119 protein-coding genes and 1 tRNA gene (1 of these 120 running past the window's edge) are annotated in these 115,343 nt (G+C 40.6%); 86 read left to right on the forward strand and 34 right to left on the reverse strand.

From position 1 onward, the window contains the following. The 3 genes from L641_RS0111985 to L641_RS0111995 all read right to left on the reverse strand — a co-directional run. Positions 1-826 (reverse strand): exopolyphosphatase (locus L641_RS0111985; protein WP_024602005.1); only part of this gene is annotated, 826 nt, incomplete at its 3' end. A gap of 133 nt (positions 827-959) precedes the next feature. Then, entirely contained in the window at positions 960-2,408 is a 1,449-nt protein-coding gene (locus L641_RS0111990) for a dihydrolipoyl dehydrogenase (protein WP_024602006.1), read from the reverse strand. A 54-nt stretch (positions 2,409-2,462) separates the two neighbouring features. Next, entirely contained in the window at positions 2,463-3,191 is a 729-nt protein-coding gene (locus L641_RS0111995; protein WP_008466566.1) for a glutathione peroxidase, read from the reverse strand. Between the two features lie 114 nt (positions 3,192-3,305). On the opposite strand from L641_RS0111995, the gene L641_RS0112000 reads away from it, so the two are divergent. After that, entirely contained in the window at positions 3,306-4,205 is a 900-nt protein-coding gene (locus L641_RS0112000) for a LysR substrate-binding domain-containing protein (protein ID WP_024602007.1), read from the forward strand. Between the two features lie 14 nt (positions 4,206-4,219). Here the strand turns inward: L641_RS0112000 and L641_RS0112005 are convergent, their stop codons facing one another. Then, positions 4,220-5,407, reverse strand: coding sequence for a flagellar assembly protein T N-terminal domain-containing protein (locus L641_RS0112005; protein ID WP_013465600.1), 1,188 nt, complete (start codon positions 5,405-5,407; stop codon positions 4,220-4,222). A gap of 139 nt (positions 5,408-5,546) precedes the next feature. On the opposite strand from L641_RS0112005, the gene L641_RS0112010 reads away from it, so the two are divergent. Then, positions 5,547-6,005 (forward strand): LPP20 family lipoprotein, encoded by a 459-nt coding sequence (locus L641_RS0112010; protein ID WP_036953730.1) that lies wholly within the window; start codon positions 5,547-5,549, stop codon positions 6,003-6,005. Positions 6,006-6,093: 88 nt separating this feature from the next. Here the strand turns inward: L641_RS0112010 and flgN are convergent, their stop codons facing one another. From flgN to flgA, 3 genes are all read right to left on the reverse strand, one after another. Beyond that, complete coding sequence (flgN, locus tag L641_RS0112015) at positions 6,094-6,525, reverse strand: flagellar export chaperone FlgN (RefSeq protein ID WP_013465599.1); 432 nt, start codon at positions 6,523-6,525, stop codon at positions 6,094-6,096. Further along, the gene (gene flgM, locus L641_RS0112020) at positions 6,518-6,838 is read right to left on the reverse strand and encodes a flagellar biosynthesis anti-sigma factor FlgM (RefSeq protein ID WP_013465598.1); all 321 of its coding nucleotides are present in this window, start codon (positions 6,836-6,838) and stop codon (positions 6,518-6,520) included. Before flgM ends, flgN begins: the two co-directional genes overlap by 8 nt. Before the next feature lie 75 nt (positions 6,839-6,913). Continuing rightward, positions 6,914-7,621, reverse strand: coding sequence for a flagellar basal body P-ring formation chaperone FlgA (flgA, locus tag L641_RS0112025; protein WP_016899218.1), 708 nt, complete (start codon positions 7,619-7,621; stop codon positions 6,914-6,916). A gap of 138 nt (positions 7,622-7,759) precedes the next feature. On the opposite strand from flgA, the gene L641_RS0112030 reads away from it, so the two are divergent. From L641_RS0112030 to fliD, 17 genes are all read left to right on the forward strand, one after another. Beyond that, a complete protein-coding gene (locus L641_RS0112030; protein WP_013465596.1) occupies positions 7,760-8,692 on the forward strand; it encodes a chemotaxis protein in 933 nt (310 codons plus the stop codon). A gap of 20 nt (positions 8,693-8,712) precedes the next feature. Further along, positions 8,713-9,543: a protein-glutamate O-methyltransferase CheR gene (locus L641_RS0112035; RefSeq protein WP_013465595.1), complete on the forward strand. Its 831-nt coding sequence runs from the start codon at positions 8,713-8,715 to the stop codon at positions 9,541-9,543. Between the two features lie 129 nt (positions 9,544-9,672). After that, positions 9,673-10,083 carry a flagellar basal body rod protein FlgB gene (flgB, locus tag L641_RS0112040; protein WP_013465594.1) on the forward strand — a complete coding sequence of 137 codons (411 nt, stop codon included), beginning with the start codon at positions 9,673-9,675 and terminating at the stop codon, positions 10,081-10,083. Between the two features lie 2 nt (positions 10,084-10,085). Further along, positions 10,086-10,517, forward strand: a complete 432-nt coding sequence (gene flgC / locus L641_RS0112045) for a flagellar basal body rod protein FlgC (RefSeq protein ID WP_013465593.1) — start codon at positions 10,086-10,088, stop codon at positions 10,515-10,517. A gap of 13 nt (positions 10,518-10,530) precedes the next feature. Next, complete coding sequence (locus tag L641_RS0112050) at positions 10,531-11,208, forward strand: flagellar hook assembly protein FlgD (RefSeq protein ID WP_024602009.1); 678 nt, start codon at positions 10,531-10,533, stop codon at positions 11,206-11,208. A 58-nt stretch (positions 11,209-11,266) separates the two neighbouring features. Further along, a complete protein-coding gene (gene flgE / locus L641_RS0112055; RefSeq protein ID WP_024602010.1) occupies positions 11,267-12,589 on the forward strand; it encodes a flagellar hook protein FlgE in 1,323 nt (440 codons plus the stop codon). 133 nt (positions 12,590-12,722) lie between these two features. Continuing rightward, a complete protein-coding gene (locus L641_RS0112060) occupies positions 12,723-13,466 on the forward strand; it encodes a flagellar basal body rod protein FlgF (RefSeq protein ID WP_024602011.1) in 744 nt (247 codons plus the stop codon). A 21-nt stretch (positions 13,467-13,487) separates the two neighbouring features. After that, the gene (flgG, locus tag L641_RS0112065) at positions 13,488-14,276 is read left to right on the forward strand and encodes a flagellar basal-body rod protein FlgG (protein WP_008113073.1); all 789 of its coding nucleotides are present in this window, start codon (positions 13,488-13,490) and stop codon (positions 14,274-14,276) included. 14 nt (positions 14,277-14,290) lie between these two features. Next, complete coding sequence (gene flgH, locus L641_RS0112070; protein ID WP_024602012.1) at positions 14,291-14,974, forward strand: flagellar basal body L-ring protein FlgH; 684 nt, start codon at positions 14,291-14,293, stop codon at positions 14,972-14,974. Between the two features lie 12 nt (positions 14,975-14,986). Beyond that, entirely contained in the window at positions 14,987-16,081 is a 1,095-nt protein-coding gene (locus L641_RS0112075; protein WP_008113075.1) for a flagellar basal body P-ring protein FlgI, read from the forward strand. A 136-nt stretch (positions 16,082-16,217) separates the two neighbouring features. Continuing rightward, a complete protein-coding gene (gene flgJ / locus L641_RS0112080) occupies positions 16,218-17,213 on the forward strand; it encodes a flagellar assembly peptidoglycan hydrolase FlgJ (RefSeq protein ID WP_024602013.1) in 996 nt (331 codons plus the stop codon). Between the two features lies 1 nt (position 17,214). After that, positions 17,215-19,221, forward strand: a complete 2,007-nt coding sequence (gene flgK, locus L641_RS0112085; protein WP_024602014.1) for a flagellar hook-associated protein FlgK — start codon at positions 17,215-17,217, stop codon at positions 19,219-19,221. A gap of 2 nt (positions 19,222-19,223) precedes the next feature. Beyond that, positions 19,224-20,483 (forward strand): flagellar hook-associated protein FlgL, encoded by a 1,260-nt coding sequence (gene flgL, locus L641_RS0112090; RefSeq protein WP_024602015.1) that lies wholly within the window; start codon positions 19,224-19,226, stop codon positions 20,481-20,483. 275 nt (positions 20,484-20,758) lie between these two features. Next, entirely contained in the window at positions 20,759-22,159 is a 1,401-nt protein-coding gene (locus L641_RS0112095) for a flagellin (RefSeq protein ID WP_024602016.1), read from the forward strand. A 217-nt stretch (positions 22,160-22,376) separates the two neighbouring features. Beyond that, on the forward strand, positions 22,377-23,777 hold the full coding sequence (locus tag L641_RS0112105) for a flagellin (protein WP_024602017.1): 1,401 nt from the start codon (positions 22,377-22,379) through the stop codon (positions 23,775-23,777). Between the two features lie 99 nt (positions 23,778-23,876). Then, entirely contained in the window at positions 23,877-24,263 is a 387-nt protein-coding gene (locus tag L641_RS0112110) for a flagellar protein FlaG (protein WP_008112160.1), read from the forward strand. A gap of 28 nt (positions 24,264-24,291) precedes the next feature. Beyond that, the gene (gene fliD, locus L641_RS0112115) at positions 24,292-25,716 is read left to right on the forward strand and encodes a flagellar filament capping protein FliD (RefSeq protein ID WP_024602018.1); all 1,425 of its coding nucleotides are present in this window, start codon (positions 24,292-24,294) and stop codon (positions 25,714-25,716) included. Between the two features lie 190 nt (positions 25,717-25,906). Here fliD and L641_RS22335 read toward each other — a convergent pair whose 3' ends face one another. Together L641_RS22335 and fliS are read right to left on the reverse strand one after the other, a co-directional pair. Beyond that, complete coding sequence (locus tag L641_RS22335; RefSeq protein ID WP_024602019.1) at positions 25,907-26,230, reverse strand: hypothetical protein; 324 nt, start codon at positions 26,228-26,230, stop codon at positions 25,907-25,909. Continuing rightward, positions 26,230-26,625, reverse strand: a complete 396-nt coding sequence (gene fliS, locus L641_RS0112125; protein WP_008112168.1) for a flagellar export chaperone FliS — start codon at positions 26,623-26,625, stop codon at positions 26,230-26,232. The genes L641_RS22335 and fliS overlap by 1 nt, the downstream gene beginning before the upstream one ends. A 367-nt stretch (positions 26,626-26,992) precedes the next feature. Here fliS and L641_RS0112130 point away from each other — a divergent pair, with 367 nt between their 5' ends. Then, positions 26,993-28,429 carry a sigma-54-dependent Fis family transcriptional regulator gene (locus L641_RS0112130; protein WP_008112169.1) on the forward strand — a complete coding sequence of 479 codons (1,437 nt, stop codon included), beginning with the start codon at positions 26,993-26,995 and terminating at the stop codon, positions 28,427-28,429. A 334-nt stretch (positions 28,430-28,763) separates the two neighbouring features. Here the strand turns inward: L641_RS0112130 and L641_RS0112135 are convergent, their stop codons facing one another. Next, positions 28,764-29,366 carry a DNA-3-methyladenine glycosylase I gene (locus L641_RS0112135; RefSeq protein ID WP_024602020.1) on the reverse strand — a complete coding sequence of 201 codons (603 nt, stop codon included), beginning with the start codon at positions 29,364-29,366 and terminating at the stop codon, positions 28,764-28,766. A 129-nt stretch (positions 29,367-29,495) separates the two neighbouring features. Here L641_RS0112135 and L641_RS0112140 point away from each other — a divergent pair, with 129 nt between their 5' ends. The 31 genes from L641_RS0112140 to L641_RS0112290 all read left to right on the forward strand — a co-directional run bounded on the left by L641_RS0112140 (position 29,496) and on the right by L641_RS0112290 (position 59,355). Next, positions 29,496-30,608: an ATP-binding protein gene (locus L641_RS0112140; RefSeq protein ID WP_024602021.1), complete on the forward strand. Its 1,113-nt coding sequence runs from the start codon at positions 29,496-29,498 to the stop codon at positions 30,606-30,608. Further along, positions 30,605-32,029 carry a sigma-54 dependent transcriptional regulator gene (locus tag L641_RS0112145; RefSeq protein ID WP_024602022.1) on the forward strand — a complete coding sequence of 475 codons (1,425 nt, stop codon included), beginning with the start codon at positions 30,605-30,607 and terminating at the stop codon, positions 32,027-32,029. The genes L641_RS0112140 and L641_RS0112145 overlap by 4 nt, the downstream gene beginning before the upstream one ends. 157 nt (positions 32,030-32,186) lie before the next feature. After that, positions 32,187-32,519, forward strand: a complete 333-nt coding sequence (gene fliE, locus L641_RS0112150; RefSeq protein WP_008112177.1) for a flagellar hook-basal body complex protein FliE — start codon at positions 32,187-32,189, stop codon at positions 32,517-32,519. Between the two features lie 20 nt (positions 32,520-32,539). Beyond that, the gene (gene fliF, locus L641_RS0112155; RefSeq protein ID WP_024602023.1) at positions 32,540-34,255 is read left to right on the forward strand and encodes a flagellar basal-body MS-ring/collar protein FliF; all 1,716 of its coding nucleotides are present in this window, start codon (positions 32,540-32,542) and stop codon (positions 34,253-34,255) included. Then, positions 34,248-35,288 carry a flagellar motor switch protein FliG gene (fliG, locus tag L641_RS0112160; RefSeq protein ID WP_013465559.1) on the forward strand — a complete coding sequence of 347 codons (1,041 nt, stop codon included), beginning with the start codon at positions 34,248-34,250 and terminating at the stop codon, positions 35,286-35,288. The genes fliF and fliG overlap by 8 nt, the downstream gene beginning before the upstream one ends. 3 nt (positions 35,289-35,291) lie before the next feature. Beyond that, a complete protein-coding gene (gene fliH / locus L641_RS0112165; RefSeq protein WP_024602024.1) occupies positions 35,292-36,095 on the forward strand; it encodes a flagellar assembly protein FliH in 804 nt (267 codons plus the stop codon). Positions 36,096-36,113: 18 nt separating this feature from the next. Beyond that, positions 36,114-37,448 carry a flagellar protein export ATPase FliI gene (fliI, locus tag L641_RS0112170; protein WP_008112184.1) on the forward strand — a complete coding sequence of 445 codons (1,335 nt, stop codon included), beginning with the start codon at positions 36,114-36,116 and terminating at the stop codon, positions 37,446-37,448. Then, entirely contained in the window at positions 37,448-37,894 is a 447-nt protein-coding gene (gene fliJ / locus L641_RS0112175) for a flagellar export protein FliJ (RefSeq protein WP_024602025.1), read from the forward strand. The genes fliI and fliJ overlap by 1 nt, the downstream gene beginning before the upstream one ends. Before the next feature lie 87 nt (positions 37,895-37,981). Next, positions 37,982-39,793 carry a flagellar hook-length control protein FliK gene (locus L641_RS0112180; RefSeq protein ID WP_024602026.1) on the forward strand — a complete coding sequence of 604 codons (1,812 nt, stop codon included), beginning with the start codon at positions 37,982-37,984 and terminating at the stop codon, positions 39,791-39,793. A gap of 57 nt (positions 39,794-39,850) precedes the next feature. Continuing rightward, the gene (gene fliL / locus L641_RS0112185; RefSeq protein ID WP_013465555.1) at positions 39,851-40,378 is read left to right on the forward strand and encodes a flagellar basal body-associated protein FliL; all 528 of its coding nucleotides are present in this window, start codon (positions 39,851-39,853) and stop codon (positions 40,376-40,378) included. A 9-nt stretch (positions 40,379-40,387) separates the two neighbouring features. Next, positions 40,388-41,479, forward strand: a complete 1,092-nt coding sequence (gene fliM / locus L641_RS0112190) for a flagellar motor switch protein FliM (RefSeq protein ID WP_010387912.1) — start codon at positions 40,388-40,390, stop codon at positions 41,477-41,479. Between the two features lie 20 nt (positions 41,480-41,499). After that, a complete protein-coding gene (gene fliN / locus L641_RS0112195; protein ID WP_013465554.1) occupies positions 41,500-41,898 on the forward strand; it encodes a flagellar motor switch protein FliN in 399 nt (132 codons plus the stop codon). Further along, positions 41,895-42,278, forward strand: a complete 384-nt coding sequence (fliO, locus tag L641_RS0112200; protein ID WP_024602027.1) for a flagellar biosynthetic protein FliO — start codon at positions 41,895-41,897, stop codon at positions 42,276-42,278. Before fliN ends, fliO begins: the two co-directional genes overlap by 4 nt. 4 nt (positions 42,279-42,282) lie before the next feature. Further along, entirely contained in the window at positions 42,283-43,023 is a 741-nt protein-coding gene (gene fliP, locus L641_RS0112205) for a flagellar type III secretion system pore protein FliP (RefSeq protein ID WP_024602028.1), read from the forward strand. Positions 43,024-43,064: 41 nt separating this feature from the next. Continuing rightward, positions 43,065-43,334, forward strand: a complete 270-nt coding sequence (locus L641_RS0112210; RefSeq protein ID WP_024602029.1) for a flagellar biosynthetic protein FliQ — start codon at positions 43,065-43,067, stop codon at positions 43,332-43,334. 2 nt (positions 43,335-43,336) lie between these two features. Further along, positions 43,337-44,116, forward strand: coding sequence for a flagellar biosynthetic protein FliR (fliR, locus tag L641_RS0112215; protein ID WP_024602030.1), 780 nt, complete (start codon positions 43,337-43,339; stop codon positions 44,114-44,116). Between the two features lie 9 nt (positions 44,117-44,125). After that, on the forward strand, positions 44,126-45,256 hold the full coding sequence (gene flhB, locus L641_RS0112220; RefSeq protein ID WP_008112201.1) for a flagellar biosynthesis protein FlhB: 1,131 nt from the start codon (positions 44,126-44,128) through the stop codon (positions 45,254-45,256). 71 nt (positions 45,257-45,327) lie between these two features. Next, positions 45,328-47,436, forward strand: coding sequence for a flagellar biosynthesis protein FlhA (flhA, locus tag L641_RS0112225; RefSeq protein ID WP_008112204.1), 2,109 nt, complete (start codon positions 45,328-45,330; stop codon positions 47,434-47,436). 21 nt (positions 47,437-47,457) lie between these two features. Then, positions 47,458-48,948 (forward strand): flagellar biosynthesis protein FlhF, encoded by a 1,491-nt coding sequence (gene flhF, locus L641_RS0112230; protein ID WP_024602031.1) that lies wholly within the window; start codon positions 47,458-47,460, stop codon positions 48,946-48,948. After that, on the forward strand, positions 48,941-49,801 hold the full coding sequence (locus L641_RS0112235; RefSeq protein WP_010387928.1) for a MinD/ParA family protein: 861 nt from the start codon (positions 48,941-48,943) through the stop codon (positions 49,799-49,801). The genes flhF and L641_RS0112235 overlap by 8 nt, the downstream gene beginning before the upstream one ends. Positions 49,802-49,827: 26 nt before the next feature. Then, positions 49,828-50,538, forward strand: coding sequence for an RNA polymerase sigma factor FliA (locus L641_RS0112240; protein ID WP_008112209.1), 711 nt, complete (start codon positions 49,828-49,830; stop codon positions 50,536-50,538). Positions 50,539-50,578: 40 nt separating this feature from the next. Then, positions 50,579-50,962: a chemotaxis response regulator CheY gene (gene cheY / locus L641_RS0112245; RefSeq protein WP_008112210.1), complete on the forward strand. Its 384-nt coding sequence runs from the start codon at positions 50,579-50,581 to the stop codon at positions 50,960-50,962. A gap of 16 nt (positions 50,963-50,978) precedes the next feature. Then, positions 50,979-51,746 (forward strand): protein phosphatase CheZ, encoded by a 768-nt coding sequence (locus L641_RS0112250; protein ID WP_010387932.1) that lies wholly within the window; start codon positions 50,979-50,981, stop codon positions 51,744-51,746. Between the two features lie 14 nt (positions 51,747-51,760). Beyond that, entirely contained in the window at positions 51,761-53,977 is a 2,217-nt protein-coding gene (locus tag L641_RS0112255; RefSeq protein WP_024602032.1) for a chemotaxis protein CheA, read from the forward strand. 53 nt (positions 53,978-54,030) lie between these two features. After that, the gene (locus tag L641_RS0112260) at positions 54,031-55,182 is read left to right on the forward strand and encodes a chemotaxis response regulator protein-glutamate methylesterase (protein WP_010387935.1); all 1,152 of its coding nucleotides are present in this window, start codon (positions 54,031-54,033) and stop codon (positions 55,180-55,182) included. Continuing rightward, positions 55,175-55,939, forward strand: coding sequence for a flagellar motor protein (locus tag L641_RS0112265; RefSeq protein ID WP_024602033.1), 765 nt, complete (start codon positions 55,175-55,177; stop codon positions 55,937-55,939). The genes L641_RS0112260 and L641_RS0112265 overlap by 8 nt, the downstream gene beginning before the upstream one ends. A 5-nt stretch (positions 55,940-55,944) precedes the next feature. Next, on the forward strand, positions 55,945-56,907 hold the full coding sequence (locus L641_RS0112270) for a flagellar motor protein MotB (protein ID WP_024602034.1): 963 nt from the start codon (positions 55,945-55,947) through the stop codon (positions 56,905-56,907). Between the two features lie 12 nt (positions 56,908-56,919). Further along, entirely contained in the window at positions 56,920-57,690 is a 771-nt protein-coding gene (locus L641_RS0112275) for a ParA family protein (protein WP_008112222.1), read from the forward strand. A 3-nt stretch (positions 57,691-57,693) separates the two neighbouring features. Continuing rightward, complete coding sequence (locus L641_RS0112280) at positions 57,694-58,416, forward strand: chemotaxis protein CheW (protein WP_008112224.1); 723 nt, start codon at positions 57,694-57,696, stop codon at positions 58,414-58,416. 21 nt (positions 58,417-58,437) lie between these two features. Then, positions 58,438-58,935 (forward strand): chemotaxis protein CheW, encoded by a 498-nt coding sequence (locus L641_RS0112285; RefSeq protein ID WP_008112225.1) that lies wholly within the window; start codon positions 58,438-58,440, stop codon positions 58,933-58,935. Between the two features lie 18 nt (positions 58,936-58,953). Next, positions 58,954-59,355: a DUF2802 domain-containing protein gene (locus L641_RS0112290; RefSeq protein WP_008112228.1), complete on the forward strand. Its 402-nt coding sequence runs from the start codon at positions 58,954-58,956 to the stop codon at positions 59,353-59,355. Between the two features lie 27 nt (positions 59,356-59,382). Here L641_RS0112290 and L641_RS0112295 read toward each other — a convergent pair whose 3' ends face one another. Continuing rightward, positions 59,383-59,691, reverse strand: a complete 309-nt coding sequence (locus tag L641_RS0112295) for an EscU/YscU/HrcU family type III secretion system export apparatus switch protein (RefSeq protein ID WP_010387940.1) — start codon at positions 59,689-59,691, stop codon at positions 59,383-59,385. 2 nt (positions 59,692-59,693) lie between these two features. Continuing rightward, positions 59,694-61,859 (reverse strand): flagellar hook-length control protein FliK, encoded by a 2,166-nt coding sequence (locus tag L641_RS0112300; protein WP_024602035.1) that lies wholly within the window; start codon positions 61,857-61,859, stop codon positions 59,694-59,696. Between the two features lie 114 nt (positions 61,860-61,973). Between L641_RS0112300 and ccmA the strand changes: the two genes are divergently transcribed. The 10 genes from ccmA to L641_RS0112350 are packed head-to-tail and all read left to right on the forward strand — an operon-like array spanning position 61,974 to position 69,689. Continuing rightward, entirely contained in the window at positions 61,974-62,594 is a 621-nt protein-coding gene (ccmA, locus tag L641_RS0112305; RefSeq protein WP_076916065.1) for a cytochrome c biogenesis heme-transporting ATPase CcmA, read from the forward strand. Beyond that, positions 62,594-63,280: a heme exporter protein CcmB gene (ccmB, locus tag L641_RS0112310; protein ID WP_024602037.1), complete on the forward strand. Its 687-nt coding sequence runs from the start codon at positions 62,594-62,596 to the stop codon at positions 63,278-63,280. The genes ccmA and ccmB overlap by 1 nt, the downstream gene beginning before the upstream one ends. Position 63,281: 1 nt before the next feature. Beyond that, positions 63,282-64,019: a heme ABC transporter permease gene (locus tag L641_RS0112315; RefSeq protein WP_024602038.1), complete on the forward strand. Its 738-nt coding sequence runs from the start codon at positions 63,282-63,284 to the stop codon at positions 64,017-64,019. 2 nt (positions 64,020-64,021) lie between these two features. Then, positions 64,022-64,225, forward strand: coding sequence for a heme exporter protein CcmD (gene ccmD / locus L641_RS0112320; protein ID WP_008112240.1), 204 nt, complete (start codon positions 64,022-64,024; stop codon positions 64,223-64,225). Beyond that, entirely contained in the window at positions 64,222-64,701 is a 480-nt protein-coding gene (gene ccmE, locus L641_RS0112325) for a cytochrome c maturation protein CcmE (protein ID WP_008112242.1), read from the forward strand. The genes ccmD and ccmE overlap by 4 nt, the downstream gene beginning before the upstream one ends. 1 nt (position 64,702) lies before the next feature. Then, a complete protein-coding gene (locus L641_RS0112330) occupies positions 64,703-66,664 on the forward strand; it encodes a heme lyase CcmF/NrfE family subunit (protein ID WP_024602039.1) in 1,962 nt (653 codons plus the stop codon). Beyond that, positions 66,661-67,233 (forward strand): DsbE family thiol:disulfide interchange protein, encoded by a 573-nt coding sequence (locus L641_RS0112335; protein ID WP_013465537.1) that lies wholly within the window; start codon positions 66,661-66,663, stop codon positions 67,231-67,233. The genes L641_RS0112330 and L641_RS0112335 overlap by 4 nt, the downstream gene beginning before the upstream one ends. Then, complete coding sequence (locus L641_RS0112340; protein WP_013465536.1) at positions 67,230-67,691, forward strand: cytochrome c-type biogenesis protein; 462 nt, start codon at positions 67,230-67,232, stop codon at positions 67,689-67,691. Before L641_RS0112335 ends, L641_RS0112340 begins: the two co-directional genes overlap by 4 nt. Beyond that, entirely contained in the window at positions 67,692-68,948 is a 1,257-nt protein-coding gene (ccmI, locus tag L641_RS0112345; protein WP_024602040.1) for a c-type cytochrome biogenesis protein CcmI, read from the forward strand. Between the two features lie 9 nt (positions 68,949-68,957). Continuing rightward, entirely contained in the window at positions 68,958-69,689 is a 732-nt protein-coding gene (locus L641_RS0112350) for a VacJ family lipoprotein (RefSeq protein WP_008112252.1), read from the forward strand. Positions 69,690-69,752: 63 nt separating this feature from the next. On the opposite strand, the gene L641_RS0112355 is transcribed toward L641_RS0112350, so the two are convergent. Then, on the reverse strand, positions 69,753-70,976 hold the full coding sequence (locus L641_RS0112355; protein ID WP_013465534.1) for an HDOD domain-containing protein: 1,224 nt from the start codon (positions 70,974-70,976) through the stop codon (positions 69,753-69,755). Positions 70,977-71,320: 344 nt separating this feature from the next. Here L641_RS0112355 and putP point away from each other — a divergent pair, with 344 nt between their 5' ends. Further along, complete coding sequence (gene putP, locus L641_RS0112360; RefSeq protein ID WP_008113313.1) at positions 71,321-72,832, forward strand: sodium/proline symporter PutP; 1,512 nt, start codon at positions 71,321-71,323, stop codon at positions 72,830-72,832. Between the two features lie 211 nt (positions 72,833-73,043). On the opposite strand, the gene L641_RS0112370 is transcribed toward putP, so the two are convergent. Continuing rightward, on the reverse strand, positions 73,044-73,343 hold the full coding sequence (locus tag L641_RS0112370) for a YebG family protein (protein WP_013465532.1): 300 nt from the start codon (positions 73,341-73,343) through the stop codon (positions 73,044-73,046). Between the two features lie 297 nt (positions 73,344-73,640). Here L641_RS0112370 and L641_RS0112375 point away from each other — a divergent pair, with 297 nt between their 5' ends. Further along, entirely contained in the window at positions 73,641-73,934 is a 294-nt protein-coding gene (locus tag L641_RS0112375) for a ComEA family DNA-binding protein (protein WP_024602041.1), read from the forward strand. 12 nt (positions 73,935-73,946) lie between these two features. Here the strand turns inward: L641_RS0112375 and L641_RS0112380 are convergent, their stop codons facing one another. From L641_RS0112380 to nhaB, 3 genes are all read right to left on the reverse strand, one after another. Further along, positions 73,947-74,249: a DUF6170 family protein gene (locus L641_RS0112380; RefSeq protein ID WP_024602042.1), complete on the reverse strand. Its 303-nt coding sequence runs from the start codon at positions 74,247-74,249 to the stop codon at positions 73,947-73,949. Between the two features lies 1 nt (position 74,250). Then, positions 74,251-74,769, reverse strand: coding sequence for a disulfide bond formation protein DsbB (gene dsbB, locus L641_RS0112385; RefSeq protein WP_024602043.1), 519 nt, complete (start codon positions 74,767-74,769; stop codon positions 74,251-74,253). Positions 74,770-74,886: 117 nt separating this feature from the next. Further along, entirely contained in the window at positions 74,887-76,458 is a 1,572-nt protein-coding gene (gene nhaB, locus L641_RS0112390) for a sodium/proton antiporter NhaB (protein ID WP_008113298.1), read from the reverse strand. Positions 76,459-76,759: 301 nt separating this feature from the next. On the opposite strand from nhaB, the gene fadR reads away from it, so the two are divergent. After that, a complete protein-coding gene (fadR, locus tag L641_RS0112395) occupies positions 76,760-77,473 on the forward strand; it encodes a fatty acid metabolism transcriptional regulator FadR (protein WP_008109093.1) in 714 nt (237 codons plus the stop codon). Positions 77,474-77,709: 236 nt separating this feature from the next. After that, complete coding sequence (locus tag L641_RS0112400; RefSeq protein WP_008109095.1) at positions 77,710-78,315, forward strand: peroxiredoxin C; 606 nt, start codon at positions 77,710-77,712, stop codon at positions 78,313-78,315. Positions 78,316-78,375: 60 nt separating this feature from the next. Here L641_RS0112400 and L641_RS0112405 read toward each other — a convergent pair whose 3' ends face one another. Both L641_RS0112405 and smpB read right to left on the reverse strand, forming a co-directional pair. After that, positions 78,376-80,979, reverse strand: a complete 2,604-nt coding sequence (locus L641_RS0112405; protein ID WP_024602044.1) for a TonB-dependent receptor — start codon at positions 80,977-80,979, stop codon at positions 78,376-78,378. Positions 80,980-81,524: 545 nt separating this feature from the next. Then, positions 81,525-82,004, reverse strand: coding sequence for an SsrA-binding protein SmpB (gene smpB, locus L641_RS0112410; RefSeq protein WP_008109102.1), 480 nt, complete (start codon positions 82,002-82,004; stop codon positions 81,525-81,527). Positions 82,005-82,152: 148 nt separating this feature from the next. Between smpB and L641_RS0112415 the strand changes: the two genes are divergently transcribed. Then, positions 82,153-82,593, forward strand: a complete 441-nt coding sequence (locus L641_RS0112415) for a type II toxin-antitoxin system RatA family toxin (RefSeq protein WP_013465525.1) — start codon at positions 82,153-82,155, stop codon at positions 82,591-82,593. Then, positions 82,590-82,913 (forward strand): RnfH family protein, encoded by a 324-nt coding sequence (locus tag L641_RS0112420; RefSeq protein ID WP_013465524.1) that lies wholly within the window; start codon positions 82,590-82,592, stop codon positions 82,911-82,913. The genes L641_RS0112415 and L641_RS0112420 overlap by 4 nt, the downstream gene beginning before the upstream one ends. Positions 82,914-82,963: 50 nt before the next feature. Here the strand turns inward: L641_RS0112420 and bamE are convergent, their stop codons facing one another. Further along, positions 82,964-83,323 (reverse strand): outer membrane protein assembly factor BamE, encoded by a 360-nt coding sequence (gene bamE / locus L641_RS0112425; RefSeq protein WP_013465523.1) that lies wholly within the window; start codon positions 83,321-83,323, stop codon positions 82,964-82,966. 106 nt (positions 83,324-83,429) lie between these two features. Between bamE and L641_RS0112430 the strand changes: the two genes are divergently transcribed. Continuing rightward, on the forward strand, positions 83,430-83,771 hold the full coding sequence (locus tag L641_RS0112430) for a GIY-YIG nuclease family protein (RefSeq protein ID WP_024602045.1): 342 nt from the start codon (positions 83,430-83,432) through the stop codon (positions 83,769-83,771). Here L641_RS0112430 and L641_RS0112435 read toward each other — a convergent pair. The 4 genes from L641_RS0112435 to ilvC all read right to left on the reverse strand — a co-directional run bounded on the left by L641_RS0112435 (position 83,717) and on the right by ilvC (position 89,446). Beyond that, a complete protein-coding gene (locus L641_RS0112435) occupies positions 83,717-84,445 on the reverse strand; it encodes a M28 family peptidase (protein WP_275450852.1) in 729 nt (242 codons plus the stop codon). The two genes, L641_RS0112430 and L641_RS0112435, sit on opposite strands and share 55 nt — an antisense overlap. A gap of 184 nt (positions 84,446-84,629) precedes the next feature. Continuing rightward, entirely contained in the window at positions 84,630-85,820 is a 1,191-nt protein-coding gene (locus L641_RS0112440; RefSeq protein WP_024602047.1) for a tetratricopeptide repeat protein, read from the reverse strand. Positions 85,821-85,898: 78 nt separating this feature from the next. After that, positions 85,899-87,818 (reverse strand): methyl-accepting chemotaxis protein, encoded by a 1,920-nt coding sequence (locus L641_RS0112445; protein WP_024602048.1) that lies wholly within the window; start codon positions 87,816-87,818, stop codon positions 85,899-85,901. Between the two features lie 155 nt (positions 87,819-87,973). Then, positions 87,974-89,446, reverse strand: a complete 1,473-nt coding sequence (gene ilvC, locus L641_RS0112450) for a ketol-acid reductoisomerase (RefSeq protein WP_024602049.1) — start codon at positions 89,444-89,446, stop codon at positions 87,974-87,976. Positions 89,447-89,583: 137 nt separating this feature from the next. Here ilvC and ilvY point away from each other — a divergent pair, with 137 nt between their 5' ends. The 6 genes from ilvY to L641_RS0112480 all read left to right on the forward strand — a co-directional run bounded on the left by ilvY (position 89,584) and on the right by L641_RS0112480 (position 94,922). Beyond that, the gene (ilvY, locus tag L641_RS0112455) at positions 89,584-90,489 is read left to right on the forward strand and encodes an HTH-type transcriptional activator IlvY (protein ID WP_024602050.1); all 906 of its coding nucleotides are present in this window, start codon (positions 89,584-89,586) and stop codon (positions 90,487-90,489) included. Positions 90,490-90,579: 90 nt separating this feature from the next. Further along, the gene (locus L641_RS0112460) at positions 90,580-91,626 is read left to right on the forward strand and encodes a GGDEF domain-containing protein (RefSeq protein WP_024602051.1); all 1,047 of its coding nucleotides are present in this window, start codon (positions 90,580-90,582) and stop codon (positions 91,624-91,626) included. Between the two features lie 111 nt (positions 91,627-91,737). After that, positions 91,738-92,577, forward strand: coding sequence for a MipA/OmpV family protein (locus L641_RS0112465; RefSeq protein WP_024602052.1), 840 nt, complete (start codon positions 91,738-91,740; stop codon positions 92,575-92,577). 13 nt (positions 92,578-92,590) lie between these two features. Beyond that, positions 92,591-92,956: a DUF3019 domain-containing protein gene (locus L641_RS0112470; RefSeq protein ID WP_024602053.1), complete on the forward strand. Its 366-nt coding sequence runs from the start codon at positions 92,591-92,593 to the stop codon at positions 92,954-92,956. A gap of 14 nt (positions 92,957-92,970) precedes the next feature. Beyond that, positions 92,971-93,663, forward strand: a complete 693-nt coding sequence (locus L641_RS0112475) for a response regulator (RefSeq protein ID WP_024602054.1) — start codon at positions 92,971-92,973, stop codon at positions 93,661-93,663. Positions 93,664-93,689: 26 nt separating this feature from the next. After that, positions 93,690-94,922, forward strand: coding sequence for an ATP-binding protein (locus L641_RS0112480; protein ID WP_024602055.1), 1,233 nt, complete (start codon positions 93,690-93,692; stop codon positions 94,920-94,922). Between the two features lie 110 nt (positions 94,923-95,032). On the opposite strand, the gene L641_RS0112485 is transcribed toward L641_RS0112480, so the two are convergent. Both L641_RS0112485 and L641_RS0112490 read right to left on the reverse strand, forming a co-directional pair. Beyond that, the gene (locus L641_RS0112485) at positions 95,033-95,254 is read right to left on the reverse strand and encodes a DUF3820 family protein (RefSeq protein ID WP_010387988.1); all 222 of its coding nucleotides are present in this window, start codon (positions 95,252-95,254) and stop codon (positions 95,033-95,035) included. Positions 95,255-95,542: 288 nt separating this feature from the next. Continuing rightward, a complete protein-coding gene (locus tag L641_RS0112490; protein WP_024602056.1) occupies positions 95,543-97,114 on the reverse strand; it encodes a cation:proton antiporter family protein in 1,572 nt (523 codons plus the stop codon). 309 nt (positions 97,115-97,423) lie between these two features. Between L641_RS0112490 and L641_RS0112495 the strand changes: the two genes are divergently transcribed. Together L641_RS0112495 and L641_RS0112500 are read left to right on the forward strand one after the other, a co-directional pair. Beyond that, entirely contained in the window at positions 97,424-98,167 is a 744-nt protein-coding gene (locus L641_RS0112495) for a sporulation protein (RefSeq protein ID WP_013465509.1), read from the forward strand. 52 nt (positions 98,168-98,219) lie between these two features. Continuing rightward, positions 98,220-98,663, forward strand: coding sequence for a GNAT family N-acetyltransferase (locus tag L641_RS0112500; RefSeq protein WP_024602057.1), 444 nt, complete (start codon positions 98,220-98,222; stop codon positions 98,661-98,663). A 54-nt stretch (positions 98,664-98,717) separates the two neighbouring features. On the opposite strand, the gene L641_RS0112505 is transcribed toward L641_RS0112500, so the two are convergent. The 6 genes from L641_RS0112505 to L641_RS0112530 form a co-directional block, all read right to left on the reverse strand. Further along, complete coding sequence (locus L641_RS0112505) at positions 98,718-100,073, reverse strand: sodium-dependent transporter (RefSeq protein ID WP_024602058.1); 1,356 nt, start codon at positions 100,071-100,073, stop codon at positions 98,718-98,720. 204 nt (positions 100,074-100,277) lie between these two features. Further along, positions 100,278-101,567 carry an ATP-binding protein gene (locus tag L641_RS0112510; RefSeq protein WP_024602059.1) on the reverse strand — a complete coding sequence of 430 codons (1,290 nt, stop codon included), beginning with the start codon at positions 101,565-101,567 and terminating at the stop codon, positions 100,278-100,280. Positions 101,568-101,653: 86 nt separating this feature from the next. Continuing rightward, positions 101,654-102,358, reverse strand: coding sequence for a response regulator transcription factor (locus L641_RS0112515; protein WP_024602060.1), 705 nt, complete (start codon positions 102,356-102,358; stop codon positions 101,654-101,656). Positions 102,359-102,415: 57 nt separating this feature from the next. After that, positions 102,416-102,802: a DUF3019 domain-containing protein gene (locus L641_RS0112520; RefSeq protein ID WP_016899250.1), complete on the reverse strand. Its 387-nt coding sequence runs from the start codon at positions 102,800-102,802 to the stop codon at positions 102,416-102,418. After that, positions 102,792-103,649 (reverse strand): MipA/OmpV family protein, encoded by an 858-nt coding sequence (locus L641_RS0112525; RefSeq protein WP_024602061.1) that lies wholly within the window; start codon positions 103,647-103,649, stop codon positions 102,792-102,794. The genes L641_RS0112520 and L641_RS0112525 overlap by 11 nt, the downstream gene beginning before the upstream one ends. A 358-nt stretch (positions 103,650-104,007) precedes the next feature. Continuing rightward, positions 104,008-104,817: a hypothetical protein gene (locus L641_RS0112530; protein ID WP_024602062.1), complete on the reverse strand. Its 810-nt coding sequence runs from the start codon at positions 104,815-104,817 to the stop codon at positions 104,008-104,010. A gap of 115 nt (positions 104,818-104,932) precedes the next feature. Here L641_RS0112530 and L641_RS0112535 point away from each other — a divergent pair, with 115 nt between their 5' ends. Together L641_RS0112535 and L641_RS0112540 are read left to right on the forward strand one after the other, a co-directional pair. After that, the gene (locus L641_RS0112535) at positions 104,933-106,084 is read left to right on the forward strand and encodes a serine hydrolase domain-containing protein (RefSeq protein ID WP_024602063.1); all 1,152 of its coding nucleotides are present in this window, start codon (positions 104,933-104,935) and stop codon (positions 106,082-106,084) included. Next, positions 106,084-106,572, forward strand: a complete 489-nt coding sequence (locus L641_RS0112540; protein WP_024602064.1) for a histidine phosphatase family protein — start codon at positions 106,084-106,086, stop codon at positions 106,570-106,572. Before L641_RS0112535 ends, L641_RS0112540 begins: the two co-directional genes overlap by 1 nt. 58 nt (positions 106,573-106,630) lie before the next feature. Here L641_RS0112540 and yhbY read toward each other — a convergent pair whose 3' ends face one another. Beyond that, positions 106,631-106,927 (reverse strand): ribosome assembly RNA-binding protein YhbY, encoded by a 297-nt coding sequence (gene yhbY / locus L641_RS0112545; RefSeq protein ID WP_008112687.1) that lies wholly within the window; start codon positions 106,925-106,927, stop codon positions 106,631-106,633. An 88-nt stretch (positions 106,928-107,015) separates the two neighbouring features. Here yhbY and rlmE point away from each other — a divergent pair, with 88 nt between their 5' ends. The 8 genes from rlmE to L641_RS0112585 all read left to right on the forward strand — a co-directional run bounded on the left by rlmE (position 107,016) and on the right by L641_RS0112585 (position 115,161). Further along, a complete protein-coding gene (rlmE, locus tag L641_RS0112550; protein WP_013465499.1) occupies positions 107,016-107,645 on the forward strand; it encodes a 23S rRNA (uridine(2552)-2'-O)-methyltransferase RlmE in 630 nt (209 codons plus the stop codon). A gap of 66 nt (positions 107,646-107,711) precedes the next feature. Beyond that, the gene (gene ftsH, locus L641_RS0112555) at positions 107,712-109,655 is read left to right on the forward strand and encodes an ATP-dependent zinc metalloprotease FtsH (protein WP_033104106.1); all 1,944 of its coding nucleotides are present in this window, start codon (positions 107,712-107,714) and stop codon (positions 109,653-109,655) included. Positions 109,656-109,750: 95 nt separating this feature from the next. Continuing rightward, positions 109,751-110,596, forward strand: coding sequence for a dihydropteroate synthase (gene folP / locus L641_RS0112560; RefSeq protein WP_013465497.1), 846 nt, complete (start codon positions 109,751-109,753; stop codon positions 110,594-110,596). Next, on the forward strand, positions 110,597-111,946 hold the full coding sequence (glmM, locus tag L641_RS0112565; protein ID WP_013465496.1) for a phosphoglucosamine mutase: 1,350 nt from the start codon (positions 110,597-110,599) through the stop codon (positions 111,944-111,946). A 72-nt stretch (positions 111,947-112,018) separates the two neighbouring features. Continuing rightward, complete coding sequence (gene tpiA, locus L641_RS0112570) at positions 112,019-112,768, forward strand: triose-phosphate isomerase (protein WP_024602065.1); 750 nt, start codon at positions 112,019-112,021, stop codon at positions 112,766-112,768. 1 nt (position 112,769) lies between these two features. Continuing rightward, positions 112,770-113,123, forward strand: coding sequence for a preprotein translocase subunit SecG (secG, locus tag L641_RS0112575; protein WP_010388009.1), 354 nt, complete (start codon positions 112,770-112,772; stop codon positions 113,121-113,123). 77 nt (positions 113,124-113,200) lie between these two features. After that, positions 113,201-113,285 (forward strand) — tRNA-Leu (locus L641_RS0112580). A 250-nt stretch (positions 113,286-113,535) separates the two neighbouring features. Next, positions 113,536-115,161 (forward strand): methyl-accepting chemotaxis protein, encoded by a 1,626-nt coding sequence (locus L641_RS0112585; protein WP_024602066.1) that lies wholly within the window; start codon positions 113,536-113,538, stop codon positions 115,159-115,161. Between the two features lie 104 nt (positions 115,162-115,265). Here L641_RS0112585 and L641_RS0112590 read toward each other — a convergent pair whose 3' ends face one another. Then, positions 115,266-115,343, reverse strand: partial view of a phosphate ABC transporter substrate-binding protein gene (locus L641_RS0112590; RefSeq protein ID WP_024602067.1) — the final stretch only. Its footprint extends 330 nt past the window's final position; the window shows 78 of its 408 coding nt (coding positions 331-408); its start codon lies beyond the right edge, outside the window — the gene reads right to left on this strand; the stop codon is at positions 115,266-115,268.

A 115,343-nucleotide genomic window follows, 5' to 3' on the forward strand; every position in this document is an offset into this window, starting at 1 on the left:
TAAGGCATAACTCGCCAACATTAGTATTTGAGCTGCGGTTGGTGATTGATTTACCAATGGCGTACACCACGTTTTGCTTTTTAAGCCCCCACATTTTATGAATTGAGATATTACACTCGGGGAACATGGCGTAAATAACGAAGCGGTTAGTAGCGTAAATGGTTTCTTCTTCGGTTAAATTAAGGACCACTAAGTTGTCGTGTACTGATGAGCAGCGGTCTATTTGCTCTTTAGCTTGTGCGTTGTGCTCGTGATATAAAGCAACACGCTCGGCAACATCTTCCATTGCTAGTATTTGTTCTATGCTGTGATCTTTACAGGCGTCAATTAGCTTCATCATTAACTGGTAATTAGAAATTTTGAATTCACGAAAACGACCAAGCCCTGTGCGCGCATCCATAATAAAGTTCATCAGTACCCAATCAGTTGGGTTTAAAATTTCATCTTTTGAAAATTGTGCAGAATCCCCTTTATCGACCGCTTCCATCATGTCAGTTGAAATATTAGGGAATTTCTCTGCACCGCCATAATAATCATAAACAACGCGTGCTGCAGAAGGCGCATCTGGGTCAATAATGTGGTTTTTTATATCGCTTGCGTTACGAACGGTTTCACTCAAGTGATGATCAAATGCAATATGACAACCGGCAACATAGGGGAGGTTAGTGGTAATGTCGTTGCTGGTAATGGCTATTTTACCGTCTTGCATGTCTTTTGGATGCACAAATAAAATATCGTCGATTAAGTCTAAATCTTTAAGTAATACGGCACACACTAGGCCGTCAAAATCGCTTCGAGTGACAAGTCTATATTTATTATTGCTCATTTTCGGTCCATTTTTGTTTGTTTATTAATCTGAGTGTAGCAGTTTAAACTCCATTTTATATACCAGTTTTTAACATAAAAAAAGCCAAAACAATGGTTTTGGCTTTGAGTAGCAAGTGTGTATTAGTGATGTGTTATGCGCCTGGGCCACATTCCATACAATGGTTAAGAATGTCTGGGCCAAATTTTAATTTAGCGTTTAAATCACGCAGTGCAGTGCGTAGACCTTCTTCAATAACAGGGTGATAAAAAGGCATATCTAGCATTTGCGGTACAGTCATTTTGTTTTGTACAGCCCATGCAAGTAAGTGTGCTATGTGCTCTGCTTGTGGGCCAATAAATTCAGCACCTAAAAATAAGCCGGTACCGTGCTCGGCATACACACGCATGTGCCCTTTGTTTTTTAGCATAACGCGGCTGCGACCTTGGTTTTCAAAGCTAACTTCGCCTATCTCAAAGCAATCACAACTTCCTAAACGTTGGCTAATTTCTTTAAAGCTTTCACCAACCATGGCAATTTGTGGGTCGCTGAAAACGGCAGCTATTTTAGCGCGGCGTAAGCCTGCGCGCACACTTGGATAACGGCCTGCGTTTTGCCCTGCGATTGTCCCTTGATCGGATGCTTCGTGAAGCAGCGGCAGCATGTTACTGGCATCACCAGCTATAAATATGTGTGAGTCGCCACATTGCATAGTATGGGCATCGGCCGTTGGTACGCCACGTTCATCAAGCTCTATGCCGGTGTTTTCTAACCCTAGCTTATCGGTGTTTGGTACTCGCCCAGTTGCAGCCAGTACATAGTCAAACTGCTCGGTGTGTTTAACACCTTGTTTGTCGGTATAGGTTAGCTCTGCTTTATTACCTACTTGTTTCATATCTGAAACGTTTGAGTCGGTATCAACATAAAATTCTTCTGCAAATACGGTATTAGCGTAATCTTTAACTACTGGGTCGGTTAATGGGCCTATGGCACCACCTACGCCAAATAGTTTTACCTTTACACCCAATCTGTGTAACGCTTGGCCAATTTCAAGGCCTATAACGCCAGGGCCAAATACGGCCACTGATTCTGGTAAATCATCCCAGTCGAATACATCGTCATTTATAATCAGTCGGTCGCCAAAGTTATTAAATACGCCTGGGTAAGAAGGGCGTGAACCCGTTGCAATTACAAAGCGTTTGGCAGTAATAATGGTGTGGTCGTCTATTTGTACGCGGTTGGCGTCTAAAAATTGTGCATAGCCACGAATTTTATCTTCGCTAGGTATTTCATCTACCGCTTCTACTACGAATCCTGCAAAGCGATCGCGTTCACTTTTTACTCGTGCCATAACGGCTTTACCGTCAATAACCGGTTTTGAGCTGTGAACACCAAAGGCAGGGGCCATTACTATTGAATGGGCGGCTTCTGCTGCGGCAATCAATAATTTACTTGGCATGCAACCAACACGTGCGCAGGTTGTACCGTATGGGCCAGATTCAATCATAAGTACGTTTTGAGTAAATTGTTTAGCATTACGATAGGCACTTAAACCAGCGGTACCTGCACCTATAACAACAACGTCGGTTTGCAATTCTTTCATAGTGTTTTTCCTTTAGTAAACAGGGGCGTTGCAGCCCCTGTTTTATTTACTTAATTAAGCAAAGTATTTTTCTAGGTCGTCTGAGCCACCAATGTGCTTACCGCCAATAAATACTTGTGGCACGGTTTCACGGCCCGATACCGCTTTAAGGCTGGTAAGTGATGCGCCAGCGCCCATTACGATTTCTTCAAATGCAAAGCCTTTAGCTGTAAGTAGCTCTTTTGCTTTTTTACAGAAAGGACAGCCAGGCTTAGTAAATAGAGTAACTGCTTCTGGTTTTACTTGAGTTGGGTTGATGTAATCAAGCATAGTGTCAGCGTCTGATACTTCAAATGGGTCGCCTGGTAAATCTGGCTCAATAAACATTTTCTCTACTACGCCATCTTTAACCAGCATAGAGTATCTCCAGCTGCGTTTGCCAAAACCTAAATCGTTTTTATCAACTAACATGCCCATGCCGTCGGTAAATTCACCGTTACCATCTGGTAGTAAGGTAATGTTTTGCGCTTCTTGATGTTCAGCCCATGCGTTCATTACAAACGTATCGTTTACTGATACACAAACAATGTCATCAACGCCATTTTGCTTAAGTACGCCAGCTAGTTCGTTATAGCGTGGTAAGTGCGTTGATGAACACGTAGGTGTAAATGCACCTGGTAGTGAAAATACAACAACCGTTTTACCTTTAAAAATGTCGTCTGTAGTCACTGATTTCCATTCGTCGTTTTGACGCGTCGCGAATGTTACGTTTGGGATTGTTTGACCTTCAATATTGTTTAACATGTTTTTTAGTTCCTCTTGATTTGTTGATAGCCATTATGGCGAGTATTTAAATATAGTTCCAATCGTTTGTTTGTATTAAACTGATAGATGTAAACTATCAGGTTGAGTGTGAATATGAACTTAAAAGATTTAGAGTATGTCAAAGCGGTTGCCCACTATAAGCATTTTCGTAAAGCGGCCGATGCCTGTTTTGTAAGCCAGCCTACCTTAAGCGGGCAAATTAAAAAGCTTGAGCAAGAATTGGGTGTTATTATTTTTGATCGCTCTACCAAGCACGTTACCTTAACTGCCAAAGGTGAACGTTTATTGACACAAATAGCTGTCGTTTTAGAGCAAACACAAATATTAAAAGAGCTGGCAGCAACATCTAATGAACCACTGCAGGGCAAGCTTACCATTGGTATTATTCCAACGATTGCGCCTTATTTATTACCTACGCTACTAACATCAATGAAAGCAGCGTTTATAAATAGCCAGTTTTCGTTTACTGAAATGCAAACAACCACTATTTTAGCTGCGCTAGAAAGTGGTGAAGTCGACTTTGCAATTTTAGCGGATGTACCTGAACTTAAAAGTTACCATACCATTGATTTATATAAAGAAGACTTTTTAGTTGCCGTATCAAGCGATAACGCATTGTGTAAGCATAAAAAAGTGGCACTGCAAGACCTGCAAGGTTGCAACCTACTAATGTTAAGTGATGGCCATTGCTTTAAAGATCAAGCCCAGCAGTTTTGTTTTTCGGCAGGGGTCGATGTTTCCAGCCAGTATCAAGGAAATAGCCTTGAGACTTTATTAGCGCTGGTGGCGATGGATGATGGAATTACATTTGTGCCAAAACTTGCAGCAATACCACGAGTGGGTATTCATTATTTGCCTATTTTTCCTAATCAACAACGTAATATTGTATTTGCATGTAGAAAGCATTACCCGCACTTATCTGGGGTTGAGCAATTGGCTCAGTGGTTAAGCGCCCACTCTAATTTAAGGGCTAAACTAAGCGAGGCGCTTTAGCATTTTACATGCGGCTATTGCTCGGCAATTTCTACAATGTCATTAATTTGTACGCCCGGCAAAGGCTGATCATTAATACTAACGGCAATAGCGCTGTGCTGATAAAGCTGTTCAATTCGTATACGGTTAAGTGTAGTGATGGTATGCGGCATAGTGTTGCCTTGTGCGTCGGTTAAATAATTATGATGGGCAATACTCAGTTGTTGGCCTTTTTCTAAGCCATGAGCCTTACCTAAATTAATCACTAATTTATTGTTTTCCATATGCATTATTTTACCTTGAGTAGGTAGACAGGCCATGGCAGCTTGTAGGTCGTAACTTAAGGTTTGGTTTATATCACTAATGCTTTGGCCAAAAGGTGATTGCCAAAACCGATTACTATTTACATCAATAATGGCTGTTTTTTCAAATGGCCAAATTGCTTGGCTTTGATAGCTATTTTGCCATAAAGGCTCATAAGTGGTGCCATTAAATAAGCTAAACTCTATTTGGTAGTGGCGCTGATAGCTTTCATCTTGCCAAAACGCATAGTCGCTATTGAGTTTATCGCTGGTAGATAAACTGGTTATTTGACTTAACAACACATATTGCGCGTTGCTGCGTGATGAAATTTCTTCTAACTGACTGTTTGAATAGTCATGCTGCTGATTAAAGTAGGTATCAACCTTTATAGCTTTGTTGAAATAGGCAACGGGTATTGCACTCATTTTTGATTTTTGCAACGAGGTATAAATGTTTTTACTGACTGCTTTGTTAATGTCAAATATTTGACCCATTCTCGCTTGTTCACGATTTGTTAATTGGCTTTGCGTGACGGCTATAAACTTATTAAAGTTACTTTGTGGACATTGCTCTGTTTGCGCAAAGATATCTAAGCGTAAGGTAATTGCAAACTCATCACTACTGCGGTTTTCACTGACAAGCTCTATTTTTTGAATTTCGCCTTGGCTACTTATTTTTAGCTGATCTTGGGTTAAAACACCATCAACAAGCGTTTGCACCGAGCTCACCCGCGCACCAGAGAATACAAGGGCTTGGGTAATCGCATCTTTTATTGCAGCGGCCTTTGCACCGGGAATGTCGCTATTTTGAATAACCGCATGGCCTGTAGACTCATACCACTGAGCGTGAGTAAAAGGTGAAAACGTTAATACAGCAGTGGTGCTTAATCCTGCCAATACTGCTTTTAAAAACGACTTCATACTCTTACTCCAATTAAACGTTAGCGTTAATGAGTCTCAGCAAGTAATGTACCACTATTATTTGTTGTTACAGAATATAGGTATCACTGGCATTAAACGTGCATAACTGAGTTTAATTAGTTTTTAAAGGCCCTGTATGATGCGAGTAATGCCATTAATGATCACATTAGGCTGCTTAACGTTAAGCGGTTGTAGCAATATATTTGATAAGCACGTTGAATATAAATATGTTGAGCCAAATAATTACCCTGTATTAAAAGCAATAGGGTACGCGCCTATTAGTTTGCAGTCGGGAAGTAATGACACTCAAAAACAGCTTATGGCAATTAAAGCCTCCAAGCTAGAAGCATACCGCGAACTAACGGAACAAGTGTACGGGCAAAAAATTACCGCAGGCACAACCGTCGCAGGCTCTGTTGCCCAAGATGATTATTTACAGAGTAAAGTGCAAGGTATTATAAAAGGTGCGCAAATTATAAAAACTTATGCTGTTAATGATGTGTATATTACTGAGCTTGAGCTTAATATGAAGCGCGTACACGACTTGTACATCGGTGAGATAAAACCACGGGAAGTGAAAAAAGTCACTTATTACTAAGCGACAAGTTATTACTAACCGACAAATTATTAATCATAAAAAAACGCCTAAACGAATAATCGTTTAGGCGTTTTTTTATGAGTATTCTTTAGGCTTTTAGGTTACGCACAATGCTGTTGTCAGTATTAACTACACTACCGGCTTGATCGTAGGTCATAGACGAAGGTGCGCCAATTAAAATACCCTTTAATTGCTTTACACTTAACTGCGCCTGGTGCGCTGCATGAGCGTTAACTTCATTTTGTTTTTGACACTGCTCAAGCTTTTCTCGAGTTAGCTTTATTAAGTCAGCGTTTTCATCTGTTTGCTGATCATTACTGGCAATAAGTTTGCTGAGTTCTTTATCAAGGGTGCTTATACTGGTTAAAAAAGACATTTTTTGTTGGGCAATTTCTTTTAAACCTTCACCTCTTCGAGATGCAATCGCAGTAAGCTCCTGAGTGAGTAACTCGCTCAGTTTTGTTAAGCAAGTAATTTGCTCATTTAGTTTAATTGTAATTAAACTATTGTGATCAGCCATAAACGTTAAACTCAAAGTCTGCTAGATTTTTGGCAAGCTTCTCACTGTCGATTTGATAATTACCTTCAGTAATCGCTTTTTTAAGCTCAGCAACTTTGTTGCTATCAAAACCAGAAGACTGCTGCGCTTTCTCTTGTAACGATTTTAATTGCTTAGCTTGCGGTGTTAAGCTCACCGAATCGCTGGCAGCTTTAGGTGAAGGCGTTTGTGCCGCCTGTGTATTTGCATTATCTCTTTTTAAATCAACTTTTTGCTGTTGAGTGTTTGTTAAAACACTCGGTTGTTGATTTGATTTATTTACTTGACCGACCATAATAAAAATCCGTATATTGCCCAACTGATGCCTTTATATCGGCATTTATTAAAGATACTTTAGCATAAATTTATATTAAATATTTACTTGCACAGACTCTACACCATCTACACGCGCATTTAAAACTTTACCTGTCTTTTTGTTTTCTACTCTTACTTGCTCGCCCAAGGTGCCATCCTCTAATGCAATACCCGTCGTTTTCACTCTTAACCCTTTGATATTAGCATAAATTGTAACAGAATCACCTTTGCACACCATACATATTTGATTAAGTAAAACGGGCATTCCTTCACGGATGTTGCGTTTGCTACGACTACCAATAAGAGCCGTTGGATCTTCAAGGTACTGCGCTCTGATAAAGTGTGCAGGGCGCATATCAATACTTAAATGGGATGGAGTAATCACTTCACCTCGTGCTAAATTGGTAGTTGCAACTACAACAGGTGCTGATTCAGTGATTCTGACATGAACGTACTGTGCCCAGTTGTCACTATCGTTACATTTTATTTGAATAGTGACTTGGCGATTAAAGGGAGGCTCACTTGGCGTTATTAGCTCAGGCTCAGAATTACATTGGCGATCGGGAATGCGGCTATCTAGCGGTAATGCGCTAAACTGTATTTTGTTATCATTTGTAGTCACTGCTTTTTGAGCAACATAAGATACAGCCATTTCTTGCAATAACTCTTTACTAAATACTTGTGCCTTTAGTGGCAAAGCGAAGCAGAGGCTAGCAAGAAAATAAAAAACACTGTATCTTCTGGTTTTTTTTAACAAACTCATAATGTTTCGACTATGCTTATGGTTGCAAACAGGGTATAAATATTTTGCGTCAGAATTTAGACGCCCCCGTTGTGTTATGACGCTTTATTAATTGAAAGCAATTATCGTTCCTTATATTTGTTTTCTTAGGAGATTTAAATGGCCGGCATTTTAGACTCAGTAAACCAACGTACGCAGTTGGTTGGGCAAAACCGCTTGGAATTATTGTTATTTAAGCTTAATGGGCGTCAGCGCTTTGGTATTAATGTGTTCAAGGTAAGAGAAGTTCTTCAATGCCCTCCATTGACTAGCATGCCGAAATCTAACACTTATATCCGTGGCGTAGCACATATTCGTGGGCAAACTATTTCGGTGATTGATTTATCTATGGCCGTAGGCGGGCGCCCAATAAAAAGCATCGAAGATGGCTTTATAATAATTGCTGAGTATAACCGTACAGTGCAAGGATTCTTAGTAGGTGGTGTTGAACGTATAGTTAACATGAACTGGGAAAAAATAATGCCACCGCCGTCAGGAGCGGGTCGTTATTCTTATTTAACAGCCGTCACTGAAATTGAAAATGAGCTCGTTGAGATACTCGACGTAGAAAAAATCTTAAACGAAATCTGCCCAGTTAATACTACCGTGAGCGATGATGTCGCCTCGCAAGGTAATATACAAAAAGATTTAGGCGAGAGAATAGTATTTATTGCTGATGATTCGGCTGTTGCGCGAAATCAAGTAAAACGAGCATTGGAACCATTAGGTGTAACAACTGAGTTGGCTAAAAATGGTAAAGAAGCTTTAATAAGATTAAAAGAAATTGCAGAGCTCGATTGCGTAAATGATATTACAGAGCGAGTAGGGCTACTCATTTCTGATGTAGAAATGCCAGAAATGGATGGTTACACGCTGACTGCAGAAATCAAAGCTAATCCTAAACTTGCGCCACTACATGTGATTTTACACACATCATTGAGTGGTGTTTTCAATCAAGCGATGATTGAAAAAGTAGGAGCAGATGATTTTATTGCAAAATTTAACCCAGACGAGCTTGCAACAGCCGTTAATAAATGGGTTCATCGTGATTAATAAACATAGGTGTTATTGATTTGACTAATAAAGATTTGCAGCAAAACGAATACGATCAATTTCGCTTATTTTTAGAACAACAGTGCGGTATTGTTTTAGGTGAAAATAAGCAGTATTTGGTAAAGAGCCGTTTGGCACCATTAATGTCTCGATTTAATGTTGAATCGTTGTCTGAATTGGTAAGTAAAACTCTCGGTGTGCATGAGCGCCAGTTGCGCGCAGCCGTTGTTGATGCCATGACAACCAATGAGACATTGTGGTTTAGAGATCAATATCCGTTTGAGTTACTTAAAACCAGATTATTCCCTGAGTTTAAAACGTTAAATAGGCCATTAAAAATATGGTCTGCGGCGAGCTCATCAGGACAAGAACCCTACTCAATAGCGATGTCGGTTGCTGAGTTTCAATCCAGCAGCCCTGGTGTTTTAAAAATGGGTGCACAAATAATTGGTACAGATATATCAAATACCATGCTTGATATGTGTAAACATGCTGAATATGATGCATTGGCATTGGCTCGCGGACTCTCTGCTGAACGTCGTAAAAAGTTTTTTAAAGACAGCGGCAATGGTATGGCACAAGTGGTTGATTCATTGAAAAAGCAAGTGAGCTTTAGGCATTTAAATTTGCTCGATTCGTACGCTTTAATGGGTAAGTTCGATATTATATTTTGCCGTAATGTTTTAATTTACTTTTCACCTGAGGTGAAAGCCAAAATAATTGCACAATTCTCTCAAGCACTTAACCCTAAGGGGTATTTATTTTTAGGTGCGTCGGAGTCTATGTCTGGTTTAAGTACTGACTTTGATATGGTGCGTTGTAACCCTGGTATCATTTATCAAAAGAAATGACCTTCATTAATATATTATCCCTCCTCTAAACGACGCCTATTGCGTCGTTTTTTGTTTTTATCATCACTATTTTCACTGCTGGCTCATTTATTGCTTTATCGGTACTGAGTCAATTTTTTGGAGGTAGTTATGGCTATCAGTTTTGATAAAGCATTAGGCGTGCATCCGCATGCGATGTTGATCCGTTCGCAAAGAGCAGAAATGCTCGCTACTAATATCGCAAATGCTGATACGCCCGGCTATAAAGCAAAAGATATCGACTTTGCCTCAGCATTAAAAACGGCAAAGTCCAACCAACTAAGCGGCAATACCATGGTAAGAACCAATGAAAAACACATTGCCGGTGGTACCCGTAGTGTAGGTAGTAATGAACTATTTCGTACGCCAAATCAAACAGATACAGGTGATGGCAACTCTGTTGATATACAAGTGGAACGGAACTTGTATACACAGAATGCTATGGAGTATCAGGCCAGTGTCCAGTTTCTTAATGGTAAATTTAAAGGCCTAAAAAAAGCCCTCGGTAGTCAAGGAGCCTAATTATGAGTTTATATAATGTGTTTGATATTGCTGGTTCAGGTATGAGCGCGCAAAACGTGCGATTAAATACCACGGCAAGTAATATCTCTAACGCCAATACAATTAGCTCTTCGCAAAATGAGACGTACCGAGCGCGACAACCTGTATTTGCTGCGGAGCTTACAAAAGCGTCAGCGTCAGCAAGCAACCCACAGGGCTCTGCCGTTGGTGTAAAAGTGTTAGGAGTGGTTGAAAGTAATAAACCACTACAAATCGAATATAACCCAAATCACCCGAGTGCGGATGAAAATGGATATATTTACAAACCCAACGTGAATGTTGTGGAGGAGATGGCAAATATGATTTCTGCTTCTCGCTCTTATCAGACAAATGTTCAAGTTGCTGATGCAGCTAAGCAAATGTTAAGTAAAACACTGCTGTTAGGTCAGCGGTAACTGAGGGTAGCTCATGAGTAACGATATTAGTACTTCTTCATCCTACATGGACTCTTTACGTTGGCAAGATAAGCAAGTGCCAAAAAAAGAAGAGAGTGATGCGTTAACCCAAGAAGATTTCTTTTCGTTGTTAACACAGCAGTTGTCATATCAAGATCCCAGCAAACCAGCTGATAACGATCAGATGATTGCACAAATGACAAACTTTACCATGGCTGAAGGGATCTCAAATTTAAACTCTAACTTTGAGTCTTTAGCCGCGTCGATGACATCAAATTCGGCATTGCAAGCATCAACACTGGTAGGCAAACAAGCTTTGTTGGAGTCGGATACACTGGAGCTTAATGAGTCGGGTGAATCAAGAGGTTCTGTTGTAGCTGAAAAGCCAGTCGATAGTTTAATGATCCGCATTGAAGATGCATCCGGGCAGTTGGTTAAAACTATAGATTTAGGCACTCAGCCTGCAGGAGCCATCCGTTTTGCATGGGATGGTAAAAATGAAGCGGGTGAACGGCTACCACCTGGTGAATACAACATCAAAGCAGAGGGTAGTACAAATGGGGAATTTTCAAGCCTCCCATTAGCTACATTCAAAAATATTGAAAGTGTTAATATTAACGGCTCAAGCGGCATTATTATTAATACTAAAGAAGGTGCGGTTAGGCTGACTGATGTCGCAGAAATCGCGTAATAGATTTTATGTATTTTTTAGCCAATAGGCTAAATATTTTTTAGGTTAGAGGTTAATTATGAGCTTCAATATTGCATTAACAGGCCTTGCTGCCGCACAAAAAGATTTAGATGTTACCGCCAATAACATTGCCAACGTAAATACCACGGGCTTTAAAGAGTCTCGCGCCGAGTTTGCTGATGTATACGCATCATCAGTATTTAGCGCCGGTAAAACAAAAAATGGTGATGGTGTGCAAACCACCATGGTTGCCCAGCAGTTTCATCAGGGCTCGCTGCAGTTTACTAATAATTCACTGGATTTAGCGATCACAGGTGAGGGGTATTTTGCTACCAGTCAAGACTTAGGCGCACAAGACTTTACCTACACGCGTGCGGGTGCATTTAAGCTTAATAAAGATAACTTTGTTGTAGATGCTAAAGGTAATTTTTTACAAAGCTTCCCAGTTGATGAAGTTAGTGGTGACACGACCTCTGTAAGTCTTAGTACTTCATCTGCTTTACAAATACCAGATTCTTCGGGCTCTCCGCGCTCTACTTCAAACGTTTATACATCATTTAACGTCGATTCTCGAGAAGATGTAATAGCTGTCCCTTTTGATGCAACAGACAGTACTACTTATAACTCTTCGACATCGACCACAATGTATGACTCACTTGGTGAGCCACATGTTCTACAATTCTTTTTTGTAAAAACAGCGCCTAATGAATGGCAAGTACATGGTACGCTTGACAAAACTCCCTTTGATGCAACTGGTGCCGCGACAGCAACACCAAGCCCGCTAAGTACCTTTGGGTTTGATGCTAGCGGTTTGCCTGCAACGACTAATGGTGCTCCAAATGTTGGTCCAACCTTTACTGATGTTAATTTAACCGGAGCTAATTTATCGGGTATTTTATCTAATGGCGCCCAATTTGATGATATTGCGATTAATTGGCGCGATGAGGCCGGTACTGCAAATAGAACGCCTACTCAATATGCGAGTCGCTTTGAGGTGAAAGCACTAGAGCAAGATGGTGCGACAGTAGGTCGCTTAGCGGGTATTGATATTGGTACAGATGGAAAAGTTGTTGCATCTTACAGTAATGGTGATTCAACTTACTTAGGTCAAGTTGCCATGGTGCGCTTTTCAAACTCACAAGGTTTGCAGCAAGTAGGTGACACTTCATGGAAAAAAAGTTTGACCTCGGGGGAACCAATTGCGGGTGAGCCAGGTTCAGGCACACTAGGCAACATTAATTCGTCAGCTCTTGAGCAGTCTAACGTAAACTTAACCAATGAGCTGGTTGATTTGATTAGTGCGCAGCGTAACTTCCAAGCAAACTCTCGTGCGCTTGAGGTTAACTCAACTATTCAACAGAACATCCTTCAGATCAGATAATCATATTTTGATTTACTAAGGCTGCTTAGTGCAGCCTTTTTTATTCCTCTCCTAAAATCTTATTCACACTTAAATTTAATTTGGCACTTATATTGCATTTACTCATACATAGATTTCTTAATGAGTCGATGTTATGGATAAAATGGTCTACATAGCGGCATCTGGCGCTAAACAAAGCATGCAAGGGCTTGCTCTTAAAGCCAATAATTTGGCAAATGCGAATACCACTGGGTTTAAATCTGATTTTGCGCAAGCACGGTCAATGCAGGCTTTCGGTGAAGGTTTGCCGACTCGTGTTTTTGCTATGCAGGAGCGCCCAGGATCTAACATGACATCGGGCGGTGTTGTCGAAACAGGTCGCAGCCTTGATATTGCTATGAGTGATAATGCATGGCTGAGTGTTCAGGATGCCTCCGGTAATGAAGCCTATACAAAAGTGGGTTCGTTAAATATAACGGCTGAAGGAATGTTGACTACCAGCGACGGTCGTCAAGTTATTGGCGAAGGTGGGCCAGTCATATTACCTGTACCGATTGAAAAAATTGAATTTAGCAAAGATGGCACTATTCAAGTTCGCCCTCAAGGTGCACCGGCTAACTTTTTAGAAGAAGTTGATCGGCTAAAAGTGGTTGATGCAAACAACGCTACACTCGAGAAGGGTAACGATGGCTTATTTAGAGCTAAACCAGGCCAAATAGTTGAAACATCAGCCAATGTACAAGTATTAGGTGGCACATTAGAAAAATCGAATGTAAATCCTGTGCATGAAATGGTCGATATGATCAGTCATCAACGCCAATTTGAATTACAAGTAAAACTGATGAAAACAGCTGAAGAGATTGATCAACGTCAAGAACAGCTGATGCGCATCGTTTAACTATAACGTGAGGATATTATTATGAATCCAGCATTATGGATAAGTAAAACAGGGCTTGACGCTCAACAAACAGATATATCGGTTATATCAAATAACTTAGCGAATGCCAGTACAGTGGGTTACAAAAAAAGCCGCGCTATTTTTGAAGACTTACTCTACCAAAATATTAATCAACCAGGCGGTCGCTCATCGCAAGACACCGAAATGCCGTCAGGCTTAATGTTGGGCGCGGGTACTAAGGTGGTGGCTAACCAAAAAAACTTTTCGCAAGGTAATATGCTCACCACTGAAAATTCATTAGATTGGATGATTTCAGGTCCTGGCTTTTTTGAAGTTTTACAGCCTGATGGCAATATTGCTTATTCGCGTAATGGCCAGTTTACTACCGACGGCGACGGGCGTGTTGTAACCTCGGGCGCTGGTTATGTTGTTCAGCCTGAAATGAATGTGCCTGATGATGCACAGTCAATCACCGTATCTCAAGATGGTGAAGTGTCAGTTCGCATTAAAGGTCAAGCCGAAAACGTGGTTATTGGTCAAATTACTATTAGTGATTTTATCAATCCGTCGGGCCTTGAGCCTATAGGGCAAAACCTTTATACCGAAACTGCAGTAAGTGGTGCACCTGTTCAAGGTAACCCGGGGGTTGAGGGCTTAGGTACAATTATTCAAGGTTCACTTGAAACATCAAATGTAAATGTGACCGAAGAGTTGGTTAATTTGATTGAAACTCAGCGAGTTTACGAAATGAACTCAAAGGTAATTTCAGCGGTTGATGAAATGATGAGCTACATCAATCAACAATTATAGTCTTGGGGGATTGTATGCGTAATATCATGTTATTTGCAGTAGGGACTTTACTGTTAAGCGGTTGTGTATCTACACAAAATAATGAAGTAGTGCAGGACGATCCCTACTATGCACCTATGTATCCTGAGCCTAATATGGAGCCAGTGGTAGCAACTGGCTCTTTATTCAGTACTCAGTTATCGAATGACTTATATGCCGATAAGAAAGCACTTAGAACAGGCGATATCATTACGGTTAAATTGCAAGAGTCAACCCAAGCCACAAAAGCGGCTAAAACAGAAACAGATAAACAAACAGATGCTAGCCTCGATCCTGTTATTGGTTTAGGTGGTTTACCGGTTAATATTGGTGGCGATAGTATTCAATTTGGGGTTGGTAGTGATGCGTCGTTTAAAGGTGACTCAAGATCAAATCAATCAAACAGCCTAGTTGGCGATATTTCGGTTAACGTGATGCGAGTATTACCAAATGGTAATTTGGTGATTCGCGGTGAAAAATGGCTAACGCTAAATACCGGTGAAGAATTTATTCGCTTAGAGGGGTTAGTGCGTCCACAAGATGTTAATGCTGATAATACCGTTGAGTCTAATCGTATTGCGAATGCGCGTATTCAGTATTCAGGTAAGGGTCAAACTCAAGAGGCACAAAGCCCGGGTTGGTTAACGCGTTTCTTTAGTAGCTCATTGTTTCCCTTTTAGAGGACATTCAACATGAATGGTTTTAAAGTTTTTTGTTTTATGGTGCTACTAGGCTGGCAATTTACTGCCAGTGCTGAGCGAATTAAAGATGTATCTATGGTTGAAGGGGTGCGCTCAAACCAATTAGTGGGCTATGGATTGGTTGTTGGTTTACCGGGCACCGGAGAGCAAAGCCGTTTTACCGAGCAAAGTTTTAAAGGCATGCTTAATAGTTTTGGTATTACACTACCTGCGAGTTTAAAGCCAAAAATTAAAAATGTTGCAGCGGTTGCTGTTCATGCTGAACTCCCTCCATTTAGAAAGCCAGGGCAGACTATTGATATAACCGTGTCATCAATTGGCAGTGCAGGCAGCCTGCGCGGTGGTACATTATTACAAACATTCCTAAAAGGGGTTGATGGTAATGTTTACGCCATCGCTCAAGGCAGTTTAATTGTAGGTGGCTTAGGCGCTGAAGGCCTAGATGGCAGCCGAGTCGTTATTAATACGCCAACCGTAGGGCGTGTGCCAAACGGTGCCACGGTTGAACGTGCCGTTAAAAGCCCATTTATGCAAAACGATTATATTACCTTTAATTTAAACCGTCCGGACTTTACAACCGCAAAACGTTTAGAGAAAACCATAAATGATTTAATCGGCCCAAATAGCGCACAAGCACTCGATGCGGCTTCTATTCGCGTTATTGCACCTCGTGATGCCTCGCAACGTGTATCGTATTTATCAACTCTTGAAAACTTAGAGTTTAAGCCTGCGGATACTTCGGCAAAAATAATTGTTAACTCACGCACCGGCACTATAGTTATTGGAAAAAATGTAAAATTACAACCTGCGGCAATTACACATGGTGGCCTTACTGTGACCATTGCTGAGCAACAAAATGTGGCACAGCCAAATCCTTTAGCAGAGGGGGAAACAGTGGTTACCCAACAAAGTATTATTGACGTTAATCAAGATGATTCACGTGCTTTTGTATTTGACCCAGGTGTAAGCCTTGATGATTTAGTTCGTGCTATTAATGAAGTTGGCGCTGCCCCTGGCGATTTAATGGCGATTCTTGAAGCACTTAAAGAAGCCGGTGCAATTAACGGTCAGCTTGTTGTAATTTAGTTTTATAAGATTCTAGACCCTAAGCCCTAGGGTCTTTAACCCTTAACCTTTCATCCTTAACCTTTCATCGCTACTCTTCTTTTGGCTCAATTATTGCATTTAACTAGGTATTATTAATTATTGTGTCAAAAAGCTGATGGAAACAAATCATCTAGATAAGCAAAACTTTTTTGATTTAGGCAACTTAGACTCTTTGCGTCGAGATGCTTTAAACAGCGGTGATGCATCAACCGATGCATCTAAAGTGGCGTTAAAAAAAGCGGCGGCACAATTTGAAGCTATCTTCACCCAAATGCTACTGAAAAGTATGCGTAAAGCCAATGAGGCTTTTGAAGACAAAGAAAGCCCATTTAATGCAAGTGGCGTGAAGTTTTTTGAAGAAATGCACGACCAACAGATGGCTACAGAGCTTTCATCAAATGGCTCTTTAGGTCTTGCTGATTTAATTGTGCAGCAACTATCGCCAGATGGAAAAAACTTTATGCCAGGCTCAGTTCTTCGTACAACGTCAGATTTCTTTAGTGACCAACGTGCGGGTAGCACCTTACCTCATCAAGAAAACCAAAAGGTCACTGAAAAAGTGCCGCTCGTTGATTCAACTGAAAAAAGCGAACAAAACATAGCGTCTGGCACATTTGAAAATGCTGAGGAATTTGTAAGTACAGTGTGGGAGCATGCAAAAACAGCGGCTAAGAAAATTGGTTTAAATCCGGCGGTTATGGTTGCGCAAGCAGCATTAGAAACTGGCTGGGGTAAACATATTATCAGTAAAGGTGATGGCAATAGCTCAAATAATTTATTCAATATAAAGTCAGATAAAAGTTGGCAGGGCGAAAAAGCCAGTAAGGTCACTTTAGAGTTTGAGCAAGGCGCTGCAGTTAAAAAGCAAGCAAGCTTTAGAGCGTATGACTCAATAAAAGATAGTGTGAATGATTTTGTGGATTTTTTAACGCAGAACCCTCGCTATCAAGATGCATTAAACAATACAGCAAAGCCGCACAAATTTTTAGACTCTTTACAGCAAGCCGGTTATGCAACCGACCCTAACTATGCAGACAAAATAAAAAGAGTGCTTAACAGTAACGAGTTAAAGAATATCGCCACAAGCATTATCCGCCAAGGAGTAGAGTAACATGTCGTTTAATTTATTAAATATTGCTAATTCAGGAATAAGAGCAAACTCTGAGTTATTGCAAACGACAAGTAAAAACATCGCAAACGTTAATACTGAAGGGTATGTACGAGAGCGCACTGAATTTACTACCATGATTGATAATCAGGTGAGCCGCGGTCAAACGTACCGGTTATTAAATGAGTTTGCACAAAAGCAATTAAACCGAGATACCTCAAATAAAAGCTTTTTTGATCAATTTGTTAGCGAGGCGAGTCGGGTTGATCAAATTTTTTCAGAAAAATCAAACAGCTTATCAACTAGTATCAACTCGATGTTTAACAACGTGCAAGAAGCACTTAACCAACCTTCATCTACGGTTGCTCGTTCATTGGTGATGAGTGATGCGCAAAATCTGATTGATCAAATGGACCGGCTTGCAGGTATTGTTTCAGAGCAAAAAGCAGTGGTTAATGAGCAATTAGAAATATTTTCTGAAGAGGCGAATACGTTAATCGAAAGTATTAGTTCGTTAAATCAAGAAATTGCGGGTGTTCATGGCACTAAAAACGAAGCAGATGCTAGCTCAGCTTACAATGAGCGTGATAAAGCAATACGTGATTTATCAAAACTAATTGATATAGAAACACTCGATGGCCCTAATGGTGAAAAACAAGTATTTATGGGCACAGGTGAAGCGGTTGTTATGCAAAATGGTTCATTTAACTTGTTTTCGATTAGTGGCGATCCCGATGCCAATTTTAAAGAGTTACGCTTAGATGTAAATGGTGGCCAAGCCGTTCCACTAGAAATAGATGCCACTAAACTCAAAGGTAAAATTGGTGGCTTATTGGCATTTAGAGACGATATTTTGGTGCCTGCACAAAATCAAATAGGTCAGATGGGCATTGCGCTTGCTGATTCGTTTAATCAGCAAAACCGTTTAGGAATGGATGCAAACGGTGAGCTTGGAGGAGATATTTTTGATATCCCAACGGTCAGTGCTTTTGTTTATCAAGCAAATACCGGAACAGCTAATATGTCAGCAACCGTTGAAGCTGGTAAAGGCAGTGAACTACCAGCGAGTGATTTTGTGATCACCTATACGGGGAACCCTAACGAAGTAAGTATTCAGCCAATAGATAATAAAGGCGAGCCTTTAGGCAGTGCATCGTTAGCTGTTATTCCACCGAGTGGCATTATTGACTCTGCGGCAATCACCAGTGGGGAGTCGTTTGGTTTAGAGCTAAACGTAACCGGAGCTGGTAATGCCGGTGATCAATTTCAGATAAAACTTAATAGTGGCGCGGCTGGCAATATATCGCTGACAACAGGTCGAGGAGAAGACATTGCATTGGCCTCTCCAATTAGAACAGCAGACGGGCTTGATAATACAGGCACTGGGACTATTTCACCGGGTGATGTGAGCGATGTAACTACCGGCAGTTTTACAAACCCTTTAGGCTTAGCAAATGGTCCTATTAACATTGTTAAAACTGCTAATGCTAACGAATATCAACTTACTGATGGTAATGGTACAACCACGTTTACGGTTACACCGCCTGCTAACAATATTTTGGCGCAAGCAGGGCCTCCTTATAATGGCTATGGTTTTGACTTTAATATTGAAGGGGTACCGGCTACAGGTGATACCTTTAATTTAGAATTTAATGAAGGCGGTTTTGATGATAACCGTAATGGTCAAAAACTCGCTGACTTACAAAATAGCGATTTAGTACGTCAAAATGTGGTAGCAAGTGCCTCAGCCGATAATCATAAAACCTTGAACCAGGCCTATGCTGGATTAGTAACCGATGTTGGTGTAGTAACCAGTCAAGCAAAAACCAACGGGGCGGCATTTGATGCTTTAGCACAGCAATCAGAAGCCTGGTATGAATCGTTATCCGGCGTAAATTTAGATGAAGAGGCAGCTAATTTGCTGCGTTTTCAGCAATCTTATGCTGCATCGGCTCAAGTACTGTCTGCAGCACGTTCTATTTTTGACACTTTACTGAGTGCGGCGAGGTAATTATGCGTTTATCAAATAATTTAATGTATCAAAATAACATTAATAAAATACTTGAGAATCAACAAAATGTAGCTGGTGCGCAGGAGCGCGTTACGACAGGTCAAAAATATTTGAGTACCTCAGAAAACCCTGCTGCTATTTCGCAGGGTATGTTGTACACCAATAAAATAGAAACTAATGAGCAGCTGACGAAGAATATTAACCAGCTAAAAGGGCGTTTAGAAACCGAAGAAAGTTTATTACAAGGTATGAACGACACTATTTTAGAAGCGCAAATGTTAACTATACGAGCGGGCAATGGTTCGTTAGATAAAGGTGATTTGGCTTCGGTTGCCAGTGAACTAAAAGAATTGCAAAAATCGCTGCTTAACTTAATGAATAGTCAATCTGAAGGGGGGAAATACCTTTTCTCTGGCTATCAAGACGATATTCAAACTTATACATTTAATAGCACTAATGGCAAATACGAATACCAAGGCGATCAAGGCCAGCACGAAGTAACCATTGCAAAAGGCGTTGAGATCAAATCAAGCGATAATGGCTTTAATGTATTTGAACGAGTTGATGCACGTCTTGATGTGGTATCGAATGGTGGAGCGCCATCAGGCGGTATTACCGCTGGAACTGTTTATGTTCAAAATCAAGGTGAGTTTGATCGTTTTCATAAAGATAATTATAACTCAGACCCAGATCCGCTTATTTCTCCGACGATCAATACCTATAATGTTAACGTGATCCCTGGTGCGACACCCTCAGCGCCAGATCAATATGAAATATTACGTGATGGCACACCGCTCGTACCGCCTGTTACTGGTGAGGTAACCGACGAACCAATTGAATTTGCAGGCATGGAAATTCAACTTGAGGGGGCGGCACCCGGGCAGCTAGATTTTACCCTTGAAAAGCCAGGTAAAGAAAATGTGCTTAATACGCTTGAAGATCTGATCACTAGTCTAAATGACGAACAACTTGATGGAGCGCAAATTAACCAAGCGTTATCGGATGGCTTAATTCAGCTTAAAAATGCCAGTGAGCAAATTGTGTTTACTCAGGCTGGCCTAGGTGGGCGTATGAACGTGGTGGAGCGTGTGACCGATTCAAACAGTGCTCTAGATATTAATAATCAAGAAAACAGAGCGAGCTTAATTGAAATTGATCCTGCTGCAGCTATTAGTGAACTTACTAAACAAGAGTCTGGTTTACAGGCTTCACAAGCGACTTTTGGTCGCTTGGCTAAACTTTCATTATTCGATTATTTATAAATACCATCCAAGGCAGGTTATTACTATACGAGAAAAGTAGGTAATAACTTGCCTTAACGAAGCGGCAAAAAACTGTCACCCCCTTTTTATCTTCTGTCAAAAAATCGCTAACTTCTAATTTAAAGCCGCAATAAGTGTTATTTAGTTGTTTTAAAACATAGGGTTAATCTTTTTTTACTAGTTGGCACAAGTAATGCATTCAACTAGTCATAGACAGTGTGGTTTTTGCTTAAATATTTTGAACCACATTCTGATTGAAACTAGGAGATGGTAAAATGGCTTTAAGCGTAAATACAAATGTTGCATCACTTAATGGGCAACGCAATCTATCTAAATCTAGCATGGCACTTGAAACCTCAATGCAGAGACTATCATCTGGTTTGCGTATTAATAGCGCAAAAGACGATGCTGCAGGTTTACAAATTGCCAACCGACTAACGTCTCAGGTTAATGGCCTAACGGTTGCTCAGCGTAATGCCAACGATGGTATTTCTATGGCGCAAACTGCTGAAGGTGCAATGCAAGAGTCAGCAAATATTCTGCAACGTATGCGTGACTTATCACTGCAATCAGCGAATGGTTCAAATAGTGCGGTTGACCGTGCATCACTGCAAAAAGAAGTAGCAGCCCTGCAACAAGAGCTCACTCGAATTGCAGATACCACTAAATTTGGTGGCACCAGCTTACTTGACGGCACTTTTGGTACTAAACAGTTTCAGGTAGGTGCAAATGCGAATGAAACCATTAATGTAAGTTTACGTAATGTTGCTGCCGATGCTATTGGTTCTAATGAAATTGATGGGCCAGGTACTGTATTTGGTGTAGTTGCCGCAGGCAGTATGGCCGCTAACGAAGTTGTATCTGCTGGTTCACTAAATATTAATGGTACTGATGTGGCTTTCGGGGCTAATGATGGCGCCGATGGGGTTGCTAATAAGATTAATTCAGCCGCGTCAGGCGTTACAGCCGAGGCTCGCTTAGAGGTAGTTATTGGTGGAGTAACAAACCTTGATAATGCAACAATTAATATTGGTGATGATAACTATGATTTAGGCACATATGGTGGCGAAATGGCTCGTTTAGCTGAAGATATGGTTGCTGATGGTTATGATGCAGTTTACGACTCTGATGCTGGAACGATTACGCTAAAAGCAACGGGTGTTGATGGTATTGAATCTGTTATGGATGCAGGTACTCCAGCTGGTGGATTAACGTTTGACGGAACTGCTGCAGCTACAGCGGCGGCTTCAAAAACGTCAGAAATTAATTTGTCATCACCGAATAAAATTGGTATTTCAAATGATGGTTCAGCGAATGAGCTAGAGATGTTTAATGGTGCATTGAGTGAGTTATCATCGGTTGAAGCGATAGATATTAGTGGTACAACTAGTGAGGGGGCTCAATCGGCAATTCAAACAATTGATGCTGCATTGGCACAAATAGATACTCAGCGTGCCGATTTAGGTGCGGTGCAAAACCGTTTTGGCTTTACTATTGCCAACCTTGCTAACGTATCTGAAAACGTGTCAGCTTCGCGTAGCCGTATTCAAGATACCGATTACGCGCTTGAAACCGCAACGTTAACTAAAAACCAAATCATGCAACAAGCAGGTACTACTATTTTGTCTCAGGCAAATCAGTTACCACAGGCCGCATTAAGTCTTTTAGGTGGCTAATGCCAGCTAGTTATAAAAAAGCCAAGCAAATATGCTTGGCTTTTTTATTTGTATTTCAATCAATTAAAAGTTTTTACTGTTTTTTTTAAAAAAAAGCTAAAGGTAATTTTATAACGGCCGTTAACTTAATTAGAACGGAGCTTGAACAGATTTTTATTGTGATGGCTCTTGGTTAAAATCAATTAGTTACATTACGAAAGTAATCAGGAGTTATAACATGGCTTTATCAGTAAATACTAACGTTGCATCATTAAATGCACAAAGAAACTTATCAAAATCTAGCGAAGCATTAGGTACATCAATGCAACGTCTTTCATCTGGTATGAAAATTAACAGTGCGAAAGATGATGCGGCAGGTCTACAAATTGCGAACCGTCTTTCTTCACAAATTAATGGTTTAGGTGTTGCACAGCGTAACGCGAATGATGGTATCTCAATGTCGCAAACTGCTGAGGGTGCGATGCAAGAGTCATCAAACATCTTACAACGTATGCGTGATCTATCTCTACAATCAGCTAATGGTTCAAACGATGCTAACGCTCGTGCAGCACTACAAAAAGAAGTGGGCGCATTACAGCAAGAGCTTACTCGTATCGCTGAAACGACTAAATTTGGTGGTACAAGCTTACTAGATGGTTCGTTCGGTACTAAACAATTCCAAGTGGGTTCAAACGCTAACGAAACAATCAACGTAACTTTGCGTGATGTATCAGCAGATGCGATTGGTGCAAATGAAATTGATGGTGCTGGTTCTGTATTTGGCGCAGCTGCTGCAGCTGGTGACATGGCTACAAATGAAGCTATAACAGCAGGTACGCTTAATATTAATGGTGTCGATGTTGCACTCTTAGCTGATGATGGTGCTGATGGTGCTGCAGCAAAAATAAATGCTGCTGCTACAGGCGTAGTTGCTGAAGCTCGTCTAGAAGTGACTATTGCTGGTATCACTAATACAGATAACGCTACGATTAATGTTGGCGATGACAACTATGATTTAGGAACGTATGGTGGTGAGATGTCTCGCTTAGCTGAAGATATGGTTGCCGATGGTTACGATGCAGTTTATGACTCTGATGCTGGAACGATTACGCTAAAAGCAACGGGTGTTGATGGTATTGAATCTGTTATGGATGCAGGTACTCCAGCTGGTGGTTTAACATTTGATGGAGTAACTGCATCTACAGCAACGGCTTCAAAAACATCAGAAATAAACTTATCATCACCGAACAAAATTGGTATTTCTAATGATGGAACTGCCGATGAGACTGAGTTGTTTAGTGGTTCTACAAGTTCTTTGACATCAGTTGAAAGTATTGATATTTCTGGGGCAACAAGTCAAGGTGCACAAGATGCAATTCAAACAATTGATGCGGCGCTTGCGCAAATTGATGCACAACGTGCTGACTTAGGTGCGGTACAAAACCGTTTTGGTTTCACTATTGCTAACCTTGCAAACGTATCAGAAAACGTATCAGCTTCTAAAAGCCGTATCGAAGATACAGATTACGCTGCAGAAACGGCTAAACTGACTAAAAACCAGATTATGCAACAGGCTGGTACAACAATCTTAGCTCAGTCTAACCAGTTGCCACAGGCAGCACTTAGCTTATTAGGTTAATTTAACAATAAGCTCTATACTTAACTACTAAGGAAGGGGCAACCCTTCCTTTCTTGTATAGGTATAAAGCTTTATATCGCTTTATAGTAGGAGCGAATTATGGAAACGCAAAGTTTAAATCTAAATATCAGCTCAGCGCAAAAAGGTGAGGTTACCTCAAGTTACCAAACCCCATCACAAGTTAAGCAAAATGCTGATGAACAAAAGAATACACCCATCACCACCACTGCAAGTAATAGCGAAATTTCTAAAACTGAGTTATCACCTGAAAAACTAGAGAAGGTGGTACAGCAATTGCAGGACTTTATGGGCGAAATGAATCGCAGCCTTCAGTTTAAGGTCGACGAAGATTCTGGCCGTAATGTTATTAAGGTGATTGATAAAGAAAGTGGTGATTTAGTTAAGCAGTACCCGTCTGAAGAGGTATTAGGTATCGTTGCTAAATTAGCGGAAGCCACCGGTGTATTGGTTGATTTTAAAGTTTAGTTTTCAGTAATTTAAGAGGGTAATTATTATGGATATTTCATTTAAAGGTATAGGTTCAGGGCTTCAAGTTAATGAAATTGTAACTGCTTTAGTGAATGCTGAAAAAAGCCCTTACCAAGCTCGAGTAACTAAACAGCAAGCAAACTTTACTACCGATATATCTGCAGTAGGTACCCTAAAAGCCTCTTTGGAAGAGCTTAATGGTTCACTAGAATCATTGGGTGACATCGAAAACTTTCAAAAGCGCACTATCAGTGGCAGTGACGACTTTGTTTCTTTAAGCTCTGAAAAAAACGCGCAAACCAATAATTACTCTATTAAAGTTAATAGTTTGGCTGAGAACCAAAAGCTAACATCAAATGCTATAGCTGGCGATGAAGCGGTGGGAGAGGGTAAGCTCACGATTAGTTCTGGCTCTAACAGTTTTGACATAAATGTGTCAGACACAGCAAAGCTGGCTGATATACGTGACGCGATTAATGACTCTGCTGACAATGATTCAGTTAATGCTACTATTATTACCGATGATACGGGGCAGCGATTAGTGTTATCAAGTAAAGAAACCGGCGCAGAAAACGCAATAAAAATTGTAGTTGATGATGTCGGTGATGGTGGTAATACAGACTTGTCTGGCTTGTCTCGTCTTGCGTATGATAGTGATACAACATCAACAACGTATGCTGAAAACTTAAACGAAGTAACAGCAGCGACGGATGCTTCAATTACGATTGATGGGACGCTTGTTGCGACAAGCAGTACAAATGAATTTAAAGATGTCATTGAGGGCGTCACCATTAATGCCAAAAAAACTCACAATGCAGACGATGATTTAAGTAAAGCAACTATCACTGAAAATAATAATAATGTTGCTGCTGGATTAAAGTCGTTTGTAGAGAAGTTTAATGCATTTATTGATTTATCAAATCAGCTCGGTCGCTCTAGCGCTGAAGAGGGCGTTGGTGCACTTGCGGGTGATTCATTACTTAGAGGCTCTGTAAACCAAGTACGCTCGATGTTAACATCTGAATTTAGCACGGGTAATGGTAATACCGACTTTTTAGCTAACTTTGGTATTAGAACTGAGCGCTCAGGTAAGTTAAGTATTGATTCTGACGCTCTTAAAGCTGCCGTAGAAAGCGATCCACAAGCTATTCAAACGTTTTTTGTTGGCGAAAATGACGGTGATGGTTTTGTTGGCCAGTTAGATACTGTTATTAAAGGTTATACGGCCTCTGATGGTATTTTTAGTTCACGTATTGAAGGGCGTGAAACACAACTCGATAAGCTACAAGATGAAGTTGATGCATTTAATAGCCGAATGAAAAAGTATGAAGAGCGACTATATAGCCAATACAATGCCATGGATATATTAGTTGCTAACCTAAACTCGACAGGAGGTTACTTGCAGCAGCAATTAGCTAACCTACCGGGTGTGGCTAAAAAGTCTAGCTAAACAATTAACTTTGTTTAGCAAATAAAGCCTGGCTTATGAGTCAGGTTTTTTTATGTTTGTTCGATTGTTAGTAACTAACTGTGTTGTTTTATAGTGAGGTTTGAGGAAATAAAAATACAGAGTGAAAAATCTGCTTAATCACTCTGTAAAGGGGAATAAAATAGGGGGTTAGCTAAGGCAAGAAGTGTTTTTAAATATTAGATTTATACTTATTTACAGCTTTTTTATTTTTTTGATTACCAACTATTTTAACCGCTAATAGTTGCTTTTGATTATCTATTTTAACAGATAGCTGTTCTATTAGGTTAATTAAAAACTCAAGTTCAGTAGCTGAATAATGAGTTTTTTCTCTAGAAAGTGAGCTACTTATGTGAATATCAAGTTTATTATGAATATTCAGCGCTTGCTCAATATCCCAATCTTCTGAGTCAGCAATCAAACTTACTAGCTCATTGCAATATGCTCGAGTCTCACTATCTTTAACTTGTGAGCTTGTAACCCGATTTAAAGACATTACAGTTGTGGTTCTCTTTGTTCGAATGGAATTGCTTCCCAGCCTGACTTAATCTCTTTAATTAAGGTAATTACTTCATCAATTTTATCAATGTTGTTTTCAAGGTTTGCAGTTAATAAGCAACGCTGACAGTAATCGTACAAAGAGTCTAAGTTAGTTGATACTTCATTATTGTCTTCAAAATTTAACACTTGCTGCAACGCACCAAGTAGCACAATACAATCAGAGATTGCGTTGCCTTTTTTTTCTAACTCTTTACGTTCAATAAATCCTTTTGCAGCAGAGAGCTTGCCAACAATATTTACAAACACGAGTTTGACTTGATCATAAGGTGTCATCTCTTTAACGCTGCTAACTGTTATTTGACGGTATTTATTGATTGATGCATGAGCCATAGGTAATTCCTTAAATTTTAATTACATGTTCAGAACTCTAAGCAAGTTTAGTTCCAACATAAGTTTGACTATTACTTTATCGGCCAAAACAGTCACACCTTTAAATAATAATAGCAGTTTTTATGAGTTTTTACTGTGTGAAATCGTATCATTGAAAATCGCATTATATGTCGTTTAATTCATCCTAAGTATGTATGTCACTAAAACTACCCAGGCAATTAATAGTTATAAAGTATTGACTTTGTGCGGCCAGTGTCTGTTTTTTGGCGTTAATGTCAAAAAATCGCCGCTATTGCTTGCATCCAAACCCAACTGGCTTACAATTTGATTAATAAAACAAATTAGTGAAATAAATGGCTCGCTAAAGATGATCTTAATTTTAGATAATAATAACAATCGCTCTATTGGATTATACGCATCGCTTACTTTTATTGGTGAGGCGGTACAGTTGCAAACAGAAGCTGACTTTGAACAGGCATGTAGCCACTATCAAAACAAAGAATGTATTGTGGTGTTAGGTGCTTTGCAGTCTTTAGATCACGAAAGTTTAATTAAACGATACCCAACATTTCCTTTTTTACTCATTGGTGAAACGCTTAAACCTTTGTTGAGTTTGGCTAATGTTGTGGGGTTGATATGTGAGCCATTTACTCATGAAATAACCACACAGCTGTTACACGACTGTCAGCAATATCAGCGCATGTTGCCGCATGAACATAAAAATAATAAAGAGAAAAGCACCTTTGATGGTCTTGTTGGTGAAACCAAAGCCGTAAAAGATTTACGCTTTTTAATTACGCAGGTTGCTAAAACCGATGCTAACGTACTTATTTTAGGTGAGTCGGGCACAGGTAAAGAAGTAGTTGCCCGAAACGTACATTTGCTTTCTAAGCGTAACAAAGGCCCATTTGTACCAGTAAACTGTGGGGCAATTCCTGCAGAGCTACTAGAAAGTGAACTATTTGGTCATGAAAAAGGTGCATTTACCGGCGCTATTTCAGCACGTAAAGGCCGGTTTGAATTGGCGCAAGGTGGCACCCTATTTTTAGATGAAATCGGCGACATGCCACTGCAAATGCAGGTTAAGTTACTGCGAGTGCTACAAGAGCGCAGCTATGAGCGCGTTGGTGGTACTAAAGCGATTCAAGCTGATGTGCGTGTTATTGCCGCAACCCACCGAGACCTTGAAAACATGATAGAAAAAGGCTCATTTAGAGAAGATTTATACTATCGTCTCAATGTTTTTCCTATTGAGAGCCCATCTCTTGCTCAACGCGCAGAAGACATACCATTACTACTTAAAGAGCTTATGCGCCGCGTAAATGAGCAAAGCGGTACTACGGCTAAGTTTACAGAGCGTGCTATTGATAGTTTAAAAGAACATTCTTGGCCGGGTAATATCCGTGAGCTCGCGAACCTAGTTGAGCGTATGGTTATTATGTTCCCAGATAAGGTGGTGGATGTTCCTGACTTACCTAACAAATACCGCTACATTGAAGTTGAAGCCTATGAGCCTCAGTATCCAGAAGAACTGATGGAGCGTGATGCGTTTAATGATATTTTTAGCGGCGGATTTAGTGAAGACGAAATAGATCTCGAAGATGATTTTGCTCAAGCGGCCCCTGGGTTATTGCCCGATGAAGGTATTGAGCTTAAAGAGTACTTAGCTGAGCTTGAAATTAACTTAATCACACAGGCATTAGAGCGCTTTGATTACGTTGTCGCCCGTGCTGCTGAAGTACTTGGCGTAAGGCGAACCACACTGGTCGAAAAAATGAAAAAATATAACTTGTCTAGGGATTAAGAGCAAAGTGCAGGTGTTATATTTTAGGTATTAGGTATTAGGTATTAGGTATTAGGTATTAGATATTAGGTTAGAAAAACTAAACACCGGTAGTTACACTGAATCCGTTACAGGTTCTATTTTTTAGCAGGTTTACCCCACGTCTGCGTTGGGTGCCAACTTACTGTTTTTTGGGTAAATATAACAATTAAAGGGTTAAAACCAAAAAGCCTAAAGTTATGCTATTTGCTTAACCTTTAACCTTTAACCTTTAACCTTTAACCTTTAACCTTTAACCTTTAACCTTTAACCTTTAACCTTTAACCTTTAACCTTTAACCTTTAACCTTTAACCTTTAACCTTTAACCTTTAACCCTAACTTTTTAACTTCTTCCTTCCTAAAACAGTTATTACTATGATCGTTAACCATTCCGCACGCCTGCATGTAGGCATACACTGTGGTTGGGCCTAAAAACTTAAAACCGCGCTTTTTTAAATCTTTTGCAAATAACGTTGATGCTTCAGTAACTGCAGGGTAATCCGCAAGCGTCTCTAAATCGTTTACCTGAGGTTTATTACCAACAAACCGCCACTGGTAATCACTAAAGCTGCCAAACTCTTTTTGAATAGCAATGAAGCACTTTGCATTATTAATTGCTGCGGCTATTTTTAAGCGATTGCGAACAATTCCCGCATTTTGCATTAATGTTTCTAGGTCCTGCTCAGTAAAGGCCGCTACTTTATTTACGTCAAAGTTGGCAAAGGCATTTTTATAATTCTCACGCTTTTTTAATATGGTGTACCAGCTGAGCCCCGCTTGTGCCGATTCTAATGTCAAAAACTCAAAAAGTAGGTGATCGTTATACACAGGTACGCCCCATTCATGGTCATGGTAATCCACGTAGTCTGGTTTTGAAGTATCTAACCATGGACAGCGATACTGAGCTTCCTCTTTCATGCTTATTCCTTAGCGCGTCATTTTTACGGCACGTATTTTAACTGTTTAAATTGTTGATATTATAAGGAAATAATTTTGGTACATATTGTGCATTATCCAGTGTATCTACATTATTTTAGAGAGTTGATTATGGCCCTTGCAAGTGTGCTAAAACCTCAGTTTATTTCTGCTAATCAGTATAACCCATGTTTACTGCAAGAGGAGTATGTTGGTGAGTTGAGTGATTTGCGTCAACAAGCAAGTTGGCTCTCTCATCTGGTTGATACCATGCCTGCGGGCGTGATTGTACTTGATGGTAAAGGAATGATCGCTAAGGCAAACCAAATAGCTATCGATATGCTCGGCGAGCCATTAGAAGGAGAGAAGTGGTTTAGCGTTATTCAGCGCTCATTTCGTCCTCATCAAGATGATGGTCATGAAGTGTCGTTAAAAGATGGACGCTTAATAAAGCTCGATATTACTGCACTCGCGCCTGAGCCTGGGCAACTTATACTAATGACCGATTTAACCGAAACCCGACGCTTACAAAAGCGAGTCGCGCATATGCAGCGTTTAAGTGCCTTAGGTAAAATGGTGGCGTCTTTGGCTCATCAAGTACGCACACCGTTATCAGCGGCTATGTTGTATGCTGCAAATTTAGGCTCAAAACGCTTATCCGAAGCTTCTCGCGGCAGTTTTCATACTAAATTAATGTCACGTTTAAAAGATTTAGAAACCCAAGTAAACGACATGCTGTTATTTGCTAAAAGTGGTGATCAGCAAGTTGTTGAGCAAGTGTCGATGCAACAGCTACTAAGTGAAGTTAAAGCCGGTGCCGATGCTATGGTAGCGCTCAATGATAGCGAATTAAATGTGAGCTTACCTGAACCCGATATTGAAATTATGGGTAACAAAACAGCATTGGCTAGCGCAATTCAAAATCTTATTCATAACAGTATTCAAGTCATTGGCAATGGCGCACAAGTACATCTTAGTGCTTTGCGTGATAAGCAAAACGCTGACTTTGTGCGCATTAGCGTTAGTGACAATGGTCCAGGTATTGACCTAGGCCAGAGCGAGAAAATATTTGAACCCTTTTATACCACTAAAAGCCAAGGTACTGGTTTAGGACTTGCCGTTGTAAGTTCAGTGGCCAGTGCACATCAGGGACGTGTTGAAGCAAACAACAACCCACAAGGGGGAGCAATTTTTAGTATGTTGCTACCTATTAGTGTCACATCTAAATTAGGGGAGTCACAATGAGTAACACTATTTTAGTTGTAGAAGATGACGCCGGACTTCGTGAAGCATTAATTGATACGCTTGAAATGTCAGGTATAGCCTGTATGGCCGCCAATAGTGCCGAGCAAGCCATGGTGCTACTAAAAAAAGAAGCATTTTCATTGGTGGTCAGTGATGTACAAATGGGCGCAATGAGCGGCTTGGATTTATTACGTAGTATTAAATTAAATTACCCTGATTTACCCGTACTAATGATGACGGCCTACGCCACTATTGATGATGCTGTAGAGGCTATGCGTTTAGGCGCGATTGATTATATGGCTAAGCCATTTGCACCAGAAGTGCTATTGAATATGGTGAGTCGTTACTTACCAGAAAAAGAAAAAGAAACAGACGGTCCTATTGTTGCCGACCCTAGTAGTATTCAACTACTTGAACTTGCAGGTAAAGTTGCTCGTTCAGATGCCAGTGTGATGGTGCTTGGGCCAAGTGGCTCTGGTAAAGAAGTACTGGCGCGTTATATTCATGACAAATCAAAACGCTGTAACGAACCGTTTGTAGCGATTAACTGTGCTGCTATTCCTGAAAATATGCTCGAAGCCACTTTATTTGGTTATGAGAAAGGCGCGTTTACCGGTGCTATTCAAGCTTGCCCTGGTAAGTTTGAACAAGCACAGGGCGGTACTATTTTACTTGATGAAATCACCGAAATGGATTTAGGCTTACAAGCTAAACTACTGCGGGTATTACAAGAACGCGAAGTTGAGCGTTTAGGCGGTCGTAAAACCATTGCACTGGATGTACGTGTGCTTGCCACAAGTAACCGAGAGTTAAAAGAAGCGGTTGCTGAAAACCAGTTCCGCGAAGATTTATACTATCGACTCAATGTTTTCCCACTGCTGTGGCGACCACTGTGTGAGCGCCCAGGGGATATTATAGTGCTGGCTAAACATTTGATTGAACGTCACTTAAGTAAAAGCAAAGAGCCAATGGCGTACCTAGATACAAGCGCTGAACAAAAACTGCTTAGCCATAGCTGGCCCGGTAACGTACGCGAACTAGATAACGTTATCCAGCGAGCATTAATTTTACGCAGTGGGAATAGTATTGATGAGCATGCTATTTTTATCGAAAATCTAGCCCCAACGCATTTTGTGGTAGAAACTAAAGCTGACATTGAGCCTGTAAAAAGTAGTCTCAGTAACGCTTATTATGATGAAAAAGCAGCGCCTGCAGATGAGCAAAAAAATGATTTGTTAGCCGTCGATACAGGTAGTTACAAAGATGAGCTTAAAGATAAAGAACATCGTATTATTTTAGAAACCTTGGCACGCTGCCAAGGAAAACGTAAAGAGGTCGCCGAAACCTTAGGTATTAGCCCGCGTACTTTACGCTACAAATTAGCACAAATGCGTGATTTAGGTATTTCCCTCCCAGCATAACCCCCATAAGCCCTAAGTTCAATCACTTGAATTTAGGGCTGTCAAAACTCTGACTGCTTAATTATTTTACTTAAATCGTTGTTTTAATTGATTTTAATTTTTGGCATGTTTTGTGCTTTATTCTCTTTAAGAGTTTACTGCATTATCAGAGACAATTATGAAAATTCAAAACAGTGCTTTATTTCAAGAAATGCAATCAATGGCTGCAGAGGCCACACGTAGTAATCAAGTTAATAACTTGCCAACGCAAGTGCAATCAACCTCTACAGCACAGTTTGGTGACATGTTGAGTAATGCCCTTAATACAGTGCATGAACTTCAGCAAGACGCAGGACAAAAAGTAAAAGCGGTAGAGAATGGCGACAGAAGCGTATCACTTGCTGAGGCTATGATTGCTTCGCAAAAGTCTTCTGTGGCATTTGAAGCTACGGTACAGGTTCGTAATAAGCTTGTTGAGTCTTATAAAGAAATTATGAACATGCCTGTTTAACTAGGTAGTGGAGAATTATTGTGGCGCAATCTAATCAATCTACAGATCTGGCACTTGCTGATGGCATGATGGAGCAAAGTGAAAACGAAGATCAACAAGAGCAAAAATCAGGCTATTTCAGTTCCCTTGGCGGTGTTGATGTTTTACGTCAAATTACCCTGATTGTTGCATTAGCTATTTGTTTAGCCATTGCTATTTTCGTTATTATTTGGGCTCGTCAGCCAGATATGCGCCCTTTAGGTAAAATGCAAACTGAAGAGTTAATAGAAACACTCGACTTTTTAGATGCACAAAAAATTGACTACCAACTTGATGGCAATGTGGTCTCGGTGGATGAAACTGAATATCAAAATATCAAGTTATTAATGACCCGTGAAGGTTTAGATCAAGGGCCTACATCAGGTAGCGACATTATTATGCAAGACATGGGGTTTGGGGTAAGCCAACGTTTAGAACGTGAGCGCCTTAAACATGGCCGTGAGCAACAACTTGCCCGTACTATAGAAGAGCTAAATAATGTTACTCGCGCCAAAGTATTGTTAGCTATTCCCAAAGAAAATGTATTTGCCCGTAGAGAGAAAAAACCCTCTGCGACTGTTGTACTTACTCTTAAACGCGGTCGCTCTCTAGATGGCGAAGAAGTTGACTCGGTTGTTGATATGATAGCTTCAGCGGTACAAGGGCTTGAGCCTTCGCGCGTTACTGTGACCGATCAAAATGGTCGTTTATTAAATTCAGGCTCGCAAACCTCTTTAGCTGCACGCTCGCGTAAAGAATACGATATAGAACGTAAACGTGAGCAAGAATACCTAGAAAAAATCGACAGTATTTTAATTCCCGTGGTTGGATTAGGTAATTACACCGCACAAGTAGATTTAAGTATGGACTTTAGTGCGGTAGAAGAAACACAAAAACGTTACAACCCAGATTTACCTGCGGTAAGAAGTGAAACGACCTTTGAAGAAAATAATATTGGTGGCCTAGCGGTTGGTATTCCAGGCGCGCTGACTAATCAGCCACCAGTTAACTCAACTATTCCTGAAGATGCGATGGCGGGCGGTGCAGGCACTGCAACCTCACCGAGTAGAACTCACAAAGAAGCCACTCGTAACTATGAACTCGATACCACTATTTCACATAAGCGTCAGCAAACTGGAGTGATCCGCAGAATAAGTGTCTCTGTTGCGGTTGATTACCTGCCTACGGTGGGTGAAAATGGTGAAACAACTATGACGCCACGCTCGGTTGAAGCCCTGTCAAATATTCGTCGCTTGTTACAAGGTGGCGTAGGCTTTGATATGCAACGTGGCGATGCACTTGAAGTAGTGACCGTACCATTTGTTCGTGAAGACTCAGCGCTTGATTTTGAGTTGCCTTTATGGGAACAAGATTGGTTTATGAAAATGATGCGCTTAGTATTAGGTGCACTGGTTATTATTGTACTGATTTTAGCTGTCGTTAAACCTATGCTTAAACGCTTAATCTACCCAGATAATACACTTGAAGAATACGATGAAGATTCTCTTAGTTCAGGTGTTGATCTTGGTGACAGCACATTAGATATGCTAAATAATGACTTTGATTCTGCTTCTGTTGGCTTCTCAAGCGATGGTACACTACGCTTACCAGACCTACACGGCGACGAAGACTTACTCAAAGCGGTTCGTGCCCTTGTAGCCAATGAACCAGAACTATCATCACAAGTAGTGAAAGCGTGGTTAACAGAAGATGACTGATCAAGAACAAAAACAACTACCTCAAGCGTTTGATGTTGATAAACTTGATGGTGTAGATAAAGCCGCGATATTATTGCTGAGCTTAACTGAAGAAGATGCAGCGCAAATCCTAAAGCACTTAGAGCCAAAACAAGTGCAAAAGGTCGGTATGGCCATGGCGGCAATCGATGATTTGTCACAAGCTAAAATTAGCGCGGTTCATAATTTATTTATTGAACAAATTCAAAGCTTTAGTACGATAGGTTTTCAGTCTGAAGACTTCATCAAAAAAGCACTTACAGCCGCATTAGGTGAAGATAAAGCCGCCAGCTTGATAGACCAAATAGTGATGGGTTCAGGCGCTAAAGGCCTTGATTCATTAAAATGGATGGACTCTAAACAGGTGGCTAACATTATTCGTAATGAGCATCCACAAATTCAAACAATTGTTCTCTCTTACCTAGAGCCTGAACAGTCGGCTGAAATTTTAGCGCAATTTCCTGAAAAAGTGCGCCTCGATTTAACCATGCGTATTGCTAATTTAGAAGAAGTACAACCGGCAGCATTGCAAGAATTGAATGAAATTATGGAAAAACAATTTGCCGGTCAAGCGGGTGCACAAGCTGCGAAAATGGGTGGCTTAAAAGCTGCGGCAGATATCATGAACTACCTCGATACCAATGTTGAAGGGCAGTTAATGGATTCAATCCGTGAGCATGACGAAGAAATGTCGCAACAAATTCAAGACTTAATGTTTGTCTTCGAAAACTTAATGGATGTAGACGACAGAGGCATTCAAGCAATCCTGCGTGAAGTGCCGCAAGATGTATTAATGAAAGCCATTAAAGGGACCGACGATGCCCTTAAAGAGAAAATTTTGGGTAACATGTCAAAACGTGCCGCTGAAATGCTCGCTGATGATTTAGAAGCTATGGCTCCTGTGCGCATTAGTGAAGTAGAAGCGGCGCAAAAAGAAATTTTATCAACAGCACGTCGCCTTTCTGATTCAGGTGAAATTATGCTTGGTGGTGGCGGTGGTGAGGAGTTCTTATAACCTATGAGTCACTCTAAAGGTCGCCCGTTACATGCAGATGAAGCTGATGAGTTATTAAAAAATTGGCCAATTCCTGATGTTGCTCCCGATGAGCGAAGCTTTCGCAATCGCTCTACGGCTTATGGCACACCCTTAGCCGAGCTATACCGTAAAGAAATAGCAAAAGAACAAGTAGAAGAACCGGAAGAACCAGAGCTGCCTTCATTAACTATGGTAGAGCTGGAGCGTATTCGCCAAGATGCCTACGAAGAAGGCCTTAAACAAGGGCACGAACAAGGCTATATAGATGGCTTTGACAAAGGCGTAACCGAGGGTAAAGAGGCGGGTTACAAAGAAGGTGTAGAGCTGGGTAAAACACAAGGCCAAGAAGACGTTAAACCCTTAATTGATGAGCAGTTGACCAGCCTGCGTGGCTTACTAGATAGTTTAAGCGACCCGCTTAAAAAAGTGGACGAGCAAGCAGAAAAACAGCTGGTACAGCTAGCCACTATGCTCAGTGAAGCGATTATTTATCAAGAAGTAAAAACATCACCTGATATTATTTTACATACTTTGAAAAAAAGCATTGATGCACTTAATGCAGAACAAGAAAAAGTTCGAATTCATCTTCATCCAGATGACTTAACGCTGATAAAAGCCAGTTATGGTGAACAAGCTATTGAAGATAATCATTGGCAATTAATTGCAGAACCCACTCTAGAGCGGGGCGGTTGTGAAGTTAAAACAACGTTATCATCTTTAGATATGACCTTGAAAACCCGTGTCAAAGAAACGTTGGATAGCTTTTTGCATAATAGTGGTATCTAACTTTTTTATTGGCGTGTCATGTCTGTGAGCGATACTTCATTAAGCGAACGCTTATCTCAATACCAACGACATATTAAAATTCCAGCGCCTGCAGTCGCGGGAGTTTTAACGCGTGTGGTTGGTTTAACACTGGAAGCCAAAGGTTTGCGCGCTCCGGTAGGCAGCCAATGTAAAATTGAAACAATGAACGGCTTTGTTGACGCTGAAATTGTTGGATTTAACGATCAAACTTTGTATTTAATGCCTAACGACCACATTTCAGGCGTACTTCCTGGTGCGCGAGTTATCCCCCAAGTTAATGACACAGGTTTGCCTGTTGGCATGAGCTTACTTGGTCGAGTGGTAGACGGCTTAGGCAGACCTTTAGATGGCTTAGGTAAAATTAATGCAGAACATACACTCAAATTTGCTCAAAATGCAATAAACCCTCTTGCAAGACGCCCCATTAGTAAGCCTATGGATGTGGGGGTACGTGCTATTAACTCGGTGATTACTGTCGGCCAAGGCCAGCGCATGGGCTTATTTGCAGGCTCTGGTGTGGGTAAATCAGTATTATTAGGCATGATGACCCGAGGCAGTGAAGCCGATGTGATTGTAGTGGGTTTAGTCGGTGAGCGTGGTCGAGAAGTAAAAGAATTTATTGAAGAAATACTGGGTGTTGAAGGGCGTAAACGTTCAGTTGTTGTTGCAGCCCCCGCTGATGCCTCACCATTAATGCGATTAAAAGGCTGCGAAAGTGCGGTAACCATTGCAGAGTATTTTCGAGATCAAGGTTTAAACGTATTGTTATTACTCGACTCGGTGACGCGTTATGCTATGGCACAGCGTGAAATCGCCCTGGCTGTAGGTGAGCCCCCTGCAACAAAAGGTTACCCACCTTCAGTATTTGCTAAATTACCTGCGCTGGTGGAAAGAGCGGGTAATGGCGGGGAAGGGCAAGGCTCTATTACTGCCTTTTTTACCGTACTGAGTGAAGGCGATGACATGCAAGACCCGATTGCTGATGCTGCACGTGCCATACTTGACGGACATATTGTTTTATCTCGTGATTTAGCCGACAGCGGCCATTATCCTGCCATTGACATAGAAAAATCGATTTCTCGAGTTATGCCTCAAGTGGTGTCTGAATCGCACATGCAACAAGCTCGGGTGCTTAAGCAAGTGTATTCAATGTATCAACAGAACAAAGACATGATCACCTTGGGCGCTTATCAAAAAGGCAGTGATCAAATGCTCGATCAGGCAATAAACATGATGCCAAGAGTGAACGCATTTTTACAACAAGGGATGCGTGATGTGATTAGCTATGATGATGGCCTTCAAGGGCTCGCGCAATTATTAGGACAAGCATAATGGCAAAAAATAAACTGCATTTGTTGCTCAGGCTTGAAAACGAAAAAGAAGAAACGTTGCGCATGAGCTACTTGCAAGCTAATCAAAATTTGCAAGTAAATCAGCAAAAGCTGCAGGGCTTAAATGACTTTCGACTTGAATACACGCAGCAACTTCATATTAAGGGGCAGTCGGGTTTATCAAGTGCCGGATTTAGTCAGTATCATGCATTCATTGCTAAGATTGAAGAAGCGATACGTCAACAAGCAAGCACTGTTAACACTGCAAAGCAGGTGGTTAGCCAGCGTAAAACCTTGTGGTTAAAGCAACAAGTAAAAGCGAAAGCGGTTGCTAAGTTAATTGAAAAACAACAGATAAAAGCGGATATGTTGGCCGCTAAAAGTGAGCAAAAAATGCTCGATGAATTTTCCTCAAATCAGTTTTATCAAAGGAATAAAGCGCTATAAGGTAGGCATGTTAATTGCTTAGATTCTATAAGAGCAATGATTTTTAGGATTGTGCGGTGGGCTGTTGCCGCTTTTATTAGGTGATTTATGGCGATAAATGATATTTCAATGTTAGCGGTATCTGAGCAAGACTCATACTTAGTTAAAAAAGACAGTGATAAAACAAAGCTAGATAGCAGTAATGATGCTGGCTTTTTTGATCAATTAGCTCTTGCTAGTCAAGCTTCTGAAACACAAGGGGCGCAAGCCAAAGCGCCACAAAAACAATCATCAGATGAACCATCCGACTTAAAAGAGCAAACTAGCGAAGATAAGCCTTTGAGCGGTGAAGATATGCTGGCGCAAATTAATGCGGCACAGGTAATCGATACCTCAGTAAAAAATCCCCCTCATGGCGGTGCACAGTTAATAGATAAAGACGGTGTCAAAATAAACATCAAGCCTGAAGATAAGCTTGCACCTATTGTTATTAATTTGCCAAGTGATGCCGTTATGGATGATGAAATCATTCCACAAACACAAAATGTACAAGGTGCTAATTTAGCAGGAAAAGGCGAAGGTGAGCCGACACTGCTTGACACAAAAGCGCTAGCAGCTGTTAATGCGAGTCAAAAAGGCGATGTTGTTTCAAGCCAATTAGCAACAGATAAGGTGGCCGATAAGCCGACTGATACCACAACCGTAAAATCATCATTAGACTCATCAATTTTGGCGCTGTTATCAAAAGATGATAATGCCATTAAAGCAGATAAATTATTGGCAAATTTAACACCTGCTCAGCAAGGTGAATTAGCCACTGAGCTTAATGCGATGAGCAAGCCAATTAATAAAGATAACCTAGCGGATTTAAAGCAATTACTCAGTAAGTATGTGAGTGAAAGTGAGAAGCCGCAAACACCTCAGCAGACCATTAATGCACAAATAAGTACGTTAACTACCTCAGAAAAACAGGCCTTACTCAATCAGTTGCAGGGTTACGTTAAAAATGAATCTTTATCAACGAAAGAACTTACCTCGCTAAAAGGAGTAATCAGTGATTTAGAGACCGCGATTAACGCGGACAGCTTGTTTAGCGCCAAAGATAAGCCACTATTTTCAAATAATGCTTTGGCGGGAGCAATAGCGCCAAAAGCACAGGCTGGTACTGAATCAGCCAATGTAAAACCTGAGCTAAAATTAGAGAGTTCAAAATCGGTAGCTGATAACCCTGAAGAGCTTGCCAAACAGTTAGACGCATTACAAAAAGAGAGCATGCGCGGCACTAATGCTGAGCAAATGCCACCGCGTGCAGCACAAATTTTCTCTCAGATCATTAATATATTTGACAAACAGTCGCTTAGTAGTCTCGCTAAATACGATACTTTAGGGTACGAACAAGCTATTATTGAAGCGCAAAGCTTGCAAGCAGGACAGTTACAAAGTACAGCACAAGCGAAACAAGTAAGCATTGATCCTGCCACGTTACAGGCTTTAAACATTATTAAAAGTGATGCGGCTAAAATGCTACAAGAGCGGGTTAGCTCAATGTTAAGTATTAATAATAAAGAAGCTGAAATTCGCCTAGATCCGCCAGAAATGGGCAGCATGCAAATTCGTATTAGAAGTGATGCTGAACAAGCACAAATCAACTTTGTAGTGCAAAACCAGCAAGCCAAAGAAGCGCTGGAGCAGTCGTTACCTAGGCTTAGAGAAATGCTGATGCAGCAAGGTTTAGAACTAGGTGAAAGCAGTATTTCTTACGGTGATTCCTCAGGTGAGCAAGCACAGCAACAAGAAGGTGATGCACAAGGGCAAATGGCTAATAATCGCTCTACAGATGAGACAAATAGTGAGCAACCAGATAAACAAATACAGGGTTCTGGACAACAAACGTCATCATCAATAGATTACTATGCCTAAGTCCTGCTATTATAATAGTTAAAACAAGCAAATACCTTTGCAAATAAAGGAAACACAATGGCTGAAGATACTAATTTAGAAATAGAAGAAGTCAGTAAAAGTAAAAGCAAACTCATAATAATTATTGCCGCTGTATTACTTATTGTTGGCGCTGTGGCAGGGTACTTTTTATTATCAGGTGGTGATGAGCCAGTAGAAACCCTTGCAGATGATGCTGCCAATGGTGAGGTAGCTGCTGCGCCAACAAGTTCTTCGGCAACGGTTGGCAGTGCTTTATATGTTGCGATGCCTAGACCATTTATTTTTAATGTGCCAGGGGCTAGTCGCGATAGAATTGTACAGATTAAAGTGCAATTATTAGTGCGCGGCGATGGTAATGAAGAAACGGCTAAAAAACACATTCCACTGATTGAAGGCACACTCCTGAGTGTATTTTCCATGACAACGGCTGATGAACTTAGCACCAGTGTAGGCAAAGAAACACTGCGTTTTACTGCACTTGATAAAGTACAGGCCGCTATGATGGATGTTGAAGGGAATAAAGTAATTGAGCGGGTACTATTTACCGGCTTTGTGATGCAATAAGGGGCCAGTGTGAGCGATTTATTATCCCAAGACGAAATTGATGCGCTATTACATGGTGTCGATGAAGTCGAAGAGGAAGATATACACGACGGTGAAGATGGTGAGGGAAGTACACTACAGTACGACTTTTCTTCGCAAGATCGCATCGTGCGTGGTCGCATGCCGACACTTGAAATTGTTAACGAGCGATTTGCCCGTCACATGCGAATCAGCTTATTTAACATGATGCGCCGCACCGCTGAGGTGTCAATTAACGGCGTGCAAATGATCAAGTTTGGTGAGTACATACATACCTTGTTTGTACCAACGAGTTTGAATATGGTGCGTTTTCGCCCACTAAAAGGCACCGGCCTTATTACCATGGAAGCACGCTTAGTATTTATACTGGTAGACAACTTCTTTGGTGGCGATGGCCGTTATCATGCCAAAATTGAAGGACGTGAATTTACCCCAACAGAACGCCGAATCGTGCAAATGCTGCTGAAAATAATCTTTGAAGATTACAAAGAAGCATGGGCACCGGTGATGGATGTGTCGTTCGAGTACCTCGATTCTGAGGTAAACCCTGCGATGGCTAATATTGTTAGCCCAACCGAAGTAGTGGTTATCAGCTCTTTTCATATTGAGCTGGATGGTGGCGGGGGAGACTTTCATATTGCGCTACCTTATTCAATGCTCGAACCTATCAGAGAGCTATTGGATGCGGGTGTTCAGTCTGATACTGAAGATACCGATTTACGTTGGAGTAAGGCGCTTCGTGACGAAATAATGGACGTAGAAGTCGATTTATCGACCCAGCTACTTGAAGTTGATTTAAGCTTAAAACAAATAATGGAGCTCAAAGCTGGGGATATAATTCCAGTTGAAATGCCTGAGCATATTACCGTATTTGTGGAAGAACTCCCTACATTTAGAGCTAAAATGGGTCGTTCACGCGATAACGTTGCGCTACAAATTAGTGAAAAAATTAAACGCCCTGATTCAGTTAAATCTGAGCTGCATGTCTTTACCAAAGGCGGCAAAAAAATTGATTCAGATGCAGAATTAGCAGAACTAGAAGATGATTTACACCTTTCAAACGGTGTAGACTTAGACTGGTAATTGATTAAAAGGTTAAAAGTATGAGCGATGATCAAGATACAATGGACGAATGGGCAGCAGCACTTGCTGAAGCTGAAGGCACTGACGATAGTCCTGAGGTCAAAGTAACCGAGCTTGATGAGCTTGATGATTCAAAGCATGAACTCAGCGGTGAAGAAAAACGTAAACTCGATACTATTTTAGATATTCCCGTTACTATTTCTATGGAAGTAGGGCGTTCTAAAATTAATATTCGTAATTTATTACAACTTAACCAAGGTTCGGTCGTTGAGCTTGACAGGGTTGCCGGCGAACCGCTCGATGTTTTAGTTAATGGTACTTTGATTGCGCATGGCGAAGTGGTTGTGGTGAACGATAAGTTCGGTATTCGTTTAACGGATGTAATTAGCCAGGTTGAACGGATCAAAAAGTTACGATGATAGCACTAGCCAGTTTAAGCAATTCGGTGTTTGCAGCAACAGATGCTGCAACACCGACCACAGATATCGTATCCATGGTGTTATCTTTGGGTATGGTTGTGGTGTTAATTTTAGTGTTGGCTTTTTTTGTAAAAAAGCTCAATCCAAATTTAACCAATAACGATGAGTTTAAAGTGATCCGCAGTCTTCCGTTGGGATCACGTGAGCGCTTAATGGTGGTTGAAATAGATAATGCACAGCACCTATTAGGGGTTACTCCACACAGTATTAATTATCTACACAAGTTAGAAACCCCCCTAACAGAAAAAGAGTTACCAGAATTAGCGAAGCGGTTTGGCAAAATGTTGAATCCGCAACTTAATCAAAATAAAAAGAACTAATATTATGACTAAATGGCTGCTTTTCCTATTTGCCATGGTGTTTGTCCCAGGGGTCAATGCCGAGGGGATTGACGCGCTGACGATCACTACTAATGCCGATGGCACCCAAGACTACTCAGTGACGCTACAAGTGTTGGCGATCATGACGGCTATGAGCTTTATTCCAGCCGCCATTATCATGATGACCTCTTTCACTCGAATTATTGTTGTTTTAGCTATTTTGCGCCAAGCCATTGGTTTGCAGCAAACGCCTTCGAACCAAGTATTACTAGGTATGTCGCTGTTTTTAAGTATTTTTATTATGGCGCCAATTTATGAGCAAATAAATGAGCGAGCTATCGAACCGTATTTAAGTGAACAAGTAACGTCACTTGAAGCACTTGATTTAGCCAAAGAGCCAATGAAAGCGTTTATGCTTTCTCAAGTACGACTAAAAGATTTAGAAACCTTTGCTAAAATAGCAGGTTACGATCAGCTTGACTCGCCTGAAGCAACGCCAATGGTTGTGCTTATTCCTGCGTTTGTGACCAGTGAGTTACAAACCGCTTTTATTATTGGTTTTATGTTTTTTATTCCCTTTTTGATTGTCGATTTGGTGGTTGCATCGGTATTGATGGCCATGGGTATGATGATGCTATCGCCCATGATTGTGTCGCTACCGTTTAAAATTATGTTGTTTGTATTGGTTGATGGGTGGAGCTTGGTGATGGGTACACTCGCTAAAAGCTTTGGCTTGGGCACGTAGTTGTGCACTCTTCATTGAACCAACCACACTAGGAGTCGTCCATGGAACCTGAAGTATTTGTTGATATTTTAAGTGGAGCCCTATTTTTAGTGATTAAGCTGGTGTCTGCCATTGTGGTACCTGGCTTAATTATTGGGTTGGTTGTGGCTGTGTTTCAGGCAGCAACCTCAATTAACGAACAAACACTGAGTTTTTTACCGCGTTTATTTATCACCATCAGTGCCCTGATTGTGGGAGGACATTGGTTTACTCAAGAGCTAATGGACTTTTTTAATCGCTTAGTGCTGCTTATCCCCGAAATTGCAGGTTAACGATGGAGTTTCCATTTTCCGTTGTCATTCAATGGTTAAGTGATTTTTTACTGCCCTTAGTGCGCATCAGCTCTATGATCATGATCATGGCGGGTATTGGCGCAAAAAACGTACCTGCTCGAATAAAAATGGGCTTGGCTGTAGTGGTCACCTTCTTAGTTGTTCCTGTTCTTCCTGCTGCTACATTTACTAATCTATTTTCTTTTGAAATGATTTTAGTGGTACTCCAACAAATGTTGATTGGTGTCGCAATTGGTTTTGCGTCCACACTATTACTCAATACGTTTGTGTTAGCCGGTCAAATTCTTGCTATGCAAACCGGTTTAGGTTTTGCATCTGTTGTTGACCCCTCTAATGGGATGAGTGTGCCTGCAGTGGGGCAATTTTATCTAATATTAGCTACCTTATTATTTTTTGTGTTTAATGGTCATTTAATGATGATTCAAATGGTGGTGCACAGTTTTGAAGTACTCCCGATTGATGGCAATTGGTGGGCGGTTGATCATTACTGGGACATAGTGACATGGGGTGGTTGGATGTTTACCACTGCATTAGTGCTGTCATTAGCACCATTAACCGCCATGCTGGTTATTAATATGGCATTTGGTATTATGACCCGTGCTGCACCGCAGTTAAATATTTTCTCGATAGGCTTCCCGTTTACCTTAGTGGCAGGGCTCGTTATTATTTGGGCAACGCTCGGTAACTTTGTCACTCAGTTTGAGTTCCAATGGCTAAAAATGGTTGAGCTGATGTGTACTCTAATTGGTTGTTCCCCTTAGGAGAGCGTAATGGCTGAAGATTCCGGACAAGAAAAAACCGAAGAACCCACCCCAAAAAAAGTTGATGATGCTAAAAAGAAAGGCCAAATAGCGCGTTCTAAAGAGTTAGGTACCATGTTTGTGCTTATTTTTTCTGCTATTTCCTTATTAATGTATGGGCCTGAAATTGGCAAAGGCTTGTACCGCATTATGGGAAGAATGCTGAGTCTTAACCGCAATGAAACCTACGACACCACCAAAATGTTTGCCGTATGGGGAGAGGTGGCCGACGTACTGTTATTTCCTATGTCGATGTTTGTACTCATTATTGTATTGGCTGCATTTATCGGTAATACCATGCTTGGCGGCTTTAATTTTAGTTGGCAAGCAGCTGCGCCCAAAGCCAGTAAAATGTCGCCAATGAAAGGCTTTACCCGCATGTTTGGTCCACAAGCGGCTATAGAATTGCTTAAGTCATTATTAAAGTTTGGCTTGGTGGCCGCATTTGCTATTTTTTTAATTAATACGTTTTTTGATGAAATCTTACATTTAAGTATAGAAAGTGCGCCTGGCAATATTGTTCATGCTTTGGAAATTTTAGCGTGGATGTTTTTAGCCATGTCTTGCACCTTAATTATTATTGCTGCTATTGACGCCCCATTTCAAAGCTATAGTCATAACAAACAGCTTAAAATGACTATGCAAGAGGTAAAAGACGAATATAAAAACTCAGAAGGTGATCCGCAGATTAAAGCGCGCATAAGGCAAACCCAACGTCAAATGTCGCAAAAGAGAATGATGCAGGATGTGCCAGACGCCGATGTTATTGTTACCAACCCTACTCACTATTCCGTAGCTTTAAAATACGATACAGAGCGAGCAGGCGCGCCTATTGTATTAGCCAAAGGTGTGGATGAGCTCGCCATGCAAATTCGTAAAATTGCATTGGGTAATGAAGTGCCTATTGTTGAGTCTCCAACTTTAACCCGAGCGCTTTATCATACTGCAGAAGTGGGTGAGCAAATCCCCGATCAGCTATTTACTGCGGTTGCTCAAGTGCTTGCTTATGTGTTTCAGCTTAAACGGTTTAAAAAAGGCCGTGGAAAACGCCCTGTTGCCCTTAATAAAAAGCTGCCTATCCCCGATGAATTTAAGTATTAACTGCTAACCAACTAACTTGGAATAGTTATTGCAATTTCAGCGTAGTGTCAATTTTTTGAAATTGTAGAGTTATGGAATTTAAAGCGGTATTACAACAACTTAATAAAGATAAAAAAGAATATGCGAAGGGCGTTGGTACACCGCTTTTGGTGTTGGCTGCGCTGGGTATGGTTATTTTACCACTGCCTCCATTCCTGCTTGATATATTATTTTCGTTTAATATCGCGCTTGCGTTAGTTGTATTACTGGTCACTGTATACACCATGAAACCGCTTGAGTTTGGTATGTTCCCAGCCGTGCTGTTAATTGCAACCATAATGCGCTTAGCACTCAATGTGGCCAGTACCCGGGTGGTACTGCTTGAGGGTCATAACGGTGGGGATGCTGCTGGTAAAGTCATTGAAGCATTTGGTTCAGTGGTAATCGGTGGTAACTACGCCGTGGGCTTGGTGGTGTTTTTAATTCTGATCATCATTAACTTTGTGGTAATCACCAAAGGTGCTGGTCGTATTTCAGAAGTATCAGCGCGTTTTACTCTAGATGCTATGCCAGGTAAGCAAATGGCCATAGATGCAGATATGAATGCCGGTTTTATCAGTGCCGAGCAAGCCAGAGAACGTCGTGAGGAAGTAACTCGTGAAGCTGACTTTTATGGTTCTATGGATGGTGCTAGTAAATTTGTAAAAGGCGATGCTATTGCTGGCATAGTCATTTTAGTGATCAATATTGTGGGTGGCTTATTTGTTGGCATGATCCAACATGATTTAAGTTTTTCACGCGCTATGGAAGTGTACACACTATTGACCATTGGTGATGGCTTAGTCGCGCAATTACCTTCATTACTACTTTCAATTGGTACTGCAATTGTTGTAACCCGTCAAAATGAATCGCACAACATGGGCGATCAGTTTAAGAAGCAATTAGGTAACGAAAAATCGTTATTTATTGCCTCAGGTATCCTTATTACTATGGGCTTAGTCCCAGGTATGCCACACCTTGCATTTTTAAGCTTAGGGGCGCTTTTAGGTTACCTTGCATACTATACTCAGCAAAATAAACTGAAATTAGCCGCTGCAGAAGCAGAAGAAGCCGAAAATGCGGCCTCAGGTACCGGAATTGCGGCTAAACAAGAGCAAAAAGAACTGGGTTGGGATGATGTTCAACAAGTTGATGTTATTGGTCTAGAAGTCGGTTACCGACTCATTCCTCTCGTTGACCAATCACAAGGTGGCGAGCTGTTAAACCGTATTAAAGGAGTGCGTAAAAAACTATCTCAAGAGCTGGGCTTTTTAGTGCCGCCGGTGCATATACGCGATAATCTAGAACTCGACCCAAATGCATACCGCATAACCATGATGGGTGTATCAAGTGGTGAGGGTGAGCTTAAACATGGTGATGAATTAGCGATTAACCCAGGCCAAGTATTTGGCCCGCTAAAAGGAATTGAAACTAAAGATCCTGCGTTTGGTTTAGATGCGGTTTGGATAAAACCCGATCAAAAAGATGAAGCACAGTCTTTAGGTTACACGGTGGTTGATTCGGCGACCGTGGTGGCAACCCATATTAGCCAGTTACTCACCAATAGCGCCGCATTATTACTCGGACATGAAGAAGTACAGAACTTATTAGATATGTTAGGTAAGAGTCACCCTCGCTTAGTTGAAGGACTTGTACCTGAGGTATTACCGCTGACCACCATCGTTAAAGTACTACAAAATTTATTAAACGAAGGGGTGGCAATACGAGATATGCGTTCAATTGTTCAAACCCTTGTTGAGTATGGCCCTCGTAGCCAAGACCCAGATGTATTAACGGCTGCAGTGCGAATATCACTGCGTAGATTAATCGTCCAAGATGCCGTTGGTATGTCTTCTGAAATCCCTGTCATAACCTTGGCGCCTGAGTTGGAACAGATGTTGCATCAGTCACTTCAAAATGCAGGTGATGAAGGTGCCGGAATAGAACCAGGGCTTGCTGATAGACTTCAAACATCATTGAATGAAGCGCATCAAAATCAAGAAATGGCCGGTGAACCTTCAATATTGCTAACGTCAGGAATGTTACGCACTGTGTTATCTCGATTTGTTAAATACACCATTCCAGGATTGCGAGTGATGTCTTATCAAGAGATACCAGATGAAAGACAGATCAAGATTGTCAGCTCTGTAGGCCAACAATAAGATTTTAAAGGGGTTTGAATTATGAAAATTAAACGTTTTTTTGCTAAAGACATGCGCACTGCACTAAAAGAAGTAAAAGAAGAGTTGGGTGTTGATGCGGTTATTATGTCAAATAAAAAACTAGCTAATGGCGTTGAAATTGTTGCTGCAGTTGATTACGACAAAGCCGCGACAAAAGCGCCAGAGCAGCCTCAAAGCCAACCTGCTGCAAGAGCTTCATTTGCACATACTGAGCAAAGTTCACATAATTTTGTTAAACCAGAACCGCAACGCGCTCAACCTAAGCCACAGGCAAAGGTTGCAGATAGCTTACAAGCCTTACTAGAGCGTCAGTCTCCACGTCCTCGTTCAGCAGAGCTTGCTTCAATGTTTTCACACTCTGGCATTGACACTTCTGGTCACTATCAAGAACAAGAGCCTGTGCAATCACGACCTAAAAATATGTTTGAACGTGAACAAAGCGCGCCAGTGCGCCCTCACACCCAAGCCGATAGCTTAGGTTTTGACGATTTAGACAGTGGCTTTGACGATTTAGATTCACCTAGCGCACCGCGTCAGCAAACAATGCATAAAGAATCCAGTGACATCAGCACAATGCGTGAAGAAATGAACGCAATTCGTCAACTATTAGAGCACCAAGTATCAGGTTTAATGCAGCAAGATATGGCACGTCGCGACCCGACCCGTGCATGTATGATTGACCGCTTAGTCGGTATGGGGATAGAGAAAAATGTTGCTGAGCAAATGGCATGTTTTGTACCAGACGATGTGTCTCGCCAACAAGGCTGGAAAGCTTTATTGAACATGGTTGAAGATCAAATGCAAACTACGAACAACGAAATACTTCGCCAAGGCGGTGTTTTTGCGTTAGTCGGGCCTACAGGCGTGGGTAAAACCACCACAGTTGCAAAACTGGCAGCATTGGGTGCACAAAAATACGGTGCCGATAAAGTAGCGCTTATTACTACCGATACTTACCGTATTGGTGCTTATGAGCAGCTAGCAACGTATGGTCGTATTATAGGTTGTGGCGTTAAACAAGTTAAAGATGCAAATGAATTAGCAGAAGTTTTATACCATTTACGAAATAAACGTCTAGTCTTAATTGATACAGCGGGAATGAGTCAACGTGATTTACGCTTAACCGAGCAGTTAAACACCTTAATGCGTAATCAGCGTGTTGATATACGTAGTTATTTAGTATTAAGTGCGACGGCGCAAATTAATGTATTACAAGAAACAGTAAGGCACTTTAAAAAAGTACAGCTAAGCGGATGTATTTTTACTAAACTTGATGAGTCATTGAGTTTAGGTGAGATTATTAGTATTGCGATTCAAAATCGTCTCCCAATAGGGTATCTTACTAACGGTCAGCGAGTACCAGAAGATATTAGAGTGGCAAATGCCGAAAAACTAGTAAAAAAAGCTGAGCAATTGTATTTAAAAAGAATAAAAGCACAACAATCACGACACCAATCAGTGGCGTCGAGCACAGTAGAGATGTATGATTAACACAGTTTTAGATCAAGCAAGCGGCCTTCGCAAAATGAGCAAGAATAATAATAACGGCGTAAAAGTTATCGCTGTCACCGGCGGCAAAGGTGGAGTGGGTAAAACGAACGTATCCCTTAACACGGCAATCGCGTTAGGCCAACAAGGCAAACGTGTGCTTGTACTAGATGCTGATTTAGGATTAGCGAATTGTGATGTGATGCTTGGACTGCGCGTTGAGCGTAATTTATCTCATGTTTTATCGGGCGAATGTGAACTTGATGATATTTTAGTCGAAGGTCCCGCAGGCATAAAAATAGTGCCTGCAACATCGGGTTCGCAAAGTATGGTTGAGTTATCACCCTCAGAGCACGCTGGACTTATTCGTGCATTTAGTGAACTTAACACCGACTTTGATATTTTAATTGTTGATACCGCTGCGGGTATTTCCGATATGGTGCTGAGTTTTTCTCGCGCAGCGCAAGATGTGGTTGTGGTGGTATGTGATGAGCCTACATCAATTACCGATGCCTATGCTTTAATTAAAGTACTTAGCCGTGAGCACGGCGTTTATAAATTTAAAATTGTTGCCAATATGGTGCGTAGTTTACGCGAAGGGCAGGAATTGTTTGCAAAACTTTCAAAGGTTACCGACCGATTTTTAGATATATCAATGGAGTTGGTTGCAACGGTTCCATATGATGAAAATATGCGCAAATCAACGCGCCGCCAAAAAGTAATTGTTGAGGTTTTTCCTGGGTCGCCTGCTGCAATTGCTTTTAAAACACTGGCTACAAAAATTGCTAAGTGGCCAACACCTAGTCAAGCCTCGGGTCATTTAGAGTTTTTCATTGAGAAACTAGTTAGTAACTAACAATGACAATACCGGTGAATAGAGCTATGGGATATCAGTCAACACAAAATTTAAATATGATTGTTGAAAAGCATGCCTCATTAGTCAAAAAAGTGGCGTGCCATTTAATTGCTCGTTTACCGGCCAGTGTGCAGCTAGATGATTTAATTCAATCGGGTATGATTGGTTTAATTGAAGCTTCAAAAAACTTTGATGCGAGCAAAGGCGCAAGCTTTGAAACCTTTGCCGGTATTCGTATTCGTGGTGCGATGATAGACGAAATGCGCCGAGGCGATTGGGTTCCACGTTCAGTTCACAGAAAAAGCCGTTTGGTTGCAGAGACTATTGTTGCGCTTGAGAACAGTTTAAACCGTGAACCTAAAGATAGTGAAGTTGCTGAAAAACTTGAAATTTCGCTAAATGAGTACCATCATATTTTAAACGATGTAAATGTAAGCAAAGTGTTAGGTATTGAAGACCTTGGTATAGATGACGATGTGATTACACCTCATGGCCAAGATTTAGCACTAGACAAACCGTTCAATAATGTTAAAAATGAACGGTTTAATGAGTCTTTACTCAGTGCAATAAAGTCGTTACCGGAAAAAGATGCAATGGTGCTTTCTTTGTACTATAACGATGAGATGAATTTAAAAGAAATTGGGCATATACTCGATGTAAGTGAATCGCGTGTAAGTCAGATACATGGTCAGGCGATGATTAAGCTTAAAGCAAAAATCAATGACTGGATAAACTAGAAGTAAGTAAATAAAGGTTCAGGCCTCACTGGAGGATGTTTTGGATAAAAACATTAAAATTCTTGTTGTTGATGATTTCTCAACAATGAGACGTATTATTAAAAACCTGTTGCGCGATTTAGGTTTTACCAATGTTCAAGAAGCAGATGACGGGTCAACTGCTTTGCCTATGTTGCAAAATCAAGCGTTTGATTTTGTTGTAACAGATTGGAATATGCCAGGCATGCAAGGTATTGATCTTTTGAGGGCAATTCGAGCTGATGAAAAATTAAAGCATATTCCTGTTTTAATGGTTACAGCAGAAGCTAAAAAAGAACAAATAATTGCTGCGGCCCAAGCAGGTGTTAATGGTTATATTGTTAAACCATTTACTGCAGGTACATTGAAAACTAAATTAGAAAAAGTGTTCGAACGCTTAGGTTAATGAGAGGGAGAGGCTTATGTCAGCACCTGCTGCGCCTCAGATTACTTTAGAACAAGCTCGCCAGTTAGTTGTTTTTTTAGAAAATGGTGAGCAAGATAAAGCGAATCAGTTAATTTTAGAAACAGCTTCACAAGAGCAATCACAGTTATTTGCTGAGGTGGGTAAGTTGACGCGTCAACTGCACGAAGCTTTAAAAAGTTTCGAGTTAGACACGCGTTTAACAGACATTACCACTGATGCCATCCCTGACGCAAAAAAACGCCTTAACTATGTCATGGAAATGACAGAAAACGCAGCCAATAAGACAATGGATGCGGTTGAAGCAAGCTTACCATTAGCACAAGAAATCGCTGACGAAATAGCTGATATCAAGCCAACGTGGGATCGTTTAATGAACCGCGAAATAGAGCTTGGTGAGTTTAAATCACTTTGTCATAGTATTGATAAGTTTATGAGCAGTTCTCATCACAAAACCGATGAGTTACAAATGCTGATGACTAATGTGCTGATGGCTCAAGACTATCAAGATTTAACCGGTCAGGTTATTCGCCGTGTTATTGAACTTGTCCGTGAAGTTGAAGAAAGTTTAATTCACCTGTTGACTGCATTTGCAGCGCAAGGTGGTGAGGTTGAACCAACTGAACAACCAGAAAAAATAGAAGATCCCATTGTTGCACAAACACTAGCAGGTCCCGAAGGGCCTATTATTGATAAAGAAACGCGTAATGATGTTGTATCTGATCAAGATGAAGTTGATGATCTATTATCAAGTTTGGGCTTCTAATAGGAGAGTACTGCATGAGCTTTGAAGTCGATGAAGATATTTTACAAGACTTTTTAGTAGAGGCCGGAGAAATCCTTGAGCTTTTATCTGAACAGTTAGTAGAACTGGAAAACAACCCAGATGATACTGAGCTACTAAACGCAATATTTCGCGGTTTCCACACTGTAAAGGGTGGCGCTGGCTTTTTGGCTATGACAGAGCTTGTTGATGCATGTCATGGTGCTGAAAATGTGTTTGATTTACTGCGCCAAGGTGTAAGAACAGTTAACTCTGAATTAATGGATGTGATTTTACAAGCACTGGATACCATTAATGAAATGTTTGCCACGATTAAAAATCGTGACCAGCCAGAGCCTGCTGATCCAGAATTACTTGCAGTACTTCACAAACTTGGACAGCCACCGACAGCAGAAGAGCTTGCCGGCGATTCTGTGGTTGAAGATATAGCTCCTGTCGAAACCCCATCGGTAAAGCCCGAACCAGTTGCAGAGCAACCGAGCAACGATGCTGAAGAAGACCCGTTTGCTTTTGATGAATTATTTAGCGGCCCAGATAGCAGCAGTACTGAGTCTCAGATTGATGAAATAACCGAAGACGAATTCGAAAGCCTACTTGATGAACTTCATGGAAAAGGGCAAGCCCCACAAGAAAAACAATCATCATCAAGTGACAATGATGTCAGTGGTGATATAACTGACGATGAGTTTGACAGCTTATTGGATGAACTTCATGGTGTAGGCAGCTTTGGCGAAGTGAGCCAAGCAACCGCAAGTACACCACAACAAACACCATCAGCCCCTGTGGCTCCACCAAGTAACGAGCAAAGCTCGGGCGATGATGAAATAAGTGACGACGAGTTTGAAGCGTTACTTGATGAACTTCATGGTAAAGGTGCACCTAAGTCGATAGAAACACCGGCTCCTGTAAGTAAACCAGAACCAGTGGCAGCTAAAAAGCCAGAACCAGTTGCTGCAGCTAAGCCACAGCCTAAACCAGAGCCAGCTAAGCCTGCTCCTGCGGCACAAGCAGCTAAAGCTGCGCCGCCTAAAAAAGCAGCGCCTCCACCGGCAGAAACAACAGTACGTGTTGATACCAAACGCCTAGACCAAATAATGAACATGGTGGGCGAGTTAGTACTTGTGCGAAATCGCTTAGTGAGTTTGGCGACTAATTCTGATAGCGAGGCTATGGGTAAAGCTATTTCCAACTTAGATGTTGTGACTGCTGATATCCAAGGTGCAGTAATGCAAACACGAATGCAGCCAATTAAAAAAGTATTTGGCCGTTTTCCTCGTGTTGTACGTGACTTAGCACGAACACTTAAAAAAGATATTAATTTATTACTTGTCGGTGAAGACACCGATTTAGATAAAAATTTAGTGGAAGCATTGGCCGATCCATTGGTGCATTTGGTTCGCAACTCGGTCGACCATGGTATTGAAATGCCCGATATTCGTGAAGCATCGGGTAAACCTAGAACAGGTACGGTGACTTTATCAGCTTCGCAACAGGGTGATCATATTCTACTTACCATCCAAGATGATGGTGCCGGTATGGATGCTGAAAAGCTTAAAAAGATTGCGATTAGTAAAGGGGTGCTTGATCACGACCAAGCGAGTCGTCTTTCTGATACTGAAGCTTATAACCTTATTTTTGCACCTGGATTTTCAACCAAAGAAGAAATCTCAGATATTTCTGGCCGTGGTGTTGGTATGGATGTGGTTAAAACAAAAATCACTCAGCTCAATGGCTCGGTTAACATAAAATCAGAAATGGGCGTAGGGACTACTTTAGAAATCAAAGTTCCACTAACACTTGCGATATTACCTACCTTAATGGTGGTGGTGGGAGAGCAAACCTTTGCCTTGCCGCTAGCGGGTGTAAGTGAAATATTCCACTTAGATTTAACAAAAACTAATGTGGTTGATGGCCAGCTAACGATTATTGTTCGTAAAAAGTCGATTCCATTATTCTACCTTGAACATTGGCTTATAAAAGGCGCTGATAGAGGTCAGCGAAAAGCACAAGGGCATGTCGTTATTGTGCAAATAGGGACTCAAAAAGTAGGGTTCGTTGTTGATTCACTAATAGGTCAAGAAGAAGTGGTGATCAAGCCTCTAGATGCATTATTGCAAGGTACGCCGGGTATGGCGGGTGCGACTATTACCTCTGATGGTGGAATTGCACTGATATTAGATGTACCGAGTATGCTAAAGCATTACGCTGGATAATAAAAAGTAGGTATAAACTTTATGCCTACCCATTCATTGAATAAGAGAGCGAAATGGCTGTTAAAGTTTTAGTAGTTGATGATTCAAGCTTTTTTCGCCGCAGAGTGAGTGAAATTCTTGAACAAGACAGCGGCATTGAGGTAATAGGCTTTGCTGTAAATGGCCGAGAGGCCGTCGAAAAAACAGCTCAGTTACGTCCTGATGTTATCACCATGGATGTTGAAATGCCGGTGCTGGATGGTATTAGTGCTGTGAAAGAGATCATGGCGAGTAATCCAACACCTATTTTAATGTTTTCATCGTTAACACGAGCAGGGGCATCTGCCACTTTGGATGCGCTTGATGCTGGGGCGATGGACTTTTTACCTAAAAAGTTTGAAGATATTGCTCGCAATAACGATGATGCAATTAAGTTATTGCAAAATAAGGTTAAGGAAATAGGCCGCCAGCGTATTGGAAGAATTACGAGAACGGCCCCATCTCCAAGTATTAGTAAACCAGCGTCAAACAGCTCTGAGCGCTTTTCTAACCTTGCTAAAAAGCCGATAGTTCAACCTGATCGTAGCTTTAATAATGCGAGTCCTGCATCTACTAGCAGCAGTGCCTCAGCGCGTGCCAGTGGTAAGCAGTATCAGTTAGTTGCTATTGGTACATCCACAGGTGGGCCGGTTGCACTGCAAACTATTTTGACGCAATTACCTGCTAATTTTCCACACCCTATTTTACTCATACAGCATATGCCTGCTGCATTTACCCCGGCTTTTGCTACTCGCTTAGATGGCTTGTGTAAGATTAAGGTAAAAGAAGCGCAGCAAGGCGATAGATTACAACCTGGGTGCGCTTATTTAGCGCCAGGTGGCCAGCAAATGATGGTAGAAGGACGTGGCTCTAATAGAACCCTTCGTGTGTTTGAAGATAAAAATGAACGAGTAAACTATAAACCAAGTGTTGATATTACCTTTGCCAGTGCGGCCAAAGCGTATCAAGGTGATGTGCTTGCCATTATTTTGACAGGCATGGGTGCAGATGGTCGTGATGGTGCTCGCATGCTTAAGCAAACTGGCGCTACAATTTGGGCTCAGGATGAAAAAAGCTGTGTTGTCTATGGTATGCCTCAGGCGATAGCCAGTGCAGGTTTAGCGAGCGAAAGCATTAGCCTTCATGATGTGGCTGCACGTTTAAAAAGAGAGGCTGGCTGTGGATAAGCTTTCTGTTTTAGGATTACTGGTTGCATTAGGTGCTATTGCAATCGGTTATTCTTTAGAGGGAGGTGTGGTATCTGCGCTGTTTAATGGGCCTGCACTAATTATTGTATTAGGCGGTACATTAGGTGCGGTGATGCTACAAACATCAGCCAATACATTTAAAAAAATGCTTGGTATTACTCATTGGGTTTTTGTTACCGACGACCATGATATTGAAGATGCTATTGAGCAAGTAAAACGCTGGTCGCATAAAGCCCGTCAAGAAGGGTATTTAGCATTAGAAAGCGAAGCACTTGCGCATTCAGATCCCTATGCCGCCAAAGGACTGAGCTTATTAGTTGATGGCTGTTCAGAGCAAAAACTACGCGATACCCTCGAGATTGACTTATTACTTGAGCGAGAACGATTACTTGATGCTAGCCGGGTATATGAAGCAATGGGTGGGTATAGCCCAACTATTGGTATTTTAGGTGCGGTACTTGGGCTTATTCAAGCCATGTCATTTATTAACGATCCTGAGCAGTTAGGAACGGGTATTGCCACCGCGTTCATTGCAACTATATATGGTGTTGGTTTGGCTAATTTATTATTTTTACCTATGGCCAATAAGCTAAAGCAACGGGTTGAGCAAAAGATGCTTTATCACGAAATGTTAGCGGAAGGTGTAATTGCTATTAGCCAAGGTGAGAGCCCTATTAATATTGAACTAAAGCTTGAAGCCTACCGCGTTGAACGTCCAATTTTACAGGCCCATTAGCGCCTATGTTACGCCGTCGCTTACGTCATCACCAATTAAAGAGCCAACATACTGAGCGCTGGTTAGTTTCTTATGCGGATTATATGACCATAATGTTTGCATTTTTTGTTGTATTGTATGCAATTGCGATAAACAAAGAAGACAACATCAAGGTTTTATCTGATTCTCTTGAGCATGTTTTTGATAAGTCTGCAAAACAATATTCTCAGCAGGGTAACGGGGTAAATGGTGATGCTTTATTGCTTGAAAGGGTGACCCCTGAGGCTGAAATTCTCTATGGCGAAAGTATTCAAGAGCTAGAGCAAGACCCAATGTTACTCGATGGTCAAAGTGACAATAGCAATATTAGTCAACGCCACTTAGGTAAGCCGCTGGATAGTTTATTGGCTAAATTACAATCGTCGCTAATTGATGAGATACGCAGTGGCGAGGCTAGCTTAGAACTAAGCCAAGACTGGTTGGTTATTGAGCTCAATTCCGGATTGTTGTTTGCCAGTGGTAGTGCTGTTGCACATAACAAGGCCAAAGAGATTGTAAAAAAAATTGAAGCAATCATTGCATCAGTCGATAACTATATAAGAGTACGCGGGTATACAGATAACGAAACCATACGAAATGAAATATTTCGTTCTAATTGGGAGTTATCAGTGGCGCGTGCAACCTCAATATTAGTTGAGCTAGAGCGTTTGGGCATTGAATCCGCGCGCATGGCCATTGAGGGGTATGGTCAATACTCGCCCTTTGCCGATAATAATACCGAAGCTGGGCGTGCTGAAAACCGTAAAGTCGTGATTGCACTTTCTAAATATGGTTTAGCCCCCGAGCCCTCTGATGAACAAACGAAATCATCAATTTCAGTATCAGAGCAAAGTCAGCCAGAAATTGAGCTGCCTGCCCAAGACGATACAATAAAAATAATTCGTTTACCGCATGGTGGCATCCGTGTTACAACGCGCAACGAACAGTAATTAGGATGTAATGTGAAAGTTTGGACAGTAGCCAATCAAAAAGGGGGAGTAGGCAAAACCACTACAGCGGTTAGCCTTGCAGGGATCCTTGCGCTTCAAGGCAAGCGCGTGTTATTGATTGATACAGATCCTCATGCTTCACTAACCTATTACTTTGGTATTGATTCAGAAGATTTAGAGGTCAGTGTTTACGATATTTTTACTCGAGGCTCGAGTATGAAAAGCGAAGAAATATTGCAAGCATTATGCCCCTCAACAATTGAAAACCTTGATATTTTACCTGCAACTATGGCGATCGCGACACTTGACCGTAGCATGGGTAATAAAACGGGAATGGGCCTGATTTTAAAAAAAACACTGGCTAAAATTAGCGAGTATTACGATTACGCAATTTTAGATTGCCCACCTGTTTTAGGTGTGCTGATGGTCAATGCGCTTGCCGCCTGTGAAAGAGTGTTAGTGCCGGTGCAAACTGAGTTCTTGGCGCTTAAAGGGCTCGATAGAATGATGCGTACTATGGAGTTAATGCAAACCTCTCAAGCGAAAAGCTATGAATATACTATAATTCCAACTATGTATGATAAACGAACCAAAGCATCGCTTGAGGCCTATAAAACATTACAAGAAACGTATAAAGAAAAAGTATGGCCAGGCGTTATTCCTGTTGATACTAAATTTAGAGATGCAAGTTTAGCGCAAAAAGTACCGGTAGATTTTTGCCCAAATGCGCGTGGAGTCTATGCTTATAAAGCATTACTTAAATATTTAATAAAACAAGGTTAATAAATGAGTAAGCAATTATTTGCTAATGAAAAAGTAGTCACTCAGTACTTAGGGGCGTTATTATCTGATGACGAACCAACAAAAGACCTTGAGCCTGTTGCTAAACTGCTTGAGCAGGTAACGTATGAAGAGCAAAAAGAACAACCAGTAATAGTTGAGCCTGTTGTTGAAGTTGAAAAGCTCAATAAGCAAGTATCGAATGTAGAAATTGACACCCACCAAGAGCAACACGTCGTGCCTGAGCAAGAGGTGGTTGTAGGTGGTGAAGCTGACTACTTTGATGGTGAGTTTCAAGCGCTGTTTTTTGAAGTGGCAGGGCTTACTTTAGCGGTGCCGCTAAAAGCCTTAGGTGGCATTCATGAGCTTGGAGAAGTAAATCATTTATTTGGCAAGCCTAAGTGGTTTAAAGGGGTTATGATAAACCGAGAAGAAAAGCTCAATGTTGTTGATACCGCTCGCTGGGTTATGCCTGAAAAGTACGATGAGCAGTTAGAGGCATCTTTAAATTATCAATATCTCATCACTTTAGGTGATAGCCAATGGGGTTTATTAGCAGAAAAACTAATAAATAACATTACATTGAGTAAAGAAGATGTAAAATGGCGTACAAATAACAGTAAGCGCCCATGGCTTGCTGGAGTAATTAAAGAAAAAATGTGTGCTTTAATAGATGTTAATAATTTAAACGCACTATTAGAGAAAGGCTTAGATAGCCGTCACAAGTAATGACCATTACGAGGTAAGAGCATGAGTGAAGATAAATTACTGTCAGCTAAGAAAAATGCAGATAATAATGATGAGATTTTGCAGTGGGTTACGTTCAAGCTAGAAGATGAAACTTATGGCGTAAATGTAATGCAAGTGCAAGAAATACTGCGTTACACCGAGATTGCTCCTGTACCAGGTGCACCTTCGTATGTGATTGGTATTATTAACTTACGTGGTAATGTTGTTACCGTTATTGATACTCGCTCTCGTTTTGGTTTACCTGATATTGAAGCGACGGATAATTCACGTATTTTAATTATTGAAGCAGAAGAGCAAGTGATTGGCATTCTAGCCGATAGCGTTTCTGAGGTTGTTTACCTACGTAGCTCTGAAATTGACAGTGCGCCAAATGTAGGTACAGAGGAAAGTGCTAAATTTATTCAAGGTGTATGTAACCGCGACAATGAGTTACTTATTCTGGTTGATTTAAATAAACTACTTAGTGATGACGAATGGGATGAGTTAAGCGATATATAAGCTTCTCTACATAAAACTATGTTATTACTTGGTATTGCTATTGCGGGTTTAGTTTTTGGACTATTCTCGCTGCTTTTAATTGTGATGTTTAAAAAGCGCTATGCGAGTGAGCTTGGCGCGCAATTACAACAGTTTAAAGATTCATCAGAGCAGATTAATATTTTACGTAGCGAAGTGTCAGAGTTGCGAACCGGTTTACTGAGTATTGGTAAGCGTGTGCTTGAGGTAGAACAACAAAACCAAGAGCTGATACAGCAACAAGCAGCTCAAAAATACGATGACCCCGATGCTAAAATATACTCTCGTGCGGTAAAAATGGTTGAGTTAGGTGCTGATTTAGATGAGGTTATTCGCGAATGTGAATTACCCCGCGCCGAGGCTGAACTGTTGTTTTCATTACACAAACAAAAAGGCGCTTAGCGCCTTTTTTGCTTTTATAACACTGCGTTATGCTTTTATATTTAGCTTTCCCTGAAAGTCTTGCCAACCAGGCGGAAACTTTCCTCTAACCACGTATGAAAACGCAATGAGCTCAGCAATAACAAAGTACAACTCTTTGGGGATCTCTTCTGCGAGGTCTAGTTTCGATAGTGTATTTGCAAGTGCTTCATCTTGATGGATTAAAATTCCTTTTTCTTTGGCTAGGGCAATAATTTCATCCGCCAGTTCACCAAACCCTTTAGCACTTACAATGGGTGAATGTCCCGCCTCGTAGAGTAGTCCAATTGCTGAATTGCTTTTTGATGACTCAGTCATGGCTAAACCTTAATATTAATAATGGCATGGGATTGGTAAAATGCTTGATGGTTGTCATCCGCTCGTTTTAGTTTAAGCTCACCCACTTGTAAGCCTTGTTTTGCCAGTTTTGAGCGTAAATTATCAAGATGTGGATGAGCTAAAGCGCTCACCGCTTGGGTTGAGGCTAACAACTGACAATCTAAAGCTTTATCCATGAGTTCTGCGATTATTTGTAGCTTACCCAGCTCGGCATAATCAAAGTTGAGCCTAACAAACCAAACATTTTTATCCGCTAGTTTACCGCTACTGTGCTTTTTATACTGCCCTAAAGTTATTTCTGTTTGCGCCGCTTCAGCAGGCAACTTCATCGGTAATAAAAATTGTACCAAGGCGTTTGTGTCAGGTTGTTGACTAATCGCGGGCGTTTGTACTTGGCTTAATGTGTTCTTAATTTGGGTTAATTCACCTGCTAATGCTTGTACTTGTGGTTGCTGTAATTGTTCCAACAATTTATTGGCGCTATTACCCACTTTAAACGTCGGTAATAAAACCTGCAGTAAAGCTTCTAAACCCGTTTGATTATTAATACTCACCGCACTTGGATTTTGGTTAATGATAGGCGCGGCTAAAATGCTTAATGAAAGCTGTTCAACACCTCTATTAAACGAGCTTTGTAAGATGTCGCTTTGAAGTTGTGTGGGCTTTATGGTGCTGAGTATTTCGCGCTGTATGGTTGCTGGGTGCAAATTACTATCTGACAACATGCGATTAAAAGCCTGATTAACTAAACGGTTTAAATCGGTTCCTTGATCAGTCAGTTTGCTTGTAATGGTATTAAGTTGGCTGCTTACTATTTGGTTGGTCGCATCTTTTTGTTCTATTGAGGTGTTTGGACTGTGTTTTAAAACCGTCGCTAATAAGAGTTTTTCTAAAGGCTGTAAGCTCTGACCAAATGTAGCCGCGTTAGTTGGTGAGGATGAAAAAGGAGTCACTAAAGGAGATAAAGCGAGTGCTGCTAACGGTTGTTGTTGCCACATAGAAACGCTTGATTTTATTTGCTGGGTAAATTGCATTAGGGGCGGCGCTAAATTTGACACGTTTTTTAATTGTGTCATGTCAATTTTTTGCATTGGGGTGAGCCATTTTTGCTGAGCATTGCCTGTAAATACTGGTTTTTGAGATGAGCTTACCGAGGTCGTAAATGGCTTGCTTTCAAAGTACTTTACCGCATCTAAAATACGTGTTTTAAAATCAGCAAAACTGCTTTTTAACCATGATTGTATGGGACTGTTTATCGTGCTGAGCGGATGCTGTTTACTTGGCGAGGGATCAATTAGGCCTTGCGACTGTTGCAAAGAGAGCATCTCATTAAACGGTTTACTAAATGAGTTTTTAAGGCTCACAGTCATAGTGTGATAAGCGGTTTTGATCAGTAATTTATCTGCTTGGTGAGTAATGTTTACCTTAGTCGGGATGGTAGGTAGTTCACTTAATTGTCGGTGACTTAGGTTAATAGTTAATGAGTCTTTAAAAGAGTTTGGGCTTAATACCGCAAACTTAGGCATAGCATGAAGCTGAGCAGGGGTTAAATTACTGGCAAGCAACTGTGTTAGTTTGGCTTGGTTTATTGGCTGTGAATGCACTATATCAGCAAAACGATTAATGATATTTAGCCGTGTACCTTTGCCATCAGTCTCAATTATGCCTTTTAATAAGGGTTCTTGTGCTAGTAATTGCGCTATTTGTTTATTAATGGCGATGCTGGCATTAAATGTTTCAATCACCAGTTTTGGCGTTGGCTTTAAAGTAACTTGTATCGATAGCGGGTTGTTTTGAATATCACTCTGGGTGTTTATAAAATTTAAAAATCGTTGTAACTGATCCGGTTGTTTAATTGATAAGGTACTGTTGTTAGGAATAATAGTTAAGCTTTTACCATCTGCACTTAGTTGTATGTTAGCACTCGCTATTTTTTCAACGTTTGTTGGGGCTTCATTAACCATGAGTCGAATTGTTTGCCAATGCTTATTCATAAACACATCTAAGGTTACTGACTCTTTAGAAAACTGAATGTTTTTAGCCGCCAGCACTTCTTCAGGCAATGTCGGTAACACAGGTTGACCTGAATTGCTTGTTTGATTACTAACCTGTGGGTTAGTCAATGTAATGTGCGTTGGTGTATTCATTATTTTATATCAAGTTTTCTTTATTTTAAGTAAATCGATTCTAAAGCAATATTCGTATTACCCTATCATTTATGGTAGACTTACCGCTAATTTTTGGCAGAGAGAATCGTCATCTTGTTACACATTAAGTCCGTTACTTGTATCAAGCAAGAGCGTTGTTTGTTTGATGAACTTAATTTTAGCCTTAAAAGCGGTCAAATCATGCAGTTAGCTGGTCCTAATGGGGCAGGTAAAACATCGTTATTGCGCATTGTTGCCGGTTTTTCGCTGCCAGATGAAGGTGATATTTTATACCTTAATCAATCTATCAAAAAATATTATGACGAATACGCCAGAGACTTATTATATATAGGCCATAAAACTGGTGTGAACGTACAACTCAGTGCACTTGAAAATGTAACACATTGGTTGGCTATTAATGGTTACGTTGACACCCCTGACTTATACTCTTTATTAAGTAAGCTAGGTTTGGTAGGGCTGGAAGATGTGCCTGTTAGAACCTTATCGGCGGGTCAACAAAGACGAGTAGCTTTGGTCAGATTATGGTTATCTGAAGCTAAGTTGTGGATTTTAGACGAACCTTTTACTGCGCTCGATAAAAGTGGCGTTGCCTTTTTACAGCAACGTTTTACTGAGCATTTATCAAAGGGGGGCGCCATTTTGTTAACAACACATCAAGACCTAACCACCCATTTTAGTGACTTACAAACCTTGACTTTGGAGTACCGCCACTAATGACACGACAGCACTCATATTGGCAGTTATTTGTCGCGGTATTTAGTAAAGACGTTAAGCTCGCTTTTCGTCAGCGTGCTGAAATAGTCAATCCCATCTTGTTTTTTTTAATTGTTATCTCGTTATTTCCATTAGCGATAGGGCCTGAGCCTGGGTTGTTATCAAGAATGGCGCCGGGCATTATCTGGGTTGCGGCTTTATTATCAACCATGCTTGGACTCGATAAGCTATTTAGAGACGACTATAACGATGGCTCTTTGGAGCAACTAATTGCTTCTTCGTATCCTTTATCATTAACCGTGTTAGCTAAAGTAGCGGCACATTGGGTGATCACTGGCTTACCGCTGGTACTAATGACCCCCTTATTTGCTTTGTTATTAAATTTAGAAACGACGGCCTTAATGGCCACGTTATTAACGCTATTACTAGGAACTCCCTTATTGAGCTTTATTGGCGCAATAGGAGCGGGTTTGACTGTGGGATTACAAAAAGGCGGCATTTTAATGAGTCTGCTCGTTTTGCCTTTGTATATTCCGGTTTTAATTTTTGCAACTTCCGCTATTGATACCAGCACTATGTCGCTGGATTACAGTGGTCAGCTTGCAATCCTTGGTGCCATGTTAGTCGTTGCTATTATCAGTGCACCAATTGCCATATCATCAGCATTAAAAGTGAGTGTAAGTTAATATGTGGAAGTGGTTACATCCGTATGCGAAAGCAGAGCGAGCATATCAGTTATGCAATACTCTACTGCCATATTTTGCAGTAGTAACGGTCGTTAGTATAATTGTTGGTTGGGTTTGGGGGTTAGGTTTTGCCCCTGCCGATTACCAACAAAAAGACAGTTACCGTATTATTTTTATTCACGTGCCCTCCGCTATTTTATCTATGGGCGCATATTCATCAATGGCGATTGCTGCCATTGTTGCCTTGGTATGGCAGTTACGTAATGCCGAGCTTGCGGTAATTGCAATTGCGCCTGTTGGTGCGTGTATGACAGCAATAGCTTTAATTACTGGTGCTGCATGGGGTAAACCTATGTGGGGAGCATGGTGGGTATGGGATGCTCGGCTGACTTCTGAACTTATTTTATTATTTTTATACTTAGGGGTGTTGTCTTTGTACCATGCCTTTGAAGATAAAAAGTCAGCCGGTCGCGCCGCGTCAATTTTAGCTATTGTTGGGGTTATTAACTTGCCTATCATTCACTTTTCGGTGGAATGGTGGAATACCCTGCATCAAGGGGCGAGCATCACTAAATTTAACCGCGATGCGGTTGATCCAAGTATGTTTTGGCCGCTAATGATTAACATTTTAGCCTTTGCCGCGTTTGTTGGTACTGTGACTTTAATTCGTCTTAAAAATGAAATTTTACACCGTGAAAAGCACCGCCCATGGGTGCGACAGTTGTTAACTAGGGGGTAATTATGCAGTTTGACTCGTTTTCAGATTTTATTGCAATGGGAGGCTATGGTTTTTATGTGTGGCTTTCTTTTGGTACATGTGCATTGATTCTATTAGGTATTTTATTTAGCTCGTTACGCGACAAAAAACAAATTTTAGCGTCAGTTGAGCAGCAAATTGCACGTGAAACTCGAATTAAAAATTCTAAGCAGGAGCAAACCTCGTGAACCCTAGACGTAAAAAACGCCTTTTGGTTATTATCGCCGTACTCTTTGGTATTGGTGGATCAATTGGTTTAGTGTTGTACGCCTTACAAGAAAATATTAATTTGTTTTACACCCCCAGCGAATTAATTGATGGTAAAGGTCCCAATAAAGAAAAGCCGTTTGTAGGCCAAAAGCTGAGAATTGGCGGCATGGTAGTGCCAGGCTCTGTGATCAGAAATGAACAAAGCTTAAAAGTAAGCTTTAAGCTGATTGATACGGGGCCATTGGTAACAGTGCGTTATCAAGGTATTTTGCCTGATTTGTTTCGTGAAGGACAAGGGATTGTTGCGCAAGGTGTGTTAGTAGAGCCTAACGTGATTGAAGCATTTGAAGTGTTGGCCAAGCATGATGAAGAATATATGCCAGCCGAGGTTGCCGAGGCAGTAAAAGGAATTAAGCACGAGAAACCAAAATACAATTTAGATAGTGGGAGCTAATATGATCCCAGAACTTGGTTATTTTTCCCTAACATTGGCCATGGTACTGAGTATTCTGTTGTGTATTTTCCCACTTTGGGGTGCACACACTGGAAACCTTCGTTTGATGCGCGCTGCGCCATCACTTGCTATTGGTCAGTTTGCATTTGTTGCTTTGTCTTTTGCTGCGCTTATTTATGCCAGCTTAACCGATGATTTTACCGTATCTTATGTAGCGTATCACTCAAGTAGCACCTTGCCTTGGTATTATAAAATAACCTCAACATGGGGTGGCCATGAAGGCGCTATTTTACTGTGGTTATTAATGCAGGCCGGTTGGACCGCCGTTGTTGCTTTGCGTTCAAAGTCACTGCCTTGGGTACTTCGTGCTCGCGTATTAGGTGTGCTTGGTTTTTTAGGTGTCGGATTTATGATGTACACCTTGCTACTTTCAAGTCCGTTTGAACGTTTACTGCCCTATTTCCCTGTTGAGGGACGCGATTTAAATCCATTATTACAAGACCTGGGGATGATCATTCACCCTCCATTACTTTATATGGGGTATGTCGGTCTTTCTGTTGCTTTTGCCTTTGCTATTGCCGCGTTGTTAACCGGCAAACTTGATAATACGTGGGCAAAATGGTCACGCCCATGGACGATGACAGCATGGGGCTTTTTAACCTTAGGTATCACCATTGGTAGTTGGTGGGCCTATTCAGAGCTAGGCTGGGGTGGCTGGTGGTTCTGGGATCCCGTTGAAAACGCATCACTCATGCCATGGTTAGTCGCAACCGCGTTACTGCACTCTTTAAGTGTGACTGAAAAACGTGGCGTATTTAAATCATGGACAGTGTTACTGGCTATTGCGGCGTTTTCATTAAGCTTACTGGGTACTTTTATAGTTCGCTCAGGGATTATTGTTTCGGTGCATGCATTTGCAACAGACCCTGATCGTGGCTTATTTATTCTTGGCTTTTTGGCCGTAGTTGTTGGCGGCGGTTTAGCGTTGTATGGCTTGCGTGTTTCACAAGTTAAAAGTGAAGGGCGTTATAAATTTGTATCGCGTGAAGTGGCTCTTTGGTTAAACAATATTTTCTTAGTAGTTGCTACATTAATTGTACTGTTAGGTACATTATTACCTATGGTGCACAAGGAAATGGGGCTAGGCAGTATTTCAATTGGCGAACCTTTCTTTAATAAAATGTTTGCTATTTTACTGGTGCCATTTGCTATTTTAATGGGCATCGGACCTTTCCTGCGTTGGAAGCAAAATAAGTGGGCCTTTTTACAAAATAAAATATTTGTAGGCGCATTAGTCAGTATTATCATTACCTGTGCGTGGTTATTTAGTAGCTATGAGGTAGTGACTCCATTAACACTTTTAGCAACCACGCTAGGTGTATGGATATTTATTGCCACTTTTATTGATTTATATACCAAAGCAGCGGTTCATGGCTCGCTTAAACTCGGTATAAAGCGCTTAGGTTTAAGCTATTGGGCAATGGTGCTGGGGCATGTTGGTTTAGCCTTTGTTATAGCGGGCATTACACTCACCTCGGCGTATTCAGTTGAGCGTGATGTATCAATGAAGCCTGGTGATAGCGTACAGCTAAATCAGTATCAATACCGCTTTGAAGGTGTGAAGACTATTCGTGGTGCAAACTACAGTGGTCATGCAGGTGTCGTGACGGTATTAAAAGGGAATGACACTGTAACGCGTTTATATGCAGAAAAGCGTCGTTACGATATTGGTATGCAATTTATGACCGAAGCCGCTATTGATGCCGGATTCACTCGTGATTTATATCTTGCGCTTGGTGAGCAACTAAGTGAAGGGGCATGGTCATTACGTATTTACCATAAGCCGTTTGTACGTTGGATGTGGATTGGCGGTATTCTGATCTCACTCGCTGGTTTTGTGATTTTATTCGATAAGCGCTATCGCGCCTCACCGCGAAAAGATGAAATAGAGGGGGCAGTATGAACCGTAAACTTATCGCAATTGCCCCTTTATTAATTTTTATCTTTATCTGTGTGTTTTTATACCAAGGGTTGTTTGCCAACCCGCGGGAAATACAAACAGGGCGAATTGGTCAAACGGTGCCTGCGTTTAATTTACCTGATTTAATGCAAGACGATAAACGTTGGACTGATGAGCAGCTAAAGGGTGACGTGTATTTGCTAAACGTTTGGGGCACATGGTGTCCGACGTGTTTAGCTGAGCTTGGCTATTTAACTAAGCTACGCGAGCAAGGGGTTAAAATTATCGGCTTGTATTATGTACAAAGTTACGACGCCGATTTTGATGGCCCATTTGATATGCAAGCGCTGCGTGATGATGTGAGTAATATGCTTTCACGTGCGGGCGACCCTTATCAATTTAATATTTTAGATTTAGAACGTTCATTGTCTTTAGATTTAGGGGTGTCCGGTGCACCAGAGACATTTTTAGTAGATAAAAATGGCACCATTTTGTTACATCACACTGGTGATATAAACCCTCGAGTTTGGCGTGCTAAGTTTGCGCCTATTATGCAGGAGCTGCAGCCATGAGATTGTTTTTATTAACCCTTAGCTTGTTTGTTAGTGTAGCTGCGTTTGCTCAGCAAGACCGTTATCAATTTGATAGCAACGAGCAAGCTGTTCGCTTTGAAGAGCTAACAAAAGAATTACGTTGCCCGAAGTGTCAAAATCAGAATATTGCTGACTCTGATGCTGTTGTCGCAAAAGACTTGCGCGAGCGAGTGCTGGCGTTGGTAAAAGATGGCAAAACCAAAGATGAAGTTATTGATTACATGATTGATCGATATGGCTATTTTGTTCATTACGATCCACCGGTAACACCTGCCACGTTAATACTGTGGGTACTTCCGGTACTCATCGTAATAATTGGGTTTGGCTTTATTGTGATTCGCCAACGTAAAGCGTCGGTAAAACAAACTTGGAGTGACGCTGATGAAGTGATGCTCAATAAGCTGATTAAACAAAATAAACATCAGGAGCAAAGTTAAATGATTTTAATGTGGGCGTCTTTTGCTTTACTCACACTCATTGCATTGCTGTTTATTATTGTGCCTTTTTTAAAAAAAGAGCGCATAGTAACCATCACCCACAACGCCAATGCACAGCTTATCAGCATTTATGAACAGCGTTTAGTTGAATTACAGGCAGATTTAGATAATCAACGTATAGACTCGCAAAATCACAGCGAAGCTATTATTGAATTAAAACGCCGTTTACTTAATGAATTATTGCCAGAGAAGTCACTAAATAGCCGTGGTGACAATCGTATATTTGCTTTAACAGGGGCGGCGTTTTTAATTGCATTAGCAGGTATTTTTTATGCAATGACAGGCAGCCAGCAACAAATTGCAGCTTGGCATGATGCAATGGATAACTTGGCCGATTATGGTCAGCGCGCCGTAATGCAAAAGGGCGAGCCATTAACTAAAAATGAGTTACAAGCGTTTGCCCTAGCACTGCGTACTAAGTTAAGCCAAAGCGGTGATGATGAAGTCGCTTGGATGTTGTTAGGGCGTGTTGCTTTAATGCTAAATGAATTTGATATGGCGAAACAGTCATTCGATAAAACATTAAAAATAAACCCTGATAATATGCAGGCGCTTGTTAGCTACTCTCAGGTGCTATTACTTGAGGGCAGTGAAGAGAACATGACTCGTGCAGCGGGTATGCTTTCTAAAGTACTGCAAGCTCAACCAAATAACCTTGATGCGATTTCGTTACTTGCACTGATCGCCTTTGAGAGAAAAGACTGGCTACAGGCAAAGGCAGCGTTTGAGGTGTTACTTGCAAGTATGGATGAGTCTGATACGCGCTATGCTATGATCAACCAACGTATTAGCGAAATCGATCTACAAATTGCTCAGCAAAACGTGGCAACCAGTGGCGATCAGTTAGCGGCTCAAAGTATTCAAGTTACCGTTGATATCGATAGCCAACTTGCAGACAAACAGCCCAATAACGGTATTTTGTTTGTGTTTGCTAAAGCGGCTAAGGGATCACCGATGCCTTTAGCCGTGGTCAAACTAACAGACTATAGCTTTCCAATTACGGTTGAGCTGAGCGATGCTAATGCCATGATGGCAGGGCTAAACTTATCGAGTGCGAGTGAAATTATCATTTCTGCGCGTATCTCTAATGATGATTCAGTTATGCCAAGCACTGGGGAGCTTGAAGGGCATTCTCAAGTGCTTGCTTCTAAAGAGGTGCGCCAAGTGCAACTGAACATTGATACATTAATACCTTAAGGATTTGAGATGTTAAAACAAGGCTTACTTTTATTATGTTTACTCACGTTATCGGGTTGTGCTCAAGTGCCTGAGAGTAAATATGATGAGCGCGATCCCATACAAAGTGTAAACAGACCTATTTATGACTTTAATATGGACGTACTTGATGCTTATATTTTAAGGCCTGCGGCAGTGGGTTATATAACAGTAACCCCACAGCCTGTGCGTCGAAGTATTGTGCATTTTACCGATAATATTACAGCACCGGTTGATATTATTAATGCGGGTCTGCAAGGAAAGCCAAGCAGTGCCGGAATTAATTTTGCGCGCTTTTTAGTGAATTCTACGGTGGGAGTGTTTGGCTTATTTGACGTTGCAAGTTCGTTAGGGCTTGAAGTAACTGATGAAGATTTTGGCCAAACCTTAGGTGTGTGGGGAGTAGGCGATGGTGCCTATTTAATGATCCCGGCAATGGGGCCATCAACTGCACGTAACTTAACCGGTGATGTTGTTGATAATGTGGTTTTACCTAAAATTGCACTGACTACACCACAAACAATTTTAGTGTTTGCGTTAAAGGCGGTTGAGGCAAGGGCGTCTTTAATGGCTCAAGAGGGTTTATTAAATGATTCATTAGACCCATACCTGTTTGTTAAAGACATTTACTTTCAGCGTCAGTTATATGAACTCTACGATGGCAATCCGCCAATAAAAGAAGAGCCTGAAGATTTTGACGAAGATTTCTTAGAAAGCCTTTAATAAAAATAAAACGCCAGCAAATGCTGGCGTTTTATTTTTAGTTATTAATTACTAATGAGCGCTTTAATTATCAATCATTATCTGCATTTGTTCACTAACCCAATTAAGTGCTTCGTGGTAAGCATCAGGCACATCATCACCTAAGTTAAGCTGTTGGGCTTTATCGTTAGCAGCGTGCCAGTTACCCTGCTCATAGAGGGTTACTAAGTTTAAATACTCAGCAAGCAGCCCTTCATTGTTTAACAATGCCGCTTTTATCTCATTTGAAAGCGGTAGTTTAAGCATTACACTGTCCATCTCTTCATCTAGTATGGCATCCATAAGCGACATCATGCCGGTTAAAAATGCTATTCCTGTATCTCTAAGTTTGCCATGTGAAATTGCTAAAAGCTCACAAAAACGCGCGCGTGTTAGCGACAACCTAATAAGCTCCAGAGGTTTGTCTGCAGAGACTTGTGCGGCAAATAATAAAGAGAGTAGTTTTTTTATTTCAGCCGCGCCCAATACAATAAGCGCTTGTTTTATAGTGTTTATTTCAGAGCGGCGAGCAAATGCTGCCGAATTTGAGTAGCGTAGCAGCTTATACGATAAGTTGACATCACGCTCAAATACATCGGTGATTTTTTTAAGATCCATTTCTACGCTGGATGTTTCATAGAGTAGCTCAGCCAATGCCATGCCCGATGGCGGTAACGCCTTGCTTTGCACCATTTCTGGTTTTGAAAAGAAAAAGCCTTGAAAGTATTCAAAACCTAGTTCAAAAGCTTGATTGTAAAGCGCGTAAGTTTCAACTTTTTCTGCGAGTAACTTGATATGTGGGTAAGGTTTTAAATCCTCTATGATCGTTTTAACGTTTTCAATATCACAAGTTAAAAAGTCGACTTTAATAATATCGATAAACGGATAAAAGTGCCGCCATACAGGTTGATGTGCATAGTCATCTAGCGCTAGCGTATAGCCTTTTTCTTTTAGGTCTTTAACAATTGCCAATAAGCGTTTACCTGGCTGGACGGTTTCGAGTATTTCAATTACCACCCCATCTTTGTTTAAAAGGGTTGGGTAGCCTTTTAACAAGGTGTCTAAGGTAAAGTTAATATAAGCGGGTTTATTATCAGTTAAATCTTCTAAGCCAAAGTTAAATTGACTGCCTTCAATCAGTCGAGACGTGGCTTCATCGCCGTCAATATTTGGAAATACGTTATCAACTCCATCACGAAATAAAAGCTCATAGCCAATTAGTTCTTTATTGCGATCTAAAATAGGTTGCCGAGCAGCGTAAAAATACATATTGGATTCCGAAAGAGTAGAAATTGATTAACATTGTAATAATATATTGGAAAACATTCAAAATAGCATCGGTAAAATGAACATTATTAATAAAATACTATGGTTGGTTTGGTATTTCTTAATCTAATTTTATTGTTTTTCATTTTATTTGTTGCAAAAGTGAGCTAACCGATGGTTTTTTATCTACTTAAATGAGCGGGTTGGAGTTATTAGCAATTACCGTGTTATAGTTCAGTAGAAAGCTTTTATTCCAATACTGTCTTAATTATAAGATTTCAAGAGTCATTATTTGGATTAAAAGCCTGTTATTACTTATTTAAGTGGAGGCAAATTTGGAAACAGGAATGATTATTTCACTGGCATTATATTTTATTGTAATGCTGGGAATAGGACTATACGCATATAAGCAATCTACCAGCGATATATCAGGGTATATGCTAGGTGGTCGTAATTTAGCCCCCAGTGTTGCTGCCTTATCAGCGGGTGCATCAGACATGAGTGGTTGGTTACTTATGGGCCTACCTGGCGCAATGTACTTATTTGGGCTTAGCAAGGTTTGGATTGCTATTGGCTTAGTATTAGGCGCATGGGCAAACTATTTCTTAGTCGCCCCAAGACTGCGTGTTTATACTGAAAAAGCAAATGACTCTATTACCATCCCTGATTATTTTGCAAATCGTTTTGATGATAACAAGAATATCCTCCGTGTGATCTCTGCAATTGTTATTATTGTGTTCTTTACTTTGTATACTTCATCAGGCGTAGTCGCCGGTGGTAAGTTATTTGAAAATTCATTTCAGATGAGTTACGAAATGGGTTTATACATCACCACGGGTGTGGTTGTTGTTTACACCTTATTTGGTGGTTTTTTAGCGGTTAGCCTAACAGACTTCGTGCAAGGTTGTATTATGTTTATCTCCTTGCTTGCAGTACCTATCGCTACTTATATGATGCTTGATCAGCCATTTATGGATACTTTAGCAAATGCAAATTACCAGCAGTTGTTAAGTTCACCAAAAGCCAGTGAAATCCATTCATTGAATATGCTTGATTGGTTTGCTGGTGGTTCTACCATTGCTATTATTTCTGCGATGGCTTGGGGCTTAGGCTACTTTGGTCAGCCACATATTATTGTTCGCTTTATGTCTATTCGCTCAGTGAAAGAAATGCCAACTATGCGTCGTATTGGTATGTCTTGGATGACACTATCTGCGATTGGTGCGGTATTTACCGGTTTATTTGGTGCTGCCTTTATGATTGAAAACCAAATGCCTATTGCCGATAAAGAGACCATTTTCTTAGTATTAGCTGAACTTATTTTCCACCCATTAATTGCTGGCTTCCTACTGGCTGCTATTTTAGCTGCGATTATGAGTACGATTTCATCGCAATTATTGGTGTGTTCAAGCTCGCTTACTGAAGACTTCTACAAGATTTACTTAAACCGCGATGCCTCGCAAACTGAGCTGGTGTTAGTAGGGCGTATTAGCGTAATACTGGTTGCGTTATTTGCTATTTACCTAGCGTATGACCGTAATAGTTCAATACTTGATTTAGTTAGCAACGCATGGGCTGGTTTTGGTGCTGCATTTGGTCCACTTGTCTTGTTTAGCCTTTACTGGAAACGTATGAACTTAAAAGGGGCTATTAGCGGTATGGTTGTTGGTGCTTTAACAGTGCTTGTATGGATTTATGCGCCTATTACCATTAATGGTGAGAGCTTAAGCAGTGTAATTTATGAAATCGTCCCAGGCTTCATTTTAGCGAGTATTGCTATTGTGGTAGGAAGCCTTGTGACAGCTGAACCGAAAAAAGAAATTACTGATCTGTTTGATGAAGTTGAATCGTCATTGTAACTGATTAGCTAACGTAAAGTGTTGGTTTTTATAAATGCCAATCAGTTTAACTGGTTGGCATTTTTTTATTGGCTGACCTTTAGAAAAGACCATTCATCTCGTTTAATCACCGATTACTTGCCTTTAGCTATTATTATTTAAAGGCATAAAAAAACTGAATTCGAATACCGAATTCAGTTTTTTAACAATTACTATTGAGCTTTTAAAAGTACTAACTCGCTGCTTTATCTTTTATATCCGCAACGTTATCTGACTTTGTTTTTTTAGCTTTAGTGGGTACTTCTTTACCACCTTTAAGTACGGCCATAAAGTCGTCTTTACTTTTTGCAATCTCCAGCGCGAGCGACTCAACCTGTTGTTCACTTAGTGGTACATCTACTTTTTCAAGCATGAGTTCTAGTGACTCGGCAATATCGAGCATTTTGTCATAGGCATCAGCTTCTTTTTTAGTAGTAAACGTCATGCGCTCGACTCCGTTTCGTTCTACAACATATTTAACAACAACAGCCATGATTTCTCCTGCTTACTTACGTGGCAATATGATTAATTTAAATCATTAGATTACTGTTTTTATATACAGTACAAGCTTGCGCGCGTTTTTGCAAGCTTTAGCCTTAGTTTATCTGCAGCTTGGTTGACAATAAAGAGTAACTCTACTTTATTTATTAAGTCACTTTATAACGCGTTGCAGTAAAGGAGTCGCAAGGAGTGATTGTTACCGTTAGTACTTAGTAACCACAACGTTATGTAAAAGTGCTGGGTGTAAATAATCAACAAATGTTCATGTGAGAACACAAAAGGAAATAGTATGAAATTAATTAAAATCATCTCATTAGCCGCTGCTTTATGTTTATTACCTATGGGTACCACCTTTGCGCAAAGCGATATGCTATCAGAGCAGATGCAATCAGCCGTGGTTAATATTAATACTGCTGATTTAAAACAGTTAATTAAGTTACCAGGTGTCGGCAAGAAAAAAGCACAGGCAATTATCGATTATAGAGAAACCAATGGTGATTTCGCATCACTTGAAGATCTAGCTAAAGTAAAAGGGGTGGGTAAAAAAATGCTAGCCAAACTTGATGGAAAGGTGGCGTTTTAACTTAAAAGGGCGCTATGCGCCCTGATCAAACTGTTTTAAGGCAGCACCAAGGTGCTTTTTAGCAAAATTAACATCTACGGGGGCAGTTAATAGCGGGTAGCTTAAACCAGCCACAATCAAAAAGGGCACGAGTAGCCATCCTTCAAAAAGGGTAAATATTAAAAAAAATGGGCTTAGCAGCATAAGCTTTACAATACGCATTAACACTCTGTCACTAGGAGAGAGCATACTTAACGAGATCGCAATAACGGTTTGTCTTTGACGAACTTTTAAGTGTTTAAGTTCGTCAACGTGGCTTGAAAAAAAAGTAAACATATTAAAGTGACTTTTTAGTTATTAATCGGCTGGCCACCAATATAAAGAGTGTGGCGGTAAACAATACAAAAATAACTTCCATCCATGCTGGCATACTTAAGCCTGCAAATTGCCAATCTATGTTTCCGCAATCACCGGTTGCCTCAAAAAATTGCGGTATCCAATGATGTAATGGCATAAACTCTGGAAAATTTGGCTCAAACTCACAGCTAAATGCGAAGGGGTCAGTGGTTGTTTGCATTTCAATGTGCTCACGAGCTATTAGTAACCCCCATACACTTGAAACCCCCCACACTGTATAAGCGACAATACGGACTACGAGGTTGTTTGGTTTACTGGCGCCAATAATACCGGCAAAAAGTAAGCCTAATACCGCGGTGCGTTGGTAAATACACATAATGCACGGCGCTAACCCCATGTTGTATTGGAAAAAGAGCGCGATGACTTCAAGCAGAAAAACAATCCCACTGAATAATAACCAAGGTGTACGCTGAGTACTTAGATTAGCAAGCCAGTTCATAACAAATCCGTATTTAAATAAGGGCTTAGATTATGACGTAGGATAAACAGCGGAGCAAGTAAAAGGGAAAAGTGAGGAGCTATGAAATTTCCTAGCTCCTCAAAGTCGGGGAAGCTCTTAATGCCCAGAATTCGCTACAGGGATGTGGTGTTGTATTATCCCCCAGTCATAAAACAAACTGGTTATTTCACTCAAGCCAAAATAAGTCGCGCTTAACCCAACAAAGGTAAGCACAAAAGTGTAAGGTAAAGCCATATACACCATTCGACCGTAAGATAGGCGTAACACGGGAGCTAGTGTTGATGTCAGTAAGAATAAGAAAGCAGCTTGACCATTAGGGGTGGCCACGCTGGGTAAGTTTGTGCCGGTGTTTATTGCCACTGCAAGTAAATCAAATTGGTCTCGAGTTATTTGACCTGCTTTTAGAGCTGCAGCAACTTCATTTATATATACAGTGCCGACAAATACATTATCACTGACCATTGAAAGCAATCCATTAGCGATAAAAAACATCACCAATTGTAAGTGCCCTTCAAATGTTAGTACCCAAGTAATCACGGGAGTAAAGAGTTGTTGATCGATGATTACTGCAACCACACTAAAAAATACACAAAGTAGTGCAGTGAAGGGGAGGGCCTCTTCAAAGGCTTTACCGAGTTGGTGCTCTTCTATTATGCCGGCCGACGACGTGGCTAAAATAATTACCGATAAACCAATTAAGCCCACGGTTGCTAAATGTAACGCTAAGCCAGTAATTAACCAGATAGCGATAAGTGCTTGAATTGTGAGGTTCACTCTATCGCGTTTGGTACGTTTTTTATCAAGTGTTTGTGCATGGTTTTTTAAAATAGCATGAATTGTTTCTGGCAGTTTTGCCCCATAGCCAAAGGTTTTTGTTTTTTCTAATAAAAAGGTTGTTAATAAGCCCGCAAAAAGCACGGGTAAAGAAACGGGCAGCATTCTTAAAAAGAACTCACCAAATAGCCAACTTGCTCGCTCTGCAATAATTAAGTTTTGTGGTTCACCAACCATAGTGCACACGCCGCCAAGTGCGGTCCCAATCGAGGCATGCATGAGTAAATTACGTAAAAAAGCACGAAACTCTTCAAGCTCTTGACGGTTTATCTCTTTTACTTGGTTATCATCGTTAATATCGTGCTCACTAATAAAATCTTTTCCTGAGGCCACCTTGTGATAAATACTATAAAAGCCCATGGCCACCGCAATAACAACCGCCATTACAGTTAGGGCATCTAAAAAAGCTGATAAAAACGCAGCAGCTATTGCAAACGCAAGCGATAAAACGGTTTTACTTCTTACTGAAACCACTAACTTGGTAAAAATATACAGCAGCAGATCTTTCATGAAATAAATACCGGCAACCATAAAAATAAGTAATAAAAGCACATCTAGGTTTTGTGCTATTTCATGTTCAACTTGCGTGGTTGATGTCATACCAATTAATAGTGCCTCAATGGCAAGTAGACCACCAGGTTGCAGTGGGTAACACTTGAGCGCCATGGCCAGTGTAAAAATAAACTCAATAACCAGTACCCAGCCAGACAAATAAGGGTTTAATTGAAACAGCAGCGGGTTAATTATTAAAAATGCAATAATGGTGTATTTATACCATTGAGGTGCTTTACCTAAAAAATTTATAAATATTGCAGATGGGACACTCTGTTGCATGATTTTTCCCTAGGGAGGCGTTTAATAGTCTGGTTAATGTCATTAACTTAGTCCAGCCTATAGAGGGTGTAAACAACTAAATAATAATAGTCAAAGTGTCTGGTATGAATAATAGGTTGGCATTCATAGTGTGTTTAAAACCTATCGGTAAAACTAGCGAATCATACAAGTAAAGTTGCCTTTTTAATCACATGCCTAGGTAATTTAACTTACTTTACTTGTTAGTTGTGGCTTGTCTGGTACAATCAGTCAGTTAATCGTATGTAGCGATGTGATGTGAATTAATTCGAGTAGGAATTGAATGAGAATTTTTAAAGCGAAAAGCCCAGCAGGATTTGCTGAGGAGTACATAGTAGAGTCAATCTGGAATGGTGATTTTCCTCCAGGTTCAATTCTGCCAGCTGAGCGTGAACTCTCAGAGTTAATTGGTGTTACTAGAACCACATTGCGTGAAGTGTTACAACGATTAGCCAGAGACGGTTGGTTAACAATCCAACATGGTAAACCCACTCGCGTTAATAATTTTTGGGAAACGTCAGGATTAAACATTCTTGAAACACTGGCACGTTTAGATGAAGATAAAATGCCAGAGCTAACCGATCAGTTACTCTCAGCACGTACTAATATCAGCGCAATTTATACCCGTGCAGCTATAAAACTTGCACCAGAGCGTGTTATCGAAATTTTATCACAAAGCGATGAATTAGAAGATAGCGCACAAGCGTTTGCAGATTATGATTATAAAGTTCATCATGAATTAGCTGTTGCCGGTAACAATCGCATTTATGTGCTCATCCTTAATGGCTTTAAAGGTTTTTATTCTAAGATTGGCTGTCATTACTTTTCAGATCCTCGCACTCGCGAGCTTGCACGCCAGTTTTATAAAGACTTAACTAAGCTTGCTGAGAATAAAGAGCACGATGGTGCAATATTCATGATGCGTAAATATGGTCATCAAACCGGTGAAATATGGCAACATATTCGCGGTGATATGCCTAGCGATATTATGGATTAGTAAAAAGAACCTGCTTAAAGCAGGTTTTTTTATGATCAAAAATCAGTCCATTTATCAAGCGTTCGCTATTTTAGAACGGTGCTATCTATAAATACGATTGTTAATTTATTTTTTATAGCCATAGAATAATGTTTAATTAAATATGGTTGCTATTGTAATTTTAAAATTAGTGCCCATATTAGTAATCAGTATTGCGTAAGCAATTGACAATAAACTCAAAATATTTGGAGAATAAAATGGGTGTATTAGTAGGCCGTCAGGCACCAGACTTTACCGCTGCAGCTGTTCTAGGTAACGGTGAGATTGTAGATAGCTATAACCTTCACGAAAAAATCAAAGGTAAAAAAGCAGTAATCTTTTTCTACCCTCTAGATTTCACATTTGTATGTCCTTCTGAGCTTATTGCTTTTGATAAGCGTTATGCAGAATTCCAAAAACGTGGTGTAGAAGTAATTGGTGTTTCAATCGATTCACAGTTCTCACACAACGCATGGCGTAACACGGCTGTAGCAGACGGCGGTATTGGTAAAGTTCAATACGCACTAGTTGCAGACGTTAAACACGAAATCTGTAAAGCATACGACGTTGAGCACCCAGAAGCGGGCGTTGCATTTCGTGGTTCTTTCCTAATCGATGAAGAAGGTAACGTACGTCACCAAGTAGTGAACGACTTACCACTGGGTCGTAACATCGACGAAATGATCCGTATGGTTGATGCACTAGCATTCCACAGCGAGCACGGTGAAGTATGTCCTGCTGGTTGGACTGAAGGTAAAAAAGGAATGGACGCAAGCCCTGAAGGCGTTGCTAAATTCTTATCTGAAAACGAAGGCGAGCTATAATTTAGCCCTTTAGTTTAAGATAAAAAAACCGCCAAAATGGCGGTTTTTTATTATTTTAAATTAAAACGAAAAGCTCACTTTAGTATAAATGTAACGACCTCGAGGGTTGTGTACACCCGATGCGTAACCATACAGATCTGAATCACCGTCACCAATTGCAAACGGTGGCTCTTCATCAAATAAGTTGTTCACACCTAGCGATACTTTTGCTGACTCAGTAATACGATATGATGTTTGTAAATCTACCAGTACTTGTGAATCAACAGTACGCGATGTATTACTATCGAAGTCTAAGTTACCATCGAAATCGATATCTGGCGTATCTTCAAACTCACCTACATAACTAATGTTCATGTTTGTGTTGAACTGACCAATTTCCCAGTTAGTTGAGAAAATCCAGCGATGCTCTGGGTAACCATATTCACCAGTGTAATCGCGGCCATCTTTTTCAAATTTATCCTGATAAGCCCATTCTAAATTGAATTTTAGTAAGCCTAAATCATCCAGTGAGTGGTTGTAATTTGCTGAAATATCAACGCCCGAAACTTCTTGTGATGATACATTTTCAAAAGTACTGAAAATCTTTTGAATAGTCCCTAAACTGTCTGTACCTGAAGGAGGTAAGCGAACACATACGGTACTGTTTTGGTTATTACACTCTGAGTTGTAAATTGGACCAAACTCTTGCTCATCAATTTTATTGTCTTGGGTGATACTCCATACATCTACACTCAAACCAAAGTCAGTTGTAGGTGCCCAAATAAAGCCGACGTTCCAAGATTCAGACTCTTCAGCTTCTAAGTCAGGGTTACCGGCAAATTCAATGTTGTAATCTAGCGGATCACAATCTTTACCTGTTGCATCACAGCGATAGTTATCAATAAAGAACTGACTTTCCTGAGATGGCCCTAAACCTACTTGTGCAAGTGACGGTGCTCTGAAGCCTTGCGCCCATGAACCACGTACTGTGATTTCATCTGTAGGTGCCCAGCGTAAAGCAACTTTAGGGTTTGTCGTAGTGCCAAAGTCACTGTAATCATCGTAACGGCCAGCAAGTTGTAGCTCTAAGTTTTCCGCAAGTGGAATTGAAAACTCTACATAGGCCGCGTACTGGTCGCGCTCTGCGGCAGCTGAAACAGACTCGGTACCAAAGATTAATCCACGTTGGAATTGATCATCTGGCGTATCCGTTACGTCTTCTTCGCGGTATTCAATACCGGCCGCCATCATGACAACATCATCACCAAAGCTAAATGCTTCACCTGAAATGTTAGCATCGAACGACGTCATATGAGACTCGCCTTGACGAACCAAGCTCGTAGTAATTCTATCAATTACGGCCGGATCGTTGTAAGTGCCGCCAAATGGGTTGTAGTTACCGGCATCAATTTCTTGTTGTAAGAAGTCGGTGCGTACCCAACCTTGTGAGCGATCCCCAGTTTGTAATGACTTACTACGTCCTTTTTGTACCGCTGTTTCCCAGCTCCAATCGTTTATTTCACCTTTTAAACCAGCAACAAAACGTAATGTGTCTGATTCGATATCCCATTGGCGCGCACCTGCATCGACAGTTCTAAAATAATTAATCCCTACATCTTGTCCAAATGGATTATTAGGGTGACTCCCTGTTACTGTTAAACCCGCATCTTTATCAAGTGGCGTTGGCGCACCCGCTGCAACTGAGCTGTTATGCTGTACAGCCATTTCTAAAAAGCCGGTGATACCATTGTCAAAGCGGTATTCAAATTGTGAAATTGCGCCCACACGTTCTGACGCCGGGGCAATATAGCCGAATGGACCATAATCAAAAACACAGCTGTTACTGCTACTTATTTGGTCAGTAGGACAGCTAGGATCTGGCGTTTGAACACCATTTACATCGAACGAGCCAGGGAAACCACGTGATGAACGAAAATCCATGCCACCATATGGAGACTGGTTAGCAGTACCTAAGCGGCCCATTTCATCTGATGATAAAGAAGTGTTTTTAAAGTAATCAATAATAACGGATGCACTACTTTTTGCACTTGTTGTACCCCAAACAATGCTAGCCGTGGTTTCTTCATAGTTAGGACCATCTGTGCCGCCGTAACCTAAATTAACTTCAATACCGTCGATGTCTTTTTTCAAGATAACGTTTACAACACCTGCTACAGCATCAGAGCCATAGATTGCTGATGCGCCATCTTTTAAAATATCAATACGTTCGATTGCTGAAACAGGAATACTGTTTATATCAACAAATGAGTTGGTGATCCCTTCTGCAAATGCGCTTATAGCAACACGACGACCATTAATAAGTACCAAGGTAGCATCAGCCCCTAAACCACGAAGGCTGACGGCAGCTGAACCATTAGCGGTCGAGTCTTGGTTATTACCACGGGTTGAAAAGGTACCATTACCTGCAACAGGCATTCTTTCAAGCAGCTGTTGTAGGTTGTCATAACCCATGTTTTCGATGTCTTCTTTATTAATGGATTGTACTGGTGATGGGCCTTCTATATCGGAACGTTTGATACGAGAGCCTGTTACTTGAATACGTTCTACTTTTTCTGCAGTTTGCTGTGCAGCATAAGTTGTTGTACTAAAACCTGCTGACAATGCGATAGTAGCACCGATGATTAAGCTCGGTGTAAATGCAATTGAGCGATACCAACCCATCATAGAAAATGTTTGCTCAGAGAGCGTTCTACTGGATTTTATCAAGGCGCCATGATGATGTAATAGTGGTTTCTATTACGAAGAGTGGTAACGCAGAGAAAGTTCTGCAGATGCTCTCCCATAGGGCGAGTTTTAAAAGTGCTTAAACTGCGTTTTTTGAATTTTAAAGAGAGCCACACTTAATTCATTCAAATGCCTTGCCTAAGTACTTTTAAATTCTCGCTGAGCGTCCATTTTCTATAAAGGGTTGGTATGTATCCTTAAGTCCTTGTTGATATGTTAATAATTTACTTGTTTTACAAGTCGAATTATTAATACCATGTAACTTAAGTGTTATCAATTAGCCGCAAAGATGATTTTGTTATCGGCACGAATATGTACTTATTTTCTTAATAAAGGAAAACGATGGGATACTCGCTATCTGGTGCGGGATGAGGGTCTTCTCATTATTTAAAAATAAATCACCGAGCGACTTTAATTTGTAATAATTTGTATTTTGCTAAAAATTTAATTAAAAAAACGCCTAACATGATGTTAGACGTTTTTATTTAAACTTTATGTTTCATTAAACGTTCTTTTTCACGGGACCAATCTTTATTTTTGCCGTCTTCACGTTTGTCATGCATTTTCTTACCTTTAGCTAAATGGAATTCAAGCTTCACCCAGCATTTTTTCCAATACATAGCGGTGGCAACTAATGAATAACCATCACGCTCAGTTGCACCAACTAAGCGGTCAAGCTCACGCCTGCTTAGTAGTAATTTACGGTAACGTAGTGGGTCACAAATAACATGGGTCGATGCACTATTCAAAGGCTGAATGGTACTACCTAATAAAAATGCTTCACCGTTTTTTAGATGAATGTAAGTTTCAGAGATATTTACTTTACCTGCTCGGATACTTTTTACTTCCCAGCCTTGGAGTTCAACACCTGCTTCAAACTTGTCGTGTAAAAAATACTCGTGTCGCGCTTTTTTATTTAGCGCGATGGTATTGCTTGTCGATTTTGATGAATTTTTCTTAGCCATAGTGCCCTATAATATACGTTATACGAGATGTTTTACATCGATTTTTTTAAATTATACATGCAAAAGCGAAGGATTCATTTAAGCGCGATGAAAGTTTGGGGAAACGCACAAAGCTTGCTAAAATTCCTGCACACAGTTGGGAGTGAGTATGCCACAAATAGAGAAAAGTGCGCTGGTTATGTACAGCACTAAAGAGATGTTTGATCTAGTCAATGATGTAGAAGCTTATTCGCAGTTTTTACCTAATTGTTCAGACTCAAAAATTATTAAGCAGCATGATAATAACATGACCGCCAGTTTAGAAATATCTAAAGCCGGTATAAAAAAATGGTTTACCACTGAAAATACGCTAATTGATGAGCAAACAGTGATGCTTCGCTTGGTCGATGGGCCTTTTAAAACCTTACAAGGTCGCTGGCATTTTCAGCAATTAGATGCGCATGCGTGCAAAGTGCATTTACAGCTAGACTTTGAATTTTCTAGTAAGTTAATAGAACTTGCGTTTGGTAAAATTTTTAATGATGTAGCTAAAAATATGGTGAGTGCCTTTACTCAACGTGCAAAAGCGGTATATGGAGAGCGTGCATGATCAATATTGAAATTGTGTTTGCGTTGCCAACGAAAGCAACCACGTTAAATATAGAAGTATTCCAAGGTACCACCGCAGAGCAAGCAGTGATCCAATCAGGTATTATTAAGAAGTGCCCTGAAATTGATGCAACCGCTTTAACTTTAGGTGTATGGAACAGAACGGTAAAGCTTAATCATGAGCTTAAAGACGGCGATAGAGTTGAAATTTACCGCCCATTAATTGCCGACCCTAAAGATGCCCGCAGAAAGCGCGCCGAAAAAGCCAAAGAAGAGGGCCGCGCAAATAAAGTAACCGGTGGCCGACCGTTAGATCGTTAGATACAAAAAAGGTGAGCCATGCTCACCTTTTTCAATTAAACCCAAATGGCTTATTGCTCTAAAGGGGTTGTAAAGTTTTCTGGTTGCTCATAGTCACCAGAGACCGTTACCAACTTTTCATTTTCAAAGTTTAATACTAATGATTTATATTGTTCATTAGCGCGCCCTTTATTAAAGCTGTAAACGTAACGCCAAGTATTTTTATCGAAGGCGTCTTCGGCAATCGGTCTGCCTAGTACATAAATTACTTGCTCGCGAGTCATATTAACGCGAAGCTTATCAACGTCTGATTGTTCTAAAAAGTTACCTTGAGGGATGTTGATTCTGTACACCCAGCTAGAACAACCTGCGGCTGAACTAAGCGTTAAAGCGACGATAAGCCAAAGAGAAAAAGTTTTTAACGACTGCATTGTTAGTTGTGATCCTTATTTTTTATAATCTGCATGATACCGATTAGTCACTCAAGGTAAAACCCTTTTGAGTAATTGTTTTTGTTTAGCGCGTTAAGGCGAGGTTTTGACCATTAATAATCAAAAAAGTTTAAACGATGAGTTGTGCAATAGTAAAAGTAAACCGGCTGTTTGGTCACTGTATATTGTGCAAACACGGCTTGGTCATTGGTATACCGGTATTACAGTTGATGTAGCACGTCGTTTAGCAACGCACCAAGCGGGTAAAGGGGCAAAAAACCTCAAAGGGAAAGGACCGCTGGTGCTCATTCATCAGCAACAAGTTGGGACTAAAAGCGACGCAAGTAAATTAGAATATGCGATTAAAAAACTTCCACGGGCAAAAAAAGAGGCTTACGTTGCTGCTTTTAAAGGGGGACTGAATACCTCAGGGTTTGTCAAAAGCTGATTAATAAATGCCTCAATTAGCAATACTGCTTCTTGATAAAGAGCAGTATTAATATTTTCGAGCGTATCTTTTGCTGTGTGATGATAGTTATCGGCGCCCATCGAAAAGTACACATACGGAATTTTCTGTTTAGCGAATGAATAATGGTCGCTGGCTCTGTGCCAGTCTATTTGTTTCGTGTTGGTTAATCTGCTCATTTTTAGTGATGAATAAACGGGCTTTAATTCGACACTCGTATTTTTTATTTGGCTAAATAGTGGAGTGAGCTGACCTTTTAACGAACGACTTGTTAGCGCGTATAACCGCTTATGCGATTTTTTAATTGCCAACATATCCAAGTTAATATTTAAAGCAACAGGGGACTGGCGCATTGTTTTGGCAAAGTGCTCACTGCCGTGTAAACCGTTTTCTTCAGCGTCTGTTGCAACAAACACAAAACCATAGGATGATTGCACCTTTAAAGCGTTCGATAAGTATAGTAATGCGGCAACACCCGAGGCATTATCGTTAGCGCCAGGGTGTAATTTTCCGGCTTTTAGGCCTAAATGGTCGTAATGTGCTGTAATAACAATAACAGGCAAATTTTTTGCTGTTTTGGTCGCAACAATATTTACGCCTTGCGCCTTAGAAAACAGCCCTGATGGATAAGTAAAAGGTTGTTCTATAACCGTCAGTTGATGCTCTTTAAAGCGTGCTTTTAAATATTCTCTGGTGAGTAAAGCCGAGTGACTATTCGTTTTTCTGCCTGCTAATTTAGAGCTGGTTAGCGTTGTTAAATCAGTGAATAACTGCGGCTCAATCGGCTTTGAGAGTCCACTCCAACTTATAAAAAATACAATGCAGGTTAAGCTAAATAATTTAATAATGATTCGCCTTAACGATAAGTGATTTTAATGCGATGAGTTTATTATCATAGCGTTGTTTGTCATGTGTAAAGTCTGCTTTTTTTCTGGCTTTACGCAAATGAAATTCCGCCCTAGCTATATTATTTAACTCAAAGTAACTTCGCGCCAGTCCAAAGTGGCTTTCATGTAAGGTTGGTGACATAGCGTTAGCTTTTTTATAGTGGCTAATTGCGCCTTTAAAATTACCATTTACATACTCACTGTTACCAAGCGAGATATGATAGTAAGGATTTTCTTGGCGTTTTTTGTCAAGCTCAGCCAATAGCTTTTCGCCTTTGGCCACTCTATCTGTGAGTGTGTATAATAATGCTAAGTTACCTTGTGCAGTATTATTATCAGTATTTAAGGCAATAGCATAGCGATACATTTGCTCCGCTTGCTTTAAATCATCTAATTGTTTAAAGAGTACCCCTAAATTGCCCCAGCTAGCACTAAATGAAGCGTCCGTATTGATTGCTGCTTTGAAATAGCTAAACGCTAAATCATAGTGTTTATTTACCAGTGCCTCACCCCCTTTATTATTATAAAACATGGCGGTCACTCTTTTTTTTGAAAGCAATGAGGTTGCAAAACGGGCTTGTCGGCTATTGGGGTCAAAATCAATGATTAAACGCTTATTACGCTGATAAACAAGTGAGCTGTCTTTGAGTTTCGTTTTATTGTCTATGGCAAGGTTGATGTGCCCCGTGAGTAAATTAAATCCCTGATTTAGTGACCAATACTCCGGAATGTGTACTTTTTGAAAGCGAGCTTTAAGCCCTAAATGCTCAGCTAAACTATATGCTAAAATTGATAGTGACAAGCAATTGGCGTTTAAGTTTTGATAGCTCTGAGATGCGGTTTGTGTCGCGGTGGATTGATAAGATAAAGCGCTATCGCCATTTGTGAGTAAAAAACTAAGTAGGCTATACGCTATTTCATCAACTGATTTACTCGATTGCACGTAAGCATTTAATTGCTGTTTGAGGCTATCGTCGAGTTGAAATATTTGTTGCTCAGACTCTACAAGTTGCTGTTGTAATTGCATGGGAGGAGTAATAGTGGGGATTGGCACGCTTATATTGGCGTTATCTGTGGTGCTACAAGCACACAGAGCCAGCAGGCACACAATCAGTAAATAATGTTTACCTTGGAGAGCATTCATACACACCTCTGTACAAAAAACACACTTAAGTATAGTGGTTATTTTGTACAGAGGTTATTTTTTAATGTAACACTCTATTTAACGTTGCTGATTAAACGTAGCAACGAGTGCATCAAGTGTTTGTGCGCTGGTGGCTAAATCACGAATTGCTTGTTCTGTATTGATTTGTTCACTCATTGATTTATCACTGATCTCACTTATTTGCTCAATACTACGACCTACATCATTCACAACGCTACTTTGCTGTTCGGTGGCGGTGGCAATTAAGGTCGCCATATCGTTAATTTCATTGGCTGTTTCAGTAATGGTATTAAGTAACTCAACCGAGTTTTGCATTGCGCTTACGCTTTGTTGTGCTTTATCTTTTGATTGACCGATATCGCTGACAACGTCATCTGAAATATGAGTGAGCTCTTCAATCATTGATTGAATTTCAGTGGTCGATTGTGAGGTACGATTCGCCAGCGCTCTTACTTCATCAGCAACTACAGCAAAGCCTCGTCCATGTTCACCAGCACGAGCAGACTCAATGGCTGCATTAAGAGCCAGTAAGTTAGTTTGTTCAGATATACCTCTAATTGAATCCACAATACTAGCGATATCAATAGTCTTTTTAGAAAGCAAAGCAACTTGCTCGGTTATGCCGTCAATGTCGCTGGCAAGGGCTGAGATTGTCGTTTGGCTTTGTAAAACTTGTTGATGGCTTTGCTTGGTGTTATCGCGGCTATCGTTGGTTAACTTAGCTGCATTGGCAGCACTTTGCGCTATTTCTTGCACTGTAGCGCCCATTTCATTAATGGCTGCTGCAACTGAAATAGTTTGCTCTTTTTGCTTATCAAGCGCTAAAGAGTTTTGCTTGGCTTGCGAAAATACATGATCTGAGCTGTGGCGAATACCGTGGCTCTCATTAGCTACTTGCACAATAGCGGTTTCTATTTTTTCAATAAATTGATTAAAGCCGGTGGTTAAATTATTTAGCTCAGGTTGGGGAGAAGTTGGTAAGCGATAGGCTAAATTTGCATCGCCACGCCCTAAACGAGAAAACAACTCCGCCATTTTTGATAACGGTGAGGCTAAAGAGCGAGCTAACAAGTAACTTATCACGCTTGCGATAAGTGCTGTAATGATAGTAAATGTGAATATTTGCCACTCGAGGGTGTTTACACTTGCGAATACCTCGCTTTTTGGTACTTGAGCCAACACAAATAAGTCGGTGTTTTTAATTGGTGTGGCAGCAATCAGCGTGGCTTGTCCGTTAATATTTACTTCTTCTAAAGTAAAACCATTTTCATCAAGTAATTTGTTATGAATATTAGCACTGTAAATACTATCTATATTAACCTTAGCGACTTTAGCTGCATCTTTGTGTAGCTGAATTAAGCCACTTTTATCGGCAATAAACACAAACCCTGATTGCTCAATTTTAAATTGTTGTAGCAGCTTTTGCATATCTGTAATGCTTTTTGCTAAGCCTGCCAAGCCTAAACCATTAGGTTGTTGGTGGTTAACAAACATTTTTACATCGTTTTCAGACTCTTGATAAATACTAATTGAGTAAGGTTGCTTTGATTGTGTAAAAGCAAAAAACCAGCCATCTGCGGCATCATTTTTTAAAACACGTAAAAAGCCATCTTGATTCCAATATTGTGCAGTGTTTTTATTCGCCCATGAAGCCGTGGCAAGATCGTATTGGTCAACCAAACGATTGAGCTCTTTAAGTAATAGCGTGTCGTTGTTGTTGCCAGCATTTGCCCAATCTAAAATAAAGGTATTTGCCGAAAGCTGCTGTGCTGCACCAAGAAGTTCATTGATCTCGCCACCAATATGATTACTGATTGTTTGCAATTTACTTGGCAATTCAGATTCGATCATGCGTTGCTCAATAATATTCTTTGAGTTATGCAAAGACGTCAAACCAATTAATACAGCAACACAAATAGCAATAATGCTTCCAAGGGCTGTTATTTTTTGAGTAATAGAGAGATTTTGTATCGTCATGATAGTGCTTATATTTACAACTGAGGCAATGAGGGGAATTATTTTAGCACATTATTTATTTTCAGCTATTGATGATTAATTTGCACTTAAAAAAGCCCACAGCAAAATGCAAGTGGGCTTGGTTTCTAACAAGTGAAAGTTCTAGGACCCTTGGGTTAAACTATTTTTTTCATTGCAGACATGTAGCCGCGTAATTTTGCGCCTACTTTCTCAACAGGGTGCTCACGTAGAGCCGTATTTATTTGAATTAAAGTTTGGTTATCAACTTGATTACTTTGTTCATTTAATCCTTTACCAATAACATCAGTATCAATACCTTGCATAAATTCTTGTAGAAGCGGCAAACAGGCATGGTTATATAAATAGCAGCCGTACTCAGCGGTATCTGAAATAGTGCGGTTCATTTCAAATAACTTTTTGCGTGCAATAGTATTGGCTATCAGCGGCGTTTCATGCAGTGACTCATAATAGGCAGATTCTGCAATAATACCGGCCGCTGTCATGGTTTCAAATGCCAGTTCTACACCCGCTTTTACCATTGCCACCATTAAAATACCGTGGTCAAAAAATTCTTGCTCAGCAATTTCTACATCGCCTGCAGGGGTTTTTTCAAAATGAGTTTCTGCAGTTTCAGCACGCCATTTTAGTAAGTTAGCGTCATCATTTGCCCAGTCTTCCATCATTACACGTGAAAATGTGCCATCGATAATGTCATCTTGGTGTTTGTTATAAAGAGGACGCATAATTACTTTAAGCTCTTCACTTAGCTCAAACGCTTTAACCTTTGCAGGGTTTGATAAGCGGTCAAGCATGTTTGTCACACCGCCATATTTAAGTGCTTCTGTGATCACTTCCCAGCCATATTGAATTAGCTTTGAGGCATAACCGGCATCAAGGCCTTTATCAATCATTTTATCAAAACATAAAATAGAGCCAGTTTGTAGCATGCCACATAAAATGGTTTGCTCGCCCATCAGATCAGATTTCACTTCAGCGATAAATGATGATTTAAGTACCCCCGCTCGATGACCACCTGTACCTGCTGCATAGGCTTTTGCTTGTGCCAAGCCATGGCCCTGAGGATCATTCTCTGGGTGAACCGCAATTAATGTAGGTACACCAAAGCCGCGTTTATACTCTTCACGTACTTCTGACCCCGGGCATTTTGGTGCAACCATAATAACGGTAATGTCTTCACGAACTTGCATGCCTTCTTCAACAATATTAAAGCCATGTGAATAGGCAAGGGTTGAGCCGTGTTTCATTAATGGCATGATGGCATTAACAACTGCAGTATGTTGTTTATCAGGTGTTAAGTTAAGTACTACATCGGCTGTTGGGATTAACTCTTCATATGTACCCACTTTAAAACCATTGTCAGATGCATTTAAGAATGACTGACGACGCTCAGCAATGGCTGAATCACGTAGTGTATAGGCTACATCTAAACCAGAATCACGTAAGTTTAAGCCTTGATTTAGGCCCTGAGCGCCACAGCCTACAATTACCAATTTTTTACCTTTAAGTGCAGCAACACCGTCGTTAAATTCGTCTGCGCCCATAAATTCACATTGTGCCAATTGCGCTAATTGTTCGCGTAAAGGTAAGCTATTAAAATAATTTGCCATGATAAGTTTCCTATTAATTCAGTTTGTTAGATGCATTGCTTTTGCTTTGCTTGGAATAACAATATGGAAAATCTTTTCTTGCGTAAAATGATATATTTGAATTAAAGTGTTTCATAATATGAAATACTGGTGTTGTTATGGATCATAAGCATTTAAATTACTTTTTGGCGTTGGCAAAAACGCTTCATTTCTCTCGTGCCAGTGAGTTATGCCACATAAGTGCGCCCACTTTAAGTCGTAATATTAAGCAGTTAGAAGATGAAGTAGGGGTGATGTTATTCCAGCGTGATAATCGCAGTGTAAAGCTTACCCGCGAAGGCGTTGCATTTAAGGAGTATGCCAGTGCAACACTTAGTCATTGGCAGCGGTTTAAAGCTAATTTAAACGAACCGCAACAACATATTTATGGCAATGTGAGCCTTTATTGCTCCGTTACCGCGTCTTACAGTTTTTTGCATCATATTTTAGAGCAACTGAGAGCTCAGCATCAGCATATTGAAATTACCTTAAATACGGGCGATCCCGCCTTGGCTATTAACCGAGTGTTAGATGGACATGAATCTATGGCCATTGCAGCCAGACCAAGTAAATTACCAGCACAAATTGCATTTGTAGATATTGGCTACTCGCCATTGGTATTAATTGCACCCACTATTCAATGTCCGATCACAGAAAAATTAGCCACTAGTAGCGAAACTATTGATTGGTCTGAGCTTGAATTTATCGTTGCTGAACAAGGATTTTCAAGACAAAGGTTGGAGCAGTGGTGGCGAAAAAATAATGTCCAAGGAAAAATTTACGCGCAAGTGGCAGGGCATGAAGCTATGGTATCTATGGTGAGTTTAGGGTTAGGCGTGGCCATGATCCCAAAAATTGTACTCGATAATAGTCCGCTTAACGATAAGGTTCAGGTTTTAGAGTATAAAGGCGAACCACCACAAGGGTTTAAAATTGGTTTGGCTGTATTACATAAAGAACTAAACGACCCTGCTATTAGTGCACTTTGGAATATTGCACAAAATATGGGGGAAAACATAATATAGGCTTGTTGGATGATAAAAAACTGTTAATATAAACCGCTAATATTTATGTGTTTATTAACATCTTTGTTGTGATGTCTAAGAGTTTTAATTATGGATAATACGGTTTCACTTGCTCATTCTGCCCAGTGTTTAAAAAAAGCCATTCCGTTGATGGTTAAATACAAAATGCCTGTAACGCCAATAAATTATGCTATTTGGTACTGTTATGTACAGGGCGACAACCCACAACTAAACACAGAGCTTGATAAAGTCATCTCTTTGCACAATACGTGTTCAGCTCAAACCGCCCAAGAAATTTTTAATAAGCATATTAATGACGAAGAGCTTGCATTTTTTCAACAAATGTCTGAAAGGTTTCATGGCACCGTAGAGCAAATGCAGTTTGATCTTAGTGACTCCATTCAATATTCGAAAAGCTTTACTACCTCGTTAGTTGATTCACAAAATGAATTAAAAACGCTCTCTAGTATTAACTCATTTAATGAGATCCTTTCTTGCGTTGAGCGCCTAACTGACGAATCAATTGCGATGCAAGATTACGCCCGTGGATTCCAAACCAAATTAGCGCAAGCGTACAACGAAATTAAAGATTTAAAAGAAGCGCTTAGCGTGACCCAAGAAGCGGTTGATAAAGATTCCTTAACCGGATTATTTAATCGCGGTAAGTTTGATACAGACATTGTTGAGTTTTGTTTGCACGCCTCTTCACAAAATGAACACGGTAAATTAGCGGTGTTGATTATGTTCGATATTGATCATTTTAAACGTTTTAATGACGATTTTGGCCATCAAAAAGGCGATGAGGTACTCAAGCTAGTCGCTCAAAAAGTGCAAAATAGTGTACAAGAGCAATACAGAGCTTATCGTTTTGGTGGTGAAGAATTTTGTATTACGGGTTACTTTGAAAGCATTAATGATGCGATGGCATTTTGTAATCAGCTTCGTTTGAGCATTGCCAAATTGACGATTCGTAAAAAAGAAGACAGTAATAATAAACGTAATATTTCAGCCAGTTTCGGCATTGCTTTAATGGAACCCTTTAGTAAAAGCTGTTTATTAGTTGAAAAGGCAGACAGAGCACTTTATTTAGCTAAAACCCATGGTCGTAATCGGGTCGAAATAGCGGCCGATATGTAAACGTGTTCTGTTTGTATCAAATTTGTTAATGATTGTAACCCTCTAGAGCTTGTGTTCATACTACTTGCTACTATAGGGTCAAAGCCACTTTATAAACTAGCGATTAACTTCATGCGGTTCCATCTGAGAATAAACACATGCCTGTTATTAGTGCTATTAAGCACTAATGCGATTGCTCAGAAGCAGCAACATATATCCACTGATGAGCTTAACCTTAGTGTGAGTGTTGGTGTTGGGGTGATCACTAATCCTCTGTATGGTGCAGATAACATCCCCTTAGTTGTTATTCCGCAAGTGGCCTATTATGGTCAAAATTGGTTTTTTGATAATGGCCGCCTTGGTTATTCTTTTTTACAAAGCAAACAACATAACGTTAGTTTTGTGTCAGAAATTAACCCTGAGTCACGCTTTTTTATTGATTGGCATCCACAAAATATTTTCCCCTTTAAAACAACCGCTGAGAACGAGATATTAGAATCGCTACACACTGACTCACCTCGTCAAGTAAATATAAATAATATACAAAAAAGACGAGTCGCACTTGATGCCGGTATCAGCTATTTTTTTGTAAAGCAGCAGCAAGTATTTTCTGCGCAATTATTGCATGATGTAAACAGCGTTTATAATGGCTACAGGGGATCGTTGCAATGGCAATATCATCATGAGTTTAAGCAATTAACGTTAAAGTCGACGTTAGGCGTTAATTACAAATCAGCCCAACTAAATAACTATTTTTATGGTTTAAATAGCGCTGAATCTATTTATGGTGAAATAGAAGTTGGTAGTAGTTGGCAACCTTATGCTAAAATCGACGCCCGTTGGCCTGTAGATGAAGTCAACGCGCTTCGTTTTCATTTAGCCTATTATGACTATTCAGCAATGGATAGCAGCCCGCTTTTTGAACATGACTATTCAATGACCGCCTTTATAGGATTCGAACATACATTTTAATATGAAGTGTTTTATGTTGGTTGTGCTTGCAGCTTCATTTTTTAGCAACGTTAGTTTTGCAAAAGCCTCTTCACTTAACGTATCACCCAAAGTCTGTGTGGTTTCCGAACAACAAGAATTTTGTGATCTTGAGTTAAAATTTAAGTGGCAACTGTCAGCGGCTAGCGATGTGTGTTTATACCAACAAGATACACAATTACAATGCTGGCAAGGTGCAAAAAAAGGCCAACTTAGTTATAAAGCGCGTGTTCAGGTGGAGACCATATACTCCCTGATTAATCCCCATACAGGTGTATCGTTAGCGAGTGTGCAAATAGAAGTGCAAACCGCATACGCTAAGAAAAAACATCGGCTACGCTCACCTTGGAGCTTTTTTTAATTTAGGAGCAGTAAATGCCAAAGATATTACTTGTTGAAGATGATTTAGGGTTGCAACAATTAACCAAAGACTATCTTGAGCATAATGGCTTAGAAGTTGACGTTTTAGAACGCGGTGACGAAGTGTTTCCTTATCTTAGTGAAAACCACGTCGACTTGATCATTTTAGATGTAATGTTGCCAGGAAAAGATGGCTTTAGCGTGTGTCGACAAGTACGCGATAAATACACTCTCCCTATTTTAATGCTAACAGCAAAGGGTGAAGACTTCGATCAAGTTATAGGCTTAGAGCTCGGGGCTGACGACTACGTTATAAAACCGGCAGAGCCGCGCGTACTACTTGCTCGAATTAGTGCATTACTTCGCCGTGGACAGCCAAGCGTTAAAGCAATTGAAGAGCTACAATTTGGTGACTTATCAATAGATAAAACCAGCCGTATTGTAAAGCTGAGCGATGTTGAAATTGTCCTGACTTCTCATGAATTTGAATTGCTGTGGTTATTGGCTTCAAATGCTGGTGAAGTGCTCAGTCGAGAGCATGTCCATCAACATATGATAGGGCGTGAGTACGACGGGTTAGACCGCACGGTGGATGTTCGTGTATCACGCATTCGTAAAAAGCTCGGTGATAACAGTGATAAACCCTACCGAATTAAAACGGTGTGGGGGCAAGGCTATTTGTTTGTTTCTGATGCTTGGGATATGTAATAAATGCAAGGTATTAGGCTAGGTTAATGGGAAAGCTATTTATAAGCCTTTACGTGTATATTATTGCCTCTTTGTTTATTGTTAGTGGCGTTATAGAGCAGTTTTGGCCCTATGATGAATCTCAGCAAAGTGTATTGTTAGATGACGAATTCGGGCAGTCTTTATGGCTGCTTTCACAAACCCCAGATGGGCTTGAGCAGCTTAAACATAATTTTGATAGCCAAGTCATTGCCCAGCAAGATCTAGTGCTCCCACCTGAGCAGCAAGCACAACTATTTCAAAACCATTACCTTTATTTATATGATAAACAGCAGCGTATCGTTTGGTATGTAACGCTAAATAATTCACAATTGCTACAAGTAGGCCCTGTGGGTGTTAAACACAGCAGCTCAGGGACTGTGTTACCGTATTTACTGGTGTTGTTTATTATAAGTTTACCAATAGGTTTGTGGAGCTTTTTGTTGTGGCGAGATTTTGCAAAGCTTAGTCATGCATGCGAAGCGGTGGGTGGCTCGCAAGACTTTCAATTAAGCGATGGCTCAAAGTCATTCTTCTTACCCATCACCGATACATTGCAAGTAATGCAGCAACGTATTGAGTTTTTACTGAGTGCCCAGCAAGAGCTCACCTCTTCTGTATCTCATGAATTTAGAACGCCATTAGCACGGTTGAAGTTTGCTATTGCAATACTCGAGGATAAAACTCACGATACCAAAGCACAGCAGTATTTATCTGACATGCAAATGGATATTCATGAACTGGAGTCCTTGGTATCTGAAATGTTGGAATACGCCCGTTTAGACACACAGCAACCTAGTTTACAATTAGCCCCTTGCGATATCGTTGCACTAATTAAAACTAATATTGAAAAAGTAAACTTTGATACCCGTATTAAATTAACAACAACGCTACCCACTCAATTTATTTACTTATGCGATAGTCATTTTATGTCGCGGGTGCTGCAAAACTTAATCAGTAATGCACTTAAACATGCCTCGCAAAGTGTACATATTAGTTTAAGTACTGCCGATGAAAAGTTACTGCTAGTGGTTGAAGATGATGGCCCTGGTATTGCCTTCTCTGAGCGCGAAAAAGTATTTAAGCCGTTTACACGCTTAGATAAAAGTCGTGATAAAAAAACCGGTGGGTTTGGGTTAGGGCTGGCGATAGTGAGTAAAATTGTGTCATGGCATAAAGGGCAGTGCACGATTGAAGACTCTACACTGGGTGGGGTTAAGTTTATTATTAGCTTAGACTAGTAAATTCCACACAATAAAAAAGCGCCGTAAAGGCGCTTTTTTGCGGTTTAAAACCAAAAAATCAACAAGTAGCAAATAGATAGACAGGCCACTTATAGAAAAGTTCTATTTTATTTACTATTTTTTTCTAGTAATGGCATCAACATTTGCTCTAAACCATTAAGCTTCACTTCGTACATCATTGCAAGTTGAGAGCCGAGCTTGCTATCAGGAAAGCCTTGCTGTTTAAACCACACTAAATAAGGCTCAGGCAGCAAAAGTAAGGGGCGTCCCGCATATTTACCAAACGGCATAATGGTATTAATGGCGACTTTAAGTTGTTGAGGATCCATTATTGACATCTTTTATGAGTAGAGGTGTTAAGTGTAAGGGATAATAAAGAAATAAAATAGGCTGTAACGGGCAAGTAACAGCCTATTGATAGAGGGAGTAGGCCCTCTAATTTGAGAATCTTATTGGTTAATTAAAAGCAAGGGGTCCAGTTGTGTATATTTTTATTTAAATACACACTTAGGTATTAGCTTTACTAAACCAACACAGACATTTTACCTTATTTTTAAACCAATAAAATACGCAGATGTAAAGGAATGTAAATGCAATCTATTTGCATCTAAACCCTATTAAGGAAACAGGGTTTGCTTTACATGCTCTGCAAAACCGCTACCTGCTTCTAAGTAAAAGTTGTAAGTAGAGTCTATTCCCATTTCTTCTAATTCTTTTTGCTGATCGGGGTAGTTGGCAATCGCCGTTACTTGTCCTTTATAACCCGATGCTTGTAATTGCTCTAAGGCAAAAATATTTTGCATGTGCTTAGGCATAGCTAGCATTACCATTTCAACGTGGGAGTGGTTAACACGTTGCCAAAAATCAGGATCGGTGGCATCGGCAATTAATACTCGGCGACCTCGCTTTACATGCTTATCAACTACCTCAGGCTTAATATCAATACCTGCAACAACATCCGGATGAGTTGCGTTTATTGTTTCATAGGCACCTGTGCCAATTCTACCCATGCCAAAAATAACAATTTTTGTGTCATTTAAGTTTACTGGGAGCTCTTCAGCTAAGCGGGTTTTGCTTTCAAACTTTAATAAAAAGCGTTCAATTTTAACGTATAGCTCGTTAGAGCGTTTATTTAAAGGAGAGGCAATTACAAAGGTGATCGACACCGCAATCGCAATAACAGCAAGCCACTCAGAGGTAACCATGCCGGTAGATGCGGCAACTGCACACACAATCAAACCAAATTCGCTAAAGTTAGCTAGGCTAAATGCTGTTAACAAAGAGGTACGCGCACGAAGTTTAAATAGGTTGGTTAGTATGTAATAGAGCAGGGTTTTAATTGGAATAATTAATACCAGCACTAAAGCGACGACTAAGGAGTGGGCAGTAAGCTCTGCACTTAAACCAATGCTTAGGAAAAAGCCAACTAGCAATATATCTTTTAGGCTAAGCAATGACTTAGACAATTCACCGGCTTTTTTGTGTGGTGCGAACATCATACCTACAATCAAAGCACCTAAATCACCTTTGAGACCTGCAAATTCAAAGGCGTTATAACCTGCTACTAAGGCAAAGAAAAACCCAAATAGCGGCAGTAACTCACCATGTTTAGAGCGGTTTAACACCCAGTACATAACAGGGCGAAATAAAGGTAAGGCAATAATTAACCCTAAGGCCCAAATATTCGGCAACTTACCGGTACTGACCGCTAAAAATATAACCGCAAATATATCCTGCATAACTAAAATGCCAATGGCTATTTTACCGTGCAGGCTTGCCATTTCACCGCGCTCTTCAAGGACTTTTACCGCAAATACGGTGCTTGAAAAGCTCAGAGCAAAACCAACTAACAGCGCACTTTGCCAGCTTAAATCGACGAATAATGGCAGTGCAAAAACACCCAGTAGTAGCATAAAGCCACTAAATAAAGCGCTGCTTAGAATAATATGTAAGGTGGCCGGAGCCCAGACTTGAGGTTTTATTAAATTTGAAATTTTAAGCTTGAGGCCAATACTAAAAAGTAGCAGTGTAACCCCTAAAGATGCAATTGTTTCCAGCAATTCCGTGCTTTTATAACCCGCTAAATTAAGAATAAATCCAGCCATAAGAAAGCCGATAAGTGGCGGCAATTTTAGCTGGTATATACCAAAACCGCAGACGAAGGCGGTAGCAAAATAAATTAGTTCCATAGTTATTAATACCACTTTTTTAGGCACTGTAGTGTAGCGAAAAACAATGCTTATTGACAATTAATCTACTTATTTAACGCAGTTAGTTACGTGATAGTGAGTATTTATCAAATGATTGCTACTGTCAGTTTATGCAGAGGTAAAGTAGCTTCAATGTATAAAAAATGCACATATATGGCTAGTTTTATGGTAAACAGCATGTAAATAGCAGTTTTTCGCTGACAAGAGCTTTTAAATGTGGTTAAGATGCCATAACGAAGGAGTTTAAGCGTAAGCAAACATTAGAGTTGCTTAGCTTAAGGAGAAAATATGTTTAAAAAGATTTTAGCATCGGTAGGCATTGGTGCCGCCAAAGTAGATACTATTTTAGAGACCGAGCATCTTCAGCCGGGGCAATTATTTAACGCGCAAATTGTAATTACTGCAGGTGATGTGAGCCAAGAAATTACCGGTTTAGACTTAATGTTAGTTACCCGTGTCAAAGTGGCGAGTGAAGACGGTGATTATTTCACTAATCATGTGATTGACCAGTGGCGCATTACCGATATTGGTATTATTGAGCCCGGTGAAGTAAGAACTATTCCGTTTGAAGCCCGTTTACACTCAGAAACGCCTATAACTGAAATTAATGCAGGTTATAATCAATCTTATGTATGGTTAGAAACAGGCCTTGATATTGACCTTGCGCTTGATCCAACAGATAAAGACCATTTACACATTTATCCTAATGAAGCGGTTAAAACATGCATGCAAGCGATGGAAAAGCTTGGTTTTAGTTTAGTTAAAGCCGATGTAGAACAAGGCCATTTACGTGCCCCTACTTTTCAATCTGTATCGGGATGTTATCAAGAGCTTGAGTATCAGCCTAATAGTCGCAGTTTGTTTGGCATAAAAGAAATTGAGTTGTCATTTATTCCTGAAGCGCATAAAACCCATGTATTGATTGAATTAGACAGAGCGTTTAGAAGTGATGGCTATGTTGATTTAACCATAGAGCATGACCATGTTAATTTATCGCAGTTATGTGATCAGTTAGAGCGATTATTCGCTTAATCGCTTTAGGGGCTTACTTTAGGTAAGCCCCTGCAATAAAAAAGGTGTTTAAATGGCGTTTAAATGTGAGCCATTCTCTGCGCTCGACTCCCAAACCCTGTTTTCAATCATGCGTGTACGTGTCGACGTATTCGTTGTGGAACAAGCATGTCCTTACCCCGAATTTGATGATCACGATATCGCAGACTCTACACGTCATGTCTATTTACTTGATGGGCTATCGGTGCATGCCTATGCCCGTTGTTATGAAAAAGATGCTCAGTACAGTGCGATAGGGCGTGTATTGGTTGCTCAATCACAGCGAAGTTCTGGATTAGGCAAACAGTTAGTCAATGAAGCAATAGCATGCTGTAAGGCGCAATGGCCGACTCGCGATATTTATATTGGCGCACAAACCTACCTACTGAATTTTTATCGCTCATTCGGTTTTGAATGTGTTGGTGATGAATATATAGAAGATGGCATACCCCATCAGGATATGATTTTAAAGCAGTAGTATCGCTCCACTAAAAAGGCCCACTGATGTGGGCCTTTTTTATGCATCTTTTAACTAGCTTAGTAGGGAATGTAAAAATACTAAGCTAATGGCAATAGGGCATACAAACTTAGTATACCAAGGCCATATCTTCCAAAATAACGTATTATGCACCTCAGGGTTACCTTGTTGAATCGCTTTTAGTAGTGACGATCTGTACCAGATCCAACCTACAAATATACAGCACATAAGCCCTAATAAAGGTTGTGCAACTTTGGTTGTTAGGGTGATCACTAAGCCAAATAAAGTGCCTAGGTTACACACAATGGTAATGCTCACTATGGCAATTAAAGCGCCTATTAACCACGTTGCTTGAACACGTTTCATCGCAAAGCGCTCTACCGTGTACGACACTGGCGCTTCTAGCATGGAAATAGATGAAGTTAGTGCGGCAATACTCATCAATGCAAAAAAAGCAAAGCCAACAAATAAACCTACACCACCCATGCCATCAAATAAGGCAGGCAATACCTGAAATACGAGAGTATCTTCAGAGAGAAGTTTACCTGTAGTTGCAGAGAATATTTCAACACCTTGCGCTTGTGCCACGTACATAGCAGGGATGATCAATAAACCCGCTACAAACGCTATAAACACATCAATTAAGGTTACATACGCGCCAAGGGACACAAGGTTTTCTTTTTTACTGATATATGAGCCATATATAATCATCACACTGGTGCCCAGTGACAATGAAAAGAAAGCTTGGCCTAAGGCACTCACTAACAATGTAGGGTCAAAAATAGAAGAAAAGTCAGGGACTAAGTAAGCTTTTAACCCCTCAACAGCCCCTTCTTGAGTCATCACGTAGGCAATGAGGGCAAACAAAATACCGAGCAGAGCGGGCATTAAGCGTTTAGACCATTTTTCAATGCCGTTTTCTACACCGCGGCTGATAATAGCAACAGTTAAAATAATAAATAAAACAGTGAAAAGAATATTACGAGTAAGCGACTGCTCACTTAACCATAAAGAGGCGGCATCAGCGCCTACTAATGTGGTTACCGGTTCTAAAGTGGCACTTAACATCCAACCGGCAACAATGGCATAAAAACTTAAAATAAATCCAGCACATAAAATACCACCAAAACCGACAGCAAAGGCAAATTGCTTTTGCCATGGTCGCGTGGTTAATTTAGTTAATGAAGAAACCGCATTAGCTTGCCCATGGCGACCTATCATCAATTCTGCCATTAGCGCGGGGTAGGCTAAAAAGAAAGCCAGTACTAAATACGCGACTAAAAATGCAGCGCCCCCATTACTTGCTGTTTGGGTCGGAAAACCCCAAATATTACCCAAGCCAACAGCTGACCCTGCCGCAGCCATTATAAAACCAAAGCGGGAGCTAAACTCACCTCTTACTGCACTCATATTATTCTGCTTCTCTATTTTTTCGACGCCGTGACAATCTACTGGAATTGTAATTAAATAAAAAGTGCTTATTTGTCTCTGTTGCACAATTATTGCGTTTTATTTAGCTGTATAAATAACACGTGCGTATTTTGATTATAAATAGCACAATTTTTTTAATTATATTTCGTTTATCAGCTTTATTGAGCATCTTTGCATTGTTGATTAATGTTCAAACTGAGCGATGGTTAATGTGAAACAGGCGCCTGAGAGCCGTTCACTTTTACTCACTTTTACGGTGCCATGATGCCAATCGGCAACTTTGGCGACGATTGCTAACCCCAAGCCATAACTATTATCACTGCGATTACGGTGGCTGCGTTCACGAAAAAATGGGCTAAATACTTTATGATTATTTTCTTGAGCAATCCCCGGTCCGTCGTCGGCGATGTTCACCACCAGAAAACGTTCTTGTACTGAAGCGGTTACTTGAATGCTGTGATTTGCAAAGTCGCAGGCATTATTAATTAAGTTGGTGATTGCTCTTGCCAGCCAATGTAAGTCAGCATAAACGGTATGTTCATCACATTCTAAAGAAATATTAAGCGAGCGAGAGGTTATTCTAGGCTCAAGTTGCAATACAATATCACTTAGGTATTGTTTAAGGTTTGCTGATGAGTAAGTAAGCTTATTCGCATTTTGCTCTAAAGTAGCAAACGTTAAATAGCTTTTTAGCATTGACTCCATATGGTCTAAGTCGGTTTCCATGCGAGTTAAATAATGCTTTATTTTATTTTCGTCATGACTATCAAGAGCGGCGTCGACACCAAAGCGTAAGCAAGCAATTGGAGTTCTAATATCATGCGATAAGCTGGAGGCCATTAGCTTGTTTTCAGCAACTAGCTTTTCAATTTGACTCGCCATACGGTTAAAGGTCAGTTCCACATCTTTTATATAGGTAAATCGAGAGGGGGTAATACGCGCTTTAATATTACCAGATGCAAATTGCTTTGCTGCTTCGTTTAACACCGTAAGGCGCTTTGCTAAAGGGGTAATAATAAAACCCATAAAAACACATAAGCCAGTGTAAAATAATAGCGTTAAAATAATATCGTTTCGTTGTGTGGCCTCATAGGGTTTATCTAAACGCATGGTTAAATGATAAGGACTTAACTCATCATTTGTGTAGAGCATATAAAAGCCTTGCTCGTCTTCGAGTATTAATCCGCCTTGGGTTTGCATTTTATCTAATAGCGCTAAGGGCAGTGCCAGCGACTGATTTAATTTGTAGTTAAGTATAAGGTCAAAGTCAGCGGCGAGCTTTGTTACTTGTTGTGGGCGAGCATCGGGTTTTAGTGTCGTGAGCTGTTTACTTAACCCGACAATAATCTGGCTTTGAACGCTAAACTCATCCAAAGGCGCATGCGCTTGTTGGCTAAATGCATCAATAAGCCAACCTAAAACAATAATTGAAAGCAGCGCACTGCCTAGTAGTGAAATATAAAACTTTTTCATTGATGCTATTCCATAATAGGCTGGGTGTATTGAAGTGACTTTTATTACTATCGCGCTAATTATTTTAAGCACTCAGGCATTAAAACTTACCACGCTGTAGTCACAAACAAATAACCACGTCCCCAAATGGTTTTAATTTTTTCTGGTTTTTGTGGGTCATCATTAAACTTTTTACGCAAGGCAGAAATAAGCACATCAACGCTTCTATCTAGGCCATCATATTCCCTGCCTTTGGTTGCTTTAAACACCGCATCGCGTGATACAACTTGTCCTGCATTACTGGCTAAGTAATGCAGTAATAAATACTCTGCGCTTGAAATGTTCACATCCTGTTGGTTAAGGGAAACGTTGCGTGACTCGGTATTAATACTTAATTGACCGATATTGATCATATTTGCTTGATCATCGGTTTTAGGCGTGTCGCTACTATAGCGCAAGGCCGATTTAATGCGTGCAAGCAATGCGCGAGGGCGTACCGGTTTTATTATGTAATCGGTAGCACCGACTTCCAGCCCAATGACTTCATCCATTTCTTCATCGCGGGCAGTAAGCATTATAATTGGGGCATGATAAAAGCTACGTAGCTCACGACATACACTAATACCATCAAGCCCTGGCAGCATAATGTCGAGTAAAATAAGTTGTGGGTTTAAACGTTTTACTTGGCTTATAACCTCATCACCTCGATGACATACATGTACAACATAGCCTTGCTCTGTTAAATACTCAGTGACCCACTGTGCAAGAGAAATATCATCTTCAACCAGTAAAATAGTACCGTAATTATCCATAAGCTTTCTTCGCATACCTAAATGATGTTTAGCTATCATAATGTTTATAGTGTGTGACTAAAATAACCGCCAACGCCGCTTTTTTTGCCTATTTTGATACACCCATTGTAATTTTACTTCTGTGACGGCAATGACTTGTGATGTATTACTGTCAAATAGTTCAAACGAAATACTTTGCGTTGAGTCAAAGGCATAATTAAACGAACCTTGTCGCTGTTTAAGCCAGCACTGCATAATGTACTTTGAGGTGGCATCGCGTAGACAATAATTTCCCACTTCTACTTGCTGCCATGACAAAACAACATCGGCGTAACAGTGACGTCCTTCACGTAAGGCCACACAGGTATCAGGTACTGCACTCAATTGAGCGGGTATTTGCACTGGGGCTGCCAGCAAAGAGCCTGAATAACTAAACAATAAACAGTAAAAAAATCTAAAGTACATAACGCACGCCTACCTTGGCTTTGTGTTGATATCCTTGGGAAATAATTGGGCTGTCATCAATTTCTTTTGAAAACCACGTCGTTAACCAGCCTGCTAAAAAGACCCAATCTTGATTAATGGGATATTCAGCATGAAATTCAAACATAATACTGGTACTGGCATTGGTTTGATAAATAGGGCGAGTTGCGTTTGCTTCATCGCTATCAATACCAAAATAATAGTTTGTAAAATCTGCAGAGTAGGCACTTAGGCCAATACCAGAGCGAAACTCCCAATTACGCCAAGGCTGAATATGACTAAAAAATACGTTTGCCACCCAGCCATTATGAGCACCAGATATATCATGTAAGTATTCAAGGGAAATTTGTGAGTTTTCAAATCGACGTGTTAATCGAAGGCCAGTATCAAAATCATAGTTACGTTTTTTGATACCGCGCAGTGGCTCAATAATGCCATCGTTATAAATACCTAAGCCTTGTTCGTCAAACCCGGCTTGCGAATTAGTACCTAATAAATCAAGGCCCCAATCGTATTTGTTAATTAAGCTATAGCCTAAAACAAGTCCACCGCTGAGTTGATTATGATCAAAATCAAGGTAAAAATTATCGTAAGAAACCGCAAGGCTTAAATCTAACTCGGCGCCAACATCATAAGAATTCATCCCCACCAAATAAGAATCTTCTATGTAATAACCAGCTCCTGCACTCCAGTCCCAGGCAAACCCTGTAGTGGGTTCCAATGTGTTATCGGCATAGTAACGATTGCTTGCTGTGCTCTGGCCACTAAAAATGAGCGCAAACAATAAGGCTGCACAACGGAAAAAATGTCTTTGTGGGAAATGCTTCATCCTTGGAACCTAAATTAGAGTTTGCTAAAGAGGCTAGGGTCTGTTGACCTTTGCGGATTAAAATTTGTTCAAACTAGGGGCGGTTTAATCGCGGCGCGAGGTTTGTAACCTAGTGGGCTAAGTCAAAACCGAGCAACAAAGAGTAAATCGCCCCTAGGCAGAACCCTTCGGGCAGCGCCTGTTTGGCATTGATGCTGCGTTATCGCCTATTTATGGGGAATAACCACACCACATATGCGCTGCCTTGCCTAAATACCAAACAGACTGCTGCAAATTTAACCTTGAAAGGTCAACAGACCCTAGTATATTGTCAAACTCTTGGCTAAATCTGTAAAAAAATGTAGCGGTCGTCCTGCAACTACTGAACCTTAATTTTATCGATAAGTATACTGCTTAAGTAAAATTGCATCATGGGAGTTAATGCGCTGATCTCAGTACGTGTACATGGCCCATTTAATTTAGTTAAACGACTCAGTTTAGTAATGGTTTTATAAGCAGGGGCCGTTACTTCATTTTTAAGTTCAGCACGCTTAAGCCGAGCCTGTTCGGTATTATGTTTATGAATAAACGCAACAACTTCTAACTCGTTAGTGATCTTTTTTTCTTCAGTAAAGCTATAGGTTAGGGGCTCACGGTGAAAGCTTGCACTATCTATTGATGATTTGGCAAACCACACTACATCTCCCGATGCTTTGTGTGTAAGGCGCATACTAACTTGTGCCAGTATATTTGCGCATTGTTGAGAAGGGAATTGCTGTGCTACTTTTGAAAACAATGAATAAGGTTTTTCTGGCTGCGCTAGGATGTACTTAGCATCATCTATAAACTCAAGGTCAACTTGATGAATAGCTAACGTGTAATCACTGTTATCGGTTGTGGTAACTTTTAGTTGTTTATCGTTAAGTGCTTGGCTAATTTGAGATACTAATGTGTCGGTGACACTTGCACGGTCTACTATCACTCTGACAGTCTGATTTTTTTTAATGTTATGTGCAGGTAATTGCACCGATTTTACTTTCGGTGAAGCATGCTCGGTTTCATATTTAAGTTGGTAAGTTTGACTCTTAAGCAAAGGTTTTGCAGGCATTGCTAAAGGTTCTGCAGGCTGCTTAACTACGGCACAACCTGAAGCTAATACAATAAAAAGTGATACAACTAAAAAACGCATAAATATTTTACATCCACTCAAAAGCCATTAATCGAACATATTGTACGTTAGTCCGAGCAAAAGTTCATGATATTATAGAGGCTGATTATGACTAAAAAAGAAAAATTAGCTAAGAATGAAGTATTTTAACTCCTTACCCTTTTATTTTTTTGCTTTATGTATTTTAGGGACGCATTTACAGGCAAGCGCAAGCACAGATCCTGACTGGGAAGCTTTTGTTAAAAATTATGGACGCTACGTAGAAAAAAAACTAAAAGTAAAAAAGATTCCGGGCGGAGCGCTTTCCATCGTCAACGCACAAGCGCGTGACTATATTCATACAATGGGGCATACCAAAGTGCGCAGTGGGCAAAAAATTAATCCACACACTCGGTTTCGTTTGGCCTCAGTATCTAAAACGTTTGCAGGGTCGTTAGCGGCAAAACTTGCAAATGAAGAACAACTTAATTTGTATTTTCCTGTTAGTCATTACATTCCTGAATTTAAACAAACCGACTACAAAGATGATTTAAAGGTTTTTCATATTTTAAGCCATTCTAGTGGGCTAGTACCGAATGCATACGATAATTTAATCGAATCGCGAATGGGGTATAGCGATATTGTAGAAAAGCTATTAAGTGTAAAACCCATATGCGAACCCGGTGACTGTTATGGCTATCAAAATGTCATGTTTAGTTTAATTGATGACGTGATTTTAAAAAGCACCAACAAAACTTATACTCAGTGGCTCAATGACGCATTTTTTATCCCTCTAAAAATGAACGATGCAAGCTTAGGCTACGATGCCATGGTGCAAGATAGTAACTACGCACACCCTCATGTGCGTGGGAAAAAGCGTTGGTACAGTGCCCGTTTGAAAAAGAATTATTATAAAGTCGCTCCGGCAGCTGGGGTAAACGCAAGTGCGTCAGATATGGCTATTTGGTTAAATGCGCAATTAGGGCAATATCCATCGGTATTATCCTTAGAAGCATTGGCCACGCAAACGCGTCCTTATACACATACTAAAAAAGAACGCTACAGACGAGTATGGCGAGAGCACATGAACGAAGCCTACTATGGGCTAGGCTGGCGTGTGTATGATTATGATGATGAAACGCTTTATTACCACAGTGGTTGGGTGCAAGGCTACCGCAGTGACTTAGTGGTTTTTCCGCACTTAAATGTAGGCTTTAGTTTGATTTTAAATGCAGAAACTGGACTCATTAATGAGCTTACTACTGAGTTTATAAATCGCCTATTAGCATATAAACGAGAGAAGCAATAATGAACGCCCACATAAAAACATTGTTAATAGCATTATTACTTATTTGCCAACCCGCCTTTTCTGCCCCTGAACAGGTTTACTTGTTTCGACATAGCGAAAAACAAACAGGGGAAAATCCATTTCTAACTGCCCAAGGCCAAGCGCGTGCTGAGCACTTGGTTTCGTTAGTTAACACCTATCCAAACATAACGTTATTCAGCAGTAACTATAACCGTACCCTAAACACGGCAGCGCCATTAGCCGCGTATTATAATATTAAAGTTATTACCTATGATGCTGCTGATCTAATGACATTGAAAAAACAATTATTAGCACAAAATGGCGTTGTGGTAGTAATAGGGCATAGTAATACCACACCGCAGTTGGCTTCATTATTGAGTAACCAAGCTATTGAAAGTATGGATGAGAGTCAGTACGGGCATTATTATTTAGTGAGTAAACTAGAAAATAATAGTTATGAAGTTAAAACGCTGACAATGGGTTTTTAAGCAGGCATAAAAAAACCAGCAATGGCTGGTTTTTTTGTTTTACCTTTAAATGGCCTTATTAGCCACGAGGTAATTGAATTTTTTTCTCAGGGCTTTGACGATAAAGCACAATCGTATGACCGATAGTCTGTAATTTAGTAGCCCCTGTTTCGCGAACAATAGCATCAAAAATAAGCTTTTTGGTTTCACGATCGTCTGTTGGCACCTTCACTTTAATTAATTCGTGAATTTCTAGTGCGCTTTGGATTTCAACTACTACGCCTTCGGTTAAACCGTTAGAACCTAGTAAAACTACAGGCTTAAGGCTATGCGCCTGACCTTTTAAAAACTGCTTTTGTTTGTTTGATAATGTCATGATATTACAAATTTTGCTGAATATGGCTTGAATTAAGGGTATTCTAACGCCATCTAGAGAATATTACTAATTAGTTGCGTGTTAATTTATGACAAATAAAAAACAGTCAGCCAGTTCACAACGTTGGCTTAAAGAACATTTTGATGATAAATATGTTCAAGAAGCGCAAAAAAAAGGCTGGCGCTCTCGAGCTGTTTTCAAATTAGACGAAATCCAAAACAAAGATAAGTTATTGCGCCCAGCGATGACTGTTGTTGATTTAGGCGCAGCCCCAGGGAGTTGGTCACAATACTTAGCTGAAAAAGTGGGTGACAAAGGCCAAGTGGTTGCGTGTGATATTTTACCTATGGACTCTTTAGCGGGCGTTGACTTTTTACAAGGCGATTTTCGTGAAGAAGCGGTACTTGATGCATTGTTAAAACGCATTGATGGTAAAAATGTAGATGTGGTATTGTCTGATATGGCACCTAACATGAGTGGCAATAACTCGGTTGATCAGGCAGGCAGCATGTACTTGGTTGAGCTTGCACTTGATATGTGCAACCAAGTTTTAAAGAAAAATGGCGCGTTTATTGTTAAAGTATTCCAAGGTGAAGGCTTTGATCAATATTTGCAAGATGTACGTAATAGTTTTAAAGCAGTGAAGATACGTAAACCGGATGCCTCGCGTCCCCGTTCTCGGGAAGTATATATAGTAGCGACTGGATACAAACTGTAGTACAGTTGCTTGGCGTTTAGTTGAATTTAAATTAATTGGATACAAGAGGTTAACCCCTTGAGCGATATGGCGAAAAATCTAATACTCTGGCTGGTTATTGCAGTAGTGCTTATGTCAGTATTTCAGAGCTTTAATGGCGGCGATCAAGTTGATCGTCAAACAAGTTACAGTCAATTTGTAAAAGACGCCCGTAGCGGCTCTATACAAGAAGTGTCCATTGAAAGTGGTAGTGGCACAATTACTGGTATAAAAAATAGTGGCGAGCGTTTTCAAACCATTATGCCTATTTATGACAAAGACATTTTAAATGATTTGTTAAAAAGCGATGTGAACGTTAAAGGTGTTAAACCTGAAGAACAATCATTTTTAGCAAGCATTTTTATTTCTTGGTTCCCTATGATCCTGCTTATTGGTGTGTGGATTTTCTTCATGCGTCAGATGCAAGGTGGCGGTGGCAAAGGCGCCATGTCATTTGGTAAAAGTAAAGCCCGCTTAATGAGTGAAGATCAAGTCAAAACGACCTTTGCTGATGTAGCTGGTTGTGATGAAGCCAAAGACGATGTAACCGAGCTGGTGGACTTTTTACGTGACCCTTCTAAGTTTCAAAAATTAGGCGGTAGTATTCCTAAAGGCGTACTTATGGTCGGTCCTCCAGGTACAGGTAAAACATTACTTGCTAAGGCTGTTGCTGGTGAAGCAAAAGTACCGTTCTTTACTATTTCGGGTTCTGACTTTGTTGAAATGTTTGTAGGTGTAGGTGCATCACGTGTACGTGACATGTTCGAACAAGCTAAAAAAGCAGCTCCTTGTATTATCTTTATCGATGAAATTGATGCGGTAGGGCGTAAACGTGGCGCTGGTATGGGGGGCGGCCATGATGAACGTGAGCAAACTCTAAACCAAATGCTTGTTGAAATGGATGGCTTTGAAGGTAATGAAGGTATCATCGTTATTGCTGCGACAAACCGCCCTGACGTACTAGACCCTGCGTTACTTCGTCCTGGTCGTTTTGACCGTCAAGTAGTGGTCGGTTTACCTGATATTCGTGGTCGTGAACAAATTCTCAAAGTACATATGCGTAAAGTGCCATTAGGCGATAACGTTGAAGCGGCCGTGATTGCACGTGGTACACCAGGATTCTCGGGTGCTGATCTCGCTAACCTTGTAAATGAAGCGGCTTTGTATGCTGCACGTGGCAATAAACGTGTTGTTAGTATGGCTGAATTCGACGCTGCGAAAGATAAAATCATGATGGGCGCTGAGCGCAAGACCATGGTTATGAGTGAGCAAGAGAAAGAAATGACGGCTTACCATGAAGCTGGCCACGCAATTGTAGGTCGTATGGTGCCAGAGCACGACCCGGTTTATAAAGTATCTATTATCCCACGTGGCCGAGCGCTAGGTGTGACTATGTATTTACCAGAACAAGATCGTGTTAGTCACTCTAAAGAGCTTTTAGAATCAATGATTTCAAGCCTTTACGGTGGTCGTATTGCTGAGGCAATCATTTATGGTGAAGACAAAGTAACCACGGGTGCAAGCAATGACATTGAACGTGCCACTGATATTGCGCGTAAGATGGTGACTCAGTGGGGCTTAAGCGAAAAGTTAGGTCCATTACTTTATGCTGAAGATCAAAGTGAGATGTACATGGGTGGCGGTGGTGGTCGCTCTATGAGCATGTCTGATGAGACGGCGAAAGTAATTGATGCAGAAGTACGTTTATTCTCAGACCGCAACTATCAACGTGCAGAATCAATATTGAAAGAAAACATTGATATTCTGCATGCAATGAAAGATGCACTAATGAAGTATGAAACCATTGATGCGAAGCAAATTGATGATTTAATGGCTCGTCAGCCTGTACGTGAACCACGTGATGCGCATGACCGTCATGAAGCTAAACCAGAAAAAGAAGATGTTTCTAAAGACAAACCAGTTGATGAAGTACAAAAACCAGCTGATGAATCTAAAAAAGATGAAACAAACCTTGATGATAAAGCTGAATAATCGTTAAAATAACGTATCCAAAAGCCCCGAAGTTCGGGGCTTTTTTGTATCAGTTTGATGTAAATAACTAAAATTATCACATATTAAGGTTAGCGATGAATAATAAAATTAACCTTGCGCGCGGCCGAACGCTTGATTTTGCAGAGCCTGTGATTATGGGGATCGTGAATGTTACCCCTGATTCATTTTCTGATGGCGGTCAGTTCTTAAATACAACTGCCGCGCTGAGTCATGCGATGCAATTACTTGATGATGGTGCGACCATTTTAGATATCGGTGGCGAGTCAACACGCCCAGGCGCACCTGATGTTAGCCTTGAAGATGAGCTAAAGCGTGTTATTCCTATTATTAAAGCTATTCGTGAGCAAAGTGACTGCGTTATTTCAATCGATACCAGTAAAGCTGAGGTGATGCGCCAAGCGATTGAAGCCGGTGCTGATATTGTCAACGATGTACGGGCATTGCAAGAACCCGGCGCAATTGATGTGGTTGCACAGTTTCCTGAGGTAGCAGTGTGTTTAATGCATATGCAAGGGCAACCTCGTAGTATGCAACACGCTCCTCACTATAATGACTTAGCGGGTGAGATAAACGATTTTTTTAGCCAGCGAATAGCCGCATGTGAAGCTGCTGGCATTAAACAAAGCCAGTTAATTTTAGATCCTGGTTTTGGTTTTGGAAAAACACTAAAGCATAATTATCAAATATTGGCTCAATTTAACGATTATGCAAAATTGGGACTTCCTTTGCTCGCGGGATTATCGCGTAAGTCAATGATTGGTAAATTATTAAATAGAGACACAGACGATAGATTGGCAGGCAGTTTAGCTGGAGCACTGATCGCCGCACAAAACGGTGCACACATTATTCGTGTGCATGATGTAAAAGAAACCGCAGATGTGCTTGGCGTATATCAAGCCTGCAAACAAGGAGTACTTTAAATGAAAGAAAGAAAATATTTTGGCACGGACGGTGTGCGTGGTTTAGTAGGTCAAGGTCCTATTAACCCAGAGTTTGCGATGAAATTGGGTTGGGCCGCAGGGCGTGTACTCTCACTTCATGGCACTAAAAAAGTCATTATAGGTAAAGACACTCGTATTTCAGGTTACATGTTGGAGACTGCCCTAGAGGCTGGATTAATTGCAGCAGGTATTGATGTTATTCTTTTAGGGCCGATGCCAACGCCTGCAGTTGCTTATTTAGCGCAAACGTTTCGCGCTGAAGCGGGGATAGTGATCAGCGCATCACATAATCCTTATTATGATAACGGCATTAAGTTTTTCAATGGCCAAGGTTTAAAGTTAGATGATGAGGTAGAGCTACAAATTGAAGCGATGCTTGACGAGCCTATGACCTGTGTTGCTTCTGACAAGTTAGGTAAAGCAACACGTTTATCTAGCGCTGATGGCCGTTATATTGAATTTTGTAAAAGCCAGTTTCCACAAGGATTGTCCCTGGAAGGAATTAAAATTGTTTTAGATTGTGCTAATGGTGCTACATACCATATTGCTCCTTCTGTAATGCGAGAGCTTGGTGCAGAGGTGATCACCCATGCATGTGAGCCAAACGGTGTAAACATTAACCATGAATGTGGCGCAACCCATGTTGATACATTAAAGCGTAAAGTACTTGAACACAAAGCGGATGTCGGTATCGCCTATGATGGCGACGGCGACCGTGTGATGATGGTTGATCATAATGGCCGCGTATTCGACGGTGATGATTTGGTTTATATTATTGCTTGCCAAGCTGCACAAGATGACAATTTAGGCGGTGGTGTTGTTGGCACGGTTATGTCGAATATGGGACTTGAAAATGCGTTAAAAGCAAAAAACATTGCTTTTGCTCGCAGTAAAGTCGGTGATCGTTATGTGATGGAACTGCTGCAGCAAAAAGGCTGGAAAATTGGCGGTGAAAGCTCAGGCCATGTGTTGAATCTAGATTTAATCAGCACGGGTGATGGCATCATCTCAAGCTTACAAGTGCTTGCTGCTATGGTAGCACAAAATCGTACACTTCAAGACTTAGGAGCCGGTTTTACTAAGTACCCAATGAAAATGATTAACGTACGTTACACTGCCGGTACTGATCCGACCCAAGCACCCGAAGTGCTCGCTGCAGTTGCTGAAGTAGAGCAAAGCTTAGCAGATAAAGGGCGCGTATTACTGCGTAAATCAGGCACTGAGCCTGTAGTACGAGTAATGGTTGAAGCTGAGCAAGAAAAAATAGTAATAGATAGTGCACAGAAAATAGCAGCGGTTGTCGAATCTATGAGCAAACAAACTGATTGATAACAATAACCTCTTGTAACTTTGGGCGAGTCGAGTTAATATCTCGCCCGCTTTCTAATGTGGAGTGGAAAAATGGCAGCACGCAAAGCGATGGTCGCAGGCAACTGGAAAATGAATGGTTCATTAGAACTCGTTCAACAACTGTCTGATGCTATTAACGATGTTAAATCTTCTGAAGTAAACATTGTTTTATTTCCTCCGTTTCCTCTAGTCCCAGCAATGATTGCAAGTGGTGTAACAACAGGCACGCAAACAGTGTCTGAAAATACCCCAGGTGCGTTTACTGGTGAAGTAGATGCAGAGCTAATTAAGCAGCTAGGTGCGAAATATGTACTGGTTGGTCACTCTGAACGACGCAGCATATACAAAGAAAGCAATGATACCGTTGCTGCAAAATTTGCTCGCGCACAACAAGTAGGTTTAACGCCTATTTTATGTGTTGGAGAGAGCGAAATAGAGCAAGAAAACGGGCAAACAGAACAGGTAGTTGCTGCGCAGATTGACGCAGTAATTAATAAATTAGGTGTAGCAGCACTGAAAGAATCTGTGATAGCATATGAGCCCGTTTGGGCTATAGGCACAGGTAAGACTGCATCGCCTGAACAGGCACAAAGTGTTCACAAATTTATCCGTGACAAGATTGCTTCACTAGACAGCGATTTAGCACAAGGGCTAACCATCTTATATGGTGGTAGCGTTAATGAAAAAAATAGCGAATTATTATTTGCACAAACAGATATAGACGGCGGCCTAATTGGTGGCGCCAGTTTAAAAGCAGAATCATTCACTGCTATCTGCAATAGTGCAAAAGGGACCGTATAAGATGTACGAAATTTTATTAGTAGTGTATTTAATTGTAGCGTTAGCGCTTGTTGGTATGGTTTTGATCCAGCAAGGTAAAGGCGCTGACATGGGCTCATCATTTGGTGCAGGCGCATCGTCTACTGTTTTTGGTTCTTCAGGAGCCGGTAACTTTATGACGAAAACGACAACAACTTTAGCAACTATCTTCTTCGTGTTAAGTATTGTTTTAGGTAACTTAACTGCCGGTCAAATCAAAAAGACTGACGAGTGGGAAAATTTAGAAGCCGCTCCAGCTGTTGAAACTGTGACGCCAGTTGAAGAAGATGTTCCGGTAACATCTACAAAAGAGCAAAGCTCTGACGTACCAAATTAATTTAGTTTAAATTGTTAAGTTGCTCTCTTTCCTCAAGTTAGCTTTAAGACTTAACGCTAAGCAATAGCTTAAAAAATGCGGATGTGGTGGAATTGGTAGACACGCTACCTTGAGGGGGTAGTGCTTTCGGGCGTGGGGGTTCAAGTCCCCCCATCCGCACCAAATATAAAAACCAGTAACAGCAATGTTACTGGTTTTTTTGTGTCTGAAATTTAAAATATTAAACAACTCTTTTTGGATTAATGTTGAACATTGAGTAGAACACTCTATATTTCAATTGTTGGTGTTTATAAAAGAATATTGTTGTATATTTAATTTTATGTACAAAAAACGTCGAAAGTTAAAAATAAAGTTAACATTTTTCTATATTAAGCCGATAATAACTATAGATAATTAAACGGGGTAAATTAATATGGCTTCAGGTTTCTCTTTTAAAAACCTCAGCATTACTAAAAAAATACATGCAATTACATCTATAGCGATAATCGCATTCTTAGTAATTGTTTTGGTTAATTACTTTGCTATGAACGAAAATCGCATATCACTTGATGAAATGGAGAAATCTTCTTATAAAGTAGCTAAATTAACCTTGGCCAACGTAAGCATTTTAGAAAAGTTAGATGAGTTATACACTCAGGCTGTAACCTTTGGCGAGCAAGAGTTAGTAACAAAAGCGAGTGAAACTTATCAGCGGCTCATTTTGAATTTGGACGCAATAGAAACAATTAATGGATCATATATTGATAGCGACACAAAAACGCGGCTGAAAAATTATGAAAAGATATCTGCAACTATCGCTAATGGCATGGTTAATGGCACGGCTGATTTTAGTAAAATACAACAACAGGCGCAGCTTAAAACAAGCCTTTTCGAGGCGGTTTTAACCAGCTTTAAAAACGCACAACAAAAAGCAGATGATCGCTTTTTCCAGCTAGTTGCCAATACAAAAGCGCGCTCAGATGACGCGCTTAATCTAATGTTAGTTGTGGCGGTTGTATCATTAGTATTGCTTTTGCTTATGGCTATTTGGATTGCACGTAATATTGGTTCATCAGCCAGTGATGCTGCTAATAACCTAAGTCTTTTAGCAAGTGGTAAAGGATCATTAAGCACCAAGCTTGCTGTTAACTCAGAGGACGAGATTGGTCAGGTATCTATAAACTTTAATGCTTTTATTAGTCTGCTGAGAGAAACCGTTTTAGAAGTTATCGCGGTATGTGAACCGCTAATGGAAAATTCAACCCGTCTTGTGCAAGGGATGGAGCGAGCAGAGCGAGCAACCACTAAACAAACCACCGATGCAGATGTTGTTAAGCAGTCGATGGAAGAGATGAAGCAAAGCGTTGGCGATATTTCACAATCAGCAGCGAGCGCATCTAATGCTGTGCAAACAGCAGAAAAAGAAGTAGATCAAAGTCGTGTACAAGTCAAAATGTCAGTTAATGCGTCGCGTACGTTAAGCGATGAAATTAATATAGCGGCCAACACCATTAATAAATTAGCCGATGACACTAAAAATGTATCGCAAATACTCAATGTAATTACATCCATTGCCGAACAAACAAATTTGTTGGCGTTAAATGCTGCAATTGAAGCTGCGCGTGCAGGAGAGCATGGTCGTGGCTTTGCTGTGGTAGCAGATGAGGTCCGCGAGCTTGCATCACGCACAGCACAGTCTACCAATGAAATTCGTGAGTTACTAAGTACATTAAGTGTGGCTGCTAATGAGTCAGTAACGGCTATGACTTCTGCAAGAGACATGGCCACAGATAATGCCAGTGCAGCAGAGCAAACCGGTGTCTCGATTGAAAAAATAGCAGAGCAAATACTAGAAATTAATGGGATGAACTCGCAAATTGCAGCAGCAACTGAAGAGCAAACCTCTGTGGCCGCGATGGTAGTAGACAACGTATCGAATATGCATGTTTCATTTGAAGATACGATGAGTTCACTCAAAGCGGTAAGAGATGTGGCAAAAAACTTACATTACCTTTCAGATAATCTATTAGATGCAACTGCTAAGTTTAAAATTGAGTAGTCGTTAAGGCGAAACTTTAAGGTTTTATGACGGTTGTAAATAATAGGCATAAAAAAGCCCGCAACAAAGTATTTGTTACGGGCTTTTATTTTTAATTTAGCAGGTTAATACTTACCTACTACTTTAACTTTATCACTTGCTTTGGCGCTGTCTATATAACCAATTGCATCAGCATTAGCAGC

Source organism: Pseudoalteromonas sp. TB41, assembly GCF_000497975.1.
GTDB lineage: Bacteria > Pseudomonadota > Gammaproteobacteria > Enterobacterales > Alteromonadaceae > Pseudoalteromonas > Pseudoalteromonas tetraodonis.

Bases quoted from the DNA above. Each gene is read 5' to 3' on its own strand.
- L641_RS0111990 (WP_024602006.1), bottom strand. From the start codon at position 2,408: ATGAAAGAATTGCAAACCGACGTTGTTGTTATAGGTGCAGGTACCGCT.
- L641_RS0111995 (WP_008466566.1), bottom strand. From the start codon at position 3,191: ATGTTAAACAATATTGAAGGTCAAACAATCCCAAACGTAACATTCGCG.
- L641_RS0112000 (WP_024602007.1), top strand. From the start codon at position 3,306: ATGAACTTAAAAGATTTAGAGTATGTCAAAGCGGTTGCCCACTATAAG.
- L641_RS0112005 (WP_013465600.1), bottom strand. From the start codon at position 5,407: ATGAAGTCGTTTTTAAAAGCAGTATTGGCAGGATTAAGCACCACTGCT.
- L641_RS0112010 (WP_036953730.1), top strand. From the start codon at position 5,547: ATGCGAGTAATGCCATTAATGATCACATTAGGCTGCTTAACGTTAAGC.
- flgN (WP_013465599.1), bottom strand. From the start codon at position 6,525: ATGGCTGATCACAATAGTTTAATTACAATTAAACTAAATGAGCAAATT.
- flgM (WP_013465598.1), bottom strand. From the start codon at position 6,838: ATGGTCGGTCAAGTAAATAAATCAAATCAACAACCGAGTGTTTTAACA.
- flgA (WP_016899218.1), bottom strand. From the start codon at position 7,621: ATGAGTTTGTTAAAAAAAACCAGAAGATACAGTGTTTTTTATTTTCTT.
- L641_RS0112030 (WP_013465596.1), top strand. From the start codon at position 7,760: ATGGCCGGCATTTTAGACTCAGTAAACCAACGTACGCAGTTGGTTGGG.
- flgB (WP_013465594.1), top strand. From the start codon at position 9,673: ATGGCTATCAGTTTTGATAAAGCATTAGGCGTGCATCCGCATGCGATG.
- flgC (WP_013465593.1), top strand. From the start codon at position 10,086: ATGAGTTTATATAATGTGTTTGATATTGCTGGTTCAGGTATGAGCGCG.
- L641_RS0112050 (WP_024602009.1), top strand. From the start codon at position 10,531: ATGAGTAACGATATTAGTACTTCTTCATCCTACATGGACTCTTTACGT.
- flgE (WP_024602010.1), top strand. From the start codon at position 11,267: ATGAGCTTCAATATTGCATTAACAGGCCTTGCTGCCGCACAAAAAGAT.
- L641_RS0112060 (WP_024602011.1), top strand. From the start codon at position 12,723: ATGGATAAAATGGTCTACATAGCGGCATCTGGCGCTAAACAAAGCATG.
- flgG (WP_008113073.1), top strand. From the start codon at position 13,488: ATGAATCCAGCATTATGGATAAGTAAAACAGGGCTTGACGCTCAACAA.
- flgH (WP_024602012.1), top strand. From the start codon at position 14,291: ATGCGTAATATCATGTTATTTGCAGTAGGGACTTTACTGTTAAGCGGT.
- L641_RS0112075 (WP_008113075.1), top strand. From the start codon at position 14,987: ATGAATGGTTTTAAAGTTTTTTGTTTTATGGTGCTACTAGGCTGGCAA.
- flgJ (WP_024602013.1), top strand. From the start codon at position 16,218: ATGGAAACAAATCATCTAGATAAGCAAAACTTTTTTGATTTAGGCAAC.
- flgK (WP_024602014.1), top strand. From the start codon at position 17,215: ATGTCGTTTAATTTATTAAATATTGCTAATTCAGGAATAAGAGCAAAC.
- flgL (WP_024602015.1), top strand. From the start codon at position 19,224: ATGCGTTTATCAAATAATTTAATGTATCAAAATAACATTAATAAAATA.
- L641_RS0112095 (WP_024602016.1), top strand. From the start codon at position 20,759: ATGGCTTTAAGCGTAAATACAAATGTTGCATCACTTAATGGGCAACGC.
- L641_RS0112105 (WP_024602017.1), top strand. From the start codon at position 22,377: ATGGCTTTATCAGTAAATACTAACGTTGCATCATTAAATGCACAAAGA.
- L641_RS0112110 (WP_008112160.1), top strand. From the start codon at position 23,877: ATGGAAACGCAAAGTTTAAATCTAAATATCAGCTCAGCGCAAAAAGGT.
- fliD (WP_024602018.1), top strand. From the start codon at position 24,292: ATGGATATTTCATTTAAAGGTATAGGTTCAGGGCTTCAAGTTAATGAA.
- L641_RS22335 (WP_024602019.1), bottom strand. From the start codon at position 26,230: ATGTCTTTAAATCGGGTTACAAGCTCACAAGTTAAAGATAGTGAGACT.
- fliS (WP_008112168.1), bottom strand. From the start codon at position 26,625: ATGGCTCATGCATCAATCAATAAATACCGTCAAATAACAGTTAGCAGC.
- L641_RS0112130 (WP_008112169.1), top strand. From the start codon at position 26,993: ATGATCTTAATTTTAGATAATAATAACAATCGCTCTATTGGATTATAC.
- L641_RS0112135 (WP_024602020.1), bottom strand. From the start codon at position 29,366: ATGAAAGAGGAAGCTCAGTATCGCTGTCCATGGTTAGATACTTCAAAA.
- L641_RS0112140 (WP_024602021.1), top strand. From the start codon at position 29,496: ATGGCCCTTGCAAGTGTGCTAAAACCTCAGTTTATTTCTGCTAATCAG.
- L641_RS0112145 (WP_024602022.1), top strand. From the start codon at position 30,605: ATGAGTAACACTATTTTAGTTGTAGAAGATGACGCCGGACTTCGTGAA.
- fliE (WP_008112177.1), top strand. From the start codon at position 32,187: ATGAAAATTCAAAACAGTGCTTTATTTCAAGAAATGCAATCAATGGCT.
- fliG (WP_013465559.1), top strand. From the start codon at position 34,248: ATGACTGATCAAGAACAAAAACAACTACCTCAAGCGTTTGATGTTGAT.
- fliH (WP_024602024.1), top strand. From the start codon at position 35,292: ATGAGTCACTCTAAAGGTCGCCCGTTACATGCAGATGAAGCTGATGAG.
- fliI (WP_008112184.1), top strand. From the start codon at position 36,114: ATGTCTGTGAGCGATACTTCATTAAGCGAACGCTTATCTCAATACCAA.
- fliJ (WP_024602025.1), top strand. From the start codon at position 37,448: ATGGCAAAAAATAAACTGCATTTGTTGCTCAGGCTTGAAAACGAAAAA.
- L641_RS0112180 (WP_024602026.1), top strand. From the start codon at position 37,982: ATGGCGATAAATGATATTTCAATGTTAGCGGTATCTGAGCAAGACTCA.
- fliL (WP_013465555.1), top strand. From the start codon at position 39,851: ATGGCTGAAGATACTAATTTAGAAATAGAAGAAGTCAGTAAAAGTAAA.
- fliN (WP_013465554.1), top strand. From the start codon at position 41,500: ATGAGCGATGATCAAGATACAATGGACGAATGGGCAGCAGCACTTGCT.
- fliO (WP_024602027.1), top strand. From the start codon at position 41,895: ATGATAGCACTAGCCAGTTTAAGCAATTCGGTGTTTGCAGCAACAGAT.
- fliP (WP_024602028.1), top strand. From the start codon at position 42,283: ATGACTAAATGGCTGCTTTTCCTATTTGCCATGGTGTTTGTCCCAGGG.
- L641_RS0112210 (WP_024602029.1), top strand. From the start codon at position 43,065: ATGGAACCTGAAGTATTTGTTGATATTTTAAGTGGAGCCCTATTTTTA.
- fliR (WP_024602030.1), top strand. From the start codon at position 43,337: ATGGAGTTTCCATTTTCCGTTGTCATTCAATGGTTAAGTGATTTTTTA.
- flhB (WP_008112201.1), top strand. From the start codon at position 44,126: ATGGCTGAAGATTCCGGACAAGAAAAAACCGAAGAACCCACCCCAAAA.
- flhA (WP_008112204.1), top strand. From the start codon at position 45,328: ATGGAATTTAAAGCGGTATTACAACAACTTAATAAAGATAAAAAAGAA.
- flhF (WP_024602031.1), top strand. From the start codon at position 47,458: ATGAAAATTAAACGTTTTTTTGCTAAAGACATGCGCACTGCACTAAAA.
- L641_RS0112235 (WP_010387928.1), top strand. From the start codon at position 48,941: ATGATTAACACAGTTTTAGATCAAGCAAGCGGCCTTCGCAAAATGAGC.
- L641_RS0112240 (WP_008112209.1), top strand. From the start codon at position 49,828: ATGGGATATCAGTCAACACAAAATTTAAATATGATTGTTGAAAAGCAT.
- L641_RS0112250 (WP_010387932.1), top strand. From the start codon at position 50,979: ATGTCAGCACCTGCTGCGCCTCAGATTACTTTAGAACAAGCTCGCCAG.
- L641_RS0112255 (WP_024602032.1), top strand. From the start codon at position 51,761: ATGAGCTTTGAAGTCGATGAAGATATTTTACAAGACTTTTTAGTAGAG.
- L641_RS0112260 (WP_010387935.1), top strand. From the start codon at position 54,031: ATGGCTGTTAAAGTTTTAGTAGTTGATGATTCAAGCTTTTTTCGCCGC.
- L641_RS0112270 (WP_024602034.1), top strand. From the start codon at position 55,945: ATGTTACGCCGTCGCTTACGTCATCACCAATTAAAGAGCCAACATACT.
- L641_RS0112280 (WP_008112224.1), top strand. From the start codon at position 57,694: ATGAGTAAGCAATTATTTGCTAATGAAAAAGTAGTCACTCAGTACTTA.
- L641_RS0112285 (WP_008112225.1), top strand. From the start codon at position 58,438: ATGAGTGAAGATAAATTACTGTCAGCTAAGAAAAATGCAGATAATAAT.
- L641_RS0112290 (WP_008112228.1), top strand. From the start codon at position 58,954: ATGTTATTACTTGGTATTGCTATTGCGGGTTTAGTTTTTGGACTATTC.
- L641_RS0112295 (WP_010387940.1), bottom strand. From the start codon at position 59,691: ATGACTGAGTCATCAAAAAGCAATTCAGCAATTGGACTACTCTACGAG.
- L641_RS0112300 (WP_024602035.1), bottom strand. From the start codon at position 61,859: ATGAATACACCAACGCACATTACATTGACTAACCCACAGGTTAGTAAT.
- ccmB (WP_024602037.1), top strand. From the start codon at position 62,594: ATGACACGACAGCACTCATATTGGCAGTTATTTGTCGCGGTATTTAGT.
- L641_RS0112315 (WP_024602038.1), top strand. From the start codon at position 63,282: ATGTGGAAGTGGTTACATCCGTATGCGAAAGCAGAGCGAGCATATCAG.
- ccmD (WP_008112240.1), top strand. From the start codon at position 64,022: ATGCAGTTTGACTCGTTTTCAGATTTTATTGCAATGGGAGGCTATGGT.
- L641_RS0112330 (WP_024602039.1), top strand. From the start codon at position 64,703: ATGATCCCAGAACTTGGTTATTTTTCCCTAACATTGGCCATGGTACTG.
- L641_RS0112335 (WP_013465537.1), top strand. From the start codon at position 66,661: ATGAACCGTAAACTTATCGCAATTGCCCCTTTATTAATTTTTATCTTT.
- L641_RS0112340 (WP_013465536.1), top strand. From the start codon at position 67,230: ATGAGATTGTTTTTATTAACCCTTAGCTTGTTTGTTAGTGTAGCTGCG.
- ccmI (WP_024602040.1), top strand. From the start codon at position 67,692: ATGATTTTAATGTGGGCGTCTTTTGCTTTACTCACACTCATTGCATTG.
- L641_RS0112350 (WP_008112252.1), top strand. From the start codon at position 68,958: ATGTTAAAACAAGGCTTACTTTTATTATGTTTACTCACGTTATCGGGT.
- L641_RS0112355 (WP_013465534.1), bottom strand. From the start codon at position 70,976: ATGTATTTTTACGCTGCTCGGCAACCTATTTTAGATCGCAATAAAGAA.
- putP (WP_008113313.1), top strand. From the start codon at position 71,321: ATGATTATTTCACTGGCATTATATTTTATTGTAATGCTGGGAATAGGA.
- L641_RS0112370 (WP_013465532.1), bottom strand. From the start codon at position 73,343: ATGGCTGTTGTTGTTAAATATGTTGTAGAACGAAACGGAGTCGAGCGC.
- L641_RS0112375 (WP_024602041.1), top strand. From the start codon at position 73,641: ATGAAATTAATTAAAATCATCTCATTAGCCGCTGCTTTATGTTTATTA.
- L641_RS0112380 (WP_024602042.1), bottom strand. From the start codon at position 74,249: ATGTTTACTTTTTTTTCAAGCCACGTTGACGAACTTAAACACTTAAAA.
- dsbB (WP_024602043.1), bottom strand. From the start codon at position 74,769: ATGAACTGGCTTGCTAATCTAAGTACTCAGCGTACACCTTGGTTATTA.
- nhaB (WP_008113298.1), bottom strand. From the start codon at position 76,458: ATGCAACAGAGTGTCCCATCTGCAATATTTATAAATTTTTTAGGTAAA.
- fadR (WP_008109093.1), top strand. From the start codon at position 76,760: ATGAGAATTTTTAAAGCGAAAAGCCCAGCAGGATTTGCTGAGGAGTAC.
- L641_RS0112400 (WP_008109095.1), top strand. From the start codon at position 77,710: ATGGGTGTATTAGTAGGCCGTCAGGCACCAGACTTTACCGCTGCAGCT.
- L641_RS0112405 (WP_024602044.1), bottom strand. From the start codon at position 80,979: ATGATGGGTTGGTATCGCTCAATTGCATTTACACCGAGCTTAATCATC.
- smpB (WP_008109102.1), bottom strand. From the start codon at position 82,004: ATGGCTAAGAAAAATTCATCAAAATCGACAAGCAATACCATCGCGCTA.
- L641_RS0112415 (WP_013465525.1), top strand. From the start codon at position 82,153: ATGCCACAAATAGAGAAAAGTGCGCTGGTTATGTACAGCACTAAAGAG.
- L641_RS0112420 (WP_013465524.1), top strand. From the start codon at position 82,590: ATGATCAATATTGAAATTGTGTTTGCGTTGCCAACGAAAGCAACCACG.
- bamE (WP_013465523.1), bottom strand. From the start codon at position 83,323: ATGCAGTCGTTAAAAACTTTTTCTCTTTGGCTTATCGTCGCTTTAACG.
- L641_RS0112440 (WP_024602047.1), bottom strand. From the start codon at position 85,820: ATGAATGCTCTCCAAGGTAAACATTATTTACTGATTGTGTGCCTGCTG.
- L641_RS0112445 (WP_024602048.1), bottom strand. From the start codon at position 87,818: ATGACGATACAAAATCTCTCTATTACTCAAAAAATAACAGCCCTTGGA.
- ilvC (WP_024602049.1), bottom strand. From the start codon at position 89,446: ATGGCAAATTATTTTAATAGCTTACCTTTACGCGAACAATTAGCGCAA.
- ilvY (WP_024602050.1), top strand. From the start codon at position 89,584: ATGGATCATAAGCATTTAAATTACTTTTTGGCGTTGGCAAAAACGCTT.
- L641_RS0112460 (WP_024602051.1), top strand. From the start codon at position 90,580: ATGGATAATACGGTTTCACTTGCTCATTCTGCCCAGTGTTTAAAAAAA.
- L641_RS0112465 (WP_024602052.1), top strand. From the start codon at position 91,738: ATGCGGTTCCATCTGAGAATAAACACATGCCTGTTATTAGTGCTATTA.
- L641_RS0112470 (WP_024602053.1), top strand. From the start codon at position 92,591: ATGTTGGTTGTGCTTGCAGCTTCATTTTTTAGCAACGTTAGTTTTGCA.
- L641_RS0112475 (WP_024602054.1), top strand. From the start codon at position 92,971: ATGCCAAAGATATTACTTGTTGAAGATGATTTAGGGTTGCAACAATTA.
- L641_RS0112480 (WP_024602055.1), top strand. From the start codon at position 93,690: ATGGGAAAGCTATTTATAAGCCTTTACGTGTATATTATTGCCTCTTTG.
- L641_RS0112485 (WP_010387988.1), bottom strand. From the start codon at position 95,254: ATGGATCCTCAACAACTTAAAGTCGCCATTAATACCATTATGCCGTTT.
- L641_RS0112490 (WP_024602056.1), bottom strand. From the start codon at position 97,114: ATGGAACTAATTTATTTTGCTACCGCCTTCGTCTGCGGTTTTGGTATA.
- L641_RS0112495 (WP_013465509.1), top strand. From the start codon at position 97,424: ATGTTTAAAAAGATTTTAGCATCGGTAGGCATTGGTGCCGCCAAAGTA.
- L641_RS0112500 (WP_024602057.1), top strand. From the start codon at position 98,220: ATGGCGTTTAAATGTGAGCCATTCTCTGCGCTCGACTCCCAAACCCTG.
- L641_RS0112505 (WP_024602058.1), bottom strand. From the start codon at position 100,073: ATGAGTGCAGTAAGAGGTGAGTTTAGCTCCCGCTTTGGTTTTATAATG.
- L641_RS0112510 (WP_024602059.1), bottom strand. From the start codon at position 101,567: ATGAAAAAGTTTTATATTTCACTACTAGGCAGTGCGCTGCTTTCAATT.
- L641_RS0112515 (WP_024602060.1), bottom strand. From the start codon at position 102,358: ATGGATAATTACGGTACTATTTTACTGGTTGAAGATGATATTTCTCTT.
- L641_RS0112520 (WP_016899250.1), bottom strand. From the start codon at position 102,802: ATGTACTTTAGATTTTTTTACTGTTTATTGTTTAGTTATTCAGGCTCT.
- L641_RS0112525 (WP_024602061.1), bottom strand. From the start codon at position 103,649: ATGAAGCATTTCCCACAAAGACATTTTTTCCGTTGTGCAGCCTTATTG.
- L641_RS0112530 (WP_024602062.1), bottom strand. From the start codon at position 104,817: ATGCGTTTTTTAGTTGTATCACTTTTTATTGTATTAGCTTCAGGTTGT.
- L641_RS0112535 (WP_024602063.1), top strand. From the start codon at position 104,933: ATGAAGTATTTTAACTCCTTACCCTTTTATTTTTTTGCTTTATGTATT.
- L641_RS0112540 (WP_024602064.1), top strand. From the start codon at position 106,084: ATGAACGCCCACATAAAAACATTGTTAATAGCATTATTACTTATTTGC.
- yhbY (WP_008112687.1), bottom strand. From the start codon at position 106,927: ATGACATTATCAAACAAACAAAAGCAGTTTTTAAAAGGTCAGGCGCAT.
- rlmE (WP_013465499.1), top strand. From the start codon at position 107,016: ATGACAAATAAAAAACAGTCAGCCAGTTCACAACGTTGGCTTAAAGAA.
- ftsH (WP_033104106.1), top strand. From the start codon at position 107,712: ATGGCGAAAAATCTAATACTCTGGCTGGTTATTGCAGTAGTGCTTATG.
- folP (WP_013465497.1), top strand. From the start codon at position 109,751: ATGAATAATAAAATTAACCTTGCGCGCGGCCGAACGCTTGATTTTGCA.
- glmM (WP_013465496.1), top strand. From the start codon at position 110,597: ATGAAAGAAAGAAAATATTTTGGCACGGACGGTGTGCGTGGTTTAGTA.
- tpiA (WP_024602065.1), top strand. From the start codon at position 112,019: ATGGCAGCACGCAAAGCGATGGTCGCAGGCAACTGGAAAATGAATGGT.
- secG (WP_010388009.1), top strand. From the start codon at position 112,770: ATGTACGAAATTTTATTAGTAGTGTATTTAATTGTAGCGTTAGCGCTT.
- L641_RS0112585 (WP_024602066.1), top strand. From the start codon at position 113,536: ATGGCTTCAGGTTTCTCTTTTAAAAACCTCAGCATTACTAAAAAAATA.